General features: G+C 34.6%; 98 protein-coding genes and 1 tRNA gene (2 of these 99 only partly in view). 50 read left to right on the top strand and 49 right to left on the bottom strand.

The features are described 5' to 3' along the window. Positions 1 to 209 carry the 5' portion of a DUF3276 family protein gene (locus QYS48_RS10955; protein WP_308355942.1) on the bottom strand. The gene continues 94 nt to the left of window position 1, outside the view, so 209 of the gene's 303 nt are visible here — the first part of the coding sequence; its start codon is at positions 207 to 209; its stop codon lies off the left edge, out of view. Positions 210 to 343: 134 nt separating this feature from the next. On the opposite strand from QYS48_RS10955, the gene QYS48_RS10950 reads away from it, so the two are divergent. From QYS48_RS10950 to QYS48_RS10940, 3 genes are all read left to right on the top strand, one after another. After that, positions 344 to 1,249, top strand: a complete 906-nt coding sequence (locus QYS48_RS10950; RefSeq protein ID WP_308355941.1) for a DUF58 domain-containing protein — start codon at positions 344 to 346, stop codon at positions 1,247 to 1,249. An 83-nt stretch (positions 1,250 to 1,332) separates the two neighbouring features. Continuing rightward, positions 1,333 to 1,920: a riboflavin synthase gene (locus QYS48_RS10945; RefSeq protein WP_302101787.1), complete on the top strand. Its 588-nt coding sequence runs from the start codon at positions 1,333 to 1,335 to the stop codon at positions 1,918 to 1,920. Between the two features lie 11 nt (positions 1,921 to 1,931). Then, a complete protein-coding gene (locus QYS48_RS10940) occupies positions 1,932 to 2,630 on the top strand; it encodes a LytTR family DNA-binding domain-containing protein (RefSeq protein ID WP_302123460.1) in 699 nt (232 codons plus the stop codon). On the opposite strand, the gene QYS48_RS10935 is transcribed toward QYS48_RS10940, so the two are convergent. The 4 genes from QYS48_RS10935 to ribD are packed head-to-tail and all read right to left on the bottom strand — an operon-like array spanning position 2,604 to position 5,681. Continuing rightward, a complete protein-coding gene (locus QYS48_RS10935; protein ID WP_308355940.1) occupies positions 2,604 to 3,179 on the bottom strand; it encodes a phosphatase PAP2 family protein in 576 nt (191 codons plus the stop codon). The genes QYS48_RS10940 and QYS48_RS10935 overlap by 27 nt on opposite strands. A gap of 33 nt (positions 3,180 to 3,212) precedes the next feature. After that, on the bottom strand, positions 3,213 to 4,130 hold the full coding sequence (gene hemF / locus QYS48_RS10930) for an oxygen-dependent coproporphyrinogen oxidase (protein ID WP_308355939.1): 918 nt from the start codon (positions 4,128 to 4,130) through the stop codon (positions 3,213 to 3,215). Between the two features lie 3 nt (positions 4,131 to 4,133). Further along, the gene (locus tag QYS48_RS10925) at positions 4,134 to 4,616 is read right to left on the bottom strand and encodes a GAF domain-containing protein (protein ID WP_302123458.1); all 483 of its coding nucleotides are present in this window, start codon (positions 4,614 to 4,616) and stop codon (positions 4,134 to 4,136) included. Positions 4,617 to 4,619: 3 nt separating this feature from the next. Continuing rightward, complete coding sequence (gene ribD / locus QYS48_RS10920; RefSeq protein WP_308355938.1) at positions 4,620 to 5,681, bottom strand: bifunctional diaminohydroxyphosphoribosylaminopyrimidine deaminase/5-amino-6-(5-phosphoribosylamino)uracil reductase RibD; 1,062 nt, start codon at positions 5,679 to 5,681, stop codon at positions 4,620 to 4,622. Positions 5,682 to 5,729: 48 nt separating this feature from the next. On the opposite strand from ribD, the gene prmC reads away from it, so the two are divergent. Together prmC and QYS48_RS10910 are read left to right on the top strand one after the other, a co-directional pair. Then, entirely contained in the window at positions 5,730 to 6,584 is an 855-nt protein-coding gene (gene prmC / locus QYS48_RS10915) for a peptide chain release factor N(5)-glutamine methyltransferase (RefSeq protein ID WP_308355937.1), read from the top strand. A gap of 89 nt (positions 6,585 to 6,673) precedes the next feature. Further along, positions 6,674 to 7,426 (top strand): SDR family NAD(P)-dependent oxidoreductase, encoded by a 753-nt coding sequence (locus QYS48_RS10910; protein WP_308355936.1) that lies wholly within the window; start codon positions 6,674 to 6,676, stop codon positions 7,424 to 7,426. Positions 7,427 to 7,449: 23 nt separating this feature from the next. On the opposite strand, the gene QYS48_RS10905 is transcribed toward QYS48_RS10910, so the two are convergent. Next, on the bottom strand, positions 7,450 to 8,424 hold the full coding sequence (locus QYS48_RS10905) for a hypothetical protein (protein ID WP_308355935.1): 975 nt from the start codon (positions 8,422 to 8,424) through the stop codon (positions 7,450 to 7,452). A gap of 251 nt (positions 8,425 to 8,675) precedes the next feature. Between QYS48_RS10905 and QYS48_RS10900 the strand changes: the two genes are divergently transcribed. Next, entirely contained in the window at positions 8,676 to 9,992 is a 1,317-nt protein-coding gene (locus tag QYS48_RS10900) for a DEAD/DEAH box helicase (RefSeq protein ID WP_308355934.1), read from the top strand. A 43-nt stretch (positions 9,993 to 10,035) separates the two neighbouring features. Here QYS48_RS10900 and QYS48_RS10895 read toward each other — a convergent pair whose 3' ends face one another. From QYS48_RS10895 to QYS48_RS10885, 3 genes are all read right to left on the bottom strand, one after another. Then, positions 10,036 to 11,376, bottom strand: coding sequence for a M24 family metallopeptidase (locus tag QYS48_RS10895; protein WP_308355933.1), 1,341 nt, complete (start codon positions 11,374 to 11,376; stop codon positions 10,036 to 10,038). Positions 11,377 to 11,408: 32 nt separating this feature from the next. Then, positions 11,409 to 12,098 carry a hypothetical protein gene (locus tag QYS48_RS10890; RefSeq protein WP_308355932.1) on the bottom strand — a complete coding sequence of 230 codons (690 nt, stop codon included), beginning with the start codon at positions 12,096 to 12,098 and terminating at the stop codon, positions 11,409 to 11,411. Positions 12,099 to 12,183: 85 nt separating this feature from the next. Further along, positions 12,184 to 12,906, bottom strand: coding sequence for a lysophospholipid acyltransferase family protein (locus QYS48_RS10885; RefSeq protein ID WP_308355931.1), 723 nt, complete (start codon positions 12,904 to 12,906; stop codon positions 12,184 to 12,186). Between the two features lie 129 nt (positions 12,907 to 13,035). On the opposite strand from QYS48_RS10885, the gene QYS48_RS10880 reads away from it, so the two are divergent. After that, positions 13,036 to 13,671 (top strand): hypothetical protein, encoded by a 636-nt coding sequence (locus tag QYS48_RS10880; protein WP_308355930.1) that lies wholly within the window; start codon positions 13,036 to 13,038, stop codon positions 13,669 to 13,671. Between the two features lie 36 nt (positions 13,672 to 13,707). On the opposite strand, the gene QYS48_RS10875 is transcribed toward QYS48_RS10880, so the two are convergent. Then, entirely contained in the window at positions 13,708 to 16,542 is a 2,835-nt protein-coding gene (locus QYS48_RS10875) for a CHAT domain-containing tetratricopeptide repeat protein (protein ID WP_308355929.1), read from the bottom strand. A 126-nt stretch (positions 16,543 to 16,668) separates the two neighbouring features. Here QYS48_RS10875 and QYS48_RS10870 point away from each other — a divergent pair, with 126 nt between their 5' ends. The 4 genes from QYS48_RS10870 to xseA all read left to right on the top strand — a co-directional run bounded on the left by QYS48_RS10870 (position 16,669) and on the right by xseA (position 19,447). Beyond that, a complete protein-coding gene (locus QYS48_RS10870; protein ID WP_308355928.1) occupies positions 16,669 to 17,007 on the top strand; it encodes a DUF202 domain-containing protein in 339 nt (112 codons plus the stop codon). A 93-nt stretch (positions 17,008 to 17,100) separates the two neighbouring features. Further along, on the top strand, positions 17,101 to 18,024 hold the full coding sequence (locus QYS48_RS10865) for a universal stress protein (RefSeq protein ID WP_308355927.1): 924 nt from the start codon (positions 17,101 to 17,103) through the stop codon (positions 18,022 to 18,024). Next, positions 18,024 to 18,197 carry a hypothetical protein gene (locus QYS48_RS10860; RefSeq protein WP_308355926.1) on the top strand — a complete coding sequence of 58 codons (174 nt, stop codon included), beginning with the start codon at positions 18,024 to 18,026 and terminating at the stop codon, positions 18,195 to 18,197. Before QYS48_RS10865 ends, QYS48_RS10860 begins: the two co-directional genes overlap by 1 nt. A gap of 2 nt (positions 18,198 to 18,199) precedes the next feature. Then, positions 18,200 to 19,447, top strand: a complete 1,248-nt coding sequence (gene xseA, locus QYS48_RS10855; RefSeq protein WP_308355925.1) for an exodeoxyribonuclease VII large subunit — start codon at positions 18,200 to 18,202, stop codon at positions 19,445 to 19,447. Positions 19,448 to 19,454: 7 nt separating this feature from the next. Here xseA and QYS48_RS10850 read toward each other — a convergent pair whose 3' ends face one another. Then, on the bottom strand, positions 19,455 to 20,237 hold the full coding sequence (locus QYS48_RS10850) for a TIGR02757 family protein (protein WP_308355924.1): 783 nt from the start codon (positions 20,235 to 20,237) through the stop codon (positions 19,455 to 19,457). 2 nt (positions 20,238 to 20,239) lie between these two features. Further along, complete coding sequence (locus QYS48_RS10845; protein ID WP_308355923.1) at positions 20,240 to 21,721, bottom strand: LysM peptidoglycan-binding domain-containing protein; 1,482 nt, start codon at positions 21,719 to 21,721, stop codon at positions 20,240 to 20,242. Positions 21,722 to 21,960: 239 nt separating this feature from the next. Between QYS48_RS10845 and QYS48_RS10840 the strand changes: the two genes are divergently transcribed. The 3 genes from QYS48_RS10840 to QYS48_RS10830 are packed head-to-tail and all read left to right on the top strand — an operon-like array spanning position 21,961 to position 24,727. Next, positions 21,961 to 23,307 carry an NfeD family protein gene (locus QYS48_RS10840; RefSeq protein WP_308355922.1) on the top strand — a complete coding sequence of 449 codons (1,347 nt, stop codon included), beginning with the start codon at positions 21,961 to 21,963 and terminating at the stop codon, positions 23,305 to 23,307. Positions 23,308 to 23,312: 5 nt separating this feature from the next. Then, complete coding sequence (kdsB, locus tag QYS48_RS10835) at positions 23,313 to 24,053, top strand: 3-deoxy-manno-octulosonate cytidylyltransferase (RefSeq protein WP_308355920.1); 741 nt, start codon at positions 23,313 to 23,315, stop codon at positions 24,051 to 24,053. Continuing rightward, on the top strand, positions 24,050 to 24,727 hold the full coding sequence (locus QYS48_RS10830) for a nitroreductase family protein (RefSeq protein WP_308355919.1): 678 nt from the start codon (positions 24,050 to 24,052) through the stop codon (positions 24,725 to 24,727). Before kdsB ends, QYS48_RS10830 begins: the two co-directional genes overlap by 4 nt. A gap of 4 nt (positions 24,728 to 24,731) precedes the next feature. Here the strand turns inward: QYS48_RS10830 and QYS48_RS10825 are convergent, their stop codons facing one another. The 7 genes from QYS48_RS10825 to QYS48_RS10795 all read right to left on the bottom strand — a co-directional run bounded on the left by QYS48_RS10825 (position 24,732) and on the right by QYS48_RS10795 (position 29,453). Beyond that, the gene (locus tag QYS48_RS10825; RefSeq protein WP_308355918.1) at positions 24,732 to 25,142 is read right to left on the bottom strand and encodes a hypothetical protein; all 411 of its coding nucleotides are present in this window, start codon (positions 25,140 to 25,142) and stop codon (positions 24,732 to 24,734) included. Next, the gene (locus QYS48_RS10820) at positions 25,139 to 25,564 is read right to left on the bottom strand and encodes a hypothetical protein (RefSeq protein ID WP_308355917.1); all 426 of its coding nucleotides are present in this window, start codon (positions 25,562 to 25,564) and stop codon (positions 25,139 to 25,141) included. Before QYS48_RS10820 ends, QYS48_RS10825 begins: the two co-directional genes overlap by 4 nt. An 18-nt stretch (positions 25,565 to 25,582) precedes the next feature. Beyond that, the gene (hisIE, locus tag QYS48_RS10815) at positions 25,583 to 26,179 is read right to left on the bottom strand and encodes a bifunctional phosphoribosyl-AMP cyclohydrolase/phosphoribosyl-ATP diphosphatase HisIE (protein WP_308355916.1); all 597 of its coding nucleotides are present in this window, start codon (positions 26,177 to 26,179) and stop codon (positions 25,583 to 25,585) included. 24 nt (positions 26,180 to 26,203) lie between these two features. Then, a complete protein-coding gene (gene hisF, locus QYS48_RS10810; protein WP_308355915.1) occupies positions 26,204 to 26,959 on the bottom strand; it encodes an imidazole glycerol phosphate synthase subunit HisF in 756 nt (251 codons plus the stop codon). A 3-nt stretch (positions 26,960 to 26,962) separates the two neighbouring features. Next, complete coding sequence (hisA, locus tag QYS48_RS10805) at positions 26,963 to 27,676, bottom strand: 1-(5-phosphoribosyl)-5-[(5-phosphoribosylamino)methylideneamino]imidazole-4-carboxamide isomerase (RefSeq protein ID WP_308355914.1); 714 nt, start codon at positions 27,674 to 27,676, stop codon at positions 26,963 to 26,965. Positions 27,677 to 27,680: 4 nt separating this feature from the next. Then, complete coding sequence (gene hisH, locus QYS48_RS10800; protein ID WP_302123392.1) at positions 27,681 to 28,265, bottom strand: imidazole glycerol phosphate synthase subunit HisH; 585 nt, start codon at positions 28,263 to 28,265, stop codon at positions 27,681 to 27,683. A gap of 225 nt (positions 28,266 to 28,490) precedes the next feature. After that, complete coding sequence (locus tag QYS48_RS10795) at positions 28,491 to 29,453, bottom strand: hypothetical protein (protein ID WP_308355913.1); 963 nt, start codon at positions 29,451 to 29,453, stop codon at positions 28,491 to 28,493. Positions 29,454 to 29,603: 150 nt separating this feature from the next. On the opposite strand from QYS48_RS10795, the gene QYS48_RS10790 reads away from it, so the two are divergent. Continuing rightward, a complete protein-coding gene (locus QYS48_RS10790) occupies positions 29,604 to 30,491 on the top strand; it encodes a phosphatase (RefSeq protein ID WP_308355912.1) in 888 nt (295 codons plus the stop codon). Here the strand turns inward: QYS48_RS10790 and QYS48_RS10785 are convergent, their stop codons facing one another. The 9 genes from QYS48_RS10785 to pdxA all read right to left on the bottom strand — a co-directional run bounded on the left by QYS48_RS10785 (position 30,492) and on the right by pdxA (position 37,242). Then, the gene (locus QYS48_RS10785) at positions 30,492 to 30,980 is read right to left on the bottom strand and encodes a RidA family protein (protein WP_308355911.1); all 489 of its coding nucleotides are present in this window, start codon (positions 30,978 to 30,980) and stop codon (positions 30,492 to 30,494) included. It abuts the gene before it with no gap. Beyond that, on the bottom strand, positions 30,970 to 31,647 hold the full coding sequence (locus QYS48_RS10780; protein ID WP_308355910.1) for a hypothetical protein: 678 nt from the start codon (positions 31,645 to 31,647) through the stop codon (positions 30,970 to 30,972). The genes QYS48_RS10785 and QYS48_RS10780 overlap by 11 nt, the downstream gene beginning before the upstream one ends. A 21-nt stretch (positions 31,648 to 31,668) precedes the next feature. After that, on the bottom strand, positions 31,669 to 33,024 hold the full coding sequence (gene accC, locus QYS48_RS10775) for an acetyl-CoA carboxylase biotin carboxylase subunit (protein WP_308355909.1): 1,356 nt from the start codon (positions 33,022 to 33,024) through the stop codon (positions 31,669 to 31,671). A 48-nt stretch (positions 33,025 to 33,072) separates the two neighbouring features. Then, a complete protein-coding gene (gene accB, locus QYS48_RS10770; RefSeq protein ID WP_308355908.1) occupies positions 33,073 to 33,561 on the bottom strand; it encodes an acetyl-CoA carboxylase biotin carboxyl carrier protein in 489 nt (162 codons plus the stop codon). A 39-nt stretch (positions 33,562 to 33,600) separates the two neighbouring features. Next, a complete protein-coding gene (gene efp / locus QYS48_RS10765; protein ID WP_308355907.1) occupies positions 33,601 to 34,167 on the bottom strand; it encodes an elongation factor P in 567 nt (188 codons plus the stop codon). A gap of 27 nt (positions 34,168 to 34,194) precedes the next feature. Further along, positions 34,195 to 35,193, bottom strand: coding sequence for a beta-ketoacyl-ACP synthase III (locus QYS48_RS10760; RefSeq protein ID WP_308355906.1), 999 nt, complete (start codon positions 35,191 to 35,193; stop codon positions 34,195 to 34,197). A 230-nt stretch (positions 35,194 to 35,423) separates the two neighbouring features. Further along, positions 35,424 to 35,615: a 50S ribosomal protein L32 gene (rpmF, locus tag QYS48_RS10755; protein WP_013455314.1), complete on the bottom strand. Its 192-nt coding sequence runs from the start codon at positions 35,613 to 35,615 to the stop codon at positions 35,424 to 35,426. A 20-nt stretch (positions 35,616 to 35,635) separates the two neighbouring features. Further along, the gene (locus QYS48_RS10750) at positions 35,636 to 36,175 is read right to left on the bottom strand and encodes a DUF177 domain-containing protein (RefSeq protein ID WP_308355905.1); all 540 of its coding nucleotides are present in this window, start codon (positions 36,173 to 36,175) and stop codon (positions 35,636 to 35,638) included. 56 nt (positions 36,176 to 36,231) lie between these two features. Then, on the bottom strand, positions 36,232 to 37,242 hold the full coding sequence (gene pdxA, locus QYS48_RS10745; protein ID WP_308355904.1) for a 4-hydroxythreonine-4-phosphate dehydrogenase PdxA: 1,011 nt from the start codon (positions 37,240 to 37,242) through the stop codon (positions 36,232 to 36,234). A gap of 86 nt (positions 37,243 to 37,328) precedes the next feature. Between pdxA and rsmA the strand changes: the two genes are divergently transcribed. The 6 genes from rsmA to QYS48_RS10715 all read left to right on the top strand — a co-directional run bounded on the left by rsmA (position 37,329) and on the right by QYS48_RS10715 (position 42,381). Next, positions 37,329 to 38,111, top strand: coding sequence for a 16S rRNA (adenine(1518)-N(6)/adenine(1519)-N(6))-dimethyltransferase RsmA (rsmA, locus tag QYS48_RS10740; RefSeq protein ID WP_308355903.1), 783 nt, complete (start codon positions 37,329 to 37,331; stop codon positions 38,109 to 38,111). Beyond that, positions 38,098 to 39,474, top strand: coding sequence for a magnesium transporter (gene mgtE / locus QYS48_RS10735; RefSeq protein WP_308355902.1), 1,377 nt, complete (start codon positions 38,098 to 38,100; stop codon positions 39,472 to 39,474). The genes rsmA and mgtE overlap by 14 nt, the downstream gene beginning before the upstream one ends. Positions 39,475 to 39,479: 5 nt before the next feature. Beyond that, complete coding sequence (locus tag QYS48_RS10730) at positions 39,480 to 40,424, top strand: NAD(P)-dependent oxidoreductase (RefSeq protein WP_308355901.1); 945 nt, start codon at positions 39,480 to 39,482, stop codon at positions 40,422 to 40,424. A gap of 60 nt (positions 40,425 to 40,484) precedes the next feature. Further along, positions 40,485 to 41,327 carry a pentapeptide repeat-containing protein gene (locus tag QYS48_RS10725; protein WP_302101824.1) on the top strand — a complete coding sequence of 281 codons (843 nt, stop codon included), beginning with the start codon at positions 40,485 to 40,487 and terminating at the stop codon, positions 41,325 to 41,327. A gap of 135 nt (positions 41,328 to 41,462) precedes the next feature. Next, positions 41,463 to 41,936 (top strand): transcription elongation factor GreA, encoded by a 474-nt coding sequence (gene greA / locus QYS48_RS10720; RefSeq protein ID WP_302101825.1) that lies wholly within the window; start codon positions 41,463 to 41,465, stop codon positions 41,934 to 41,936. A gap of 49 nt (positions 41,937 to 41,985) precedes the next feature. Further along, on the top strand, positions 41,986 to 42,381 hold the full coding sequence (locus QYS48_RS10715) for an HIT family protein (RefSeq protein ID WP_308355900.1): 396 nt from the start codon (positions 41,986 to 41,988) through the stop codon (positions 42,379 to 42,381). A 14-nt stretch (positions 42,382 to 42,395) separates the two neighbouring features. Here the strand turns inward: QYS48_RS10715 and QYS48_RS10710 are convergent, their stop codons facing one another. The 3 genes from QYS48_RS10710 to clpB all read right to left on the bottom strand — a co-directional run bounded on the left by QYS48_RS10710 (position 42,396) and on the right by clpB (position 48,586). Further along, a complete protein-coding gene (locus QYS48_RS10710) occupies positions 42,396 to 43,427 on the bottom strand; it encodes a DUF4249 domain-containing protein (RefSeq protein WP_308355899.1) in 1,032 nt (343 codons plus the stop codon). Beyond that, positions 43,428 to 45,785, bottom strand: a complete 2,358-nt coding sequence (locus tag QYS48_RS10705; protein WP_308355898.1) for a TonB-dependent receptor — start codon at positions 45,783 to 45,785, stop codon at positions 43,428 to 43,430. A 176-nt stretch (positions 45,786 to 45,961) separates the two neighbouring features. Beyond that, positions 45,962 to 48,586 (bottom strand): ATP-dependent chaperone ClpB, encoded by a 2,625-nt coding sequence (gene clpB, locus QYS48_RS10700; RefSeq protein WP_308355897.1) that lies wholly within the window; start codon positions 48,584 to 48,586, stop codon positions 45,962 to 45,964. 270 nt (positions 48,587 to 48,856) lie between these two features. Between clpB and QYS48_RS10695 the strand changes: the two genes are divergently transcribed. Further along, the gene (locus QYS48_RS10695; protein ID WP_308355896.1) at positions 48,857 to 51,637 is read left to right on the top strand and encodes a triple tyrosine motif-containing protein; all 2,781 of its coding nucleotides are present in this window, start codon (positions 48,857 to 48,859) and stop codon (positions 51,635 to 51,637) included. Beyond that, positions 51,618 to 52,040, top strand: coding sequence for a thioesterase family protein (locus QYS48_RS10690; protein WP_302123364.1), 423 nt, complete (start codon positions 51,618 to 51,620; stop codon positions 52,038 to 52,040). The genes QYS48_RS10695 and QYS48_RS10690 overlap by 20 nt, the downstream gene beginning before the upstream one ends. Positions 52,041 to 52,057: 17 nt before the next feature. On the opposite strand, the gene QYS48_RS10685 is transcribed toward QYS48_RS10690, so the two are convergent. Further along, positions 52,058 to 57,208 carry a PKD domain-containing protein gene (locus QYS48_RS10685; protein WP_308355895.1) on the bottom strand — a complete coding sequence of 1,717 codons (5,151 nt, stop codon included), beginning with the start codon at positions 57,206 to 57,208 and terminating at the stop codon, positions 52,058 to 52,060. 251 nt (positions 57,209 to 57,459) lie between these two features. Between QYS48_RS10685 and QYS48_RS10680 the strand changes: the two genes are divergently transcribed. The 11 genes from QYS48_RS10680 (at position 57,460) to QYS48_RS10630 (ending at position 70,219) form a co-directional block, all read left to right on the top strand. After that, positions 57,460 to 58,503: a type IX secretion system membrane protein PorP/SprF gene (locus QYS48_RS10680; protein WP_308355894.1), complete on the top strand. Its 1,044-nt coding sequence runs from the start codon at positions 57,460 to 57,462 to the stop codon at positions 58,501 to 58,503. An 8-nt stretch (positions 58,504 to 58,511) separates the two neighbouring features. Next, complete coding sequence (locus QYS48_RS10675) at positions 58,512 to 59,756, top strand: M48 family metallopeptidase (RefSeq protein ID WP_308355893.1); 1,245 nt, start codon at positions 58,512 to 58,514, stop codon at positions 59,754 to 59,756. A 162-nt stretch (positions 59,757 to 59,918) separates the two neighbouring features. After that, the gene (locus QYS48_RS10670; protein WP_308355892.1) at positions 59,919 to 62,231 is read left to right on the top strand and encodes an OmpA family protein; all 2,313 of its coding nucleotides are present in this window, start codon (positions 59,919 to 59,921) and stop codon (positions 62,229 to 62,231) included. A 135-nt stretch (positions 62,232 to 62,366) separates the two neighbouring features. Next, on the top strand, positions 62,367 to 63,956 hold the full coding sequence (locus tag QYS48_RS10665; RefSeq protein WP_308355891.1) for an acyl-CoA carboxylase subunit beta: 1,590 nt from the start codon (positions 62,367 to 62,369) through the stop codon (positions 63,954 to 63,956). A gap of 114 nt (positions 63,957 to 64,070) precedes the next feature. After that, positions 64,071 to 64,949: a sterol desaturase family protein gene (locus QYS48_RS10660; protein ID WP_308355890.1), complete on the top strand. Its 879-nt coding sequence runs from the start codon at positions 64,071 to 64,073 to the stop codon at positions 64,947 to 64,949. A gap of 93 nt (positions 64,950 to 65,042) precedes the next feature. After that, positions 65,043 to 65,116 (top strand) — tRNA-Ile (locus QYS48_RS10655). Between the two features lie 273 nt (positions 65,117 to 65,389). Continuing rightward, positions 65,390 to 66,631 carry a site-specific integrase gene (locus QYS48_RS10650; RefSeq protein WP_308355889.1) on the top strand — a complete coding sequence of 414 codons (1,242 nt, stop codon included), beginning with the start codon at positions 65,390 to 65,392 and terminating at the stop codon, positions 66,629 to 66,631. 200 nt (positions 66,632 to 66,831) lie between these two features. Beyond that, positions 66,832 to 68,043, top strand: a complete 1,212-nt coding sequence (locus QYS48_RS10645; protein WP_085517218.1) for a hypothetical protein — start codon at positions 66,832 to 66,834, stop codon at positions 68,041 to 68,043. Between the two features lie 137 nt (positions 68,044 to 68,180). Next, entirely contained in the window at positions 68,181 to 68,450 is a 270-nt protein-coding gene (locus QYS48_RS10640) for a helix-turn-helix domain-containing protein (RefSeq protein ID WP_085517220.1), read from the top strand. Next, on the top strand, positions 68,450 to 69,334 hold the full coding sequence (locus QYS48_RS10635; RefSeq protein WP_308355888.1) for a hypothetical protein: 885 nt from the start codon (positions 68,450 to 68,452) through the stop codon (positions 69,332 to 69,334). The genes QYS48_RS10640 and QYS48_RS10635 overlap by 1 nt, the downstream gene beginning before the upstream one ends. Positions 69,335 to 69,568: 234 nt before the next feature. After that, positions 69,569 to 70,219, top strand: a complete 651-nt coding sequence (locus tag QYS48_RS10630) for an AAA family ATPase (protein WP_308355887.1) — start codon at positions 69,569 to 69,571, stop codon at positions 70,217 to 70,219. Positions 70,220 to 70,278: 59 nt separating this feature from the next. Here QYS48_RS10630 and QYS48_RS10625 read toward each other — a convergent pair whose 3' ends face one another. The 7 genes from QYS48_RS10625 to QYS48_RS10595 all read right to left on the bottom strand — a co-directional run bounded on the left by QYS48_RS10625 (position 70,279) and on the right by QYS48_RS10595 (position 79,329). Further along, the gene (locus tag QYS48_RS10625; protein WP_085517224.1) at positions 70,279 to 70,662 is read right to left on the bottom strand and encodes a DUF3703 domain-containing protein; all 384 of its coding nucleotides are present in this window, start codon (positions 70,660 to 70,662) and stop codon (positions 70,279 to 70,281) included. Positions 70,663 to 70,849: 187 nt separating this feature from the next. Beyond that, positions 70,850 to 71,290, bottom strand: coding sequence for a Fur family transcriptional regulator (locus tag QYS48_RS10620; protein WP_013453354.1), 441 nt, complete (start codon positions 71,288 to 71,290; stop codon positions 70,850 to 70,852). Next, positions 71,280 to 72,167 (bottom strand): cation diffusion facilitator family transporter, encoded by an 888-nt coding sequence (locus QYS48_RS10615; RefSeq protein WP_302101857.1) that lies wholly within the window; start codon positions 72,165 to 72,167, stop codon positions 71,280 to 71,282. Before QYS48_RS10615 ends, QYS48_RS10620 begins: the two co-directional genes overlap by 11 nt. Before the next feature lie 2 nt (positions 72,168 to 72,169). Next, positions 72,170 to 72,961 carry a cation transporter gene (locus tag QYS48_RS10610; protein WP_085517228.1) on the bottom strand — a complete coding sequence of 264 codons (792 nt, stop codon included), beginning with the start codon at positions 72,959 to 72,961 and terminating at the stop codon, positions 72,170 to 72,172. A 58-nt stretch (positions 72,962 to 73,019) separates the two neighbouring features. Further along, positions 73,020 to 74,228: an efflux RND transporter periplasmic adaptor subunit gene (locus QYS48_RS10605; RefSeq protein ID WP_308355886.1), complete on the bottom strand. Its 1,209-nt coding sequence runs from the start codon at positions 74,226 to 74,228 to the stop codon at positions 73,020 to 73,022. 35 nt (positions 74,229 to 74,263) lie between these two features. Then, complete coding sequence (locus QYS48_RS10600) at positions 74,264 to 78,670, bottom strand: CusA/CzcA family heavy metal efflux RND transporter (RefSeq protein WP_308355885.1); 4,407 nt, start codon at positions 78,668 to 78,670, stop codon at positions 74,264 to 74,266. Positions 78,671 to 78,981: 311 nt separating this feature from the next. Further along, a complete protein-coding gene (locus tag QYS48_RS10595) occupies positions 78,982 to 79,329 on the bottom strand; it encodes a DUF6660 family protein (RefSeq protein WP_308355884.1) in 348 nt (115 codons plus the stop codon). A gap of 499 nt (positions 79,330 to 79,828) precedes the next feature. Between QYS48_RS10595 and QYS48_RS10590 the strand changes: the two genes are divergently transcribed. Further along, a complete protein-coding gene (locus tag QYS48_RS10590) occupies positions 79,829 to 80,296 on the top strand; it encodes a DUF1905 domain-containing protein (protein WP_302101861.1) in 468 nt (155 codons plus the stop codon). 62 nt (positions 80,297 to 80,358) lie between these two features. Here QYS48_RS10590 and QYS48_RS10585 read toward each other — a convergent pair whose 3' ends face one another. Continuing rightward, on the bottom strand, positions 80,359 to 80,583 hold the full coding sequence (locus QYS48_RS10585) for a hypothetical protein (RefSeq protein WP_308355883.1): 225 nt from the start codon (positions 80,581 to 80,583) through the stop codon (positions 80,359 to 80,361). A gap of 180 nt (positions 80,584 to 80,763) precedes the next feature. Continuing rightward, positions 80,764 to 80,988 (bottom strand): hypothetical protein, encoded by a 225-nt coding sequence (locus QYS48_RS10580; protein ID WP_308355882.1) that lies wholly within the window; start codon positions 80,986 to 80,988, stop codon positions 80,764 to 80,766. Positions 80,989 to 81,300: 312 nt separating this feature from the next. Here QYS48_RS10580 and QYS48_RS10575 point away from each other — a divergent pair, with 312 nt between their 5' ends. The 9 genes from QYS48_RS10575 to QYS48_RS10535 all read left to right on the top strand — a co-directional run bounded on the left by QYS48_RS10575 (position 81,301) and on the right by QYS48_RS10535 (position 88,977). After that, positions 81,301 to 81,462: a hypothetical protein gene (locus QYS48_RS10575; RefSeq protein ID WP_303270338.1), complete on the top strand. Its 162-nt coding sequence runs from the start codon at positions 81,301 to 81,303 to the stop codon at positions 81,460 to 81,462. Positions 81,463 to 81,464: 2 nt separating this feature from the next. Beyond that, positions 81,465 to 82,502, top strand: a complete 1,038-nt coding sequence (locus QYS48_RS10570) for a virulence RhuM family protein (protein WP_013453363.1) — start codon at positions 81,465 to 81,467, stop codon at positions 82,500 to 82,502. Between the two features lie 20 nt (positions 82,503 to 82,522). Next, positions 82,523 to 83,446, top strand: coding sequence for a hypothetical protein (locus tag QYS48_RS10565; RefSeq protein WP_308355881.1), 924 nt, complete (start codon positions 82,523 to 82,525; stop codon positions 83,444 to 83,446). Between the two features lie 464 nt (positions 83,447 to 83,910). Then, positions 83,911 to 85,155 (top strand): hypothetical protein, encoded by a 1,245-nt coding sequence (locus QYS48_RS10560; RefSeq protein WP_308355880.1) that lies wholly within the window; start codon positions 83,911 to 83,913, stop codon positions 85,153 to 85,155. Between the two features lie 257 nt (positions 85,156 to 85,412). Then, a complete protein-coding gene (locus QYS48_RS10555; protein ID WP_308355879.1) occupies positions 85,413 to 86,174 on the top strand; it encodes a hypothetical protein in 762 nt (253 codons plus the stop codon). Positions 86,175 to 86,386: 212 nt separating this feature from the next. After that, positions 86,387 to 86,764, top strand: coding sequence for a metalloregulator ArsR/SmtB family transcription factor (locus QYS48_RS10550; protein WP_041650451.1), 378 nt, complete (start codon positions 86,387 to 86,389; stop codon positions 86,762 to 86,764). Further along, positions 86,761 to 87,393 (top strand): mercuric transport protein MerTP, encoded by a 633-nt coding sequence (merTP, locus tag QYS48_RS10545; RefSeq protein ID WP_308355878.1) that lies wholly within the window; start codon positions 86,761 to 86,763, stop codon positions 87,391 to 87,393. The genes QYS48_RS10550 and merTP overlap by 4 nt, the downstream gene beginning before the upstream one ends. 2 nt (positions 87,394 to 87,395) lie before the next feature. Then, on the top strand, positions 87,396 to 88,742 hold the full coding sequence (locus QYS48_RS10540; RefSeq protein WP_308355877.1) for an NAD(P)/FAD-dependent oxidoreductase: 1,347 nt from the start codon (positions 87,396 to 87,398) through the stop codon (positions 88,740 to 88,742). A 28-nt stretch (positions 88,743 to 88,770) separates the two neighbouring features. Further along, a complete protein-coding gene (locus tag QYS48_RS10535) occupies positions 88,771 to 88,977 on the top strand; it encodes a GDCCVxC domain-containing (seleno)protein (protein ID WP_303270345.1) in 207 nt (68 codons plus the stop codon). A 2,051-nt stretch (positions 88,978 to 91,028) separates the two neighbouring features. On the opposite strand, the gene QYS48_RS10530 is transcribed toward QYS48_RS10535, so the two are convergent. After that, positions 91,029 to 91,691 carry a DUF5675 family protein gene (locus tag QYS48_RS10530; protein WP_308355876.1) on the bottom strand — a complete coding sequence of 221 codons (663 nt, stop codon included), beginning with the start codon at positions 91,689 to 91,691 and terminating at the stop codon, positions 91,029 to 91,031. 8 nt (positions 91,692 to 91,699) lie between these two features. After that, positions 91,700 to 92,461, bottom strand: a complete 762-nt coding sequence (locus QYS48_RS10525; RefSeq protein ID WP_308355875.1) for a hypothetical protein — start codon at positions 92,459 to 92,461, stop codon at positions 91,700 to 91,702. 181 nt (positions 92,462 to 92,642) lie between these two features. Here QYS48_RS10525 and QYS48_RS10520 point away from each other — a divergent pair, with 181 nt between their 5' ends. Beyond that, on the top strand, positions 92,643 to 92,840 hold the full coding sequence (locus QYS48_RS10520) for a hypothetical protein (RefSeq protein WP_013453375.1): 198 nt from the start codon (positions 92,643 to 92,645) through the stop codon (positions 92,838 to 92,840). Positions 92,841 to 93,394: 554 nt separating this feature from the next. Here QYS48_RS10520 and QYS48_RS10515 read toward each other — a convergent pair. Both QYS48_RS10515 and QYS48_RS10510 read right to left on the bottom strand, forming a co-directional pair. Continuing rightward, positions 93,395 to 93,835 (bottom strand): hypothetical protein, encoded by a 441-nt coding sequence (locus QYS48_RS10515; RefSeq protein ID WP_308355874.1) that lies wholly within the window; start codon positions 93,833 to 93,835, stop codon positions 93,395 to 93,397. 2 nt (positions 93,836 to 93,837) lie between these two features. Beyond that, a complete protein-coding gene (locus QYS48_RS10510; RefSeq protein WP_308355873.1) occupies positions 93,838 to 94,809 on the bottom strand; it encodes a hypothetical protein in 972 nt (323 codons plus the stop codon). A gap of 244 nt (positions 94,810 to 95,053) precedes the next feature. On the opposite strand from QYS48_RS10510, the gene QYS48_RS10505 reads away from it, so the two are divergent. Then, the gene (locus QYS48_RS10505) at positions 95,054 to 97,078 is read left to right on the top strand and encodes a surface glycan-binding family protein (protein ID WP_308355872.1); all 2,025 of its coding nucleotides are present in this window, start codon (positions 95,054 to 95,056) and stop codon (positions 97,076 to 97,078) included. Between the two features lie 229 nt (positions 97,079 to 97,307). Here the strand turns inward: QYS48_RS10505 and QYS48_RS10500 are convergent, their stop codons facing one another. Beyond that, positions 97,308 to 97,847, bottom strand: a complete 540-nt coding sequence (locus QYS48_RS10500) for a DUF5675 family protein (protein WP_308358434.1) — start codon at positions 97,845 to 97,847, stop codon at positions 97,308 to 97,310. Between the two features lie 248 nt (positions 97,848 to 98,095). Between QYS48_RS10500 and QYS48_RS10495 the strand changes: the two genes are divergently transcribed. Beyond that, positions 98,096 to 98,578, top strand: coding sequence for a hypothetical protein (locus tag QYS48_RS10495; RefSeq protein WP_308355871.1), 483 nt, complete (start codon positions 98,096 to 98,098; stop codon positions 98,576 to 98,578). Between the two features lie 62 nt (positions 98,579 to 98,640). Beyond that, entirely contained in the window at positions 98,641 to 99,657 is a 1,017-nt protein-coding gene (locus QYS48_RS10490; RefSeq protein ID WP_302101883.1) for a medium chain dehydrogenase/reductase family protein, read from the top strand. 102 nt (positions 99,658 to 99,759) lie between these two features. Here the strand turns inward: QYS48_RS10490 and QYS48_RS10485 are convergent, their stop codons facing one another. The 3 genes from QYS48_RS10485 to QYS48_RS10475 all read right to left on the bottom strand — a co-directional run bounded on the left by QYS48_RS10485 (position 99,760) and on the right by QYS48_RS10475 (position 109,517). After that, the gene (locus QYS48_RS10485) at positions 99,760 to 104,847 is read right to left on the bottom strand and encodes a T9SS type A sorting domain-containing protein (RefSeq protein ID WP_308355870.1); all 5,088 of its coding nucleotides are present in this window, start codon (positions 104,845 to 104,847) and stop codon (positions 99,760 to 99,762) included. Positions 104,848 to 105,004: 157 nt separating this feature from the next. Beyond that, complete coding sequence (locus QYS48_RS10480) at positions 105,005 to 108,193, bottom strand: FG-GAP-like repeat-containing protein (RefSeq protein WP_308355869.1); 3,189 nt, start codon at positions 108,191 to 108,193, stop codon at positions 105,005 to 105,007. 25 nt (positions 108,194 to 108,218) lie between these two features. Beyond that, a complete protein-coding gene (locus tag QYS48_RS10475; RefSeq protein WP_308355868.1) occupies positions 108,219 to 109,517 on the bottom strand; it encodes a PorP/SprF family type IX secretion system membrane protein in 1,299 nt (432 codons plus the stop codon). A gap of 196 nt (positions 109,518 to 109,713) precedes the next feature. On the opposite strand from QYS48_RS10475, the gene QYS48_RS10470 reads away from it, so the two are divergent. Beyond that, on the top strand, positions 109,714 to 110,508 hold the full coding sequence (locus QYS48_RS10470) for an outer membrane beta-barrel protein (RefSeq protein WP_308355867.1): 795 nt from the start codon (positions 109,714 to 109,716) through the stop codon (positions 110,506 to 110,508). A 219-nt stretch (positions 110,509 to 110,727) separates the two neighbouring features. Further along, positions 110,728 to 115,343: the 5' portion of a gliding motility-associated C-terminal domain-containing protein gene (locus QYS48_RS10465; RefSeq protein WP_308355866.1), read on the top strand. It continues 1,531 nt past the right edge of the window; 4,616 of the gene's 6,147 nt are visible here — the first part of the coding sequence; its start codon is at positions 110,728 to 110,730; its stop codon lies beyond the right edge, outside the window.

Below are 115,343 nucleotides of genomic sequence, written 5' to 3'. Positions count from 1 at the left end.
TTTAATGCATTTACAAATTTATTGAAGTCTTCTTTGTATAAGAATATTTTGTGTTTCTCAAAAGTGAAGCCATCATCTTTTGGTTTTCTTTTACTTTCAGTGATGGTTAAATAATAATCATTCGCTTTGGTTGTTCTTACATCAAAAAAATAGGTTCTCTTTCCTGCCCTTACTCTTTTCGAAAATAATTCTTCCTGTTCTCTTTCCATATACTCTTTCACTACTCTTACTAATATTGTTTTAAATTATTTGGGTTAAATATAGTATAAACCCTGACACTTTTGCAAATTGGAAATATTAAATTGCCATAACATCAAATTTAATAAGGAAGTATTTAATACTAATGGATATTAATTTAGAAAATCTACCACAAATACCCTCTCTTGACCTATTAGCAAAGCAGCTAGTGGAGGGGTTTATAACTGGAATGCATAAATCTCCATTTCATGGCTTTTCGGTAGAATTTGCTGAGCATAGGTTATACAATCCAGGCGAAAGTACTCGACATATAGACTGGAAAGTGTTTGCTAAAACTGACCGACTCTATACTAAAAGGTATAATGAAGAAACTAACTTAAGAGCTTATATATTATTAGATAACAGTTCTTCCATGTATTATCCCATTGATAATAATGGAAAAATTCGTTTTAGCATATTAGCAGCAGCAAGTTTAGCTTATTTACTGCAAAGACAAAGAGATGCAGTAGGTCTGATTAGTTTTTCTGATACTGTTGATGTTTTTACGGAGGCGAAATCAACACGCACTCATTTACAAAATATCTTTATTCATCTGCAAAAGCTTTTGAGTCAAAATCAACAACATAAAAGCACGGATATAAGTCAATGCTTACACATAGTAGCAGAAAAAATTCATAAAAGATCGCTTGTAATTATTTTCAGCGACTTAATGACTAAGCCTGAACAATTAGATGATTTATTTAAATCTATTCAGCATATAAAACACAGAAAGCATGAAGTTCTATTTTTTCAAGTGAACGAACCCATTACAGAGCTTTCATTTGAACTCGAGGATAGACCTTATATAGTTGAAGATTTAGAAAGTGGAAATAAAGTAAAACTTAACCCAACTGAAATTAGGGATTCTTATCATAAGAAAATTGAAGAATATTATAATCAAATTTCAATGAAATGTCATCAATACAAAATTGATTTAACAAGAATAAATATCAATGATGATATTCAAAAAGTATTAGCTGAATTTCTTATTAAAAGAAATAAGATGAATTAATTTTAAATATTCTTATTTTTAATCAACAGCAAACCATTTGCCATTAATGCTGTTTGCCAAGTCAAAATAATATTAAAAGAATCATGTTTACTGGTATAATTGAATCACTAGGAGAAGTCATTTCTGCAAAAAAAGAAAATACAAATCTTATTTTAACGATTAAGAGTGATATTTCTGAAGAATTAAAAATAGATCAAAGCGTATCGCATAATGGTGTTTGTTTAACCGTTACCGAATTGCATCCTAATGCACATACTGTTGTTGCTGTAAAGGAAACATTAACTAAATCCTCTATTGGTGGGCTTGCCGAAGGAGATTTAATTAATTTAGAAAGATGCATGCAAATGAATGGTCGTTTAGATGGCCACATAGTTCAGGGGCATGTTGACGGTAAAGGCAAGTGCCTATCTATCAAAGACGAAGAAGGGAGCTGGATTTTTGAGTTTTCGTATGATTCAACTGACAATGTATTGGTTGAAAAAGGTTCAATCTGTATAAATGGAGTGAGTTTAACCTGTTTTGAAGTTACAGACAGCAGTTTTAAAGTGGCCATAATTCCCTACACATATGAACACACAAATTTCAAAAAAATGAAAAAAAACGATGAAGTAAACTTAGAATTCGATATAATTGGGAAATATGTACATAAACTCGTTAAAAGGACTAATTAAAAATTAACACTATGGCTTCAGAATTAAATTGTATGATTGTGGATGACGATCCAATATTCAGACAATACATAGCGAAACAGATTAAAGAAACGAATGGCTTAAAATTAGTTACCGAAGCTGACAGTGCTGCTAATGCCTTAGGTCTGTTAGAGGAAAATGAAATAGATATTATTTTCCTTGATGTTCAGATGCCAGAAATGACAGGTATTGAATTAGTGCAAAGACTTAATAATGGTTATGAAGTAATATTAGTTACTGCTAATGATAGCTATGCAGTTGATGCATTTGAACAGAAAGTAACAGATTACTTAGTTAAGCCATTTGAGTATGACCGTTTTTCGCAGGCTATTACAAAAGCAAGAACTAATATTGAAGCTTTCCGCAAGAAAAAGAATATCATTGAGCATATTTTCATCAAAAGTGACGGAAAGATAGTTCATTTAAGACTACAAGATATTTTATTTGTTGAGGCCTTGGCAGACTATGTGGTAATAAACACTGATGCCAAAAAATATATCGTACATCACACTATGAAAGGAGTTGAAAAGAAATTGCCAACTCATCGATTTGTTAGAGTACACAGATCCTTCATTGTTAACATTGAAAAAATCGATTTCATCGAGGATTTAACTGTGCATATTAAAGCTAAATCAATTCCAATTGGGGCTTCTTACAAAGAGGCTTTATACAATACTATGAATTTTCTCTAAGTGATTAGGGAAAATTCTTTTATATAAATTATAAGTAATAATTGCAGCAAGAATACCTAAAATAGCTCCCATTATAATATCTCCAGGATAATGAACTCCAACATAAATTCTGGAATATGAAACTACAATGGCCCACACGATCATCATTTTAGCGTAAACATTTCTATAAATAAGCCATAAAAAAGTAGCTAAGGCTATAGTATTGGAAGCATGGCTTGAAGCAAAACCAAACTTACCTCCACAACCTTTTACCATATGAACCATAGCTTGAATTGAGGGTTCATGACATGGTCTTAATCGTTCAAAAAATGGCTTAAAAAAACCTGAAGCCGCTTGGTCAGCTAAAGTAATTAAGACTGCAAAAGCTAATAACATGGACCAACTTTGCCATCTTAATTGTTTGATAACAAAGAATAGGATTAATGCATATAGGGGAATCCAAGGATTTCTCTTCGTAATGAATAGCATAATTGGATCCAACCAATCGGCATGGAATCCATTTAACCATAAAAATAATTGTTGATCAAATTCAATTAAAGACTCTAACATTAATCAAGGTTTAAATATAAAATCTAGTGGGTATTAATTGTTATTTACCCAATCAATTTCCTTTTTCAGTAATGAAACGGTTTCTTTCTCAAAATCCTTTTCAGGAGTATAATCATAAGCCCAATTAGCTTGCGGAGGCATACTCATCAGAATTGATTCAGTTCTTCCATTTGTCTGTAAACCAAATTTGGTTCCTCTATCCCAAACTAAATTGAATTCAACATACCTTCCTCTTCTTAGAAGTTGCCATTTCTTATGCTCCTCTTCAAAACTTTCATTTTGGTTTAGCTTCATCAAATGACTGTATACAGGAGCAAATAATTCTCCTACACTTTGAACAAAAGCAAAAATATCTTCTTTTGAATGATTTTCGTCTTCCGACAATCGATCAAAAAATATACCTCCTATTCCCCTAGTCTCTTTTCTGTGAGGTAAGTAAAAATAATCATCCGCCCATTTTTTGAATTTAGGATAATATTTGACATCATGTTTATCACAAACCTTCTTTAATTCTTGATGAAAAAATTGTGCTTGAGCCTTATTAATAATATGAGGGGTTAAATCTATCCCTCCACCAAACCAATAAGTACCGTTGCTTAATTCAAAATAACGGACATTCATATGAATAATCGGTACCATGGGGCTGAATGGATGCATTACAATAGAGACCCCTGTAGCAAAGAAATTGAGTTCATCAGATCCATCATCTTTTATCTCCAAAGTTTTCAATAAACCTTCAGGTGCTGGTCCTTCAACTGCTGAAAAATTAACGCCCGCCTTCTCAAGTATATTCCCGTTTTGTAATAATCGAGACTTACCTCCTCCACCTTTGGCATGATCCCATTCATCTATTTCAAATTGACCTTTTCCATCAGTTTCAGAAATCACATTACAGATGTTAGACTGAAGACCTTTAAACCAGTTACTAATACTAATTTTATCAGTATTCATTCTTTATAAAAATTTAGAAATGATGGTCATTAACTCTTCCAGATATTTTTGATCAACTTCATCAAATGTATTAAGTTGATCGCTATCAATATCAAGAACAAGTGCAACCTCACCATCCTTAAAAGCCGGTAATACAATTTCTGATTTTGAAGCAGAGCTACATGCTATATGCCCTGGAAAGGCTTCAACATCTGGGACCACAATTGTTTTTTCATCTGCCCAAACTGAACCGCAAACTCCTTTTCCTTTCTGAATTCTAGTACATGCAATAGGACCCTGAAATGGTCCTAATACCAATTGATCATTTTTCACGATGTAAAACCCAATCCAGAAATAACCAAAAGTTTCTTTTAAAGCTGCAGTGATATTGGAAAGATTAGCTACTACATCCTCCTCGCCCTCAACTAAGGCTGATATTTGTGGAATTAATGCTTTATACTTTTCCTCTTTTGATGCATTAACATCAATTAATAATGATTCAGACATTCTTTAATTAATTTTTATTATTCTGTAAATAAACAATGTATCTACCTGATTATGATCTTTAATGTTTTGCTGTGAAACGAGCACGCCATCTTTAAGTTGAGGTGATTTAATTCCACTACCAAATCGATTCGATGATTTAAACACTCTTGCCTCATCCCAAAGTTCAGCCTTTATAAAGCTTTCTAAAGTTTGTGCACCACCTTCAACTAGAACTGATTGAATTTTATTTTGGTATAGATATCCTAAAAGGTCAGATAGAAATTCCTTTTGACTTAATTGAATGAATTTACAAGATTGTGAATCCATAATTTCCTTTTCAGATGAATGGAAACAAATAGTGTTAAGACCATCTGAATACAAGAATTTTTCTTGGTCAACTTCAAGTTTATGATCAATTACAATTCTGATAGGATTCTTACCTGGCCAATCTCTAGCATTCAATTTAGGATTATCATAAATCACAGTATTCTTCCCTACTAAAATAGAATCTAATTCCGTTCTCCACTTATGTACCAATTGCCTTGATAAGCCATTACTGATCCATTTAGAATCAAAATTTTCTCTTGCTACAAAACCGTCAGCTGTTTCCGCCCATTTCAATACTATATAAGGTCGCTTCTTTTGAAAAAAGGTAAAGAACTGCTTATTAATATTGAGGCTTTCCTCTTTTAAAACATCACAAACGACTTCAATTCCTGCATCTTCCAGTATTTTGACTCCTTTTCCGGCAACTAAGGGATTAGGGTCCAGACAACCAATCACCACCTTTTTCAATTGCTTTTCAACTAGAAGTTCAGCACAAGGTGGCGTTTTACCATAGTGAGCACAGGGTTCAAGCGTAACATAGGCGGTTGCTCTTTTTAATAATTCATGATCTTTAACATTTCGTATTGCCAAAACTTCAGCATGAGGCTCACCCGCTTTTTGATGCCAACCTTCCCCGATAATTTTGCCCTCTAAAACAATCACACAACCTACCATAGGGTTAGGCGATACGGTTGGCCTTCCATAAGAGGCCAATTGTAAAGCTCGTTGCATGAAAATTTCATCTTGTTTACTCATCATTGGCAAAACTAAATAAAAAATCATGAACTTTGAGCAAAGCATTATGAAATGAACAGCAAAGCACTTTTTGATAAAATAAAGTCAGAACTAATAAAATTTGAAGAAGAAGCAGAAGCTGAAGCCATCAGTTATTTAATTCTAGAGAATATCTACCAAATATCACGAATGGATATTTTGATAGGAAAAGAAGTTGATGAAAACAGTGAATACTCTGAAAAATTAGAATCTTATTTAATAGAGCTTAAATCAGGAAAGCCCATTCAACATATTATGGGTAGAGTCGAATTTTATGGCCGCCAGTTTTTAGTAAATTCTAATGTATTAATTCCACGAAGAGAGACCGAGGAACTTGTGCATTTAATACTAGAACAAAATCCAGATTTATCAGAAAAAACTATAATTGATATTGGAACAGGAAGTGGAATTATTCCGATTACAATTGCTAAGGAAAGAAAAGAATCAATTTTATATGCGGTTGATATAAGTTCAGCAGCAATCGCCACTGCGAAAAGAAATGCCCAATTAAATCGTGCTGAAATTCAATTCATACATTCTGACATTTTAAGCGAAGATCTAAGCATACCAAAGTGCAGCATTTGGATTAGCAACCCTCCTTATGTAAGGGATATAGAAAAAAATAAAATGCACACAAAGGTACTGGATTATGAGCCTGATTTAGCTCTTTTTGTTGAAGACAACTCCCCACTTATCTTTTATAAAAGAATCACAAAAATAGCGTTTGATAATTTATTAAATCAAGGAAAGCTATATTTTGAAATTAATGAAGCATTTGGGTCTGAAGTGCAAGAAATATTGCATAATGCAGGATTTGGGGATGTAATTATAAAAAAAGATATGCAAGGTAAAGATCGATTTGTTTATGGAACAAAATCGATTGCATAAAACAATCAGGCAAGTTCATTACTTTTTTCCTAATAAAAATTAACTTTAAGAAGATCATTCAATACTATCATTCTAAAAAGATATACACTATGAAAAAAACAGCTTTTATCACAGGCGCAACTTCAGGTATAGGTCAAGCTACAGCAATAATTTTAGGTAAAAATGGTTTTAATATAATTGCCACTGGAAGAAGACAAGAAAGATTAGATGAGTTAAAGAAGGAATTAGAAAAAAATACAGAAATCCATACATTAAATTTTGATGTAAGAAATCAGAAAGCTGTTTTAGAGGCAATTGATAGTTTACCAAAAGAATGGAACCAAATTGATGTACTAATTAATAATGCTGGTAATGCTCATGGCTTAGCTTCTATTGAAGATGGTGACATGAAAGATTGGGAAGCCATGATTGATATAAATGTGAAAGGATTATTATATGTTTCACAACCTATTATTCAAAAAATGATTAAACAAGGTGAGGGCCATATTATAAATATTGGTTCAGTTGCAGGAAAAGAAGCATATCCAAATGGAAATGTGTATTGTGCTTCCAAGCATGCAGTAGATGCATTGAACAGCTCAATGAGAATGGATCTAAACAAATATGGTATAAAAGTATCGCAAGTGGCACCAGGTTTGGTTGAAACCGAATTTTCATTAGTGAGATTTAAAGGAGATGAAGAAAGATCTCAATCAGTATATGAAGGCTTCGATGCTTTAAAGGCAGAAGATATTGCTGATTTAATTTTATATATGGCTACTCGACCAAAACATGTAAATCTCGCTGATGTATTGATTTTCCCTAACGCTCAAGCTTCATCCACTATGGTCAAAAAGTCTTGATGCAATTTCTATGAAAAGCAAGATCAAAGCTTACCCTTCTGTGCAATAATCTCATTGATCTTGTTTTTCAATTCTTCCTTTTGTTCCCAGCTTAAAATACTTCCATCTGAAAGTTGAGTACTCATGAGTCTAATAATTTCATCTAATTCTCCACAAGAGGTAAATAGTTTATTCATCAGATCTACTGTAATAGGGTCAGTACTTTCCCTTCTTATTATATCTGTTAATCCTAAAATCCTGGCTAGAGGAGCCCTTAATAAGTGTGAATTGATAAAAGCATATTCCGTTAGCTGATAGTTCCTTTCTTCTAATTCTGCAGTGCGGTTTTTCACCATTAAATCCAAACCGTTATTCATCGATGACAATTCTTCATTAGCATTGTGTAATTCCTCTACCGTTAACCTTAATTCTTCAGTTCTTTCATTTACAAGCTCCTCCAAGCTTACTGAATACTTCTTCAATCTCCTGCTGTAATTTAACTGTACTAAAAAAAGAGTAACCACCAAAACAGAAGTAGTCAATTCAAAGTACAATGCCTGAGATAATGATGCATAAGAATTTGTAAAGGATAAATCAGTTAATCCTAGAAACTTATTCGAAACAACAAAAATTGGCATTAGAAAAATGTAGTAATACACTACAATACCAACTGCACAGTATGCAATACTTTTTAATACTTTTTCAGGAAAATGCTTTAACAATAAATGATAATAGATACCAAAAAAGGCTAATCCTCCTGCATGCATTAAAATAGTTGAATAAACCGACCCTTGTTCTGGAGTAGTAAGGCTAGAAATAACAACGGTAATAATCAAATAAAATGGGTTTACTATATAAAATACGCTAATTAGCAGAGGTATTTCATTTAAACTACTGATCGCACCGGAAAATCCAGGAATCTCAAATTGAACTAAACTTAAAAGTGCTGATAGCAGCCCGAAAATCACACTTAATATGATATCTTTAAATTCTTTGTTATTTAGTAATTCTTTTATCAAGCTGCTTAAATGTTAGGATAATGATTTTAAATTCAAGATATAATTTCTTACTCTTTAACGTATTCTATCGATACTAATTTATTTAACTAAATATAACCTTAATAATTAAAATGTATAACTCATCTGATTTATGTACAAATATTAAGCTTATGAAATATAAGGAATTTTAAAATATTCTTGATAATAAGTGGATGAAACTAATAAAATAAGACTTAAACTTTGAAAAACTATTGAGGGTATCCTCTTGAAAAATGAACATAGTGGTTAAAAATAGATCAGAAATTTTATCAAAACTTAGAATTAAAAGACTGAATTCACTTCAAGAAGAAGTACTTAAAGTTTTCAATATCTCTGAAGATATTCTAATTCTATCTCCTACTGGAACAGGCAAAACATTAGCCTATTTATTACCTATTTTGGAATCCTTAAATCCAAATTGCAAATATATTCAAGCACTAGTGGTCGTTCCCAGCAGAGAACTTGCCATTCAAATAGAACAAGTTTTTAGAACTATGGGAACTGGATATAAGGCTATTGCAATATATGGTGGTCGTTCTGGTAAAAAGGATAGAATAGATTTACAACATCCTCCAGCCTTATTAATCGGTACTCCCGGAAGAATAGCAGATCATATCGAAAGAGAAAGCTTTTCTGTTCAAAGCATCAGTATGTTAGTATTAGATGAATTTGACAAATCATTAGAAATAGGTTTTGAATACGAAATGAAATCCATCATTTGGGAACTGCCGCATATTGATAAAAAAATATTGACTTCAGCCACGCAATTAGATAAAATACCTGATTTTGTAGGCTTTAGAGATCCATTTATCATTAATCACCTTCATCAAAACAAGCCTGAGATATCTATTAAAGTAATCAGTACCCAAAAATCCGAAAAACTTACCGCTTTAATTGATTTAGTACAAAAATTAAGAAATCAAAAAGGGGTCATTTTTTGTAATTTCAAAGAAAGTATCTCTTCAGTAAGTGAATACTTATCGAATGAAAATATATCTCACGAGGTCTTTTATGGAGGATTAGAACAAAAAGATAGAGAGAGAGCCTTAATTAAATTTAGAAATGGAAGTAATAACTTATTGCTTGCAACTGATCTGGCAGCAAGAGGAATAGATATAGATGATATCAACTTTATAATTCATCTGGAATTACCTTTAAAAGAACAGGAGTTTATTCATAGAAATGGACGAACAGCCAGAATGAATGAAAAAGGAGTTGTATATATCCTCCATTCTGAAGAGCTCTATTTACCTGATTTTATACCCTCCAACTACATTAGCCTTGAAGAAATAAAGGTGGAAAATTCAGAATCTAAAAACTTTACTACCTTATTCATTTCTGGTGGTAGAAGAGATAAAATTTCAAAAGGAGATATTGTAGGTTTATTCCTAAAAGAAGGAAAACTGAGTCAAGATGATTTAGGCTTAATTGAATTAAAACAAGATTGCGCATTTGTAGCCGTAGCTCAAGCTAAAGCTGAAAAACTAGCTAAACTGCTCAACAACTCTAAACTGAAAAAGAAAAAGGTTAGAATTAAGGTATTAGAATAAAAAAAGCCTCAAAATCATTTTGATATTTGAGGCTTTTACTTGTTTACCGTTGCCTTGGTATTTGATAAATTTCTTCTTGTCTTCCATCAAGATAATAGATTTCTTCCCCATCGAAAAAGGCTTCTTCTTCCAACATGATGCGAATTTCTTTATTCCATTCTTTAATAAAAACCGCTGCATTTAATTCAATTGAATAAGCAGTATTAGGATATAATGGATAATCGCCACTGCCAGGCACTCCGCCTTGTGAATCCCACATACCGATGGTTGGCCCTGCAGCATGACCGTGATATCCTATGGGATGGGTATAAATAGTAGGCTTTAGTCCATCTGCTTTCGCATCTTTTAAAGCACCTAACAATAATTCATTTCCAGTTTTACCGGTTTTAAATTGATTTGTCAAATGATCTTGTACACGGTTCCCTTCTTCAAATGCCTTTACTAAATAATTAGGAATCCCTAATTCTCCTGGTTTTAACACATAAGCATGTTGCTGTGTATCTGTATTCAGTCTTAAATATGTAATCCCAAAATCCACATGTAATAAATCACCAGGTTGAATAATTTGCAAATCAGGTCTTTTGCTAAAACTTCTTAAATGGTCAAAATTTTCAGGATCAGCTCTTTGAATATCTACTGTAGGATGAAACCAAGTCTTTAATCCTAGTTTATTGATTTCCTGTCTGTACCACCAAACTAAATCATCAGTAGTGCTTACTCCTGGAGTAATTGCTTCTAAGGAAAAGCCTTTCGCGATTATTTTATGCGCTATATTACACAATTGCTCATAGATAATTCTTTCCCGCTCTGTACGTGTTTCAAGCCAACCTACTGCCAGCTTTTCTGCTGAAACCACTTTCTTTTGCTGGTCTTTAGACAGTGATTCCATTAATAAATCATATTCGGATTTCACTAATCCATCCGCATGAGAAAAATCATTTGAAATATTTACGCCTATCTTTTGCGGGTTTCTTTCTTCGATGATTTCAGCTAATCTTTTCCATTGATTGTCCTGGGTATCTGGATTCCATGCTCTTTTAAAAGCTTCACCCACATCATATCTAGCCACTGCTAAGGTTTCTAATTCAGCACCTTCTTCAGGCTGATAAATTACTAGCATGGTAGTCCTTCTGGCAGCCATCCAGGTTGACGGCAACATGGTTTTAATCACAGGATCTTCATTATATTCGCTGGAAATAACCAACCACATGTCAATCCCTGTTCTTTCCATTATAGCAGGCAGTACGGTTTCAAATCGCTCTTTTAATATTTCATCTTCTAATTTTGCCTGCTCCTCAAGGCTTAATATTTCAGGATATTGCGCCTTTACAGCCATTGAACACAGTAAGGTGATGGCTAGTAAAACTAATCTTGATTTCTTCATATATATATATGTTTTAAAACTTTATTTAATATTTATTCTATTTCAGTTAAAACCGTATAGCCACTTAACTTCCCTTTTTTATCATATTGCTCACTTCTCACCACACCAACTTTTTCAGCCACCCAATCAACCGTTTTAGTTTCTCGAGTCATCATGGCTTCAAATTTCACTATTGAATTAATTTTAAAAGCCTCATAGGAACCAGCTGGCACTTCAATATTTTCTTTTGCCATCACTTTTCTGTCCTGTATTTTCACTGACATTTTAATCGGAATTGGACCATTTACCTTCATGTTAATCCCCCCATCTTCTAAATATTGACCCACTTCTAATTCTTCAGGAATAGTAACCGCATCAAATTCCATTTCCACATCCATTTCTTTGAAGCTTTCCATGGTTTCTTGAGGCATATATTTTGTCATATCCATTTGTAAAACACCATCTTTACAAACAAACTCAACCTCCTCCTCCAGTACTATTTCATCTTTTTTATCGTAAGAGGTAAGCATCATTTTGGCTACTAACTTACCGCTTTCTTCTGAAACTTCTAATACCTCGTAATGCTGTTTACCTTGATATTTATCTTTCGCATTATAATTTGCAGTAGTCCATTTCCTTCCTTCTTCTAATAAATAATATGGATTACAATCTGACTGGGCAAAGTTTTTTAATGGCATTAGTATAATAAATGCCATAAGAGCGATTTGTATAAAGTTTTTCATTTTTAGGTATTTTAGTTCATACCCAAATTACAACTTTATCTTTATTTGAACAATGGATATATGAAATGCAAGAAAAAGCATACAATCAATTCAATATTTCTTTCTGCATTTGATCTACTATTTTCGATTTTAATTCTGGTAAATCTTTCTGGCTTAAGCCTTCGGTAGATACAGCAGAAAGTACTTTTACGTGAATTTTACCAGGTCGCATTACAAAACTGCTTGGCTTCATTAATTTAGCCGCTCCTTTAATTACTACTGGCAGAATAGGTGCCTGAGCATCAATTGCAATTCTGAAAGCACCATCATAGAAATTTTGTAAAGGCTTGTCGGTTCTATTCATTGTTCCTTCCGGAAAAACCAGAATAGAATTTTCATTCTTCAATACCTCATTCAATCTATTTTTACTTTTTTGCCTACTTGCTGGATTTGATCGGTCTACCACTTCGGTTATCATTTTTAGCAAGAATCCGAATACAGGAATTTTTGTTAATTCCTTTTTTGCCAAAGCTTTAAAAGGTGCATCGATAGCTTGTGGAATAGCTGGAGTATCAAGAAATGAAGTGTGGTTTGAGATAATCACGTAGTTTTGTCCCTTTTTAAAATGTGATTTTCCTTCAACTTTATAAATAATACGATTAAAAAAGCTGAAAAGAAATGACCACAACCGAATTGCTTTAAAACTAATCCAGGTACCTTTTTTTGAAATTAGTGATGGTATGATAAAAACAGGAAAAAGGATAATCATAAAAACATGGAACACAATAAGTGCCCAAGCGGTGTAGATGAATTGGAAAAATTTCAACATTGAATCAATAAAATCTTTTCGATGAATGCAAAGATGCCAAAAATAATAGAATCAAGTCTCTTTTATAGTAATTTAAGCTTTTTACACAAAAAAAAGTTACTACTTTCAATTTTAAACTAATACCTTAAAATGAAAAACATCTACCTATTAATTTTACTCACAATTGCTACAATCGATTTTGCCGTTTCTCAAAATCAGAATAAAGAAACTATTTTAAAAGAATGGGAAAGGTTTTCTAATTCGGAAGCAGATCAGATTTTAAAAGAGGGATTAAATCTCAAACCCTATTTATACAAAGGCACTAATCTAAATCGCCAATCCATCAATAATTTTGAAGACTACCCTCAAAAAATCATATTTTACTGGACATCAGAATGCAGGTACTGTAAAAAAGAACTAGATGATTTAGAAAAAATCATTAGCGAGCAGCCTTATTTAAAAGATTCCATCCTTGTTGTCATGCGAGTTGATAAACAAAATAAAGAATGGAGTATTCAAAAAGACAATGATTTTTATACTCTTTACAAAGAAAAGAAAGATTTTATGACGTTATCAATTCCAATCTTATTTGTATCAGAGAAGATTCTAGATGAATCTTCTCTGAAATCAGCCCCTAATACTTTATTCTTAGATGATAATCAGAAGATAGTATCTATGAAATCGGGTTACATTGTTACCACAAGAAAGTCCGAATTTGATGAAATGAATTATGAATTCTTAAAATGGAAAATAAATAAGCATCTTGATTCAAGAGATTCCGGATAATTTTATTCAAGCCCTATTAGTAGTTTCAATGCAATTTCACTTACTAAACATAATAAATGCACCCCAATAGTAGGGGTGTTTGTATTCATTCAACATCGCTAATTGAGCCGTTCTAAATGCGTCTGGGATGGCTTTCCCGTTTACATTTTCTTTATAAAAACTCGACATGAGCTTTTGAGTAGCAGCATCATCTACTTTCCATAAACTCATGACTAAAGACTGGGCGCCTGCTACAATAAATGCTCTTTGCAAACCATAAACGCCTTCCCCCGCTTTAACATCTCCTTTACCGGTTTCACATGCAGAAAGCACTACCATTTCAGTATTATTAAGATTTAAATTGATGGCTTCATAGGCTGAAAAGAATCCGTTATCACTTTGATTAAAGGATTGACTTGCTTCAGAATTTTCATCATCACCTATACCAGATAGAATTAAACCTGATCGTAATAATGGATTCTGCCTAATGTATTGAAGTTGTACACCGAATAAATTATTGGAAGCCTTTTCGTCCTGCAAAAAGTAACCATGACTCGCTAAATGCAAATATTTAGGTGATTTAACCTTCTTCAAATTCGATTCATTTGCCTCCTTATTGAGATATTTCTCCATTTTCATCTGATTTGAAAGGTATTTTGAAATATTCTCAATTTCTTGTCGGGTTCCAGGAAGTTGTGCAATACTTGCACTATTAAAATCAGGATCTCCCATTAAAAAGGCAGTACTTTTAGTTTTTCCAGTTGATTTTTCTACCAATATATCATTAGGGTGCCCTATATATCTGATGTCATAATCCTGTATTAAGTATCTCCCATTATTTTGTTTAAGAGTATTCATATTTATCTGATTATAAATACCATCAGGTGAAATATAAATGCGGTTAGCATCGCTAGTCTCTTTATTAACCAATTCCCAATATTGAGCAAAAGAATATTGGTCTTCCATTTTTTGGTTGATAACATTATTGTAATAGGCATAATATCTATTCTCTAGCAAATCCCCATCTTCATTTACTAATATTTCAGGTCTCTCATCTTTCTTGAAAATGATATAGGCATAAGCATTATTTGATGTTAGTTTTTTATCAAAAATAGGATATTGAATAACTTCAACTAAAACTTGTCCATTTTCAAGTCTCTCTAAAATTGTTTTATAATCTGTATTTCTATCTTTATATACTGTCGAAAATGCATCTGACTTCAAAGACAATTCCTTTTCAGTTTGATTTGCGACATTTTGAAGTGAATCGATATTGATAGATTGTTCATCTATTTCCTCATCACTTAAAGTGTACGCATTAGTCAGTTGCTGCTTTTGATCCAGCCATTGTTCGTATAGCTTTTCCAATTCAGGATCATTTTGATTATAAATTGAATTTCTTAGCGCTGTAGAGGCCGTTAACAATATCCCTTTAGTAGCCAATCTATATTTTATTAGGTTATCCAATAATTCTGGATATTCATAATAATTTTCTAGCGCGTAATTATAATAGCGGAAGAATCTAGGCTTTAATTGTTCCCAGTATTTTGTCTTTTCTGCTTCACTTAAAGCAGGAAAATAATCTTTGACAAACTCAAGACTCGTATCCATAACTTTACCAAAGTAATTATTTGCTTGTTTTATTTGGCCCTTAGCCCAAAACCATAAAGCCATATCTTCCTGACTTTTAATTACTTTAGGATGGGTTTTAGATAATTTTCTTTCTCTGGTGTAAAGTGCAGATTGTAAAAGTGGTTCAGCTTTATCCAACTCTCCAAGGTATCGGTATAAATTCCCTAAATCAGCTTGAGTTCCCGCTGTGGTCAGATGTTCAGCACCAAGCTCATCTTTATATATTTCTAAAGCTAGTATCAGAGCCTCCTCTGCCTTATCTAATTCTCCTTTCTCAACATATAAAGCTGCTATATTTGATTTCATATGAGCATAATCAGGATCATTTTTAGCATTTAGCTTAAATCTACTTTCCTGTAAGTCTAAAACATTTTGAAAGGTGTTTTCTGCACTTTCCAAATCTCCATTTTCTTGTTCTAATATGGCCTTATTTGTTAGAAATTGTAAATAAGTACTGTTTTTATCGGTAAGGCTTTCTTTAGCAATTTCAACACATTGTTCCATTAAATCCAAAGCTTTATCCTTTCTTCCCATATATTGATTTAAAATCGCATGATTATTCAAGAATATTGCATAAGGTAATTTTTCATTCTCTAAGTCAGTTTTCAACTTTCCTCCAAGTTTTTGGATTATACTCTCTGCCTCTAAATAATTACCTAGGTTCATTAGAAGAACCGCATAATTATTCAGCTCTGCCAAATAACCGACACTTTCTTTTCCTTGTATTTCTTCCCAACCATCTAAAGCAGTTAGAGTAAATTCTTCCGCTTTATTATATCTACCCATATCATCATAAAGTAAACCTAATAAACCAATAGATTTAAGGTAATTGGGTTCTGAAGTAGCAGAGAGTTGTTCATACTTAAGCTTCGCAATTTTAAGATTAGCTTCTGCCATGAAATCATTTCCATTATTATAATTTAAACGGCCAAAGTCATAAATATCTCTTGCTGCCTCTAATTCAGTTTGAGGATCACCATCACGCAACATAAAATTAGCGGTTTTAACTAAGCGCTCCCCTTTCTGTTGATTTTCGAAAGATTCGGTTTTGTCCAAAAAAGCAATAGCATAATTAAATGAAAGAGTATCATAACTATCCCTTTTTTCCTCCGTTTTCTCTTTAAGTTTATCTTTTACTAATTCTTCAGCTCTTTTTTTTAAAGCATTACCTATACCGAACTGTGCTGAAGCAGAAAAGCTAAAACAAAACACAAATACTATGAAAGTAGAAAAGGTCAATTTGATTAATCGAAAAAACATAACGACAAGTATTATTGATATTTAAAAGCTAAAATAAAAGAACAATTTTCATAAAAATAAGTAAAATAATTAGTGATATATCAATAAAATATTTCAACTAATATAAATTTTGTCAATTTTTAATGTATGAGAAAAATTAAAATTCCTAAGATAGTTCCCGATTATAAAAATAAAGAGAAAATTATCTTAAGAGACTTTTTAGCCTTAGAAAGAACTTCGTTAGCAAACGAAAGAACTCTTTTCTCTTATATCAGGACGAGTTTGTATTTAATATTAGGAGGGATTGGTTTAATTCAATTAGAAAGTTTTGTAACAATTCACTGGTTAGGCTATTTATCATTTGCAATAAGCTTAATCATGATTTTTTATGGATTAATCCGCTATTTCAAGCTCAAAAGAAAACTTCAAAAATTCTATGATGAAGATCAAATCAGAAGTTTTGAGGAAGAAGCAGACAAGGAATAGGAAAAATTAAATCATAATGATATTTTATCTCATTTTTAATTAGTTTGGAATTTTACGTTTGTACATTTGTAACCGAATTCAGATTTAATCTTTATGTATCCAATCAGAAAAGTAATAATAGGATTAGACTTAAGTGAACTTGATAAAACTATGGTTGAATTTGCTGACTTTTTGTCGAGAACTTCAGCCGTAGAAGATGTATATTTTGTGAATGTGATTAAGAACCTTCACATTCCTAAAGATGTACTTAAAGAGTTTCCTGATATGGTAGAAAATGCCATCACGGAAAGAAAAACCCAAATGGAAAAGCAGTTTGAAAAGTTCAGATCTGGTGAAGATAAGGCTAATTTCCATTTCCAAGTATTGACAGGTAAAATAGCAGACAATATCTTAAAATATAGTAAAGAAAAAGATATTGATTTGATCGTAATGGGTAGGCGAGAAAAGGCTGAACAAAGTGGGGCTCTTTCTCAAAGATTAGCTAGAAGAGCAGCATGTAGCTTATTAATTATACCAGAAGGCACAAGCCCAAAGATGGATCAAATATTAGTACCTAGTGATTTTTCTCAATATTCTAAATTAGCATTAGAGGAAGCTATTAACATAGCACGATCGAATCAAAATGCTACAGAAATTACAATTCAAAACGTTTATACGGTTCCTACAGGATATCATTATACAGGTAAAACCTTTGAAGAATTTTCTGAAGTAATGAAAAAGAATGCTGAGAAAAACTATAAAAAATTCATCAGCAAAATAGATACAAAAGATGTTAAGCTGAAGGTTGAGTATTCCCAAGATACAAATGAGGATGTTACTACTGACATGATTGACAAAGCACATGAAATGAATGCTAATGCAATCATCGTGGGAGCCAAAGGAAGAACAGCTACAACTGCCTTTTTCTTGGGAAGTATTGCAGAAAGATTAATTCAGCTGGATAATGACATCCCTTTAATGATTGTTAGACCGAAAGGAAAAAATGCTGGTTTCATTGAATTCCTAAAAGAATTATAATGCGTAAAACCATAGAAAAATTCTACGATTGGCTTTTTGCAGATAAGGAAACTGAGGAAGAAGTTCCTTATGCAAATAAGAGATTTATGTTCTGGTTTTCGATCATCAGCTTTGCAGTCGTTTTATTTTTTATCATTAAAGACGTGGTTAAAAACATTCAAAACCTGCAATAGTAATGCAGCATATTTCTCTAACAGACCTCAATTTATTAATTAAGGAAACCTTAAATACTCAATTAGAACCTTCTTATTGGGTGGTGGCAGAAATTGGCGAGTTGAGAGAAGCCAGAAACGGCCATTGCTATCTTGAGTTCATCGAAAAAGATGAAGAAAGTAACCAATTACTTTCTAAAATTAGAGGTACTATTTGGTCTTACAGCTATCGTAACATCAGTGCATGGTTCCAATCTATTACTGGTGAAAATTTAAAAGCAGGGATGACTGTTTTGGCTAATGTTCAAATTCAATTCCACGAAGTGTATGGTTTAAGTTTAAATGTTAAAGACATTGATCCAAACTTTACTTTAGGAGAAAGGGCCAGAAAGAAACAAGAAATTATTCATCAATTACAAGAGGATGGTGTATTTGATATGAATAAAAGTCACCCTCTTCCATTAGTTCCTCAAAGGATTGCTATTATCAGTGCAGAATCAGCCGCTGGCTACGGTGATTTTATGAATCAAATCTTGAGTAATGATTATCATTATCAATTACATGCCCAACTTTTTGTAGCCACCATGCAAGGTGATAAAGCTGCAAAAACAATTGTATCTGCGCTTCACGAAATCAATGAACAAATTGAGGATTTTGATGCCGTTATTATCATTAGAGGCGGTGGTGCTCAAGTTGATTTGGATTGCTTTGATGATTATGAACTTGCTTCCCATGTCGCACAGTTTCCTATTCCGGTATTTACAGGTATCGGACATGAACGAGATGAAACCATTTGTGATTTGGTAGCACACACCAAATTAAAAACACCAACAGCCGTAGCTGAATTCCTAATTAGAGGTATGCGTATCTATGAGGAAAAACTGAATACTGCCACACAAAATATTTTGGCTAATCTGAGTCAAAAAGTTGAAAGAGAACAACACAAGCTAAACGATAGAAGGCATTCATTAAGGTATTCACTTAAAAAACACTTTAATAAAGCTGAAAATCAACTTTCTCATTATCAGCAAAAATTAAAGTTTGATATTAAAAGGAGTTTTTCAAAAGAAAACCAAAAGCTAGATATTTATCAGAAAACCCTAGAACTAATTAATCCTGAGGCTGTATTTAAAAAAGGATATTCTTACACAAGTTTAAATGGAAAAAGCATTGTTGGCCAAAAAGTTAAAAAGGGGGACTTGTTAAAAACCACTACTGCCAATCAAGAAATACAAAGTTCAGTTCAAGAGGTGAAAGAAAAGAAAAAATAATTCGAATTTATTTTCCAAAACCTTCCATTATTCCTAATCCAAATAAGGCAAAATCATATTTCACAGGATCATTAGCATCAAATTCCTTAAGCGCATCAGTCAATTCTTGAGCAGTTTGCCAATCGGTTTGCTTTCGTTGAATTAAGCCTAATTTTCTAGCTACTCTATCTACATGCAAATCACATGGACAGATTAAATCAGACGTTTGAATTTTATTCCATATACCAAAATCAACTCCTCTTTGGTCATTTCTAACCATCCACCTCAAATACATATTTATTCGTTTACAAGCAGATTTTCTTTCAGGGGTAGCAATATGTTTTCGAGTTCTGTTTGGAGCTACATCCGATGAAAAAAAATAATGATGAAAAGCAATCAAACTAGTTCTCATAAAATCATCTTCCGACTTATTTCCAAGCAAAAAAGCCTCTTCCAGACTTTCATGATTCTGATAAAATGTTCTAAAAAAATGAATGAAATAAAGTGTATCAATATCATTGAAAGTGCGATGCTTAAACTTCATTAAGTCTTCCAAATCTGAATCACTATGATTTAAAATAAAATCATGTGGTGCATTCCCCATCATTTCCATCAGCTCCTTACACTTATTTATAATGGTTATTCGCTGTCCCCATGCTAAAATTGCCGCAAAAAATCCTGCAATCTCAATATCTTGCTTTTTTGTAAAAAGATGTGGTATACTTATGGGATCATCAACAATAAAGTCAGGACGATTATACAAATCATACTTCTCATCAAGTAAAGATTTTACTTCCTCAATATTATTCATTATCAATCCTTAAGAGGCAGATAACTTATTTCTACAGGGAATTTATAGTCAACTCCACCTAGCTTTTCGAAAGCTTTTTTAGAAATTCTAATTATAACTTTATCATCTACTCCTGTATCGGGTAATTTACCTAATACTCTGACGAATACTATTTGATCATTTAAATCATTCCTGACCTGCATGATAGTTCCTATTTTAGCAGTGCGGTGTAAAGCCAAATATTTTTCAGTTCCTTCAGAACCTTCTATCACTTCAGCTACCCCTTTTTCTTTTACTTTATCAATTTTCGGAATATCATCTTCCTCAACTGTAAAAAAGGCTTTTGTATCTTTCTTTTGGAGATTTTCTACTATTACTTCCTTGTTTTCCGGCTCTTCTTTTTCAACTACTTTTTCCTCTTCTTCTTTTTTGTTGTCGGCAATCAGAGCATCTGGATTTTGAATATAGAGCTTTTGACCTAGGCTAAGTTGGTAATTTCCTAAACTATTCCATTTTCTTAATTCCTCTACTGTTACTCCATACTTTTCTGACAAACTATATAAGGTCTCTCCTGATTCAACCGTATGAATTCTGTTTTTATTTACTTCAGGGTCAGCAATAGTAACTTCTTCCTTTCTTAATTTTTCTTTCTCCACTTTAGGAGGAACGATTTTTATCACCTCACCACCAGCAAAAGGCTCTTTAAATTTATTCCATTTCTTTAAATCTGACCTATTCAGATTATACATCTTGGCAACACTACTGTAGGTCTCTCCTTTTTTAGCATTATGGAATGTTTGAAGTGTAATCTCTTGGTACTTATTATTTTTATCCTCCGCTTTTTCTGAGACTTTATTTTCTTTGATAATTAATTTTTGACCGACATCAATGTTATTATTCTCTAAACTATTCAGTTTAATGATTTGGCTTTGGGTAATATCATATTTTTTTGAAATACTATAAATGGTTTCTCCTAAGTCAACAATATGGATTACATTTTCGACATTGTCCTGTTTCACAGCTATATTTTCTGTTTCAGTGACTTTCTGTGAAGGCTCACTCACTATGAGCTCTTGACCGATATCTAATGTAGTTGAAGTCAAATTGTTCCATTCCATTATATTATCCTGAGAAATTTCATATTTTCTGGATATTGAATAAATAGTTTCCCCAGCTGATACTTTGTGCTTTTTTGAATCAGAACTAATTTTTGATTTACTGGATGATTTGAATTCAGATTCTTTAAAAGGAATTAATAATTCTCGTCCAATTTGATCAATTTTATAACCATCCTTTTCTTGTGGGTTTACATCTCTTATTTCTTGTACACTAACATGATACCTTCTACCCAAAGAATAAAGGGTTTCCTTTGGCTCTAGTTTATGGATAATGAATTTCACTCCATCCACCTCTTTAATTCCTACAGAATCAACAACAGCTGCTGATACCTTAAATGAGAAAAATCCAAAAATAAAAAAACAAATAAATAATATTTTAATCTTCATGCTCCTGAGAAATACTAATGCTATACAAAAATGGTTATTCTGAAATGATAAGTAAAATAAAACTCAATATAATTCTTTCCACTGAAGTAAACGACCTAAAGTTATACGCATTATACTCTTGTGCTGTTTAATTAAATCGGAAATCAAAACTACTTAATAGAAAATTGATAAATTGCTACTGAATATAATTGTTGCTTAATTACGAATCGCTTAAATTGAAAAACTTAATTTACACGTTAATGAAAAGATCAACCTTAATTCTACTTTTTTGTTCTTTTGTTACTTTTTCATCTTTGGCTGATACCTTATCTCTTAAAAATGAAGTTTTCATTATGGAGATTAAAGATCAAATAGATGCTAGAACAAAACGCTATGTTGATCTTGCCCTAGCGGAAGCAAAGAGCCGAAACTCTAGTCATATTATAATTGAAATGAACACCTATGGAGGTGCCTTGTATGATGCTGATGAGATTCGATCTGCTTTGCTAAATTTAGAAATTCCTGTTTATGTTTTTATTGATAATAATGCCGCTTCAGCTGGAGCATTAATCTCAATAGCCTGTGATAGCATTTATATGGCGCCAGGTGGTAGCATAGGAGCTGCCACTGTAGTAAATCAAACTGGAGAAGCTGCTCCTGACAAATACCAATCCTACATGCGGTCTATCATGAGATCGACAGCAGAAGCGTCTGGAAGAAATCCTCAGATTGCTGAAGCAATGGTGGATGAAAATATTGAAATTGACAGTATAAGCCCAGCAGGAGAAGTCATCACCTTTTCAACTTCTGAAGCGATAAAATATGATTTTTGTGAAGGGGAATTTAATTCGACAGATGCATTATTAAATCATTTAAATTTAAACGATTACCAAATATATAGATTTGAAGTAAGCAACACGGAAGCTATTATTTCATTTTTTATAAACCCTTTTATTAGTGGGATTTTAATCTTAATCATAATAGGCGGCATTTACTTTGAGCTTCAAACTCCTGGTGTTGGTTTTCCAATCATAGCCTCCATTATTGCTTTGGTTTTATATCTCATTCCTTATTATTTAAATGGATTAGCAGAGAATTGGGAAATTCTAGCATTCATCATTGGCCTAATCCTAATTGCAGTAGAAGTATTTGTAATACCAGGATTTGGTATTTTTGGAATTCTAGGTTTAATCATCACGCTAGGTTCATTAGTGTTTATGATGTTAAATAATGAAAATTTCGACTTCCAATTTGTTCCTGCTGAAAATATAACCAGAGCATTGCTTACCACCTTAACAGGATTGCTGGGCAGTATTGTGCTGATGTTTATCGGAGGAATAAGATTAACAAATAGTAAGTTTTTTAAAAAAATTGCTTTACAAGGAGTACAGTCTAAAACAGAAGGTTATTCTTCAAGGTTTATCCAGTCTGGGCTTATTGATAAAGAAGGTACCGTATTTTCCGTTCTAAGACCAAGTGGAAAGGTAGATATTGAAGGTGAATTATATGATGCATACACTAGAGGAGAATATCTAGAACAAGGAGAAAAAATAATTGTGATTGAAGAAAGTGGGACTAGTTTGAAAGTTAAAAAAGCAGAAAATTAAAAGTTATGGATATAATTGGAATTATTCCTGCAAGGTATGCTTCCACCCGTTTCCCTGGAAAGCCGCTTGCCGATATTGGTGGAAAAACCATGATTCAACGTGTAATTGAGCAATGCAAAAAAAGTGAAGTCCTCAAAAAAGTAATAGTTGCTACTGACGATGAAAGAATTTTCAATCATGTAAAAGAGCTAGGTCATGATGTATACATGACAAGTGCTGATCACAAAAATGGGACTGAAAGATGCCATGAAGCCTTAAAATTAGAAGGCGGCAGTTACGACTTCGTGATTAATATACAAGGTGATGAACCCTTCATTGAACCAGAGCAAATAAAGTTATTAGCCTCTATTCTCGATAGAAAAACTGAAATTGCGACTTTAATAAAATGTATAGATCATTTAGATGATCTTCAAAACCCTAATATCATAAAAGCTTTAAAAGCTGATAGCGGGTTAGCCCTTTATTTTTCGCGTTCACCAATTCCACATATGCGGAATATTCCAACTGAAGACTGGATGAAAAGTCATCAGCATTATAAACATATTGGGATGTATGCCTACAGAGTAGATATCCTCGCAAGATTGGTAACCTTATCCCCTACTCCATTAGAAATAGCTGAATCTTTAGAGCAATTACGCTGGATAGAAAATGGCTACAGAATTAAAACTGCCATTACTCCAATTGAAACCATTGGAATTGATACGCCTGAGGATTTAGAAAAAGCTATGAAAGAGATGCCGTTATGAAAGAAAAGTTAATCAAGGGACATCCTCATATAAAAATTAATTATGAAAGGCTTGATAGTTCTGATCTGATAAAGAAAAGTCAGAATTATTATGAGCTGATGAACAAAAGAAGGTCAATCCGTGAATTTTCAGATCAAAGTATTCCAAAAGAGGTAATTGAAAATATTGTTCAAACTGCTTCAACTGCGCCTTCTGGTGCTCATAAGCAACCCTGGACATTTTGTATCATTTCTAATTCAGATATAAAGAAAAAAATTAGGGATGCTGCTGAAAAGGAGGAATATGAAAGCTACAAAAATAGAATGAGCGACCAATGGCTGAAAGACCTAGAGCCAATTGGTACCGATTGGGAAAAGCCATTTTTAGAAACCGTGCCCTACATAATAGTAGTTTTCAAAAAGATTTATGATGAGGAAGAAGGGCAAAAGAAAACCAATTATTACGTCAATGAATCTGTAGGAATTGCTTGTGGTTTTCTAATATCAGCCATTCATAATGCGGGACTGGCTACTCTTACTCATACACCAAGCCCTATGAATTTTCTTTCTGAAATCTTAGAAAGACCCAAAAATGAAAGGCCTTATTTATTATTACCAGTTGGGTATCCGGCAGATGAATGTTACGTACCAAAATTAGATCGTAAGCCTTTAGAGAAAATCGCTAAATTTTTCTAAGTCCTTATAACTCTATTTTCTGTTCACCTTTTATTAATTGGATATGGCAACAATCTTTACCAATTACTAAAGTATGCTTTACTACTTTCTCTCCATTTAGCAATCCGATAAAAGTAAGTTTATCCCCTTCGAATGATACTTTATCCATTTCGTCATCAGAAGCAACAGGGTAAATCCCATTAGGGTTGCCTATTAAATCTTTGTCAACTATAATTTTTTTATCTTCAATTTCAGTATAATATTCATCCAATTGCACAGGATTTCCTTCCGAATCAACGATCTCAAGTTTAATTACTTTAAACTCCATTGTGCAGATAATGGTAGGATCACAAGGATTTTCTTTGGTAGTTTTCTTTTGATTCTGGCAGGTAGCTGCTAAGGAAAAAAAGCAAAAAATAACAAATAATTTTTTCATAAATTCTTTAAAATCAATTTAGTTTCTCCTTGAATCAACTCAACATGACAACAGTCATGACCGATTAGCATTTGATGTTCAATAACATTTTTACCCTCTATCTCACCTACGAAAACTAATACTGATCCTTCTTGATTTAATTCTTCCAACTCCGCATCCGTAATTACTGGATAGAGCCCATTTTCTTGCTGAAAAGTATTTCTTGAAAATTCGAACTTTTTCCTAGAATCAAAAAATGTATAAAAGTTATCCAGTTCTACATATTCTCCATTATCATCCACTATTTCCAATTCTACTGATCTAAACTCCTCTGTACATATTCTAGATTCTAAATTACAATCTTCAAGAGAATTAGACTCCTCTTCACAAGAAAAGAATAGGAAAGCTGAAATTAAGACAAATAAGTTGTAGTAAACTTTCATTGATTTTCCATTTGTAACTTAACGATGTCTGCCTTCTAATATTTTGATCACATCCTTTAGTTTGTATCCTTTGGCTTGTAAAAGAATAAGATAATGAAATAATAAATCAGCTGATTCATTCAAGAATAATTCTTCATTATTATCTTTTGCTTCTATAACCACTTCAACAGCTTCCTCTCCGACTTTTTGTGCAACCTTATTTATACCCTTATCAAATAAACTTTTAACATATGATTTTTCATTATCTCCATTCTTTCTTCCCTCAATTACTTGTTCTAATTTATTAAGAAATCCGAATCCTTCATTCTTTTCATCCCAGCAGGTATCAGCACCAGTATGACATGTTGGTCCGTCAGGAATAGCTTTTATCAAAAAAGTATCTTGGTCACAGTCAAGAGAGATATCTACAAGATTTAAATAATTTTCTGAAGATTCACCTTTAGTCCAAAGTCTTTGTTTTGATCTACTATAAAAGGTTACCTTACCAGAAGATTGTGTTTTCTCAAGTGCTTCTTCATTCATATAGCCAAGCATCAATACTTTGCCTGTGATATCATCCTGAATAATGGCAGGTAGCAAACCATTTTCACCTTTTGAAAAATCGGGTTTTAACATATTAAATAGTATTTTATATAAGGATTAAATCCTAGTAGGAATATTTTTGTTCGATAAATAGTTTTTTAGATCTGGAATTCCAATCTCTTTAAAATGGAAAATACTGGCAGCTAATGCAGCATCAGACTTCCCTTTTGTAAAGGTATCATAAAAATGTTGCATATTTCCTGCACCACCAGAAGCAATGATAGGGACGTTTACCAATTCAGAAATTTTCGCGAGTAATTCATCCGCAAATCCTGCTTTGGTTCCATCATGATCCATTGAAGTTAATAATATTTCTCCAGCCCCTAAATCAACTGCTTTTTTAATCCAATCTTCAGTTTTTAAATCAGTTGGTTTTGATCCACCATGGGTGTGAACTATATTTTCGCCCATTACATTTCTTGAATCAACGGCAACTACTATGCATTGTGATCCAAACTCATCAGCCATTTCTTTAATAATAGTTGGATTACGTACTGCTGCGGAATTGATCGAAACTTTATCGGCTCCTGCAGCGAGAAGTAATGAAACGTCTTCAACGGTACTAATTCCTCCTCCCACTGTAAAAGGAATATTGATTGCTTCTGCAACTTTCTCGACTAACTCAACAAGAGTTTTTCGCTTTTCATTAGTAGCTGTAATATCAAGAAAAACCAGTTCATCGGCACCTTCAGCTGCATAAATCTTAGCTAACTCAACTGGATCACCAGCATCTCTTAATTCAACAAAATTAACCCCTTTTACAGTTCTGCCATCTTTAATGTCCAAACAAGGAATTATTCTTTTAGTCAGCATAAATTATAATGATTTGAAATCTGATAAATTAATCCTCTTTTCATAAATAGCCTTTCCTACAATAGCACCGTATAGATTCATCTCCTTCAATTTTTTGAGGTCATCTAGATTACTCACTCCTCCACTTGCAATCAATTTAATCTCAGGAAATCGTTTAATTATATTTTCATATAAATCATTAGCTGTACCTTGAAGTGCACCATCTTTTGAAACATCAGTACAAATTACATATTTCAAGCCTTTTGCTAAATAGTGATCAAGAAAATCAAAAATATGCTTATCAGAACTTTCTTGCCATCCATGAATCGCTATTTTTTCATCTTTGACATCAGCTCCTAAAATAATTTTCTCTCCACCAAACTCTTGAATCCATTCTGTAAATAAAGATTCATTTTTAACTGCTATACTGCCCCCTGTAATTTGATTTGCTCCTGCCTCAAATACGGCATTGATCTCCTCAGTACTTTGGACACCACCACCAAAATCTATGGTTAGATTCGTTTGATTGGAAATTGTTTTTAAAACGTCTAGGTTAACTACCTTTTTAGCTTTGGCTCCATCTAAATCTACTAAATGTAATCTCTTTAAACCTGCTTGTTCAAATTCTTGTGCTACTTCAAGAGGATTACTATTATATTCTTTTTTTTGATTATAATCACCTTTTGTTAATCTAACACACTTTCCATCAATTATATCTATAGCGGGTATTATATGCATTGATTTATATTTCAAATAAAAAATTTCTTAAAAACTGATCTCCGGCTTCAGCACTTTTTTCGGGATGTGGCTGAATAGCATAGTAATTATCCTTTTTCAACGCATTACTGAAAGGAACCATATAATTAGTTTCAGAAATGGTTTGATCACATACTTCCGCATAGTAGGAATGCACGAAGTAAAAGTATGCAGGTGATGCAATTCCTTTAAATATTGGATCATCTGAAATACTAGCGGTATTCCAACCCATATGCGGAACTTTTAAATCCATTGGGAATTTCTTAACCTTAGCATCAAATATATTAAGACAAGCAGTATCTCCTTCTTCTGTATGGCTACATAGCAACTGCAAGCCTAAACAAATTCCTAAAAATGGATTTTTGATAGACTTAATTACCTGATCAAGTTCTCTTTCCTTTAAATATTTCATAGCCGAAGAAGCTTCCCCCTGTCCAGGAAATATAACTCTATCCGCTGAAAGTATTTCTTCAGGATTATCTGTAAGATGGCCTTCTAACCCCATTCGTTTTAAGGCAAGCATAACCGATTTAATATTTCCGGCATTGTACTTAATAACTGCTACCTTCATCTAGTCTTAAATTTTCAGAAATTATAAAATTTGACAAATATGGTTATGTATAACTCATATTTTTAAAACACAAATTTAGGCTTATCTGTATAGTAAAAAACCTTTTTTAGTTTATTAATTTGAAGTGAAATATTTTAATCTAAAAATGAGTGGATTTTAGAATGAGGTTTTCGTAAATATTCTATAAAAGAAAAAGGGCTCAAATAAGCCCAATGTATCATTGTATTAATATCTTCTTCTTTTAAGAAAATTAAACATACCACCTCTTCCTCGATTTGGTTTTATATTAAATTTCTTACCTCCGACACCAAAAACTTTATTTAAGAATTCACCTTGAATGTAAAACTCAGCTTTTACATTGAAAATCAAGTAATAATCGTTATCCTCAGGGTTCCCTCTTATTTCCCCCCTCCCTGTTGGATCTGATAATGCTAAAGCAGTTATGTCCTCAGGATTATTTAAATCAAATTGATCAAGACTTGGATAGCCTCTTCCGTTTACTCCACTTACATCATCTAAGTAATCCGTGAAAGTTATACGATTACTTACCTGAGCGGTAATATCCATAAAGTCATTTACTTTCACTCGAACTCCAGCTCCAACAGGTATCACAACTGCAAATCTTCCATAGGTATTAGGCCTTTCAGTTTGATATTGTCTTAAATACACCATTTCACCAGCTCTTGGAACAGTTCCTAGCGAATCAACAGGATCACCAGCTTGGTTTCTAACAAATTCAGGCACTTCTGCTTTAGGGGCATAAAATAAAACGCCTACACCTGCAAAAACAAAAGGATTAATCAATCTTCTTTGAGTAAATCTTGTGGCGGTAGGAAACAATGAAATTGAGGCTGTTGCAGTTAATTCCATATTATCAGAAACAAATGACAAGCCTCTGCTTCTTGTATTTAATTCAGGATCAATATCTAAGTCGTTACCAGATAATTGAAAAGCCATATAATTAATACCTGCATGCACTCTATTGGAAAATCTGTAATGAATTCCTCCGATTACATTCAATTTGGTATCAAAATACGAACCAGGATTTGTTAAATCTCCTAAACCTCTAGCATAGCCCAAACCTCCAGAAGCTAGCCATTTTCTATTTATTCTATTAGAATAAAAGGCTTGTCCGTACAGCTCAGTACCAATAAATGCTAAAATCGATATTAGGAGTATCTTTTTCATAATATTCTACCAAGAACAAATATAAATATTTTTTTAGATAATACTTTAAGTGAATACTTTAATCCTTTAATAAATAATACATGAAAATTTATTTATTGTGTTTTCCTGTATTAATAGATACAAATTAATCTATTTTTTGTTTTTTTGAATATGTTAAAATTAGCTGCTATTGACATTGGCTCAAATGCCATCAGAATTCAACTATCAAGAGTAACAATATTTGAAGGAAACATAACTTTTAAAAGATTAGAATATGTACGTTTCCCTTTAAGACTAGGGCAAGATGTATTTACAACTGGTAAAATAAGCCCTGATTCTGAAGCTAAATTTATAAAACTTATGCAGGCCTTTAAACTTCTGATTGATTTATATGAAGTAGATGATTATATGGGTTGTGCTACCTCTGCCATGAGAGAATCAGACAATGGTAGAGAAATCATTCAAAAGGTAAATGAAAGTTTAGATTTAGAGATTGATATTATTGATGGTGATCAGGAAGCTGAAATGATTAACAAAGCCATATTTCCTTATATGGATGACAAAGCATATTTACATATAGATGTTGGTGGTGGAAGTACTGAATTCAATTTTTATCAGAATAATCAAAAGTTACTTTCTCGCTCTTTTAAAATTGGCTCCGTCAGACATCTGGAAACAAACAGCGCCCATCATATGTGGGATGAAATGAAAAAATGGATTGAACAAAAAGTAATTCAAAAATCTGTTAAAATTCATGCCATTGGAACAGGAGGTAATATTAATAAAGTTCAAGACTTGACGGGTAAGAAGCCAGGAAAACCAATTAGCCTTAAGAAAGTAAAAGAAACCCAGGCTTATATTAAGGGCTTTAATATGGATGAGCGAATCAATAAACTACAATTTAATCCAGATCGAGCAGATGTAATTATTCCCGCATTAGATATTTACATAAACGCCATGATTTGGTCAAAGTCACAATCGATAATAGTGCCCGATAGTGGTTTAAAAGATGGTATTATGCAGCTACTTTATGAAAGAAATAAAGAAAAACTGAATTGATTATTTAGCAGCTACAGCTTCTACCTCTACTAATAACTCAGGGCGAGCTAGTTTGTAAACCCCGATCGTGGAACGGGCTACCTTATTAGGATTATTTTCATTATTAAAATATTCACCATAAGCTTTAAACCAAGCATCAAAGTCAACTTCACCTGTTGAATCTGGAGCAATATAAACTCTTAAAAAGAAAACATCTTTCATGGTATAGCCTTCCGCTTCAATAGTAGTTTTTATTCTCCTTAAAACCCCGATACTTTGCTCATAGGTATTACCATATTTAGACATATCGCCAGGCTTAGCATTTGGATTTTTGACTTCACTCACCAAACCGGATGTATAAAAAACATCTTTATTCGCAGGAAGATGTACTCCTTTTAATATACTTGATTCAGGGCGATCAACTCTTACAATTTCTTTATTTGCTTCTTGAGATTGACATGCAGCAAGAGAAAGTAATATAAAACAACCTATATATAGATTAATCTTCATTTTTCGATATTTTAAAATTTAATTGCTTAAGAATTGACAACTGCAATATAAAAATATTGTCATTATTATCAGGATTACCGAAAGCTGATATATTATCAAGATAATCAGTCTGTGGATTTATGAATCCGGTTCTAAGTTGAAAACCAAATCCGTTCTCCAGGAAATAATAAGCATTAAGAGTAGTGGGTAAAATGAGTGAAAAATTAGCATACTCCTCTCCTTGCGACCTACTATCTAATTGATTTGCTAAATCGAAATTATTTTCATCGAAAACCGTAAACCTGCTAAAACCAAAACCCTGAGAAAGATAAATCGAGTAATTTGATTTCTTTATAAAATGAATACTGGGTTCTATATGAATTGATTGGTAGGTAGTTCTAGCAAAATCATTTATTTTAAATTCACTTTGATCAAAAAAACGAACTTGTCTGTTTTCAGCTTGAATCTCTCCCCCACTTATCCAAAATCCAACATTCAGCCATCTGTTTTTATTAAAATGCATAAAAGCTGAGATTTGAAATCCAGGTTGAGAATACTCTGGTTCCAAATCAGTTTTAGGAATAGCAGTTCCAAAACTTAAACCTACAAATTTATTTTCTCCTTGCCCTAAAACAGAAAAAGCAAATAGAAAATTGAAGATTATCAATATCTCTATTTGCTTTCTCATAGTTATAGTATTTAAATTTTATTACTTATTCTTCTTCAATTGTGTGAAGTCATAAGTTTCTAAAAATTTAGTTGTGAATTTACCTGATTTAAAGATTTCATTGTCCATCATTTCGATATGGAAAGGTATTGTGGTTTTAACGCCTTCAATTACAAATTCTTCCAATGCTCTCTTCATTCTAACCATTACTTCCTCTCTACTTTGCCCTGATACAATTAGTTTGGCGATCATTGAATCGTAAAAAGGAGGAATTGTATAGCCAGCATACACATGGCTGTCTACTCTTACGCCATGACCACCTGGTAAATGTAAATTTGTAATTTTTCCTGGACTTGGTCTAAAATCATTTGCAGGATCTTCCGCATTAATTCTACATTCCATCGCATATAGATGAGGGAAGTAATTTTTACCTGAAATGGTTAAACCAGCAGCAACTTTAATTTGCTCTTTGATAAGATCAAAATCAGTAACTTCTTCTGTAATCGGGTGCTCAACCTGAATACGTGTATTCATTTCCATGAAATAGAAGTTATTGTGCTTATCTAATAAGAATTCGATGGTTCCTGCACCTTCATAGCCAACTGCTTCAGCACCAGCTATAGCTGCTTTACCCATTTTTTCTCTAAGCTCATCTGTCATGACAGGACAAGGAGTTTCCTCAATCAATTTCTGGTGCCTTCTCTGAATAGAACAATCTCTCTCAGATAAATGGCATGCTTTACCATTTTTATCACCCACGATTTGAACCTCAACGTGACGTGGCTCCTCTACAAATTTTTCTAAATAAAGCCCTTCATTTCCAAAAGATGCGCCTGCTTCCTGACGAGCAGAATCCCATGCTTTTTTGAATTCATCTTCCTTATTTACGATACGCATACCTTTACCTCCACCACCTGCTGTAGCTTTAAGGATAACAGGGTAGCCCATATCTTTAGCAATCTTCTTACCTTCTTCTATACTTTCAAGAATGCCTTCTGAACCTGGGATTGTAGGAACACCAGCAGCTTTCATAGTAGCTTTAGCAGTGGCCTTATCTCCCATTTTGCTGATCATATCAGGATCTGCACCAATGAATTTTATTCCGTATTCAGCACAAATTTTTGAAAACTCAGCATTTTCAGATAAGAATCCATAACCAGGGTGAATAGCATCAGCATTTGTAATTTCGGCAGCTGAAATTATATTAGGTATATTTAAATAAGAATCTTTACTAGCTGCTGGCCCTATGCATACTGCCTCGTCAGCAAATCTCACGTGTAAACTATCTTTATCAGCCAGTGAATAAACTGCCACTGTACTAATTCCCATTTCTTTGCAAGTTCTGATAATTCGCAAAGCAATTTCACCTCTATTGGCAATTAATATCTTTTTAAACACAATATTTATTTTTTAATGAAACATTATACTTCTCTTGATGAATTTTTATCAAGAAGGATCCACTAAAAATAATGGCTGATCGTATTCAACTGGAGTGGCGTTGTCTACTAAGATTTTAACAATTTTACCTGAAATATCAGATTCGATTTCATTAAAAAGCTTCATAGCTTCTACTATACATACTGTATCCCCCGCTTTAACTGAATCACCAACATTAACAAATGCAGGAGAATCAGGATTAGGTGTTCTGTAGAAAGTTCCAATCATTGGAGATTTAATAGCAACATATTTATCATCATCAGAAGCTGCCGCTTTATCGCCACCACCAGAACTTGGTGCAGGAGTTTCAACAGGAGCAGAAGCCGGTGCTGGTGTAGGAGCTGCAGCTGGTTGAGGTGCAGGTGCTGCTGCTTGAATCACTTTAGCTTCCGTATTCTTTTTAACTTTAATTTTAAATTCTTCTGTTTCAATATTTACTTCATCCAATCCGGACTTAGAAATAAAATCAATAAGGTCTTGAATCTCTTTCGCTTTCATAGCAATTGGTTTAGTTAAAAGTCAAAATTTCTTAAATAATTATTTTTTTACCCTCTCTGAATAAGAACGGGTTCTTGTATCTACTTTAATAACTTCATCTTGATCGATGAATAAAGGCACTTTTACTTCAGCTCCTGTTTCTACTGTTGCAGGTTTAGTAGCATTTGTAGCGGTATCACCTTTGATGCCTGGCTCAGTATAAGTTACTTTCATTTCAACAAATGGAGGCAACTCACAACTTAATGGCTTTTCAGTTTCTGCATGAATTAAAATATCAACTTCTTGCCCTTCTTTATACAAATCAGAGTTTTCAATGTTCTCTTCAGGAATAGAAATCTGTTCGAAAGTTTCTGTATCCATGAAGTGCATTCCTATATCATCCTTGTATAAGAATTGGTGAGGTCTTCTTTCAATTCTTGCAGTAGTTACTTTATGTCCTGAAGAAAATGTGTTATCTAAAACTTTCCCAGTTGTAAGACTTTTTAATTTAGTACGAACAAAAGCAGGCCCTTTTCCTGGCTTTACGTGTTGAAATTCTACTATTGTAAATAAGTCGTTATTATATTCAATGCAAAGACCATTTTTGAAATCTGAAGTATCTGCCATTTTAAAATAAAATTAAATTTAATGATATTAATTTGAATCGTAAGCCCATTTTATATAAACGGAGCCCCATGTAAATCCTCCGCCAAATGCCGCAAGGATAATATTATCCCCTTTTTTCATTTGTTTTTCATATTCCCATAAACATAAAGGAATAGTACCACTGGTTGTATTACCAAATTTATGAATATTGAGCATCACTTTGTCAGAATTGACCCCCATTCGGTTAGCAGTAGCATCTATAATTCTTTTGTTAGCTTGATGAGGAACTAACCAAGCTACATCTTCTGAAGTCAATTCATTTTTAGCCATAATTTCAGCAGCAACTTCTGCCATATTCGTTACAGCAAATTTAAATACTTGACTCCCTTCTTGATATACATAATGTTCTTTAGCCGCTAAGGTCTCAGCAGACGCAGGTTTCCTGCTCCCTCCTGCTTTCATGTGTAAGAACTGTTCTCCAGAACCATCTGAATGAAGTATTGAGTCTTTTATCCCAAAACCTTCTTCATTAGGCTCTAATAAAATTGCTCCGCCACCATCACCAAAAATGATACAAGTCTGTCTATCTTCATAATCAATAATGGAAGACATTTTATCAGCACCCACGACTATCACCTTTTTATACTTACCTGTTTCGATAAATTGAGATCCTGTAGCTAAAGCAAACAAAAAGCCTGAGCAAGCTGCTTGTATATCATAGCTGAAGGCATTAACTGCGCCTACATTGTTGCTAATAATATTTGCAGTAGCAGGGAAAAGCATATCTGGAGTAGTAGTAGCACAAATCAATAAGTCAATATCCTCAGCTTTTGTACCTGTTTTTTCCAATAAACCTTTAACAGCCTCAGTACCAATTACTGAAGTACCTTGGTTTTCACCTTTAAGAATTCTTCTTTCTTTAATGCCAGTACGGGAAGTAATCCACTCATCATTAGTTTCGACCATAGTCTCTAACTCTTTGTTAGTCAACACATAGTCAGGAACCCATCCATGAACTCCGGTAATAGCTGCAGTTATTTTAGTCATTTGTTGATTGTAGTTTCTTTGGCTATTGAATTGCTAATATATATAATATTGAATTGAAGCCCGACAAATTTAGGAGAAATGAATAGGTCAACAATCAATGATACCAGAAACAGGTAAGAATAATCAAATTTTAACCTCTAAGAATTATAAAACTCAACTATTCAAAAAAGTATTGCCAATAAAAAAAGCTTTGCTTGAAAGCAAAGCTTTATATTTCATCTTGACTATAATTAAGCCAATACTTCTTTTTCCATTACTACATTACCTTTGTAGTAAAGTTTACCTTCGTGCCAGAAAGCTCTGTGTGGCAAATGCGCCTCGCCTGTAGTAGGACAAATCGCCAATAATTTTGCCGTTCCTTTTTTATGAGTCCTTCTTTTATCTCTTCTGGTTCTAGATATTTTTCTCTTAGGATGCGCCATTTTATTCTAATTTTTAATTCTTATTTCTTTTTTTTCAAATCTTTTAATGCTGCCCATCGCGGGTCAATTTCTTCTTCACTTTTTTCCTCCTCACTCGGATTATCATCAGCATTATCTATGTAAACATATTCATTATGCTCTTCATCTTCTCCTAACTCATCGGGGTGAAGCTTTTTTAATGGAATTTGCAAAGCAATAGTTTCATAAATGAAATGGCCTACATTAATCACTTGTGTGTTTTTTGTAATTACCATTACATCCTCTTCTAACTCTTTTTCCTCTTCTCCATATTTATACAGCAACTTTTTGCTGATATCTATCGGGTATTCAAATTCTTCTAAACTTCTATCGCTCACAAGATCAAGATATCCTGAAAAATCGAAAGAGAGCTCCATTAAATTATCTCTTTTATCCAATAAGAGATCAATTTTTACTTCTCCACTATCAATCAAATCCCCTTCAAACTTGCTGAAAAAGTCTTTATCAGCAGAAAACTTATATTCATGCAGCTTGTTTCCAAGCTTATATACTTGAATGTCGAATTCTTTCAACTTTTCCATCCCACCTGAATTAAGAGCGCAAAGATAAAAAGATTATTTGATATTACTAAATAGCTTTAAGAATATTCTTTTCTATTCTTTATGATATCGGATGCCAAGAACAAGGCTTGTCGCATAGAAGTTTCATCCGCCTGACCTTTTCCTGTTAAGTCATAAGCTGTTCCATGGTCTGGTGAAGTACGTACAAAAGGTAAACCAGCAGTATAATTAACTCCATTTGAAAAGGCTAATGTTTTAAAAGGAATCAATCCTTGATCATGATACATAGCTAATACAGCATCAAAGTTTTTATACTGTTGATTTCCAAAAAAGCCATCAGCTGGAAAAGGACCAAAAACTAATTTCCCTTTTTCTTTCCTCTTTTCAATTAATGGTTTGATAAAGTCTTCTTCCTCATTTCCGATAACTCCACCATCGCCCGCATGTGGATTTAAGCCTAATACTGCTATTTTAGGTTTTTTGATTCCGAAATCCTGCTTTAAAGATTTTTCTAAAACATCTAATTTACTGTCAATTTTTTCTGCTGTAACCTTATTTGCTACATCTTGAATAGGAATATGCCCAGTTACCACCCCTACTCTCAAATCACCATCTACTAATAACATTAAACTGTCTTTAACTTCAGATTTCTGCGCTAAATACTCTGTATGTCCCGCAAAATTAAAATTATCGGACTGAATATTATTTTTATTGATTGGAGCCGTAACAATAGCATCAACATTTCCTGCAAGAGCATCATCAACAGCTTTTTCTATGCTGATAAAAGCATATTTACCTGCTTCCTCAGTAGATTGCCCCATGGTGATATTCACAGTTTCTTCCCATAAATTGAGAACATTCAATTTCTTGTCATTTAGTTCTTCCAATTTTTTTAATTGAAAATAATTGAAATCACGAATGTTTAGAGCTTTTCTATAATAGGACAATATTTTACCTGAACCATACACCACTGGAGTCATCAATTTCAAAATTCTATTGTCTTCTAAAGCTTTAATGATCACTTCAGGAGCAATACTATTTACATCTCCAATAGTAATAGCAATTGTTGGTTTATTATTTTCTTCCATATCTTAAATCAGAACTTGAAGCTGAATTTTGAAATAATTATGATTAAATTCTGTGCAATTTAGTTTTTTTTTATCTGCTTTGAAAAATGAAGGGAGTTCGAGCGAAAAAACATCTAGGTCAACATTTCTTAAAAGACCAAAATATTGCCAACAAAATTGTGGAAAGTTTAAGCGGTCATCAATCCTATAATAAATTATTAGAGATTGGTCCTGGCACGGGTGTTTTGAGTGATATTTTAATTCAACAAAATATTTATGATTTATTATTTATGGATGTTGATCAGGAATCCATTGATTATCTAAAAGATCAACATCCTGATTATTCCGATCAATTCATTTTGGAAGATTTTTTAAGAATGGATGTATCAAAATACTTTAATGAGCCATTCGGAATAATTGGCAACTTTCCATATAATATTTCATCACAAATTTTCTTTAAAGTTTTAGAGTATAGAAATCAAATTCCTGAAGTGGTAGGAATGATTCAAAAAGAAGTGGGAGAAAGGATAGCTTCAAAAGAGGGGAATAAAACTTATGGCATATTAAGCGTATTAATTCAAGCTTTTTATGATGTTGAATATTTATTTTCAGTACCTCCTAATGTATTTAATCCGCCTCCGAAGGTAACTTCAGCAGTATTAAGATTAAAAAGAAATGAAACTGAAACTTTAGATTGTGATGAAAAGTTGTTTTTCAGGGTTGTAAAGCAAGGTTTTAATAATCGTAGGAAAACATTACGCAATGCATTAAAAAGTTTTGATTTAACAACTGAACAAAAGTCACTAGATTTACTTGATAAAAGAGCCGAACAACTCACCGTTAACGATTTTGTAGAATTAACTAATCTGCTAGCAGATGGAGAATCTTGAACAACAAGAACATATTGATCAGTTTGAACTATCGAAAGAGTATTTTGAGAAATTACAACTTGCCATAAATGGAAAGGATGAAAATTTCATAAAAAATACACTAGAAGGGACTAATCCTGCAGATATTTCAACTATCCTGCTTGAATTTAATACTGAAGAATCAAGATATGTTTTGGATGTATTGGAGAACGAAGTCAGTGCTGAAGTCATTAATGATTTAGATGAAGATGTCCGTTCTAAATATCTGAAGGAGTTTGAGTCGGTTGAAATCGCAGCCATGCTTAATGAACTCGATTCTGATGATGCGGTGGATATTATTAATGAACTACCGCTTAAAGATCGAGAAGAAGTAATTGCTTCCCTTGATAATAAAGAAAAAGCAAAAAACATTCTGGACTTACTTCGCTACGAAGAAGATGTAGCGGGTGGTTTGATGGCTAAAGAATTGATTAAAGCCAACGTGAATTGGTCAATTAATCAGTGTATAGATGAAATCAGAAGACAAGCAGAAAATGTTGAAAAAATTTATTCTGTTTATGTAGTAGATGATCAAAACATATTATTAGGTAGAGTTTCTTTGAAAAAAATTATACTAGCCGATGATCATTTGAAAGTAAAGGATCTGTATGATGATGATGTGATTTCAGTAGAAACCTATATGGACGAGGTAGATGTAGCTGAAGTAATGCGTAAATACGATTTAGATGCCGTGCCGGTAGTAAATGTGCAGGGAAAATTGATGGGCCGCATTACGATTGATGATATCGTAGATGTTATTACAGAATTGGCGGAGGAAGAAAGACAAATGATGGCCGGTATTTCTGAAGATGTAGAGGAAGATGATAGCATCTGGATGCTCACACGCGCTCGATTGCCTTGGCTAATCATAGGTATGTTTGGGGGATTATTAGGCGCTCAGTTTATTGGTGTGTTTGAAGAGGATATTTTGTTGGTTCCCGCAATGGCTTTCTTTATTCCATTGATTACAGCAACCGGTGGAAATGTTGGAATTCAGTCCTCTTCTATAGTTTTACAAAGTTTGGCTAGCAAGTCAGTTTTTGATGATTCCTTCCTTAAAAGAATCACAAAAGTTTTAGTTATTGCTATATTAAATGGATTAGTTATTGCCGGAATAGTAATGGGAATGAATTTAATTTTAGGCCAAGAAGTAAAATTAGCCATTGTGGTGTCAACTGCATTATTTGCTGTAGTTCTGTTAGCCTCTTTTATGGGTACTGTTACCCCAATTGTGCTCGATAAATTTGGCATAAATCCCGCCCTAGCTGCAGGTCCATTTATTACCACCACTAATGATTTATTAGGATTATTGGTTTATTTCTCAGTAGCCCACTTTTTATATTAAGTTTTATGAAAGTTCTCATTATTGATGATATGCATGAAAGCATAATCACTTCATTAAATTCAATCAATATTGAAGTAGATTATAAGCCCAATATTACAAGAGATGAAATAATTTCATCAATCCATGGCTACCAGGGTATGATTGTAAGAAGTAAAACCCCTATTGATATAGAATTGCTCGGTCATTCAAAAGATTTAAAATTTATTGCTCGTGCTGGAGCAGGAGTAGATAATTTGGATGAAGAAGAATTAAACAATCGGAAAATCCATTTATTAAATGCGCCTGAAGGAAATAGAGATGCCTTAGCAGAACATGCTATTGGAATGATTTTAAATTTATTTAATAATATTAATAAGGCAGATCTTGAAGTTAGAAAAGGAATTTGGGATAGAGAGGGCAATAGAGGGATTGAATTAATGGGAAAAACTGTAGGCTTAATGGGGTTTGGCTATATGGGAGAAGCCTTTGCTAAACGTTTAAGTAGTTTTGGATGTAGAATTCTTGCATTTGATGATCAAAAATCTGGTTTTGGAAATGATTATGTTGAAGAGGTAAGTTTAGAAGAATTTAAAGCAGAATCTCAAATACTAAGCATACATATTCCTATGAATAAGCATAATAAAGGAATTGTTAATTATGAATTTCTAGATCAATTCAAAAAACTCGATTATATTCTTAATACAGCAAGGGGAGAAGTTTTAGTTTTAAAAGACTTAGTAAAATTATTGAAAGAAAAGAAAATAAAAGGCGCAGCCTTAGATGTTCTTGAAAACGAGAAAATTAAAAAATTAAAAGGTGATGAATTATCTGTTTTTCAAGAACTTAGTAAATTCAATCAAGTATTATTAACCCCACATATTGCAGGATGGTCATTTGAATCTTATAAAAAAATCAGTGAAGTTTTGTATCAAAAAATCAAATCATTGGTTAAAGAAGAAGATTTTGTATAGTTTTAAATAACTTTCTTACAAAAAATCTACAAAAGTGAGATACTGAGCTATTAAAAGTCTATGGACATTAAAGAATACAGAAATAAGGCAGAGGAAAAGATAAAAGAGATAATTGAGAAGCCAATTATGACTTCTTTTATTGTTCTTATTATTCTTACCATAGTAGTTCTAGGATTAAGTGCTCCATATTATTTTGATAACTTCCGCGACTTTTTCAAAGAAGTAATGGCTGAAGCCCACGGTATGATTTTCGATATCGCGATCATCGGTATTCTAATTTACTGGCTAAATGCTAACGGTGAAAAACAGCTGAGAATAAGAATGTATAAAGATGAAATTGATGACTTTAGGCAATGGGAATCAGAAGAAGCTGCTTTTAGAACGGTTGGTAACATCAAAAGACTTAACCGACACAACATTACAGAAATAAATCTAGTAAACTGCCATTTAACCAAAACCAATATGAGTCATGTTGATTTAACAGGCTCAAACTTAAATTCCTCAAATTTCAGTCATGCTAATGCAATAGAATGTAATTTTACTGGCACTAGGGCGAATCAAACAAATTTCGAAAATGCTAAAATGAATCAAGCTAACTTCGAGGGTGCTTTTGCAAGTGGGGCTAATTTTAAGGATGCATTTTTGATTAAAGCTAATTTCAAAAACGCGTTTTTAATAAAATCAGATTTTACAAATGCTTATCTAATGGAATCTGACTTAAGCAACTGCCATTTAACAGGAGCTGTATTTGACGAAGCCAGTTTGTATAAAGCAAATTTGAAAGGTGCTGAAGGATTAACTTTAGACCAGCTTAAAAAAGTAAAAACTCTATACTTAGCTGAACTTGATGAAGACATCAAGAAAGAAATTCAAGAACATTATCCAGAACTTTTAGGTAAGTAGAACGTTAATGCATCGTCTTGTTTTCAAGATTTAATTCATTTATATTTGTATCAAATATTCAGAAAACAAAAAAGACGGCTCATGCAAAATTGTGCCGTTTTTTATTTTATAGAAATTTCAATTTTTTTTAAAACAATGAGTAAAGTATCATACTACACAGAAGAAGGTTTGAAAAAAATGAAGGATGAACTTCATCATTTAAAAACCGTGGAAAGGCCAAAAGCTTCAGCTGATATTGCAGAGGCCAGAGACAAAGGAGACTTAAGCGAAAATGCAGAATATGATGCAGCTAAAGAAGCTCAAGGTTTACTTGAAATGAAAATCAATAAACTTGAAACCGTAATTGCGAATGCAAGAGTTATTAAAGAATCAGACGTTGATACTTCTAAAGTAGGATTACTAACCAAAGCTAAAATTAAAAACAAGAAAAATGGCATGGAAGTAACCTACACTATGGTTTCAGAAGAGGAGGCCAACCTCAAGGAAGGTAAAATTTCAATTAAATCGCCTATAGGGAAAGGGCTAATGGGGAAAAAAGTTGGTGAAGTTGCTGAAGTAGATGCACCGGCCGGAAAAATGGAATTTGAAGTTTTAGAAATCAGTTTGTAAATTATTTAGCCGAGTCATAAGATTCGGCTTTTTTATTAACATTATAATTATGGCTACTATATTCACTAAAATCATTAACAGAGAAATTCCAGGACATATTGTTGCTGAAGATGACAACTATATTGCTTTTCTTGATATTAATCCGCTCGTAATGGGGCATGTTTTAGTTGTACCAAAACAGGAAACGGACTATATATTTGATTTGGATGATGATGTATTAGCAGGTCTCCATGTTTTCTCAAAGAAGGTAGCTAAAGCCATTGAGAAATCTGTAAAATGTATTCGAATTGGGGTAGCTGTTATTGGTTTAGAAGTACCTCATGTTCACGTGCATTTAGTTCCTCTTAATTCCATGAATGACATTAATTTCAGCAAAGAAAAATTAAATCCTTCTCAAGAAGAATTAGAAAAAGTAACAAGTGAGATTAAAAATAATCTACAATAAAAATTCTTTTTAGATTACCAAAAGGGAGGCTCCTCCCCTACGCTATTTTCAAATTTAGTACAATCAAAACAATATTCTGGCACAGGGTCAGAAGGGCTAAACCTTTTACATGGAAGTTGAGCCTCATTTATACCTGTAAGAGCATAGTGAGGAATTTTAATACGGTAGGTTGCAACTGAAGAGACCGTAAAATAACCTAGCACTTTCTCTTCTACATTATTTAAGGATACAATATTACTACTTATTTGAGCAGGTAATGCACTAAATATTGAACCATCATTTTCATATTGCTGCTTTATTAGAGACCAAAATTCATAAGCCCCTGTCGTTAATGACTTTAGACGGACTTGAAAGCTATAAGCTTCCGTAAACCTCAATCCATCAGGGAGGTAAGTGATCTCATAATCTTTTACTAAACTATTATTTGAAAATTGGTCATCATGTAGGTTAATTTCCAATTCAGAAGCCTCTGTATTCCAGCAATACCTATTTTTAGTATCTAACATTGAAGGTTGGAATTTATACGTCCCTTGCCAATCAATCATAAAATACTCTTTTGCGGAATTATCCTTAAAGTTGCAAAAAACTTTGATCCCCTTCTCATTATATTCATGGGTGTTAGAAGTTACCAGTCTTTCTGCTTTTTGGTAATATGCAGAATCAATTTCACCACTAGGTAAAAGGGTTTCGATTGAGGATTCATACAGTTTATCTTGAGTGGTTCTAATTCTTAATTGATATTGCTCTCCAACTTCTCCAACAAATTCTGCAGGACAAGAAAAATATTGACCTGCTCTTTGTTCTTCAAAGAAATATTCATCACCTTGACTTGAGACTACACTTACTGTAGCTCCAGTCACTCTATCATTTACCAAAGTTTTATAATCAGCTGTTCGTTGTAAAACTACCTTGTAAGGCTCTTCTAAATCTGAAATTTCTGCAATTACCACCAAACGTGGGGATTCCACATCCACCTCAACATCTAGCGGATCAATACATCCAACCAAAAAAATTAATACACTTAAGAAAAGATGGGAAATTTTCATTTAAAATTTAAAATTATAGGTTACAGATGGAAAGGGGATCCCCAAAATGGCTAAACGATAAGCTTGTGGAGGTGCTCCATTTTGGTCTCTAAAAAATACTGAAAATGGATTTTTCCTACCATAAACGTTATACAATCCAATGGTCCAACTACTTTGTATTTTTTTATTATTGTTAGGTGAATCAAAATTTAAGGATAAATCTAGTCGATGATAGTCTGGAATTCGGTACTGATTCCTTTCAGAAAATTCAGCAATAGCAATTTCTCCCACTTCATATCTACTAATAGGGATACTCACTGGACGACCAGTACTATAAGTGAAATTTGCACTCAGACTCCATTTATCACTTAATACATAAGTAAGAATCGATGTGAGATCGTGTGGTTTATCGAAATAAGTTGGATATGCTTCACCATTATTAATAATTTCATTTTCGTAAATCCCTTTTGATTGAAAAAAAGATCTAGAATAAGTATAACTTAATCTACCTGATAAATCACCAGAAGATTTACTTATTGAAACTTCGGCCCCATAGGAATTGCCTAATCCGTTAATTAATTCCGTTTCAATGTAATTATTAAGAAGCAGATTAGCGCCATCTTTATAATCAATAGAATTTTGTACTGTCTTGTAATATACTTCAAAAGAACTTTGAAATAATTTATCATTAAAATTCCTGAAATAGCCTAAAGAAATTTGATCTCCGATCTGAGGTTTTATATTGGAATTACTTAACCTATATACATCAGTTGGAACAATAGCTGCATTATTTGCAATTAAATGCATATACTGTCTTGTTCTTTGATAACCAAGCTTTAATGATTGAACATTATCAATTTCATAATTCATTGAAAATCTTGGTTCGAATCCTCCGTAAGAAATGACTATTTCTCCATCTTTATAGAGATCCTCTCGAAGTATAGTATTTATAGACCTAGTATTCCCTTCCTCAAATATAAATGATGTAAATGGTCCAGTTTTCTGAAATAAACTATACCTAAGTCCTGCAATAAATTTAAGCTTATTAAATTCAAAATTATCCTCTATAAAAAACCCCCATTCCTGACCATTATCCGTCTGTAAATTGACATTACTTATAATTGACTCATTATTAGTAGGCCTTAAATCCCCAGGATTTAATTGGTATTTATTAAATTCTAATCCTAACTCAAAATATTGCTTATCTAAATCTACTCCTACCACAAGTTTTCCAGCCATATTTTCACTCCCAATTTCTAGTAAAAAATCTTGATTACTGTAGTTTCCATATACATTAGAAAAATTGTTTGAATAAGATATCAAGCTAGAGATATTAAAAACATTATTGAATTCGTATTGATAACTTAAAGTAGAAGAAAGGTTTCCATATCTATAGGTTGTATCCGATGAAAATGCAAACTCATCTGCTCCTTGATAAGCCGATAAGCTTAGCTTACTCTTATCTCCCATACGCCAAGTAATTTTTGAATTCAAATCATAAAATGATGCACTGCTATTATTTAATTGAGCATTATTTGCAACTTTTAACAACCAATCAGAATAAGTAGATCTAGCAGATATCAATAATCCCAACTTATCTTTTACAATCGGACTTTGCAGCGTTAATCTACTAGAAATAAGACCAACACCTCCACTAACTGTCAGTGAATCTTTTATTGGGTTTTGAGTTTCAACAGACAAAACAGACGAAATTCTACCTCCGTATTGTGCAGGAACACTTGCTTTATATAGTGTAACATTGTCAATCACATCTTGATTAAATACTGAAAAGAACCCAAAAAGGTGAGATGTAAAAAATATAGGTGCTCCATCTAATAAAACTAAATTTTGGCCTACAGAACCTCCTCGTACATTTATACCTCCTGATCCCTCTCCTACTGAACTTATGCCGGGTAGTGTAATAATACTTTTGATAACATCTACTTCTCCCATCATAGGTGGGATTTGTTTGATCGATTTAATGGATAATCTTTCAATTCCCATTGAAGCTGATTTTAGGCTAGAAACATCTCCAGATGATCTTACAGTTACCTCTGACAACTGTTGAACATCATCTTTCATTTGAAAATTTAAAACCAGACTTTGATCAATTTTAACTTTTTTCTTGATAGTTTTTTTACCAACTGCTGAAATTATTAATTCATATGAGCCTTTTTCAATTGAAAAGGAAAATTCTCCATTCACATCTGCAACAACTCCCTCTCTACCCTTATTCCATGAAATAGATGCACCAACAATGGCTTCTTTAGTATTCTTGTCGGTAATCTTCCCGAAGACTCTAAGTTGTGATGCCTGATAGGCAAAAGAATAGGTAATGGTAAAGAACAAAAATATAGTTAAGGAGTATAATCTCTTCATACTGAGGTTTTCACAAAAGAACAAATAGATATAATAAAAAAATAATCTGCTTTATCTATTTTAATAATTTCTATATATTAATTTGTTAGTTAATAAAAATTACAATCTTAACCAAAATAAAAAAACCGCAATGACTTTTAGTTCACTGCGGTTTTGGACTATATTAATTTAAACTATTACTCTATTTCTACATCTTCAACATTTTTGAAGGCAATTTCTCCATTTTCCATTTCAACCAATACTGTACTATCATTAGATATCTCTCCACTTAAAATTTGCTTAGAGAGCTCGTTTAGGATAGTTTTTTGCATTACTCTTTTCAATGGTCTTGCTCCAAATTGTGGATCGTATCCTATCTCACCTAGATAATCTAATACATCCTGTGTAGCATCTATCTGGATTCCGTTTTCTTTCAATCTTCTTTGAACATCTTTCCATTGGATGTTTACAATTTTTCTCAAAATTTCTTCATTCAACGGTTCAAACATAATGGTTTCGTCAATTCTATTCAAGAATTCTGGTTTAACTGACTTCTTCAATAATTCAAAAACCTCATTTTTAGTATCTGATAGAATTTGTTCTTTCTGCATCTCATCGCCATTATAATTTTCTGGGCTTAATCTTTCTTGAATTAAGCTTGAACCAATATTGGTAGTCATGATGATGATTGTATTTTTAAAATTAGCCAAGCGGCCTTTATTATCGGTTAATCGACCATCATCCAAAACCTGTAACAATATATTAAAAGTATCTGGATGTGCTTTTTCAATCTCATCTAGAAGAATTACAGAATATGGTTTTCTTCTTACCGCTTCGGTAAGTTGACCACCTTCATCATAACCGACATAACCTGGAGGCGCTCCCACTAATCTGCTGACAGAATGCCTTTCCTGATATTCCGACATATCAATTCTGATCATCGCATTATCATCATTAAAGAGATATTCAGCTAAAGCCTTTGCTAACTCTGTTTTACCAACACCGGTTGTACCCATAAAAATGAATGAACCAATTGGCTTTCTAGGGTCTTGTAGTCCTGCTCTACTTCTTCTTACGGCATCTGACAAAGCTGCAATTGCTTCCTTCTGACCTGCTACTCTTTTTCCAAGTTCTTCTTCAAGATGTAATAATTTCTCTCTGTCGCTTTGCAGCATTTTTGTAACAGGAATACCTGTCCACCTAGCCACTACTTCAGCAATTTCTTCAGAACCCACTTCCTCTTTTAAAAGGGTATGGCTAGAGCTTTGCATTTCTTTCATTCTAGCTTGATACTCATTAAGCTTTGCTTCTGCTTCAGAAAGTTTACCGTATCGAATTTCCGCTACTTTTCCAAAATCACCTGATCTTTCAGCCTGCTCTGCTTCTACCTTAAGCTTATCGATATGTTCTTTCTGCTTTTGGATGCCTTGAATTACTTCTTTTTCACCCTCCCACTTCGCTTTTAAGTCTTTCCGCTTCTCTTCAAGGTCTGCTAGTTCTTTATTTACCGTTACTTCTTTATCCCTATTTTTTTCTCTCCTCATTGCCTCACGCTCAATTTCTAACTGCATGATTTTCCTATTCAACTCATCCAATTCTTCAGGCAATGAATCAATTTCAATTCTCATTTTTGATGCCGCCTCATCCATTAAATCAATGGCTTTATCAGGCAAGAATCGATCTGAAATATATCTACTTGAAAGTTCTACTGCTGCGATTACCGCATCATCTTTAATGCGAACCCCATGGTGAACTTCATACTTATCTTTAATACCTCTTAAAATTGAAATAGCATCTTCTTGAGAAGGTTCATCAACATTTACAGCCTGAAATCTTCTTTCTAAAGCTTTATCCTTTTCAACATACTTTTGGTATTCCTTTAAAGTTGTAGCACCTATTGCATGTAACTCTCCTCTAGCCAATGCTGGTTTTAGTAGGTTTGCGGCATCCATAGCGCCTTCTCCTCCTCCAGCTCCTATTAGCGTGTGAATCTCATCTATAAATAAGATAATCTGTCCATCAGAATCAGTTACCTCTTTAATAACAGATTTCAATCTTTCTTCAAATTCACCTTTATATTTGGCTCCGGCTACTAATAATCCCATGTCTAATGAGATCAAAATCTTATCTTTAAGATTTTCAGGTACATCACCGTCAACAATTCTTTGTGCCATTCCTTCCACAATGGCAGTTTTACCAACACCCGGCTCACCTAATAGAATAGGATTGTTTTTGGTCCTTCTTGAGAGAATCTGAAGCACTCTTCTAATTTCTTCATCTCTACCAATTACTGGATCAATCTTACCCGCTTTAGCCTGATTATTTAAGTTAATGGAATATCTTTCCAATGATCGATACTTAGACTCTGCATTTTGATCCTTTACAGAATCACCACCTCTTAATTCCTTAATGGCTTTTATAAGATCTTTTTCAGCATAGCCAGCATCCTTTAATAATGCAGAAGTTTTATCGCCCGCTTTCAATAAGCCTAATAATAAATGCTCAATTGCAACGTAATCATCCTTAAAATCTTTTAAGAATTTCTTTGCCTCTGTCATTGCTTTATGTGCATCATTTGACAAATAAGGTTGAGAACCACTAACTTTTGGATAGCTGTTCACTAACTCTTTTAACTTATTATCAATTAAGGTTTTATTTATATTTAATTTCTTATTTACAAAAGACAATACATTCTCATCTGTTTGCTGAATAGCTTTCAACAGATGCCCGGTTTCTATGGCTTGCTGACCATTAGCCATAGCAATCTCTGCCGCTTTTTGAATGGCCTCTTGCGATTTTATGGTATATTCATTTAAGTTCATTTTTGTAAGATTTGATTACAGTTTTTTTCTTATTCTATGCAATTCTTTTACCAATACTGAAGCTCTGCCTTTATGACTTATTCATAGTTAAAATTTAAACATTTCAAGACTTTTTGACATTTACTTAAAAAAATGAATAGAAATATTCTGTCAAAAATTGTAAAAGAGTATTAAAATCAGTTATAAAATTGAAGGGATTATAAGGTAAAGGAATATTTAAAATTGAATTATTTCAATATATTTACAAATTGTATTTATCCAAAACATGAGATGAAACTAAAGTATCTCCTTATCTTTTTAATCTTCAATATTCAAGCACTTTTAGCACAAAATGGGGATTTGCCCTTAACGCATTATGAGATCCCTATTCCGTCTCAAGATTTAAAATTCAATGATCTAAAAATTGATAATCAAGGTCGTTTAATACTTGCTTATGATAAGGGATTACTACAATATGATGGTAATTCATGGCTTAAAATTGAAATCAATAGCAGTCCGTTAAAATTTTTAGATATAAATGAAACACCATTTTTAATTGCAAAAGATGGAATTTATACTTTTAAAGAAGATGCATTTCATCAAAATACTTTGCACAAAAAAGTATCATTATCAATAAATTCTTCTTTTACTGACTTAGTATATCATCAAAACAAATTCTATTTATTGATTGATGAAGAAATCATTGTTTATGATGAGGAATTCAATAAAGTCGATGTTTTCCGTTCGAATTTGGGTTATAAAGACATATTTACATTTGATGATAAACTATTTGCTTTTGAAGATAACTATTTACTCGAAAATGTTGAGGGTACCTGGGTTGACTTAAACTTATATGCACCAGAAAATACGGACTTCCTCTTTTCTATTAAAGGCAATGATATATTATACTTTGCTTATGATAATGGAGAATTTTATTCATTTAACGGAAAAAAATTTGAAACCTTTTCCGAAGAAATTAACCAATATCTTAGTGACAATTTTGCAATATCGGGTAAATTCTATGAAGATAAACTAATCATCTCGACTTTAAGCGGTGGCGTACTCTTAATCGATGAGAATTCAAAAAATATCTCTTCCACTATTCAAAAATATAATGGTTTACCTACTAATGAAGTAAGCGCTGTAACCATGGACCTGCAAAATGGTTTGTGGTTGGCCCATCCTTTTGGACTATCCCGTGCATCTCTTAATATACCATTATCGGACTTCCAATATTACCCTGGGCTTGAGGGCTTACCCGAAACCAGCATCTTACATAATGGAAAATTATGGGTGGGTACAACAAGAGGATTATTTTACTTAAAAGAGGTGAAGGATTATGAGACCTTAACAAAAAAATATATTGAAAAAGTAAAGATATCGTCTGATCAAAAACCAGAAGATGAAGGAGACGAAAACTTCTTTGAAGAACTATTCAGTGTTGAAAATAATAATGCTGAAGTCGAGATATATATAGAGAAAGAACTCAACAAATTTAAAGAAATATACAAAGAAAAAGGAATTCGATTTTTAGCCTTAAGAAGAAAACTAAATGAGAAGGAAGAACAATTACGAGATTCTATAAGAAAAGCGAATAAGGGTAAACCTAAAGCTAATCCTGAGTATAAAACCGTTATTAAAACCACCAACATAAGTAAGCTTAAATCCATTGATTACGAATATGAGAAAATATCAGAAATTGATGACCATATTGAAACATTAATTCCATTTAAAAACAGTTTAATTGCTAAAAGCAATACTGGAATTTATTTGATAAAGGATTTTAAGGCTAATAAAATATCCTCTTTAAAGATGATTAATAAGCTTTATTTCGAAGTAAATAAGAACAGATTATGGATAGCAAACGATCAGGGACTTTTCAGCTTATCAATAAAAGATGATAATTATAAAGTCATAAAACATAGCGACCACATTTTTAATGATATGCTAATTATTAGAAATCAACTAATTGCTGTTGGTAGTAATCAGATTGAAATATTTGATATAGTCGAAAATGACATAACATCAAAAAAGAAGATTGAAATTAGCAACAATTTTTCAGAGGAATTAGCAGTGTTTAATTCAGGTCAACAAATTAAATTATTAAGGTCAGATGCTATTCTTGACTTGAATTTAAAATCATTTAAACTAAAGATAGACTCAACATTTGAGAATCCTTTAAAATATTTCTTAAAAGATCAGAAAGAAAATATGTGGATTATTTCATCTGACAACCAATGGACAGTTTTAAATAAAAACATTCAAGAACAGGCCCGAAAATGGTTCAGAATTTTACCTTCTATAAAAAATATAAATTTCATTAATGATGAGAAAATATTCTTTATTTCTAATAACAGAATTATTGAATGGCTTTCAACTCCACTACAAAATTACACTACACCTAAAAGTTTTATAGATGGAATTAAAATTGAAAATAAATGGATAGAGGATCTTGACAAGATAAAGTTAAAACATAATGAAAATAACCTACAGGTTCTACTCAGTACTCCTGAATATTTATTTACAGATGATATTGAATATCAATATTATGTAAAGGGCCTTATGGATGAATGGTCGGGATGGTCTAAAAACAAGGAAATAGATTTCCCTTACATCCCTACCGGGAATTATAAACTACAAATTAAAGCAAGAACCATTCTTAGTAATGAAATCAATAATTTCAGTTTAGATTTTAAAGTCACACCTCCATACTGGCAAACCTGGTGGTTTTATCTACTAGAAATTGCTTTCTTCAGTATTCTAATATTTATCTCTATTAAATTAAATACAACTAATCAAAGTTCATTTTTAACTAAAACCTTTACATTTTTAACTTTAATTTTATTTCTTGAATTCATAGCAACGATTCTTGAAAACAATTTGGAAGGATACGTTGATGATTCACCGGTTTATACCTTTATCATTAATGTAATTCTTGCGGTATCGATTTCTCCAATAGAGCGAGGTATTTCAAAAATCTTAGTAATCTGGAATTCCGCAAGAAGTAAAAGTTTAATTTCTCAAATGAGAAAAAATCAACAGAAAAAAGAAAATGAGCAGAATCAAGATTGAAGAACCTGATAAGTATTTATTCACCGCCAAAATCACTACCCGAATAACCGATTTAAACTATGGTGGTCATGTTGGTAATGATAGAATATTTGCCTTCATGCATGATGCAAGAGTTCAGTTTTTCAAATCATTAGGTTATAAAAGTGAATTAGATTTTGATGGCTTAGGAAATATTCAAAGTGATGCTGCCATAACTTACAAAGCAGAGATTTTTGCCCATGAAGAAATTTCAATTGAAGTTGGGGTAAAAGACATCAATAAATATGGATGTGATTTTGTTTATAGGTTTTTGAAAGAAGACGGAAAAGTAGCTGCTGTAGGAAAAACAGGGATAATATTCTTTGACTATGAACAAAGAAAAATTGCCAATATGCCTGAATCATTCCTAGAAAAAATAAAATAGTAAATATAGTCAGTTTACTATCTGACTACATTTACCCCACCTCTTTGCTCGTAAGTTCTACTATTTTCTTCCGTTCCTTTGTAATTGATCACATAAGCATATAAGCCTTGTGGAACTTGTACACCATTCAAGTCAGTAGCATCCCATTCGAACCCCTTATCATTCGATTGAAATACAATGGTTCCCCATCTATTAAAAATGATGATTTGGAAATCCCCTACGTAATCATTTGCAAAAACCTTGAAGATTCTATTTTCTGCAATTGAACTACCAGGACGAATCGCAGTTGGCGCAAAAACTTGTGGTTGGCAATCTTCTAAAACTGTGGTTGAGATATTATATTCACAACCAGCAGCAGTAAGAACTGCTCTATATTCACCTGGCTCATTAGCTATTACTGTCCTGTTCGTAGAAGTATTTCCATTTGGAAGAGTCCAAGTATAACTTCCGAATGAACCTGGATCTAAAACCACTGATCTTACAGATTCAATACCCGTAGAACAGATATAATAAGTTTCTTCAATTTGAGGTTGGAATATCTCTTGAACCGTTAAATCTCTGGTAATGATAATTGGATCACAACCACCTGGCCCTGTATCTGAAACAGTTAAGGTATAAGTATCTGTTTCAATAATCTCCCATTCTAATGCAGCTTGAGAGTTATCAATAGTAGGGATTTGTGTGCCATCTGAATTTGTTAAAACTACATTGTAATTTCCACTTGCTCCGCTTGCAATAGCAGTTGCTATAATCGTTCCATCTTCACAATTCACTTGTGTTTCAAGACTTGCATTTAATGGCTCAAAATTTTCAGCTACATCAACTGATGATTGTGCAGCACAAGAAATATTCCCATTAGGTGCAACAGTAACCGTATAAGTTCCAGCTTGATTTACTGTAATACTCTGTCCTTGAGCCCCATTACTCCAATTAAAGGTGAAGTTATTCGGATCTTGACCATCTAAAATTACAGTTAGGTCTCTACCTCCACTACAATTTATTGTATTTTCTATATCTAAAATATTTGCTTGAGGACTTATTTGTAAATTAATAGTTGCAGTATCAGCACATAGAACTCCAGTAGTGTCGGTTGCAATAATTGAATAAATACCCGCTGTAGCACTGGATAAATCAATATTTGGAGTTACTGAATAGACAATATCATTTGTATGGGAAGCAAGTCCTTGAAGATATGATAGCAAATCATAATTTGAACCACAACCAAATACATTATCATCAGGATTTAAATTTATTTGCTGGGCTGGATTTAAGGTAAATGACGAACTTGCCAAACATCCATTGGCATCAGTTACCTCAATACTGTACGATCCTTCATTTAAACTATCTACTATAAATATTGAATCATTCGTAACACTACTTGCAATAATAGATCTTGTTTGATCTAATATTTCCCATTGAAATGCGGGCCTCAAAATATCGCCACTCGCATTTAATGTAATTTCAACTTCCTGTAAATTAGGATCACAAGATGAGGCAATTTGTACAGCCGATGCAGTAAATGTAGCATTACTTAAACTCACAGTTTCAGTGGTACTACAATTAGTAAGGTTATCTATAACTGTCACATTGTAACTGCCCGCCCCAAGTGCTGTAGCATTTGTTGTTCCGGCATTAACAGTAGTTGGTCCATTCCAGTTGATTGTATAATCTCCAGAGCCTCCACTCAGAGATATTGAAATTGAACCGTCATTAACTCCACATGAAGGTTCAGCTGTATTGTCAATCGTAATTATAGGATTTTCGTTTACAATCACTTCAATTTCATCGGAAGCAAAACAATTAGGATCAATTGGGTCTGGAATTTCTACCCTAATCATAAAAGTACCTGGAGTAGAGGTGTTAACATCAAAATTCTGTCCGCTAGCTGTTTGTTGCACATCATCAACAAACCATCTGTAAGTTGATGCGCTTCCACCCGCATTTAATCTTAAACTTGCATCTTGACAAACTATTCGATCACCTCCGAGGTCTACTTCATATGGCGGACCTACAAATATATCAGCTGTTGAGATACAGCCATTTACAGAAGTAATCGTAACAGAATAATTTCCTGTTTCAGTTACATCAATTGTTTGAGTAGTATCTCCAGTATTCCACACGTAAGTATGTCCTGGTTCATCTACTATATCATCTCCTAGTGTTAAAGTAGTACCGCAGAAAGTTCTAGTATTGGAAACATTACTAACATCAGGGCTTGGATATAATTCAAAATTTTCGACTAGAAGATTATCATATCCACATTCATTGGTAATTCTTAATGAAGCTTCATATTGTCCTGGATCTAATTGGATATCTAAAGTATCATTCTGGCTATTCGATGTATAGACACTATTTGTACTTCCAATCGGTGTAATAGTCCAATTAAATTGGTCAAAATTAGTAGTTCCATTTCCTTGCAAAATAATTTGATCTGATGTACATGAAGCTATCACTGCTATCGAAGGTTCTTGACTTGGGGTGGATAAATTCTGAACAAAATTAGGCAAGCCTAATCTACTTGTTCTACCCGCTAAATTAAATGGCTGTAAACTTGATGCCAGATTAGCTCCATCAGCTGGATCATATCGTTGGTCTGGGGCTCCAATTGTATAAACATCAGGACTATTATTGGCTGCTATGTATATTTGGCCATTTGGTCCAGTTTGCAATGCTCCTGCTTCAAATCCTAAGTCAGCAACTGTCACACTATCTGGATTTTGAATATCATCAATTGAATAATCATCATCTACCGGAATTTGCAATAACATTGAATTAGCTCCATCATTAATAGTTGCATACAATAAGTTACTGCTAGGAGAAAATTCAATTCCATAAACTGTTCCACCAAAATTAACATCAATCAAAGCTTCTTCCCATCCATTCACACTATCGCGCCTGATGTAATCTATAAAAGCACCACCAGAATTGTAGGCTTGTGCAATTTTATCTCCACCAGCTGCGTACTTTAAATATCCGTTTGCTGAAGAATTCGAAAAATAGTTGCTTCCTTCGGATATAAATTCAGCTGCATTTATTCCTTGATCATTAACTGGGTAATATCTGAAGCTATTACTTCCAAGCTCATGAGTTAACACGTTCGTATTTTGAACCCCTTGAGCAGCCACTTTTTCAGTACTCCTACTATAGATTTTTCTCCCTTTCAATACAACATCTCCTAATCCATTATTAAGTTTCATATCTATTAAAGCATAGGAGAAGATGTTACTACCAGTACTTGCATCTTCATTCAAGAATAAATAATATAATGAAGGATCAGAACCATGCGTTACTGCAACCACTCCCTGTGAAGCAGCGGGATCTCCACCCAGATCGGTTCCATTCGCCATCACATTGTGTTGAGAGTCCCAAATAGTCTCCCCATTGGTATAGAATAATAAATCACCATTATCATCAGAAACGGTTGTACACCCTTCCTCTGCTTGAATATTTCCGTCAGTAACAGCAACTGGTCCCCCATCGCCACTAAAATCTATTCCTGCACCTTCCCCAAAATACCAAAAATTAGCAACCTGCTTTTGCTCTTCAAATAAAGTCAAGGTAAAGCTAGCTGTAACGGTGCAGTTTCCAACAGTAACGGCTGCGGTATAAACTCCAGAAGAATCGAAAGTAGCCGTTCCATCACCATTATCGGTAAACTTAGTTGTGTCAGCATTGATCCAAACGACATTATCGGGTTGAGAACCATCTGACAATGTTGGTCCATAATTTTCAAGAGGTAATTCACAAACAGTAGTATCCTGGAGCTGAACTTGAGAGTTAAACTGTTCTACTGTTACTTGAGAAGAATCAATAAAAATATTTCCTCCTACATTTACCGTTAAGGTAACATTATAATTACCCGGCTGATCAAAAATCACATTAGGGCTTATTGCATTGGATGATTGTCCATTTCCAAAATCCCAGTTTAAAGAAGTTACATCATCAAAATCTCCATAATCAGCAAAAAAGGAAACGGGGTTATTTTGACATATACTCGTGTTTAACTGGGAAGTATACCAGTCAAAACTTACGGCACCATCCACTATTGCAGGAGGTGCTATATTTGGAAAACTATTAGCTTGTCCATAAGATGTTACACTAAACAAATCCCATTCAATTCTCAAAGAATCAGGAATTGAATCTGCTCTTAATATTCTACTTAAATAACTCTCTGCTCCATTATTGTAAAGGAAATACATATTTCCATCAGGGCCGTTCTGTATGGAATTAACGGTAGCTACAGATCTATTTAATACATTTTCTGAAGATGCACTATCTAAATTCACTTGAATCAAGCTGGCTTGCCCACTAGAATTATTTCTAGCATAATATAAGTTTGTTCCCCCTATTGACCATTCAACATCTGAAATAGTTTGATTTACTGCCCCAGTATTAGTTAATGAATTTTCATTTTGAAATAAAGGATTTAAAGGATCCGAAAGGTCTAAATCTAGTAATACAATATTTTTTGGAGTTCCACTTACGTTATCAGAGGAAAGTGCTAATTGTGGATTAGTACCAGAATTGGGTCGAAAGGATAATCCATTTAAGCTAAAACTAATGGAGAAGTTATGACTTGCAACAGAAGCTAATGTCCCATCTGCTTGAACCTGTGCTAGTTCTAAACTGTTACCAGACTGAAAGATGAGGAAATAATTATCTCCAAATTTATAAGAATTGATAAAGTCGCTCAGATTAGCGAAACCTGTTCCTTGAGCTGAAGCAGTAACTTCACCATAAGTACCTAAAGACATGTCTACGCTAAGGTATTGTAATTCTCCTACATCATTAATAATGTACACATAATATATGTCGCTATTAGCATTTGGTGATGGAGAAATCGCCACTGGATGACGCAAAGTATTATCCCCACCTATTGCTGTCCCACCCGGTATAGCATTATGATCTTTCCCGTAAATTAAATCTCCATCTGTGTAGAATAATAATTGACCATCAATCGCATTGGTTGCAACAGCCGCTCCAGAATTCCCGAAAGGAGTAGCTTGATCATCAATTAAAAAAGATTGACGGGCATTATTTCTATCAAATCTTACAGCATTATTATTATCGCCAAAATACCAGAATGTTTCTGAGAAATTTTGAGCCAAAGCTACTTTTACACTAAGTAAAAAGACAAGAAAAATAGATTTAAGTATTTTATTATTCATATATTCGGGAATTGTCAACTGATTACTAACGAAAAACAATCGAAATAAATTTTCTTTATTTTAAAATATGTTTTTCGATTTACAGACGTTAAATGTACCAAGTCGAAATTTATAAAATAATAGATAAAGAAGTGAACAATTTAATCATTTTCAGTTTTTTAAGTAATTTTTATATTTTTTTTAATTAGGTGCGTCCCCTTTTCTGACTTATTTTATATATTTCGATGATTTTTGAATTTTAAATTTGTGTTGTGCTAGAGAGTTTTATAAGAAATAGTTTACTGATTTCAATCATCTTGGCTGCCTTTTTTCTAAGGCCAGAAATTGCAAAGGCCCAAGATCCGCAATTTTCACAATTTTATGCGGCACCCTTATATTTAAATCCTGCTTTTGCAGGAAATACTCAAATGAGTCGTGCTGGTATCAATTACAGAAATCAGTGGCCAAGTATTAATGCAAACTTTGTAACCTATTCAGCCTATTTCGATCATTATTTTGATAGATTAAAAAGTGGTGTAGGTTTAATTGTGACTAGAGATGAAGAAGGATTGGTGGGTTTAAGATCAACCTCCGTTGGTGCTCAATATGCCTATCAATTAAGATTATCAGAAAAATTAACTTTTAGGCCTGGTGCTCAAATTGGTGTATACAATAGAAATTTAAATTTTGCTGAACTTACATTTGGCGATCAATGGGATCCTGAAACTCAAAGTTTTCAAAACCCAACTGGGGAAGTTGCAACAGGTCAAAGTAAAACCTTTCTCGATCTATCATTCGGAGGTGTACTATATTCTGACAATTTCTGGTTCGGATACTCGGTTTTTCATCTAAATCAGCCTAATCAATCTATTTTAGGTGAAGAAAGTATACTTCCGATGAAACATTCATTCCATGCTGGGTACAAAATACCTATCAACACAGGTTACCGAAAAGGTTTTAGTAGAAATGGAGATGAAAGAAGTATAACGCCCACTGCTCAATATAAAATGCAAGGAGGTTTTCAGCAAGCTGATTTAGGTCTTTACAGTACATTAGAACCTATGGTGGTAGGACTTTGGTATAGAGGTATTCCTTTCAATACTCCAAACGGATTCTCTTCTTCGGAATCTTTAGTCCTTTTAGTAGGATATTCTTACCAAAAACTTGCAGTGGGTTACAGCTTTGATTACACTCTATCAGACTTGGGAATCAGAAGTGGCGGAGCCCATGAGATTTCAATATCTTATGTACTATCATTAAGGGATCCACGCAGACCACCTGCCGACAAACTTGTGATTCCGTGCCCTAAATTTTAAAATAATTTATGATTTTAACTTCAGATCAATTTTTTGCGATCATTTTAATGGTGGTAGTTATTGACTATGCACTTAATACTTTAGTAGACTTACTAAACTTCAAAAGAGCTAATTCAAAACTACCAGAGGATTTACAAGGTTTTTTCAATCAAGAGAAATATTCAGAAGCAGTTAAATACCAAAGAGTAAACACTAAATTCGGTTTGTGGAGCGGATTATCTAGTTTGGTAATCATGCTGATTGTATTACTGTTTGGTCTATTTGGAGAATTAGATACTTACGTAAGAGTTCATTTTAATTCTGTTATCACCCAAACATTAGGCTTCTTCGGAATTATTTTTATTGTAAACGATATATGGAATATTCCTTGGCAATGGTATTCTACATTTAAGATTGAGGAAAGATTTGGTTTTAATAAAATGACATCCACCATATTTTGGAAGGATAAAATCAAATCATACGTTTTAACAGCAATAATTGGAGGAATCCTATTGTCTATTTTAGTATTTCTGATTACCTGGATAGGCCAATCTTTTTGGTGGATTTTTTGGATTGTGATAGCAATATTTATGATTGGTGCTAATTTTTTTTACACTAGCTGGATATTGCCTCTTTTCAATAAGTTAGTGCCTTTAGAAGATGGAAGTTTACGCGAGAAGATAATGTCATATGGTAAATCTGTAGAATTCCCTATTCAAAATATTTATGTAATGGATGGCTCTAAAAGATCCGCAAAAGCTAATGCCTTTTTCTCAGGTTTTGGTAAAAGGAAGAAAATTGTACTCTTTGACACTTTATTAGAAAAGAATACCGAAGAGGAGTTAGTTGCCATTTTAGCTCATGAAGTAGGTCACTACAAAAAGAAACATACAATTTCAGGCCTGTTCAGTGGTATTCTTCAAACCGGTGCTATGCTATTTATCATGTCATTTATGATATTCAACCCTGAATTGAGTAAAGCACTGGGTGCGGCTCAGCTAAGCTTCCCTGTTAATTTTATTGCATTTGGAATTATATATACACCTATTAGCTTGATTTTATCATTGTTTTCAAACTTTATTAGTCGAAAACATGAATATCAAGCTGATGAATTTGCGACCATTACTTACAATGGTAATGCTTTGCAAAATGCTCTTAAAAAGCTCTCTGTGGACAGTTTGAGCAATTTAAAACCACATAAGTTGTATGTATTCTTTCATTACTCACATCCCCCGCTCTTAGAAAGGCTAAAAGCTATCGATAAGCTCAAATAAAGATTGTTATATTTTTAAAGAAAAAAATTATCTTTATGCCATAAGAGTACTAATACCGCTTTAAATGATTATATTTCTTAAACAAATTGACGAAATATAATATTATTTTGTAGTGTTATTAAAGCTATCAACAAGCTTATAATTAATTAAAAGCAAATTATTATGAAAAAATCACTTATTGTATTATTCTGTTTAAGCATCTCTACTATGGTTTTTGCTCAACAGGATAAAATAGATGGCTTAATCTATAGGGGTGAAAATCTTTTTAAAATAAAGAATTACGAAGGAACAGTTAAATCATTAGCTGAAGCCGTAGAACTAGGTGCAAACGAGCCCTATGTTAATTATATGTTAGGAGTATCATATTTAATGATGCCAAATGCAACCGACCAATTAAAAGCTGCACCTATTTTTTCAAAATTGGAAATGCAAGGCAGCTTTTCTGATCTACCCCAAGATGCTTACTACTATATGGGACAAGCATTCCATAAATCTTTGGAATTGGAAAAAGCGACTAAATATTACAACCAATATTTAAATAGCTTAAGTGATTCCCAAAGAAAAGAAAGAGCGGATGTAGAGTTAGAGATCGCGAAAGTTGAAAATGCTAAACGATTATTAAGCCAGAAAAAAGATATTAATATTCAAAGAATGGCTCCTCCTATCAACTCAGAATTCACTGAATATAATCCAGTGGTTTCTGCAGATCAGTCGGTAATGGCATTCACCTCATTAAGACCCAACCAAAGAACTGGAAGATCATCTGAAGATGTATATATCACTTACAAAAGCTCAGGCGACTGGGGTGAGCCTCAAAAAATTGACATCAGAACTGACGAAAACGTGGGTACTGCTGGTATCTCACCTGATGGCCAACAAATGCTAGTTTTTATTGGATCAGGAAACACTGGAAACCTTTATATCATGAGAAAAGAAGCTGATGGATGGAGTCAGCCATCAGCTATTGAAGGATTAAATTCTCGTGATTTAGAAAGTACTGGTTCAATCACACCTGATGGAAAGAAAATCTATTTTGCGAGTAACAGGCCAGGTGGTTATGGTGGAATGGATATTTGGGTAGCTGAAAGCTTAGGAAACGGAAAATGGGGAAATGTAAAAAACTTAGGTGCAGAAGTGAACAGTAAATATGACGAAGATGCTCCTTTCATTCACCCTGATATGAAGACTTTGTATTACACTTCTAATGGTATAAATTCCATGGGAGGAAGAGATATTTTTAGAACTAACCTTGTGGGTGGAAAATGGACTTCACCCCAAAATATGGGATATCCAATTAACACTCCGTTAAATGATAATTACTTTACCTTATCAGCAGATGGAAGTAAAGGATATTTCTCATCTGATAGACAGGGTGGCTATGGAGGACAGGACATCTACATTTTTGATATGCCTGAAAAATATGCCAATATCCCTCTTACCATGCTAAAAGGTAAAATTACTGCAGGTGAGGATGAACAACCCGTTCCTACTAAAATCAAACTAATTGATAATGAAAATAATACTAAAGTAGATTATGTGTACGATCCAGATCCTAATACAGGTAATTATCTAATCATATTACCCCCAGGTAAAAATTATGACTTGATAATTGAATCAGAAGGTTATCTTCCTTACACATTAAACATCAATGTACCTAACCAGACTTATTTCTATGAGCTTTATCAGAAAATTAATCTAAAGCTTATAAAGCAGTTTGATGTAGTGGTAGGACAAGAAGTTTCAGTTAACAATGCATTTTACGATACCAAGCAAGAAGGGACGTACTCTCCTAGACAGGCAAATGAGGCTATGTTAGTACAAAGTGATAGTTTGGATGTTTACGATATGATGGATGCGATAATTGCCGCTGAAGATACTGCAGCTTTTAATTATATGATGGATTTAATGTACTCAGTAAATCCAATTGAGGATGTTGATTTCAGCGCGAATGAAGATGAAATGGAAATCGCTAGTAGAACCTATTATTATGATGAAAGTGATACTACTACCTTAAAAAGTAGAGTGGTTGAAGGTGAGACTATTTACTCTCTGCCGACAATGTATGTAACGGAAGAAGCTGAGCAACAAAAGAAGGAAAAAGCACAGAAAGCTGAAATCACATACGACAAATCTTTACTTGAGCCTGTTTACAAAATCTATTTTGATGTAGGGGAAGCAAAGTTTGCAGATAAATACAATTCTCAATTACAAGAGATTTATGAGCAATTACAGAAGCATGATGCGCTGGGGATTCAAATTTCAGGATATGCTTCAGCTGAAGGAGACCCCGAATTAAATAGGAAATTATCGAATAAAAGAGCTATTGAAGTAGTAAATTTCTTCAACTACAAAGGAGTTGTTAGGAGAAGAATTATTGCAAAAGGATACGGCTCTACTAAATCAGACACTAAAAATCCAGCTGAAAACAGACGTGTAGAAGTTCAAATAATTGATCTTAATAATGTTGACAGGTAATTAATTGAATCAAAAGTTCAAAGGCTATCCAAACAGATAGCCTTTTTTTATGCTTAATATTCATAGTTTGAGGCTAAAAAATTCGTTTTTCGTTCAACACATTCTATCTTTGAAGGAATATAAGTTGATCATACTATGGCAAAAAACGACATACAAAAAGCTGTTTATACTAAACCTACCAATAAGGAAAAAAACGAGCTATTAAAAGAAAAAAATGCTGCTGCACTAAAAGGTGGTGGTGAAGATCGAATAGAAGCTCAACATAAAAAAGGCAAACTTACGGCCAGAGAAAGAATTGATCTTTTAATGGATGAAGGTTCTTTTGAGGAAATTGGCAAGTTCGTGATGCATCGTTGCAAAGACTTTGGATTGGATAAACAACATTATCCAGGTGATGGTGTAGTAACAGGCTATGGAACTGTAAATGGTAGATTAACCTATGTATTCAGCCAAGATTTTACTGTATTTGGTGGCTCACTATCTGAAACCCATGCAGAAAAAATAGTGAAAATCATGGAGATGGCTATGAAAAATGGGGCTCCAGTAATTGGCTTGAATGATTCTGGTGGAGCTAGAATCCAAGAAGGGGTCGTTTCTTTAGGGGGGTATGCTGATATCTTTTACAGAAACGTTAGAGCATCTGGGGTTGTACCACAAATATCAGCTATAATGGGGCCATGCGCTGGTGGAGCGGTATACTCTCCTGCCATGACAGATTTCATTATGATGGTTGAAAATACAAGTTATATGTTTGTGACTGGGCCAAATGTTGTAAAGACAGTAACTCAGGAAAACGTAACTTCAGAAGAGCTTGGTGGGGCAAGTACGCATAGTACTGAGAGCGGTGTAACACATTTCTCTTGTGCTAATGAATTAGAATGCATCAATAATATTAAAACATTATTGAGCTATGTTCCTCAGAATTGTGAAGATCCTGTTCCTTCGGTTCCTTATGAATTAAAAGAGGATGAAACAAGAAAAGGATTAAATGAGATAGTTCCTGACAATCCTAATCAGCCTTATGATATGAGGGAAGTGATTGAAGAAACTGTAGATGAAAATAGTTTCTTTGAAGTTCATAAAAACTATGCTGAGAATATAGTAGTTGGTTTTGCTCACTTAGCAGGAAGAAGCATTGGTATAGTTGGAAATCAACCTGCATCACTAGCTGGAGTATTGGATAATGATGCTAGTAAAAAAGCTGCCCGATTCGTTCGTTTCTGTGACAGCTTTAACATTCCTTTATTAGTATTTGAAGATGTACCAGGTTTCTTACCAGGAACAGATCAAGAATGGAATGGAATTATTTCGAATGGTGCAAAACTGCTATATGCTTTCAGTGAAGCTACTGTTCCAAGAGTAACCGTTATTACGCGTAAAGCGTATGGTGGCGCCTATGATGTAATGAATTCTAAGCATATAGGTGCGGATATGAATTACGCATGGCCAACTGCTGAAATTGCCGTAATGGGTGCTAAAGGTGCATCAGAAATCATTTTCAGAAAAGAAATTGCAGCAGCAGATGATCCTGAAGCTAAATTAGATGAAAAAGTACAAGAATATACCGAAAAGTTTGCTAATCCTTACAGAGCAGCACACAGAGGTTATGTGGATGAGGTGATATTACCATCTGACACAAGAAAGAAACTAATCAAAGCTTTCTCAATGTTGGAAAACAAAGTAGATACACTGCCTAAAAAGAAACACGGAAATATTCCATTATAATTTAAGCCTCCAAATGGAGGCTTTTTTATTGAGTTAAAAAGTTATATGTAACTTTGGTTACATTTAATCGAACTGCTTTATTTCTATATTCGTTATAGTTTGAAAATTTATATAATGGAATACATTGATATCTTCATCACTTCATTTAAAGACTACGCGAGATATGTTGGAAATGAAGTAATTAATCCACATTGGGGTAATTATTTATACTGGCTGATCGGAATATCGCTATTCTTCTATGCATTAGAATTAATCATGCCTTGGAGGAAAAACCAACCTAAAATTAGAAAAGACTTCTGGTTGGATGCTTTTTATATGTTCTTCAACTTTTTTCTATTCTCTTTAGTGGGATATTATGCAGTTTCAAATGTATTCGTTGAGTTATTTAATGATTTCTTAGCTTTGTTTGGAATCGAAAATTTGGTAGCCATTGAAATCAATACCTGGCCAGTATGGGCTCAATTACTTACCTTATTTTTAGTTCGAGATTTTATTCATTGGAACGTGCATAGATTACTGCATGCTGTGCCTGCATTATGGGAATTCCACAAGGTCCATCATTCGGTTGAACAAATGGGATTTGCAGCTCATTTAAGGTTCCATTGGATGGAAACTATAGTGTATAGAACCATTGAATATATTCCACTAGCCATGATTGGTTTCGGAATACAAGAATTTCTATTGGTTCATTTATTTGCATTGGCAATCGGACACTTTAATCATTCAAACATAAAAGTTCCATTAGGTCCTTTAAAGTATATATTCAATAATCCGCAAATGCATATATGGCATCATGCTAAGCATATACCATCAAAAACTGGAGTGAATTTCGGGATTTCATTAAGTATATGGGATTATATTTTTGGAACTCATTACATACCAAAAGAAGGAAGAGATGAGCCATTAGGTTTTGATGGTATGGATAAATTTCCTGAAAATTTAAAAGATCAATTAATCTATGGGCTTAAACCTCATAAAGAAAATTCAAAATAATTGATTAATTCCTTCGATATCTATTGCGCAATTACCTGCAATTCCGTAACATTGCAATCCGAAAAACAGAGAGTTTCAAAACTCTAGTTTTTAGGGCCTATAGCTCAGCTGGTTAGAGCACTTGACTCATAATCAAGGGGTCCCTGGTTCGAGCCCAGGTGGGCCCACTTTCAGAATTTATCTGAACACAAAAAGCCTTAAATCTTATGATTTAGGGCTTTTTTGTTTTATTTCATTCAGATAAAACCAATTCATATCAAATAAAATGTGCCCTATTTGTGCCCTTTTAAAAAATTACTAAATTGGGGCACAAATTAGTTATAAGTGGTTTAAAGGCACTTTTATAGCATTTTTACTACTCTAATTTGTGTTGTTGTCGTCATCTGTTGTGCCCCTTTTGTTGCTCAAAACTGTAATGTTTAATTCAACTATTAAGTATTATGAGCAACTCATTTTCAGTAAAATTTATACTCAAGAAGTACAAAGCAAAAAATGGTGAAGCACCAATTTATATGCGTATTTCTCAAAATGGAAAAAATTGTGACACCTCTTTAAAAAGAAAAGTTCTGATTGAAAAGTGGAATAAGCGACAAAGAGTTTCCGGAACTTCTCAGGAAGTAACAAAACTTAACCGCTACCTAGATAAAATTTACAATAAAGCCTTTCAAATATTTGAGCAATTAGTCGTTGAAGATGAATCCATTTCAGCGGAAATAATCAGGAATGCAGTATTCAATATTAATGAGCAAGAGAACCAAATAACTCTCCTTTACTTATCAAAATATCATTTTGAAAGCTCTAACAACAGATTGAAATGGGGCACACTAAAGCATTATCAGGTAACAGAAAGATATTTTGAACGCTTCCTAAAAGCAAAATTCAAGCTTTCAGATATCCCATTAAAAAAGATAGATTACAAATTCATAATCGATTTTGAAGATTTTCTACGCAATTGGGAGCCAAAAGACCATCAAAAGCCAATGAATAATAATGGTGTAATGAAGCATATGATTAGGTTTCGTAAATTATTGAAACTGGCTCAACGGCTAGATTGGATTGAAAAGAATCCATTCACCAGTTACCAAACTCACTTTGACAAAGTTGAAAGAGATTTTCTGGATGCTAATGAATTGACGGCCATAGAAGAAAAAGAATTTTCGCTAAACCGATTAGACATGGTAAGGGATATTTTCATTTTCAGTTGCTACACTGGCTTGTCTTATGTCGATTTGTACCACCTGTCTGCAGATGATATTACAGTGGGTATGGATGGCGAAAAATGGATTCATTTAAAGCGTATCAAAACGAATACTTCATTTTCAGTAATGCTATTGCCAAAAGCAGAACAGATAATCGAGAAATATAAGAATCACCCAAGAGTGTTTGATAATCAACTTTTACCAGTGTTCTCCAACCAAAAAACAAATGCTTACTTAAAGGAAATTGCCGACATCTGCGAAATCAAGAAAAAGCTAACATTCCATATAGCGCGTCATACTTTCGCTACAACTGTTACACTAACCAATGGCGTTCCTATTGAAACCGTCAGCAAGATGCTTGGACATACAAAACTGGCCACCACTCAGATTTATGCCAAAGTAGTAGAGAATAAAATTGGTACTGATATGGCAGCACTTAAGAAAAGGCTTAGCACCAACGAATTAGTAAAAAAGGCAGATTAATCTGCCTTTTTTTTTGATTTGAAGGAACAATAAATATAATATTAATTAGTTTGTTTTATTGTTGTTTAACTACTGTAGTATATTTATGAATATTGATATAGTAATAAACAATTATAAACGAACCAATATTTCAGTCAAAATAGAACCAATGCTCCCCACTTTTGAACCAAAATTATTACAAACTCAAACCTTAGTGAAAAGTGAAGTATGAATTACAGTTATTTGACTATATCGTAAATGAATATTTTAATTCAAAAAACAATAGACCGCCTCTAAAAGAAGAAGAATTTAGAATATGGGCCGAAGACCTTGAGAGAGAAGAAGAGAGGATTAAACAATCCTTTATGATGTTAGCCTTCAGTGAAATTGAAGATAAGATCATCGAGCGTCAAATACAGCTTTATCAACAAAAGCTAATCCTAATTTCCAATCATATCTCACAGCAAGTCGGTTACCTATCGATCGAATATGAGCTTCAGTTAAAAGATGGAGATTACCTTTCTCAACTGGGTTTAATACTTATTGATTGTATCACAGCATTATTGACTTTCATTGAAAAACACTTTACCAAATACTTTAGCCAGGATAGTCAAATTCCCACATCCTATTTTATCAATTCGCAGAATCAATTGAGGAATCAACTAGTAAGAGTTAAAGAATTAGGTAAGCTAAAGAAAATTGATTCCTCGCTCCTTAAGATTATCAATCATCATATCAATACATTTATTGACAATCCAAAAAATGCTTCCTACAGAAAACTCATTTATTGCAAAACCTTCCTCGAGGAAATTGAAACGATTCTTTCAAGAGATTTAAAAGGCATTCGGCTTGAGAAGCAATTTATTTCAAACTTACTCTACTTGAATTTTAATGTATTTGCAATTTACAACTATATCAGCCTCAGGATAAAGAAAAACTATCAATCTAAATCTACTTATAGAGAGCAATTATTGCTTCTGCAGCTGTTCAAAAAGCTCATCAATCAATCACAAGTGAAACCTGATTTCGAATTCAACCAGGGTGTAGAAAGTCTAAAAGCAAGCCTAATAAATTGGGTCAATGAAGAGATATTCTTTTTCAAAGAAAGGAAGCAATTGGCAATTAAATTTAACCATCACCACACATTGATCAACAGGCCAGTATCAAACACCAAGATTTATAGCAAATTATCCGTAGGTCAATTAGCTTATTTAATGAAATTATTAGCAAACTCAAACATTATTGCTCCTGAAAATACCTCGAAGTTAGTAGAGTTCATTTCTAATAATTTCTCTACTAGTAGTCAAAAAGATATCTCACTCAAAAGCTTAAGAAACAAAATCTATTCTCCTGAAAATACCACCATTGAAAATGTTCAGGAAATAATGGAAACCCTGGTAGAAAAAGCCGAAAAAGATAAATCTTTAAATTAATTTAAATTTTTTTCGACCAAAATCGCTATTTCAAGCAAATTGAAGGGGGTTGCAGGGGGTTGCACAACCCCTTTGCAACTGTTTTCGCATTCCTCCTTTTTGCAGCTTTGCCATGACAACAAAAACAACTAAAATTTATGGCAGCAGAAGTTATCACAACAGACGACTTACGCGAATTCAAACTCGAACTCGTGGACGAATTCAAAAAGCTCCTTTCGGAGCAAAAAGGAGTTTCAACCAAAAAATGGCTGAAATCAGATGAGGTTAGAAAACTCCTGGGCATTAGTCCAGGAACACTTCAAAATCTCAGGGTAAACGGCACTTTGCCTTTCACTAAAATGGGCGGGGTTTTATACTACGATTCTCAGGACATTCACAGCATTTTGGAACAAAACAAAATAAGCTGATGAATACTCAAGAAAACTCAGTAAAGGAACCGGTGAATTTCATTCACCAGTTCCTCCTAGCAATCGACAAAATTCAGGAGACAGATGACATAAATCCTACTCATGTAAGCCTGTATTTTGGACTTTTCACAATGTGGAATTTGAATCACTTCAATAATCCCATTTCAATCAACAGAAATCAAGTAATGGAAGTGTCAAAAATAGGCTCGAAACGCACCTATTTAAAGTGCATAAGAGATCTGGAAAAGATGGGATTTATTGAGTACAAACCATCGAAAAATCCGGTGCGAGGTAGCTTGGTTAACATGTGCAATTTAGGGACAAGTAGTGATCCTAGTACTGCACCACTTACCCAAAATAAGAGGTGCAAAAGTGAGCCTAGTATTGGGTCAAGTAGTAGGCCTAGTACTGAGCCTAGTAGTGGGCAAGTAGTGCACCCTTCATTAAACAATACAAACTATATAAACAATAAACAATATATATATGAAAAAAATAAAAATTCAGAAAAGGAAAAAAAAGGAAAAACTAAAAGCAGCACAAATTCAAGAGCTTCAGCTCCAGTCTCGGATACTGGCGAAAACGCATCACCAAAAGGTTCGCGTTACACACCACCATCAAAAGAAGAATTAAAAACTTTCTTTGAACAGCAAGCCGAAGAATATTCTATTCCGGTTCGCTTCGCTCCTGTGGAGGCTGAAAAATTTTTCAATTACTATTCTGCCAAAGGCTGGAAAGTAGGCTCAAAATCACCCATGAAAGATTGGAAAGCAGCAGTCCGAAACTGGCTCTTGAATTTTAAGAAATTCAACAACATCCAGGAAGAAAAAAACGCAGCTGGAAAACTCCACAATAATGAAGACAAAAGCTATGATGTTCCTCTTTGACCTCCGAAGCTTCAGCGAAGGAGGTCAGAGCCTTCAGATATTCAAAAACAGAAGTCAGCTAAATAGTCAACTATGGAATGCAATGCCACCTGCGCGCAGGACTGTTAAAATGGCGGGCCAGAGTTGGCCTTGCGGGTAGTAGCATCATTTTAACATGTCTTTTGCTTACTTTTTGACTAGAAAAAGTATGAAGCAACGGAATTCAACTAATAGCAAATCCAGAAGTTAATTGCAATGAATGATATTAAACAACCTAAAAACTACTCCTCCAAAAAATTCCAATTCGAAAAATGCATCGACTTCCTGCATAAAGCAGGACAGTCAGAATTCGGAAATCATTTCAAAGTCCACCCAGCAGACTATGAAATCATCTTCAAAATACTTGCTTACTTTTTCGAAGACGAAAAGCTCTGTGGGCAATACAAGCTTTCCCAAAGAAAAGGACTTCTTTTAACTGGTCCCGTTGGCTGTGGAAAAACAACACTCATGATGCTCTTCCGCCACTTCCTCCACACAGTCCACAAATATCCAGTTAAATCAACCAGAGAAATTTCTTACGAATTTCTCGACCATGGCTTTTCCATCATCAACAAATACTCAAAAGCCCACTTCCAACGCTACCAAGACCAAATGGTGCCTCGCACCCTTTGTCTTGATGATCTAGGCCTAGAATCCACCATCAAACATTTTGGAAATGAAACCAACACAATAGCCGAAATCCTGCTCAACCGCTACAGCCTTTTCACCACCAGAGGAATGATTACACATGCCACAACCAACTTAAATCCTGATGAATTGGAGAATCTCTATGGAAACAGAGTAAGGTCACGAATGAGAGAAATGTTTAATCTCATCTCGTTTAATTCAAAAGACAAAAGAATGTAGCATTGCACAATATACATATCTCTACTCCCTTAAAGCATCAATTTAATCCAATGACATTATTAAGAAGCCTTACTTTCTATTTTTGATTTTTCAATAATATCAAGAAGCTCTTTTTCGATTGGCATTGATTTCAATGGCGGCACATTTGCACCACCCGTATTCCCCACAGGAATCCTTCCCACAAAAGATTTCACACCCCCTACAAGTAATCTAGGTATCTGCCCAATAATTTCTTTAGTGCTTTTTATTCTTATGCCAAATTTTAACATCAACCAATGAACTTCGGAATGTTGAAAAGGATAGGGCTGGCCTAAGACATGAGCCCGTTCTAACTGTTGCCAGGCTTTTGGCAATTCTTTTTTATTTAAGTATTCCCTATATAATTCCAATTCTTTGCAGTAATAAATTTTGAGTCTTTCAGGCATTAATGTATTGAAATTCATATCAAAATATTTTTTGAACGAAAATACAGGATAATTCAATGCAGTAGAATTGCAATTATTAGAAAGTAAAAATGCTTTATATTATTTCTTCAAATTGCTCTATGAACAAGTCTAGGCATACGGCCAAAAGTATAATTAAAGTTTGAAATTTTTCAAGCTTACCCACTATTAACAATCCATTTACAACTCAACTAGCGCATTTCCCGCAAATACCCTTTACTACCAAATTCGCCTCTTCTGATATGAATTTTTGTGGTAAACTAATCTCTGGGATTTTATATTTAGGTAGGCAAATGGTCTCATTACATTCCTTGCAATGAAAATGGACATGCAAGTCTCGCTCTAATTCACATTTGCAACCATCTTCACATAATGCATATTTGGGTGCACCTGTACCGTCATCAATGCTATGGACTAGCCCATTTTCCTGAAATGTTTTAAGCGTGCGAAATAAGGTCACTCTATCAGATTTTTCCACCTCCTTTTCCAAATCAGTCAAACTAATGGCAATTTCTTGATCTAGCAAGGCTTCTAAGACCAACAGACGCATAGCCGTTGGTCTAATATTCTTTTCCTGTAAATTCTTTTCCAGTTCCCTTATTTTCATTTCTTGATCTTTAACAATCATCTAACTCACAATTTTCCTCCATGCTTTCAGTTTCAATCGTAATATGATTAACAGATTCATCCTTTAATTCATTACGAGCTTTTTTCTTGATCTCTGAAAGCTCCGATAATCTAAAATCTTCTTTCAATCTTATTTGAATACTCATAATATGATAATTTCCGTCCAAAGACCACACATGGCAATCGTGCACATCTTTAATCTCATCAATCACTTCCAATTTCTTCCGTATTTTATCAATTGATACATCAGAAGGAATTCCTTGCATTACAACGAGCAAACTCTTTTTTAGATTCTTATAGACATTGTATAGCACGAATAAGGATATTAATACAGAAAGTAATGGGTCAATAAATGGAGCATCAAAATACATCATGATAATACTACCTATAAACACAGCAACCCATCCTAATACATCCTCCAGTAGGTGCAATGAGACTACTTTTTCATTCAGGGATTCACCCTTTCTCAGTTTAAAGACAGCTGCTCCATTTACGATAATGCCCAGTATAGAAAGGTACAGCATTCCTTCTACATTGGTTTCTTCAGGATTGAAAAGACCGGGAATTGCCTTAGTTAAGATAAATATAGAGCCTGCCACTAATACTATGGAATTTATTATAGCACCTAATAGGGAAAATCGTTTATATCCAAACGAAAAGGTCTTTGTTCTGCCTTTTTTGGACAATTTTTGAAAATACCAGGATAGGCCCAAGCTCAGGCTATCTCCCAAATCATGTAAAGCATCAGATAAAATAGCCAAACTATTGGTGTATAGCCCACCAATAATTTCAATTATCGTAAATGCAAGGTTGAGAAAGAAGGCTACTTTTACATTGCCTTCAGAATGATCGTGTGAATGTTCGTGATTATTTCCCATAATTATTTTGAAAGATTTAAGATTCTTATTGCGCCTCGAATCACAAAGGCGAAAACTATTCCACCAATTACTAAATCTGGCCATTTACTCTCTAATAAATACACCAGTACACCCGCCAAAATCACACCGCCATTCACAATTATATCATTAGAGGTGAAAATGCTACTCGCTTGCATGTGAGCCTCATTACTTTTTGCTTTATTGATTAGCCAGAGTGTCACTAAATTTCCTGCTAGGGCTAGGATTGAAATTATAATCATCCAGTGAAACAAAGGTGTTCCACTTTCAGTAAAAAATCTTCTCAATACCTCCAAAAAACCTAAAAGAGCCAAGCCCATTTGAAAATAGCCACTTATTTTTGCCACTTTCTTTTTCCTAGCAACAGCAGCACCAACTGCCAATAAACTAAGCCCATAAACAATAGAGTCTGCTAGCATGTCCAAGGAATCAGCAACTAAGCCCATAGAGCTTGAAATCCAGCCTGTAGTCATCTCAATTACAAAAAAGACTAAATTTATTCCTAACACCCACCAAAGTACTTTTCTCTGCTGCCGATGATCAACAATTCCTGGCAAGTCTGCTTCTTGGGTGTTTACTAATTTTTCATTCAGTTGAAGTTCGGCTAGGGCGTTTTGAATGCCATCAATTTCAGCACTATGATATACCTGCAATTGTCGATGGGGAATATCAAATTCAAGCTGCTTAACCTCTTCTAAACTTTCTAGTTTCATTCGAATCATCTGTTCCTCAGAGGCGCAATCCATTTTATGTATTTTAAAAGTGCTCTTATTCATATTTTGTTAAATATTAACTGATACAAAACCGCATGTTCTGAAAATTTTGAAATTCAATCTAATGTCCATGAGAGGCCTTACTTTTATTCATCTCTGAAATCAAATAGTAAGCATCACTCCATGCGACTAGCTCCCCTGCTGGAAGTGGCTCCAGAAGTTTTATCTCAACCCATCCATATGCCTTCAACCCAGTTCGTATTTCCACAGCTTGAAAAGCCCATTCTGTTTCACCGTCTTTTTGAAGCTCTTCTGCAAGGAAAATATAAGGCTTTCCATCTTCTTCAATAATGGCTTCCTCTGGTAATGCTATGGCTTGCTTATTACTAGTTTCAATTCTAGCATTAATATACATACCGGGGATTAAAAAATTTTCCTTCTGCTCAATTTCTGCATGAACATGTACCGCTTTTGGGTTCTGCTCAAATTTCTTACCCACAGAATAAATTTTAGCAGTCAAATTTGCACCTGGCACTGAAGCAACCGAGAATTTCATTTGTTGGCCTACCTCCACTTTATGAACATCCTTTTCAAACACCATCAAATCCGCATGAACATGTTCTGTATTCACAATCATGAACATTTCAGTTTGAGGCTCAACATATTGGCCGATCTGAACTTTGACTTTTTCTATGTACCCATTTATAGGACTGACAACAGGTACATACTGATAAATTTCACCAGCCTGAATTCTTCTTATGTTTAAACTTAATTGTTTCAATTGAGCTTCATAACCCTTCATTTCTCCTTGTTTTGCTTGGTAATTTGCTAAGGTCTCCTGGTAATCCTTTCCTGAGCCTACTTCCTCCTCATAAAGGCGCTTTTGTCTTTGCATCTCTTTCTCAAGATACTGGAATTGACTATAAGCTTGTATATAGTTACTTTGAAGATTGCTGAGATTAGGGTGTGACAAGAAAGCCAATACTTCACCTTTTTTAACCTTATCTCCTTCAATCACTTTTATACTTGTTACATTGGCTCCTAATATGCCAGTAACGGTAGCTTCATGCTGTGGAGGAACTTCTAAATGTCCATTTGCCTCTACAATTCCAGATAGGTTGCGGCTAGGCAGGGAATCCACCTTTATCCCTAGGCTTTCAAACTTAAGATTGGAAAGATGTAAAACAGACATTCCCGCTTCTTTTTGTCCAGCCTCTTCTGCTGATTTATCCTTTGTTTTATTTTCTATTCCAGTTGATTTACTGCCACAAGCTGTAATTGCTGTTCCGAAAAAGAAGAATACCAGAATATATATAATTTGATTTTTCATTGCTTTATGTTTTATAAATCTGATGATTTTATGACTTATTTTGATGTTTTTAAATAATATTCTAATTGATAGCGACTCTCCAGGTATTTACCGAAAGCATTCCATGAATCCACTTCTATACTTATTGCGTCTTTTATATTTTGTAGAAAAGAAACATAGTTGATAGCTCCTTCTCTGTAGGCTGCAATAGCACCTTTCCGCTGTTCGGTAGCAAGTGGCAAGGCCTCTTCACGGTAATATTTCCAGGAATCGTACCATTTCAGATACTGCGCTCTAACACGATTGTATTCATTGTTCAATTTCAATTGAGTCTCTTTATAATTTTGCTTGGCAATATCCTTTTGAATTTTAGCAGACTGCGACCTACCTAGTTCAGGTGCAAAAAATAAAGGAATTTTTATACCGATCTGATAGGTATAAAACCCAGACTGGCCTGCAATTTCCTGTCTGCCATATTGCCCTTGCAACTTCGGCAGAAACTGTGACCGCCTCTCCCTTATGATGGCATCTGCCACTTCAACTTCTTGTGCCGAAATATCCAATAATGGATGACTTCTTAGAGAATCTGCCACAAAATTTAGCGGATCATCTAATTGTTCTGATGGAATATCTGCTACGGTGAATAAGCTATCATTAGCAAACCACAGATTCAGTCGTTGCAGGGCACTTAGGTAGTCTCTGTAGGCTTGCTCTCTTTCAATATGTACTTTGTTGGCTTGATTGGCTGTTGCTAAAAATTCTAACTTAGAAGTAGCTTCTGTTTCCAATCTGATTTTAGCTGCTCTCTCTATATCCCTAAAAACAGAATCAAGTTTATCGTAAACTTCAAACTTATTTTTTGCTACATAAAGCATTCCCCAGGCAGTACTTACTTCGCGCTCCAGCTCAATAATGGATAGCCCAAGTGCTTTTTCTGCTAATACCACCTGTTCCTTTTGAAGGTTTCGCTTAGAGGCGACACCAAAAACATCAATATTTTGCTGTTGAAAGCCAATGCTTGTGTACACTCCATTAGAACCATTGCCCGCTTCTTCTCTTCCTGTGAAAATCTGAGTATTCCCCAAATCCCAAGCTGTTTTCTTTAGTACTAGTTGCTTTTCAATTTCCAGTTTTGCCGATTTGATTTTAGGATAATTCTCGACCGCCTTTTTCTTAGCCTCATCTAAAGTGATTTCATTAAACGAATCTTGCTGAACACCTTGTGCATGGCCTGAGCTTGACAAACCAAATAATCCTCCACAAATGATCAGTATAATAATAACATTGACACTTGGTGATCTTAGTCCTTTTCTCCTGTCAATTCTTCCTTCAACAAAAGTGTAAAGCACTGGCAATACTACCAGCGTAAGCATCGTGGCAGTAAGCATCCCTCCAATAACTACTGTGGCCAAAGGCCGCTGTACTTCAGCTCCTGCGGAGGCAGAAAATGCCATCGGTAAAAATCCAAAAATATCGGTTGTTGCAGTAAGCATAATTGGTCTGATTCGTTCTTTGGTTCCTGTTAAAATTCGTTCTCTAATACTTGTAACACCTTCTTCTTTCAATGAATTGAACCGATTGATTAATACCAACCCATTCAAAACGGCTACCCCAAATAGTACGATAAAGCCTACCCCTGCTGAAATACTGAAGGGCATATCTCGCAGCCAAAGAGCAAAAACACCCCCAATTGCAGCTAGTGGAATAGCGATATAAATCATAATGGATTGCGAGAAGGATTTTAAGGCAAAGTATAACAGTACAAATATTAAGAAGAGTGCTATGGGTACAACAATCATCAAACGACTTTTTGCCCGCTCCAGATTTTCAAATTCACCGCCATAGCTTATATAATACCCGGGAGGTAAGTCAAGCTCGGCATCCAGCTTAGCTTGAATGTCTTTCACTACAGATTCAACATCTCTGCCTCTTGTATTGACGCCCACATAAGTTCTCCTATAAGTGTCATCGCGTGAAATCTGCATGGGTCCTGGCACATAACTAATGTCTGCTACCTCTTTAATGGGTACTTGCGTACCGTCTGGCAAATCTATATACAGGGTCTGTAAATCCTCTATACTTTGCCTGTAGGCTTCATCAAATCGAATGACTAAATCGAAACGCTTTTCTCCTTCAAAAATCACCCCCGCTACTCCTCCAGCAAAGGCTGAGCTTACATATTCATTCAGCTTTTGAATGTCCAATCCATATTGCGCAATCTTATCGCGATTATAGCGCACTGTCATTTGAGGTAAGCCTGATGTCCGTTCAGGATTAACATCTCCAGCACCCGGCACAGTCTCAATAATTTCAGCCATTTCCTGTACCTTCTTAGCAAGAATATCTAAATCATCACCATATAATTTAACGGCAATATCTTCCCGTACCCCCTCTAGTAATTCGTTGAATCGCAGCTCTACCGGCTGTGTAAAAACAAAATTCACACCCGTAAGATGCGTTTCGAGCTTTTCCTTGATTTTCGCTATCAATTCATTTTTTGTCTTAGCGGAAACCCATTGATCTTTATCTTTTTCCAATATTAAATACATATCGGCTATGTCCATTGGCATGGGGTCTGTTGGTATATCTGCCACACCAATGCGAGCAGTAACAGTTTTAATCTCAGGGAAATTTTCGAGCAATAGTTGCTCTATTTTAATCGAAACCTTTTTCGATTCGCTAAGTGAGCTGCCTGGCCTTACCAATGCCTGCATGGCAATATCTCCCTCGTCTAACTGTGGCACAAATTCACCTCCCATTTTGGAAAATGTATACCCTGCCACCCCCAGTAAAGCAATGGCAAAGATGATAACCAGCATTTTGAAACGTAAAGCCCCTTTCAGTAGCGGTAGGTAGGCATTATGAATGGCGCTTATGATCTTATCACTTACTCGCTCTAAAGCTCGTTCAAATCGACCAAACCAATTCTTCTTGTTTTGTATGGGCTTCATCAGTAAGGCCGACATCATCGGAACATAAGTCAAGCATAGTAGAATAGCCCCTATCATGGCGAAGCCAAAGGTGTAAGCCATGGGCTGAAACATTTTACCTTCTACTCCTGTGAGAAATAAAATAGGAGCAAAAACAATCAATATAATGATTTGACCAAAAAATGCGGAACCCATCATAGTGCTACCTGCATCATAAGCCAAATCATCCATCACGCCCTGATTAAATTTTACTTTACCAGACCTAATCCGCTTTTGTACTTCATAAACAGTTCCTTCAATAATGATGACAGCTCCATCAATGATAATCCCAAAATCAATAGCTCCTAAACTCATAAGATTAGCCCAAACACCAAATTGCTTCATTAGTATAAAAGCAAATAGAAGCGAAAGCGGAATAGTAGTAGCGGTGATAATACCACCTCGTAAACTACCTAAAAGCAATACCAAGGCAAAAATCACAATTAAAGCTCCCTCAATCAAATTGGTTTTAACCGTATCAGTGGTTCTTGAAATCAAATCACTTCTGTCGATAATCGTATTGATGCTTAAACCTTCAGGAAGCGATTTTTCCACTTCTGCCATACGGTCTTTCACATCCTGTATGACCTTATTTGGGTTAGCTCCTTTGAGCATCATGATAATGCCACCAACTGCTTCTTTTCCATCCTGGGTAAAAGCTCCATAGCGCACTTGATTTCCGAAATGCACTTTTTCTGCTATATCCGCAATAGTGATAGGAATACCGTTTTCTGTCTTCACCGATATCTTACGGATATCATCTAATGATCTAATTAAACCTTCCCCTCGTATGAAGTTAGACATGTGGTTTTTCTCTATGTAGGCGCCTCCCGTATTAACATTATTTCTAGCCAGTGCCTCATAAACTTGAGAAATACTTACGTTCATGGCTTTAAGCTTTTCAGGATTAATGGCTACTTCATATTGCTTGATATACCCACCAAAAGAGTTAATATCAACTACTCCCTTCAGTAAGGTCAATTGCCGTTTTACGATCCAATCTTGTATACTTCGAAGCTCCATTGGGGAATATACCGAGTCATAGCCCTCCTCAGGCTGAATAGTATATTCGTAAATTTGACCCAAGCCTGTTGTTATCGGCCCCATACTTGGGCTTCCAAATTTATCAGGGATGGTTTCCTGTAAGTCGTTAAGCTTTTCTTGTACTAATTGCCTCGGCAAATAAGTACCCATATCATCCTCAAATACGATGGTTACAACCGAGAGGCCAAACCGTGAAACTGACCTAATTTCATTGACTCCCGGCAAGTTACCCATAGCCAATTCCACAGGGTAAGTCACAAACTGTTCTATATCCTCCGTGGCTAGATTAGGCGAAACGGTCATCACTTGCACCTGATTATTGGTAATATCGGGTACAGAACCCAAATTGACCGTGTACATGGAGTATGTTCCAACTCCTATGAGTGCCATAGTGAGCAGACCCACAATAAATTTATTCTTTATAGAAAAAGAAATGATTTTATTAATCATAAGACTTTTAATTAGTTATTTAAAAAGAGGAAAATGGACACAATCTATATGGACACAATCTAATTTGAATGGTCATCTTAGAGACCAACTCAATAGACATCACCAATACCTATTTAAAGCTTGATGAGGTGTTTATTTCCTTCAAATTTTAATGAATCATTTAGACTATCCCCAAGCTGAAAGAATAAAAGAATCTTCCAGCTGTTAAGTCTTCTTGGAATTGCTCATTCAATCAGTATAGTGGTACTCCTTAGCAATTTCTAAATGCCAATCATTATCAAAAGGGCGCACCTGTCCTGTTGAATAAAGCTTTATAGACGAGGAGGTTTTAGGAAGTCGAAGATTTCAATAGTTCTGAAATCCTGATAATAGAGAGAATAAGAACCTGATAATAGATCAGGATGTGAAAATGGAATTTCTGTTATAGGAAAGAAATGGAGATGGCAGCAATGACATACACAGAGCGGTGAACAAGCATCTTCTTCCTGATTATGCTCATGGCTTTGATTTTCATTTACTAAATCACGATAAGAAGTGATTTCTTGATCATTATTTATTGATTTAGCATCAGAGCAGGGTATCCCGCAAAGCGCAATCAAATAAAAACTCAATATGTAGCATAAAACTTTCACGAAAGCAAAGGTAGGAATTAAATCCATGCAAGGCTATTGCATTTATGCAACTAGGCAAATCAAAAATACTTGTAAACCGAAATCAAAGCCGTTTTTGATAAATCACTCTTAACATATTAAAAATTTAACTTCTCCTAATCGAGCTTCCTCCGAAACAAAACGCCTTGGTAAATTTTAAACTGAACTTTTAATCTCCTCTGGAACAAGCTCTCTAACTTCTATATAATCAATTCTCAAAATATCCCTTAAAGTGGGAGATAAACTCACACCCCTTACTCAGTCTCCTCCTCGGGAGAAAGATTAAGTATAGATTTCCAGCCATTAGATGCGAGCTAGTCCAATAGCCGAAATCCATCTCAATCGGTACCATTAACTTGAACATTCTTCAATTCTAACGAATAAATGGCGTGCAAAAACAATGATGTTTGATTTAATGTTGATAGCCTGTAATTTTCTGATAACACATTAAATCATCCAGAGCATCAGCTAGCTATTCCTTGTAGGCTAAAAAACAAATCGCGAGAAAATGGAGCAATTAGTTAAAGACGAAAAACTTGAATTAAAATATCAACCAGGAAAAGGCGCTTGGACTTACCATATTCGAATTCCAAACACAAAACACATAGTGGGGAAGTGGGGCTCTATGAAGGTTTCAGGGACAATTGACGACTATAAAATAGAGAGTCATAACTTAGCAAAAATAGGAGATCAGGATAAACTCATTTCTATAAATAGCACCATTAGAAAAGCAATCAATAAAAGCGGTGGCGACACGGTAACAGTAACTCTCTATTTACAAACTTCCAATGAGCAAATTACAGAAAAGGAAGTTTTAGAAACTTTCAAAGATTCAGGCGTATTGACAGCATTTAAAAAATTGGCAGAAGAAGAGAGAAATCAAATTATCGGTAAAATAATTTCATTGAAATCAGAAGAAAAGCAAGTAAAAATGATTTTGAAATATATTGACCAACTGAGTAAAAATAATGATTAAGCAGCCTCCATTTGATTTGCTTTAATAGGATATTTAAGTACCTAAATCAAATTCATAATCCCTCATTTTACAACCTCCACCCCCTCTAAAACATCCAGTCCCTCCAATAAACCATTAATTTTCTCAATATGATCCCTACAGTCCTCCTTATAAAAGGACAGTCGCTCCTTTTCATCACTAATATTTTCATGCTGCTGTTTAAGACTTTCTAATTCCTGAAAAGCTTTTAAGATATCAGAATCATTAGTCAAATCCTCCACTTTAATTTGCCCATATTTAGAAATCAAAAAAGTAGGATAAAACATATTCACAGCGAGATACTCCTTTGGCTCAGTGGTAAATAATTCATGAGCGCTTTTTGCTCCATAAGATTTTAAGATTTCAATTGCCTCCAGTAAAGATTCTTCCTTATTCTCAAATACTTCATAGGCGGAGTAATGAAGTGATTCAATATCATCTAAAACAGTCTAGAAAGTGTCTGGTGTTATGGTATTAGGATTGGCGCCCAACTCAAGGAATAATTTCAAACGCTCAGAATCTTCATTCAAAGCCAAGGAATACAAACTAGTAACATACTCATCATCATGAGCATTAATATCTGCTCCCGCTTCATTGACCAAATAGCGCACCACATCATAATCCATTTTGGGATAACAGTCCGATGTAGCCTGAAAAATAGTTTCCTTACTCAAATTCGGAGCATTAATATCAGCGCCTTGGGCAATCAAAGATTTTATCCTTTCAATAAAGCCAGGCCCACTCTTTAAATTCTCATAGAGTTTATCATTCAGTGCTGAACCAAAGTCATATTGTGCTGATTTGCTCTCATGATTTTCGAAAATGAATCGAGTTAGTTTTAATACTTTATTGAATTATACAAACTTATACAATTATCAACATTAAGACTAAACCTAAAGGTTTAGCCTTCATATAAAATTCATATATTTGAAATCAGTAATTTCAGGATTTAGTCATATCAATTAATTTTAAATGCCAATATTCAATTGAATATAAAAGATGAAATCAATGAAAGCTTCAAACTCAAAAAGCAATCCGAACACCTTTTAGAAGTAGCAAAAAAAGCAGTGGAAATGGCAATAGAACAAGATGAAAATGCTGCCTTAGCTTGGATTAACGAACAAACTAAAGACCTTGAATTAAATTAAAAATGAGCAACAACCTTAACCCCAACCAAAGCGAATTCCTGCTCTACGTTTCCCAGGCGGGGGAAGTAAAGGTAGATGTCCTATTACAAGATGAAACTGTTTGGCTTACCCAAAAAGGTATGCAAGAGCTTTTCGAAAAAGCCAAATCCACGATATCGGAGCATATTAGTAATGTATTTGAAGAAGGTGAACTGGATGAGAAAGTGGTTGTTCGGGATTTCCGAACTACCAGTCCGCATGGCGCTATCAAAGGGAAAACACAAGAAAACACCGTAAGGTATTATAACTTGGATGTCATCATTTCTGTGGGTTACCGAGTAAAGTCACAGCGTGGTACACAATTCCGTATTTGGGCAACCAAAGTTTTACGTGAATTCATTATCAAAGGCTTTGCTATGGATGACGAACGTTTAAAACAAGGTTCTGCCCAATTTGGTAAAGATTACTTCGATGAGCTGCTAGAACGGATTCGGGAGATTCGAGCAAGTGAAAGAAGATTCTACCAAAAAATCACCGATATCTATGCTCAATGTAGCATTGATTACGATCCTAAAGCAGAAATCTCGCAGACATTCTTCAAAACAGTGCAAAACAAACTCCATTGGGCTATTACGGGTCATACCGCAGCTGAAATTATTAAAGAAAGAGCGGATGCTAAAAAACCGCATATGGGCTTAACCACCTGGAAAAGCGCACCAAAAGGAAAAGTACTTAAAACCGATATAGTAGTAGCCAAGAATTACTTAGAAGAAAAAGAACTCAAAGACCTCAACCGTATCGTCACCATGTATTTAGATTTTGCTGAGCTTCAGGCAGAAAGACAAAACCCTATGAAAATGAGCGATTGGATAAGCAAACTGGATGGCTTTTTACAATTTAATGATTACAAAGTTTTAAAGGATGCCGGTAAAATCTCAGCACAGATAGCCAAACAACTAGCAGAAAAAGAATACCAGAAATTCAGAGTAGACCAAGATAAAAATTTCGAATCTGACTTCGATAAAGAGGTAAAACGCATCACCAAAAAACGGAATAAATAGCATGTAAAACACCTGAGGAAATGCAAAATATTCGAATCAAATCATCCCTTCAAGATTTCAATGAATCAATAGCACCTGTGATTGACCATTTAAAGGAGTTATACAAAAAGGAAATTAGAAGTGAGCATGATTTGAAAAATGCTATTGAGAAAAGAGATTCTTTTGATGAACAATTGAAGACTATTTTTACCAAATCATTTTCTGATCCGGATAGTTGGCTATGGAATAATTATGAATCATATGGCATTGACAAATTTATAGGGTGGCACTATATAGGCAAAGAAGATACTTTTCAAGATAAATGTAATAACATCAATAGAACCTTAAATAACAGGATAGAATTTTTAGATCAATTCTCATCAATGCTTCCTCACTTAGATGTAATTCTTAAAATAGAGCCTTTAATTGACATTGAAAACCAAAATATTGAAGATATTCTCTATCTCATCCTTTTTAAACTAAGTAAATTAAAAGATGATAATTACTATTCTATCGAATGGATTTTAGCAGGAAATGGAATTGCTCTCCCAAGAGGTGATCATGAATTAAAAGAAATTATTCAAGAGCTTTTAAAATCTTATTTCATAAAAAGCGATTATAAATCATATCAAATTACCGTTAAGGGAGAATTGCAACTAGGCAAATGGCAACGGTCCAGAAAAAGAAAAACAGTTAAGCAAAGTAAAAATTCCATTGATGAGGTAATGAAAGAACTTCGAATCCTAGGTCATGGTCAAGAAATATTATTCAATGAGCTTGAAGAACTAAAAAAACTAAGTACAACTTTAAATAAGAAAAACTGGAAGCAATTGGTGAAAGGCAAAATATTTGATTTAACCCTATCAAAAATAATAAATAAGGAAACAGCTACTTTCATAGTATCTAAAATCTTACCAAATGAAGATTTTAAATACTTATTATCAAAAGGCAGTGAGAACTTATGATTTATCAAGTTCAAAGTAAAAAACAAACTGAAGCTCCCAACTAGTACCGGTTACCTATTCAAAATAGTATAATCTAAATTCCACGTTTACCGCTAAGCACAGTTTAGTCAAGAAGGCAACCTTGTCCGCTTGTGCCCATCATTTCAAAAACCTGTAAATTACCCAGGGTGGTAAAAAATTAAATCAAACGCACCAGCCTTTCAATCTCCTTACCTTTTGGGGAAGGACTAAGAATAGCTTGCCAGCCTTTGGCTGGGGACTTGTGCCTAGGATGTGACTAAACTCACAAACTAAGCCCTTAAAATACTAATTTCCAATAACTTAACAATGTTACAGGATGTGACTGAAGCCAAATTATTCTTTTTTTTACCAACACGAACAATTCTTAATTTATACCCTTAAATTATATTAAATTTTATTAAGTTTATTCAACTAAGTTTAGAATTAGCATATCAAAAATTCGCATGTACAGTTTTAATAGTCATTCAAAAATATTTAGCTCAGGTCGTATTTCAGATAAGTTTTTATCTACTATTGAAAGTATAAATAAAACTGTGGAAAGTGAACCTGAAGATTATATCCTAAATGCTAACGAAATCGAATATATTAACCATATAAAAGATGAATATGCATTGGATGTCCCTACAATTTTATTTGATGATGTTTACGCTGATATGTATGAAGATGATATCCCTGCAGAATATTTTCATATGTCTTTCCATGTTCGTCCAGGAGAAAAATATAAAAAAGAAGTCATTCAGTTTATAATTCCAGTCGAAGGCAATGCTGATTTACTCTTAAAATGCCCTGCATCCTCATTTTCAATAGGTGGAGGTGGCAATTTTCATGTGAAGGGAAATACCGTAATAGCTGAATTTATAAATTTTCATAATGACCCTATAAAAATAAAACAGGACTATGATAGAGAAGTCAATGGTGTTAAAAGGAATTATGAAACGCTTAGAACGGATATTTTAGAATTTAATAATTCTCTATATGCTAAAATAAAATCGTTCGTCAGTAATAAAAAGCAAAAGCTACTAAGCAAGAATAATTTAATGGCTTCATTAGGTGTCCCACTCAAGAAGAAAAATAATATTTCAGAAACTTTTTCAGTTCCACAACCTAAACTAAAAGAAAAGATATCAATTAAACCTTCCATAACTGAAAAAGGGTTTACACCAGAACCAGCTTTAGACGATAAAAATTATTTTCAAATTCTCAAATTGATTAATGATGTTGGTAAAAATTTTGAAAGAATGCCAAGTGTCTACGAAAACAAAAATGAAGAAGATTTAAGAGACCATATTTTAATGACCTTAGACCCTAATTTCGAGCTAGGAAGTGCGTCTGGAGAAACATTCAACAAATCTGGTAAGACTGATATCCAATTGAGATTTGATAGTTCAGTTATATTTATTGCTGAGTGCAAGTTCTGGAAAGGTGAAAAAGGCTATTTGAAAACGATTTCACAATTATTAAATTATTTAACGTGGAGAGATACTAAAGCATCCGTGGTTATTTTTGTTAAGCAAATAGATTTTTCCACCATTCTGCAAAAGGTTGAAGCATCAACAAAAGACCATGATAATTACTTAGGCTACATTACTAAAACAGATGAAAATTGGTTCAATTATCGATTTCATATCAATGGTGATAAAAACCGTGAAATAAAGCTGGCAGTTCAGTTATTTCATTTACCAAAATAAAACTTAATTTTAGCAACTAATCTTTTTTCGATACTAGAAATACTTGGCGGGAATTCCGCCAAGTTCAATCAAATGTAATTCACTGCTGTTCTACCTTAATGCTTTACAGGCTAATTAGTAAAAGTTCTTATTTATGCCCCTAGAAACAACATTCCTTACCAATCACCATTAATTTATATTTTTTTTAACTAAGTTTATATTACCAAGTATACTTATTATTTTATTGGCAATAATTTTAAACGACACCGTAAGACAATATGAAACGTAAATTAACAATGATATTTATACTTTCATGCTCATTGAGCTTTTCTCAAACGGACAGTAATAAATCATTAGTAGTAACTAAAGACCAAATAGATTCCATTTTCATACCTGACAAAATTGAAATCGTAAATAAGTCGTTAGACACCTTAGCTGCGGATTTGATAAAAGAAGACCAAGCATCAAGCTATATGTGGCCAACCCTAATTCCAGCAATATTTGCAATTTTAGGCATATTGCTTGGTAATTATTTAAATTATAGAAATTCATATAGTCTGTTTCAAAAACAAAAAATTTTTGATAATCAGCGTATTTCATATTCAAAGATTATGGCTTTGAAAAATCCTTGGATTCAATCAATTCGAACAAATATTGAAGCCAAATTATTATGTGAATTTTATGAAACTAGATATTTACTTTTCTCTCAAAACAAAGAAGACTTGGACGAGGCAAAAAAACAAAATGAAAGAGCATTAGGCCTAATAAAAGATATTTCAGAGTATCAAATGCAAGTATTTGAAGCTTTAGGGTTTATACAAACTTGCTTTGTAATAGACAATGAATTACAGAATGCAATCGATGATATATATAATTTCAAAAGCATTACAATTAGGACCTTTCCAAGGAATTTAAAAAATCAGAATGAATTGGATGAATTATTTAATAATCAAAATAAGAGAATGATTGAATTGACTGATGAAGAATATAAAGATAAGATGAATAAATTAATTGATTTATTAAGAACAAAATTTGTTTAATTAAATGTAAAACTGTAAAGTAAAATCAGGACTAGACAAACGAAGAAGCTCCCTGCTGGCACGAGTTTCGCGTGTATCCAAACTACCTTAATTGGGTCAATAATATTGAACAAATAAAATATACCTCACATTAAAATACTGTATTTAAGTATTTGCTTAAATAATGAACTTCATTAACTTGCATGCGTTATGGAAGTACAAATAAAGTAACCATGGATAAAAATCAATCATGTATAAGGGTATTGGCTGATGAAGTACAAATTCAGCAATGCAAAGAAAATCTCGAAGAAAACAAAGAATCATTCGGTAAGCTGAGTAGCATCCTGAATTTAGCCGGTAATGAGGTCAGACTGAAAATACTTTACCTCTTAGAACAAGAAGGCCAATTATGCCCCTGTGATCTTTCCGATATTTTGGGAATGAGTATTCCTGCAATATCTCAGCACATCCGAAAAATGAAAGACCGGAATATCATCACAGGAAAACGGAGCGGTCAAACCATTTTTTATGCAATTAATGAAGAACATTTAGAGCTTCTAAAACCCTTGTTTCAGGAAATCACAGTTGGTGACAAAAAAGAAATGATATGACTACGCAGGAAAACTCAAATATTGAATCCAATAATAACAAAAAACTTTTAGGGGCAGGATTAGTATCTGCAATTGCAGCATCAATATGCTGTATCACCCCGGTTTTAGCCCTGGTTTCAGGTGCATCTGGGATTGCTTCCACATTTTCGTGGTTAGATCCTTTGAGACCATATCTTATAGGAGTCACCATACTGGTTTTAGCTTTTGCCTGGTATCAAAAATTGAAACCCAGAACGGAAGAGGAAATAGCTTGTGCTTGTGAAGAGGACGAAAAACCCAATTTTTGGCAAAGCAAGAAGTTTCTGGGAATTGTAACGGTTTTTGCGGTGGTGATGATGGCTTTTCCTCTGTATGCTGATATGTTTTATCCTTCACAAGATCAAAAACAGACTATTGTGGTAGAAACTGATAATCTGCAAACTACCACTTTCGAAATCAAGGGGATGACCTGTAATGGCTGTGCTTCGCATGTAGAGAATGATGTTAATAAACTAAACGGTATAGTGGAAGTAGATGCGAGTTACGAAGATGCTGATGCTATGGTAAAATATGATCAATCAAAAGTAACTAGTGAAGAAATTAAGGCAGCCATAAACGGCACAGGCTATAAAGTAATCAGTCAGAAATAATTATGAAGAAATACGATTTATTTGTAATTGGCTCTGGCATGGCAGGGATGAATATCGCCAATCGCTGTGCCTCTAAAGGATTGAAAGTAGGCATAACGGATGAATTACCTTATGGTGGTACTTGCGCTTTGCGCGGTTGCGATCCGAAGAAAATTATGCTGGCAGCTACGGAATTAAGGCATTTCGCAACCAATTTGGAGGATAGAAACATCTCTGATATTCCGGAAATTTCATGGAAAGCTGCCATGAAAAGCAAACAGGAATTTGTGGAAATTATGCCTGCAAAATTAGAAAAAGGCTATGAGAAAAATGGGGTGGAGACCTTTCATTCTTCTGCCCGCTTCATAAAGGAAAATCAACTGAAGGTAGGAGATGAGATTATAGAAGCAGCTAAGATTGTGATTGCCACTGGAGCGAAAGCCCGTCATCTTGATTTTCCCGGTGGAGACTTAACACTCACAAGTACCGACTTTTTAAACTTCGAAAACCTTCCTAAATCTCTCATATTTATAGGTGGTGGCTATATAGCTTTTGAATTTGCCCACATGGCTGCTCGCTATGGCAGTAAAGTGACTATTATTCACCGGGGAGAGAGACCTCTAGAGAATTTTGATCCTTTTATTGTGGAACAAATCACTAAAGCCACGGAAGAATTAGATATAGAGTTAATACTTAACACAGATGTCAGCAAAATCGAAAAATCGGAAGCTGGATATAAAGTCACTGCAAATCCTGATGGTAATGAAAAGAACTGGGAAGCTGAAGTGGTAATTAATTCAGCAGGAAGGCTGCCTGCTATTTTTGACCTTGATTTAGATAAAGGCAATGTGAAGTTCACTCAAAAAGGAATAGTCGCAAACGAATATCTGCAAAGTACATCAAACCCAAATGTATATGTTGCCGGAGATGCAGCTGCTACTGATGGCAAGCCTCTTACTCCTGTGGCCGTGATGGAAGGTCATATTGTAGCATCCAACATTCTAAAAGAAAATAGCAAAAAGCCTGATTACAGTGCTATACCAACTGTGGTCTTTACCTCACCAGCAATGGCATCAGTAGGACTATCTGAAGAGCAGGTCAACCAAATGGGATTGGATTTCATTGTTAAAAAAAATAGTATTCCTAATTGGTTTACAGCCAAAAGGCTCAATGAAAAGACCTATGCTTTTAAAACGCTCATCGAAAAAGATAGTGGTAAAATTTTGGGAGCACACCTTACAGGACCCCATGCAGAAGAAGTTATTAATCTTTTTGCCATGGCAATTAAAGGAGGCCTGACTTCAAAAGACATAAAAACCATGATCCTTACCTATCCCTCAGCAAGTTCGGATATAGTGTACATGGTTTAATTTTTAAAATCATAAAAATAGAACTCAAATGGAAGTAGTATTAGAATCAACGATAAAATGCCCCAACTGTGGGCATGAAAAAACAGAAGAAATGCCAACAGATGCTTGTCAATTCTTCTATGAGTGTGAAAATTGTAACACAGTTTTAAAACCACAAACTGGTGATTGCTGTGTCTATTGTAGTTACGGAACAGTAGCATGTCCACCGATCCAACAAAACAAAAGCTGCTGTTAGTAAAGCTCCAAAAAACGAACGCATCAATAAACATAATACGTTCGTTTTTCCTTATTCCCATTTAAAGCTTTCTCTAAATGAATTATTAGGCAAAGACCATGCGCCTTGCCTAATTTCCCTACATCCCTTACACAATCCAAAAAAATTAGCCAAAGCCCATGGCTCCCACAGCCGAAAGCCTTTAATTTCCCTAAAGGGTAAATCAAAGGCCCTCGGCTAACCAACCGCACTTACCCGCACAAACCTTCCCTCATAGCTTTTGCTTTTTTTCTGTTAAGCAGATAAAGAGATAAAAAGCAAAAGGCAGCGGTCTTTTTGGCTCCCAAGCCAAAAAGTTGTTGTTTAATATACCAGCCGCACTGCCAGGCACTATGGTGTGCTGCCCTTGGGCTGCGGCAAAGGGTCTCGCCAGCATTGGCTCCAGGCTTTAAATAAGTGTTGATTTATAAGGTCTTTAAAGCCAAAAGCCAACCCCTTCGGGGCAAGTGCTGTCATGCCCCTCGCAGCTTAGCCCAAGTGAATCACGGCAACCTACCTGGTCTGTTCCTTTAAACCTCCGCTACGCTACTGTTAAAAGCAACATCCCCCGGTTGCCAAAGTTAGGCTCGCCTGCGGGCACCCCCGGGCTGCGGCTTGTCATGGTTTTTGTAGCCCATCGTGACCAAAGCCCCTTCAAATAAAGGCGCTTTGTCACTCCCACAGCAAGTATAATTCAGCCACGCTTTACACATCCCTTTCTTCAATGGCTGTATTAAACTTGCTTTTTCCTTCTCAACAAAAAACCACGCCAAGCCTTGTTCGCTCCGTTACTCTCCGCTCGTGGCTAGCCCCCGTTCCCTACGGTCACTCTCGGTCTACCACCCGGGGTCGCACTCGCAGACGGCTCGACACACAGCGGATTGCAAACCATTCCGTAAACTCCATTATTTGCAACCGCTCTTCCTGCGTTCACCTTCCCACTTCTGCCCGCATGGGTGCCTTGATCAAACTGTAGTGCTATTACTATAGGACAGCATTCCACATCCATTCCCAAATTCCCCACCACCCGTTTAAGGTGCGGCTATAGCCGCGTGGAATTAGCCCCAGGAATTTGATTTACAAGTTCTTTCTAGACTTTATGGGGTTTCATAATCAGTAAAAAATAAATAAAAGAGGAAAGCAATATCGGTCTGCTTTCGCTTTTAGGCCGCAAGCCCAAGCCCGTTGGGTTTTTTAAAAAATCTCCTCCGCTCACCAGCGGAAGTATTTTTCAAAAAAGACTTGCCCCCTAGGCGAGTCAGCCCGGAAAAAAAGGCTTTCTCTTTTCTTTTTTTCCGTTTTTTCTTTTCTCTTTTAAAAATATTATATGTGGAGGTTCAGGTTAGGAAGAGGAGGATTTTCATAGCTGATTTTCTGCCAGATTGCTTACTTTCCCAAAAGGCTACAGGCTAGCTTTCCTGCTTAAGGACAGTGAAAAAATCAATCCAAACATAGTGAAAGGTACAGGCATGCGGATGAGAAAGATGACAAGAGTTCGCGTTGCCGGCTACAAAAAAAATCTCCAGCATCCTTCTCGACTTCCAAGCCCTTCATGCTCGTATTTTTTGTTGTGCCGCTCTTGCATCTATCTCACCGGTCCTGTGTGGATGCGCACTATGTTTAAATTAATTTTTAGAGTGCGCATCGACAGCCGGTGGTTGGTGGCGTACGTTCGTCTTCGTCCAGCGTTTAGTTTAACGCGGTTTCGTGTTCAGTCTGAAGGTTATTATTTCCTTCGGTTTTTGAGGTTTGAGATTAATTTCTCGCCATTGCCGTTTTAGTTTTATTGCCTGGTGGGTTTCGCCTGCCAGGTTTTTATTTTTTTGATCATTTCTCTGTGGACTGGACATAAAAAAAACCGTAGCTATGAACTACGGTCTTTCTTCCTGATTTTCTTGACCACCCATTTCATGGCCAATGACATACAAAAACTAACTAATGCTCCCACAGCTGCCAAAATGCAAGTCTTGACGATATCCGCTGTTTGCAAATTGACCAGCACGGTGAGCAGTGTTCCGCCAGCTGTGCCCGCCTTACCGTGGACTTGCATCTCCCTTGTTTTTTACCTCAGGCAGTGGAGGTATTTTGACCTCATCATCCACCGTCACCTGACTCACTGCAGTCAGGACACTGGCGCCAACGGTCAGATATCCTGCAACCGTAATCAAGCCAGCTGGCAGTGCAATTGGCGCTCCTAAAATAGCACCTCCTGCAGCAGCCAATACCAAACCGACTGTTCGTAACTTTCTAAACAACTTTGGGGTGGGCTTTTTCACTCGTTCTAAAATATTCATAGTTGATTTATCTTTGATAGTGATGTAAATATGATTCTGGTTCTCTTGAGCCTCTTCAAAGACTTCCAAAAGCCTGTCCATGGCTTCACACGATCGGATTCCTTTTCCTATTCCTGTCAACTCCAATACTGGTGCAATGCAGCCTTCCAATTCTGTCCGGGCATCATTCGCAGGATGGATTAAAATCCAACTCCTTCCCGGAACGCTCTTCAATATCAGATGAAATCCCCTTTCATGAGTAATCCTTTTCTCCAAAAGGTATCTCCCTTCAGGAATACAACTGACAAAAGGCTGATTTTCCTTCCAGGGGAGTTCAATGGTATGGCAGATCAGTGATCCATCATACCAAAGAGCTCCATTAGTTCCGCTAGGATGATATATTCGCTTTAATAGAAACTCCATTGTGAAGTCTATTTAGCACTATTATCAATCTCAACAAGTGCCAATGCATTAAAGGCTCCATTCTTAAGCGGATACATAGTCCCATTCACCTCCTGCAGGAATTCCACTCCAAAAAGCAAAAAGATGGGTTGATCACCAGCTGTCGGAACAGTTGCAGTCAAGGTGATAGCTGTTTCGGTCTGTGGACCAATCGCTATCTCGCTACTTTCATTAGTACCCAAGCTGAATGTTTCCTCTAAGAAATCCACTTTGCTTGCAGCAGACACCAAACGCATATGCGATGCGCCTGCAGGAGCTGCAAAAGTATTCTGCGGAATAAATTCTGGTATATTGACCGTGGCTTCGCCCGTTGCCCTGTCGATATTGGCTACAAAGGGCGCATACATAGTCGCATTAAGCTTTCCGCTTTGATTAAATTCAAAGCCCTTAAGCAATTCAATATCACCGTTAGCAGCCGTTCTTTCGCCTCTTTCATTGTCGGAATCACTTTTCACGACCTTCACCATTTCTCGCGTCATTCGACTGGCCACTCGGCCATCAGCAGCCTTCAAAAGCAATGGACGAACAGAAGTTCTCAAAAGCCTACCAGCTTTCCCGGCTCTTCCAAACTCAGAACTATTTTCTCGAGTCCGTTGGAAAGCGGGATCGTTCTTCATACGCTCTTTGTCAATACCTCCTTTTTCTCTAGCCAAGTAGCCATCTTTCGTTTTGTAGAAAGACAAATCTCCGATTTTGCCTTTCAGTTTGATAATACCTTTTTGTCTTGCCATACTTAAAAATTTTATTTGATGAGCAGGCAAACTATTCTCCTAAAGTGCATTTGTCAAAAACTGACTTCCGCTAAAGGTCGTGTTGTCTTAATTGGTAATTATTGTCGTTATAGCTTTCAAGAAATTGGCTATATTAGTGTATAGCATCCTTATTGATAAAGTATAGATAAAGTATAAGCTTATGATATTGAAAAGAACCGTTATCTATCCAAAGGACATACAGCGCATTACAGGAAAAAGCGAACGCACAGGAAGAAGATTATTAGAGAAGATCAGGGAAAGAAGAGGAAAAGAAAAACACCAAATGATCACCGTTTCAGAGTTCGCTGATTACACTGGAATAGATGCTGAAACAGTCCAGGAATACCTCACCGATTAAGCCAATTTTTCAGGTTCTAATCCAGAAATTTCCCGCCTTTTATACATAATATTTGCCCTTTTTTGTGTATATTTAGTATAACAAAGAAAAGTTCTTTGGCAGTTTTAGCTTCAAAAAGAGCCGATATTTGGCGATAAAAACGATTAAATTTTTAGTGCCCTATTCGTGCCCTTTTAAACCATACAAATCATAAGTAACTGAATATCAGTTTTGAATAAGGTTTTAGTGTGGTCCAGGTGGGCCCACTTTCAGAATTCATCTGAACTCAAAAAGCCTTAAATCTTACGATTTAGGGCTTTTTTATTTTTATGGTTCATTAAAAACCAATTCATATCAAATAAAAAGTGTCCATTTGGTGTCCATTTTAAAATTATATATTTTTGGACACTTGGCCTTTTAAAGCACACAAAGGCCGATTTGCTGTCTGTTGTAATCATTTCTGCTCATGCTGTAGTGTCCATTTTAACAGTATGTATCATGAGCAATTCAAAAAATCATTCTTTAAGTACTTTACTCTTAAAAAACCTTCAACTAATTTCAGGACGGCTTGTACTTTAAGGCTTCATGATTCTACCTCTTTCCAGTGCAAGATTATAATCTTCTTCATCAAAAATGAATTCATAAATAAAAGGCTCTCTTTCGCCTTCTACAAGATCGTAGTTTTCTATGCGCATTGGATTACCTTCTAATCTTCCAATATCGAAATGAATTACAAGTGTATCTGCATAAAACACTAATACTGAGTCATGAGGTCTAAATAATGACGTGCTGAAAGGACCATTATCTGCACCATCTCTAGCAGGGATATCCCAAATGTATTCTTCTTCAGATTGAAGATTGAAACTGGCTGCTTCACTACCATCGTTATAACCTATCACCAAAACTTCATAATTGGTTTTATTCTGGAAAATATGTTTAGTTACGCCACTTATTGGTTCACCAGTTCCGCATGCATTTAAAAAACATACTGATAGTAGAAAAAAATATTTTCTCATTCTTACAAATTGTTAAAGTAAAATGCTATATAATTATCAATTTGAGCATCCGTAATACCACTTGGTTCATTCCTCTTCAGCTCATTTCTCAAGCTTGTTAAACCGTAAGAATTTCGTATTACATTTCTTTCAATATTACGCACAGAGAAACCAGTAATAATATCTGTAGGCATATTATTACTATTTCTTTCAGCAGCTTGGTTATAGTTGTCAATCAAATCAATAAAAAGAGGGGTGTAAATATCATTGGTCTCTCCTCTGCCATTAAATCTCCACCATTGTTCGTTATCTACCTGTAATCCCACGTCTGGAACAATTAGATTAGGGCTATCATAATTATTAACTCCCCTGTCCAAGTACTCCTTTCTGGTCAAATACCATTCCACAGCAGTAGCCCAGCTTTCATACAAGATTGGACTAACTTGACCATATCCAATAAGACCAAAGTTCATAGTATTTATATGTGTGGTATGAGCTAATTCATGAATTGTAGTAGAATACAATTGGTTTGTCATGAAATATTGACCAGTATTTTCACTTTTACCCCAAATCTTTATATTTGGTAGCAATCCTGTTCTGAAGTCAACATTTTGCCATTCTTGTCCCCAGTTTACACCAGTGCCTTCTCCATCATTATAATTAATTTTTATTTTACCTCCATTCCCCAAAATTGGTCTGCTTAAGTTATTTACATCTTCAAACGTGTAACGATGGCATGCCCTATGAATTGTTGCGAATCTTAATGACTTACCCCCTCCGATATTTAGATTCCAAGGACTACTCATCTGTGGTCCATTATAGTATGCTTGCGTTAAATTCCCGTCTCGGATGTCCCACCATTGTCTTTCCCAAACTATCATATAATTAACATCTCCTCCAAATGAATGGTCAATGTTTAGATTAATTTTTAAAGCACGTATCGCCAGCAAGTGGCTGGTGGCGTACGTTCGCCTGCGTCCAGCTTTTCGCTTCACTCGCTTATATTTTCAATCTGATAGTTATTATTTCTCTCAGTTTTTGTGGTTTGAAGTCAATTTCTCGCAATTGCCTTTTTAGTTTATTGCCCGGTGGGTTTACCTACTGGGTTTTAATTGATATTATTTAAAAGGTTAGATGTAATAATAAGGGAAATGTACACTATATATTAGCAACCTTTCTTGAATAGATTCTTTAAAATAATTAATTTTATATATCTTAAATGTTGAAAAATTAAAAAATATGCGTACAAAACTTATCTACCTAATTTCTTTGATTTTTTTGAGTCTCTCTTGCACTGAGGAGGAAGAGATACTTGAGATAAGATCCTTAACATATGCCAATAATAATGTCACCTTGAATGTGGGTGAAGGTTTTACCAGTGATATGCCTGAAGTGGATGGTGAGGGCAGCTTTACTTTTTCATTTGGAGATATTTCTGCAAGTGATTTCCAAGGTATTTCAATAGATGAATCTACTGGAGTTATTTCTATAGAGGCAGGAAATACGCTTAAAAGCGGTATTAGTTATGTCATTGACGTTGCCGTTTCTAATGAAGATATCATCGAAGTCTTTCAAGGTGCATTCGTAATCGAGATGGTGTCTCCTGAAGCAATTGTTGATTTTACCTTTGCACCTGATGTAAACGATCCTTATGCAATTGAATTTACTAACTCATCACAAAATGCAGTTGCTTATGAGTGGGATTTCGGAGATGGATCAGAGATATCTACCGAAGAAAACCCTATACATATTTATGATGCTGTGGGTACTTATCAAGTCACCTTATCAGCTGAAAATGCAGATGGAACAGTTAATTCTTTAAGCAAAGAAGTGGTTATTGATGTTCCGCAACCTACGGAAAGTATTTTGCAAATCATTAGCTCAAGTTCTGACCACACCCAATTAGAGGAATTTATAAATGCTGATTCTGAATTAATCACAGCTTTAGAAGGAAATGATTTAACCTTATTCGCACCTGATGATGATGCTTTTGAAAAATTAAGAACAGCACTTGGAATAGAGGACTTAAATCAAATCAATCCTGATATTTTACAAGCGGTTTTAAGCTACCATATTGTCAATTCTGTTAATCTAAGAGCCTCTTTTAATGAAAGTACTGAACTTGAAACAGTTCAAGGTGAAAGCATATTTTTCAATGCAAATGGAAATATCGAAACAGGTGGGACGGATACGGATGTTGAATTTATAGGAAAAGAAATCCTAGCAACAAATGGAGTAGTTCAAGTAGTAGAAACTATTTTAATTCCCCCAAGTATTTTTGCCACAATAGGGACAAATATTGGTAAAGTATCTCAAACTGTATTGTTGGGTGCTGACTTCAGTACTTTAGCAGCAGCTATTGCGAAAGCAGATGAGTATGCCGCTGGTGAAGGTTTAACTTTATTATCTTCTGTTTTAGCAGGTGATGATCCAATCACTGTTTTTGCTCCAATTAATCAAGTATTTGAAGAAGCTGCTATTACTCCTGATACATATACGGGAGAACAATGGTATGGAATTATAGCGACTCATGTTTTAATAGCAGATTATTCCGGACAGGACCTAGGTGACGCCTTAGCGCAGGGAACAAATACATTTCAAACAGCTACAGGAACCAAAATAAAAATCACTCCCACAGAATACCAAAATCAATCAACCATTGCAGCTGGTGGTGCGCCAGTGGTAGCTGCAGATATTGAATCATCAAATGGCCTCACACATGCTGTAGCAGGAATAGTATCAAGTATTGAAACTTACAGTTCTGTTTTACTGGGTGCCCAAGGAAACCCAGAACCCAATTTTTATGACGCATTTAACAATATACGATATTCCTATGCTGACGCAAGAGATGCCTCAGGTACTTCAGGCTCTACTGTAGATTTAGGATATTACTTTGGCGCAACTAACGAAGTAACTTTAGCTTCAATAGATGATCAGAGTTTACATGCTGTTTATGATGCAAATGGTTTACCTATTGAAGGGATATTTGGAACTAGAAATTCAACTCGGTTTAGAGTTACTGATATTAGTCCTGAACAATTTAATAGTTTAATACTGAATAGCCAATTAGAATCTGCAGCAAACTCAGTAAGCAACACTAATACATCTGCTACAAATTTACAAGTTGGGAATGTCATATCATTTACCTTCGATGCTGATAGAGGTGGATATGTTGGTTTAATAAAAGTAATTGAAATTGATTCTGATGGTACTGGTACAGGTACAATTACATTTGATGTAAAAGTTCAGATAGAAGGGAACTAATAATTTTCAAACTATGATTTTAAAGGCCATCTTGTTGATGGCCTTTTTTATGCTTTAACTTTTAAAGTTCCCTTTTTTATTTAGTTTTTTATCTACCCACTTCATAGCTAGCGACACACAAAAACTGACTAATGCTCCTACTGCTGCTAGTATACAGGTTTTAATAATATCTGAACTCTGCAGATTCACTAGCACCGTCAGCAAAGTCCCTCCTGCTACTCCTACCTTATCATGGACTTGCATGAGAATTGTGATTCATTTCCTCCTGTGGAGGATTTTCTTCTTGCTCTACCGCTACCTGGCTTACAGCACTTAACACACTAGCGCCCACTGTCAAGTAACCTGCAGCTGTAATCACTCCAGCGGATAAACTTATCGGTGCACTCAATATAGCACCTCCGATGGCAGCCAATATCAGTCCTGCAGTTCTTAGCTTCTTAAAGAATTTTGGAGTTGGCTGCTGAGCTTGTTTTATGATATTCATATTTGATTGTTTTTTAATGGTGAGATATACCAATTCATTTTCTTTTTGAACCTCCTCAAAGGCTTCTAAAAGTTTATCCATTGCTTTTTGTGAATGAATACCTTTACCTATATCGCTAAGCTTCATCACAGGGGCTATACATCCCTGCAATTCCTTCAGTGCATCATTCGCAGGATGGATTAAAATCCAGCTCCGCTCAGGAACATCCCTCAAAATCAAATGAAAGCCTCGCTCATGGGTAATCCTCTTTTCGATAAGATACTTTCCTTCAGGTACGCAACTTATGTGAACTCAAAAAGCCTTAAATCTTACGATTTAGGGCTTTTTTTATTTTTATGGTTCATTAACAACCAATCTTTAATAAATAATAAATGGCCTGATCTTTATTTTTCTATAGTATGTCAATACCTAATTAGAATCCTATTCATAGCAACTTGTATTTAGTAACTAGATAAAAGTTACTTAAAAATCATCGGTAAGAGTAGTATTTTAAGGAAGGATTGATTTTGTTGCTCACTCTTAAAGTACTATATATGAAAGCAGCAACATTAGCAGAAATCAAAAAGGAATTAAAGCATAAATCAGAAGATGAGCTATTATCTTATTGTTTGAGTTTATCTCGTTTTAAAAAAGAAAATAAAGAGCTTCTCACTTATTTGCTTTTTGAAGCCTCAGATGAAGAAGCTTATATTCAATCTGTAAAAAACGAAATAGAACTACAATTCACTGATATCAATACTCATAATTATTATTGGATGAAAAAGACAATAAGGAAGGTATTAAAGGAAACTAGAAAGTTTATCCGCTATTCAAAAAAGAAGACTACTGAAGTAGAATTGCTGCTATATTTTTGCTATCAGATGCAGTCATTATCTCCCTCGATTAAAGAAAATACATCGCTAAGCAATCTGTATGAACGCTTGATTATATCTATTCGAAAAACAATTTCAAAAATGGAAGAGGATTTGCAGTATGATTATAACCTACAAGTAGATGAGCTTGAAAACAAATCATAAATAAGTCAAATCATTTATGTATGACAAACGTAATCAATGAGCTCAAAAAGTAAAAAAGACAAATGGAATATAAGAAAGTAGTCATTTCGGAATATGGGGCTCCAAACGTTTTAAAAACAATTAGTGAAAAAGAACTTCCCAAGCCTAAAAAAGGTGAAATCAGGATTAAAGTTTTAACCACAAGCGCTTGCTTTACAGACACACTTATACGAAGAGGTGTTTATCCTGCAATCAGAAAAAAGCCACCATTTTCACCTGGATATGATTTAATAGGTGTGGTCGATGCTTTAGGTGAAGGAGTTGATAATTTAGCTGTTGGGCAAAAAGTTGGCGATTTAACTGTAATTGGTGCTTACACAGAACACATTTGTCTGGATGCCAACGCTGTAGTTCCAGTTCCAGCTCAATTAGACGATGCAGAAGCCGTTAGTATGATATTATCTTATCTTACAGCCTATCAAATGCTTCATAGATTTACCAAAGTGAAGAATGGGGATACGATTTTAATTCATGCTGTTTCAGGTGCTGTGGGTACAGCATTACTGCAGCTAGGTAAACTCATGAATCTAAAGATGTATGGTACTGCTTCTGAAAAAAAACATGAGTTTGTAAAAGACTTAGGAGCAATTCCTATTGACTACAAGAATAATGATTTTGAAGAGCTAATTAAAGCAAAAGAGCCAAATGGTATTGATGCTGTATTTGACCCAATTGGAGGAAGCTATTTTCCAAAGTCATTAAATACACTCAAAAAGAATGGGACTTTAGTAGCTTATGGCTATCAGAATTCAGTAGATGGAAAAGGTGGTAATGTAGTATTTGATTTCTTTAAAGTACTTTTTTGGAATTTACTCCCAACAAAGCCCTCCGCTAAGTTTTATGTAATTACTTCTGAAAGAAAAAAACATCCTAATTGGTTTAAGGCTGATCTAAAAGCACTTTTTAAATTCTTAGAAGAGAAAAAGATCAAACCTATTATTGGTAAAGTAATGAACCTAGAAGATGCAGCAAAAGCACACGAATTAGTAGAAAATTATAAAGTAGAAGGGAAAATTATTTTACGAGTGAATAATGCTTGATACAATAGTTTATCTATTTAAAAACAATGGAGTTAGTACAAAAACAGCATAAAAAAACCTCAGTTCATAAACTGAGGGTTTTTAGTTTTTTATAAATCCTAATTACTGTTTTTTTATAATTTTGAGCATACTTTGATTGCCATCTTTTGATTTCAGGTAATACACACCTTCATCTAAATCTGTTAAATCAATCTCCTGATTTTGTTCATTTCTTAACCAAATAGTTTTAACTATAGCACCATTACTAGAGACGATAGAGACTTCTTGTTTCTCTCCTTCATATCCATTTAGATAAAGAATGCCCGAAGTTGGGTTAGGGTATAAGTTCAGTTGATCTATAGCTAAGTCATTGGACAAAATAGTGATAATTTCAAAGTCGACTATACCTTTATCATTTATATATACCATCACATTTAATTCAATTATCTGCTCATCAATAGGCAATTTAAAAGAAGTTGCTGACTCTTCAAGGCCTGGTATATCTAACAGTAATTCGAACTCACCATTAGTTAAGTTTTCCATTTTGAAATTCCCTTCTAGATCAGTCACGGCACCGCTTACTATTTCATCGTTCACTTCATTTTTAAGGTATAAAATTACCTCACTAACGCCTTCCCCATCTTCTAACTTACCAGTAGACACCCTTGAGTTAGACTGATTGTCAGACCACACAACTTTACCATTAATTTGACGGTTTCCATTTGAAGCACTCCTTTTAGCTTTCATTTTCATGTTTAAGCTTAAATTATTATTTACCCTTAGTGAGGAAGCACCCTTACTAAATAAGGTATTAGCATAGTAAGTAGGGAAAATATCAGCAGTTGAACTTCGAATAGGAATCACTTGCAATATGTAATTTCCAGAAAGAACGTCTTCAAAACTTAAATCTCCATTGGTAAATTCAGATCTTTGATACAGTCCACCATTTAGGTAAAAAAGCTTTGCAATACCTTCCTCCAAAGGAGATTCATCTGGGCGCTTAACATTTACAGAAATATCAAAAGTACCTAGCACAGCTACCGTTTTAATTACTTCAGCACTGTTTATGGTATCATTCCCTGTTTGATAGGCCTTAACACTAACCACTGATCCGCTGGTTATGATAAGTTTGTTATCAAAAATACTAGCTGATCCGCTTTCTACGCTGAAACGAACCGGCAGACCACTAGAAGATGAAGCTACCAAGGGATAAGGAGACTGATCCTGAGACAATGTATCTGGAAGATTGAAGGTAATGGTTTGATCTTCCTTAACTATCTCCGCTTTTGTCACAATAACTTCCCAATCCTGAGTTGTACTTTCATCTTGAGCAGTGACCGTATATTGCACAGCTTCGGTAAAGTCCCTACCTATGTTAGTCGCTGGAGAAATAGAAGCACCCTCTGAAATTTCAATTTCCGAAATTAAATCAGTGAGATCGGTCAAGCCTTCCACTTCAATTTCTACCGTATGATTTTCAGTATTAATAATAGCATCGGATGTAGAGGATTCTAATTCAAAGCTAAGGATATCGGTTGCTGTGTTAGGCTTGGTAAATATTTCAGCGGAAAGGCTAGCAGTACAAGCTGAGCTGGTATCGGTAAGCTGAATATTATAATTACCTTCCGATAAACTATCAATTATGATCTCCTGCGTATTTACATTGACAATACTAAAGAATTCTCCATTTAAAAGAATTTCATAAACACGATTTGGTCTGCTTATCTCAATCGTAATAGAACCATTGGCAACAGAACCGAAATCTTTATCTTCGCTATTCAATATGCTTGCGGTAAATGAGGCCTCATCAATAATTTCAATTGTTTCAATATTAGTCAGGCAACTCCTATTATTATTCATTGCTTGAACTGTATAAAAGCCAGGTGCTAAACTATCTAATATTGCGCCAGTTTCATCAAAATCAGTCTCGTTTTTTACTGCAGATCCTTTATACCAAAAGAAAGTATAATCTGCTTCAGTATCTAAATCAACGATTGCTTCTATTCTACCATTAAAGGGATCACAGTTAGTAACAGGATCTGTTGTTGCAGACAAATTCGGAATAATGATGTTGTTATTTATCGTTACTCTTTCAGTAGCCGAACATCCTGTGTCATTATTGGTCACTCTTGCTGTGTACTCTCCACCGCCAAGTCCGCTAACGCTTGTTCCTGTTCCAACAACGGTACCTGTTGTTCCAGCACCCGCGAACCACTCAATAGTATGATCAGCTACATTACCGATTATAGAAACGGTTACGCTACCATTTGGATTACTAGTGTCGCATGAGTTATTTTCAGTACTAGAGATAGTATCTATTTCTGGAGATTGTGTTCTGTTTATTTCTACAGTTACTAATGCAGATTCACAATCAGAACTGTTATCTGTGACTTTTACGGTATAGCTTCCTTCTGGTAAATTATTAACAGTTGACCCAGTGTAATCAGGCGTAGGTTTTTCACTAGTCCCTATATACCATTCAAAAGTATATCCTGCAGTACTGCCCCCTACAGAGGCCGTTACTACTCCAGAATTCGTATCCGAACAAACAATATCTGTGGCACTCGCTGTTGCTACAGGAGGGTTAGTTTCATCAGGTACATTAATAGATTCAATAGTTTGGCAACCTGTTGCTATCTCAGTTACCAATACCGTATAGGCAGCTGAACTCAAACCTGTTGCAATATGACTGTTGCTTATTTGAAGCCCACCCCCAACAGTATTTCCTTCATACCATTCATATTCAAAATCACCTACAGGTTCACCTCCATTTATAGTTACTGACAATCTACCGTTAGGATTTTGGCAATTTTCATTTCCTCTATCGATACTAATATCTGCCTCTAAAGTTCTTTCGATATCTTGTACTACCACTTGAATTGTATCAGAACTACAGCCTACTAATCTGTTGGTAGCAAACACAGTGTAAGTACCTGCGCTTAAGCCCGTATAATTAGAACCTAGGTAGTCTGGCGTATCATCAACTGAACTACCATTGAACCAATAGAAATCTAACTCTGCTATTATTTCCGTTTCATCAAGAAGATAAAAGGCCCTGATTGAACCATTTGCAGGAGTACCTCCAGTAGAACAGCTTATGTTATCGACAACTTCCGTAGATAGTTGGAATGGAAATAGAGTAACTGCTGAGGAAGCCAGGTTATTTTCGTAATTGCACTCCAGAAAATTAGAAGTAGGAAAAGTTATTGGGCTAGGAGTAGAAGAACCATTATCATTTAGTGCTGCATAAAGTCTGAAATTACCTCCGATACCATTAACTGTAATATCCTGGGCTGAAACAGTTTCTCCTACACTAATATTTACTGAAATCAATTCAGTATTTAATTTAGTAGCACCTGCAACTAAAGGATCACCATCATAAAAGGTAACTGGAATCTGTCCATTAACAGCCACATCACCTATGTTTTCAAAGTCAAAACTTACGGTGAAGTTTTCTGACAAACAATCCACCGCATTCACTGAAAATGAAGATTGAATAATATTTAATTCGGCTGCTGCATAGGCGTAGCAACCATCAGAAGTAAGGAAAGGTGATTGATTTAAGAAATTATTTAGTGGACGATGTGGACCAGGAGTACAAACTCCATTAGAAAAAACCATCTGATGTTTTTGTTGATTTTGCGGTACGGTCAAGTCATCATTGATATTCACATTGAAATAAGCATGCTGATTCCAAACCTTTCTCGCAGGTACCCATGGAGCTCCAGCTGATTTATAGATTCTTACCTCAGCATCTCCTGAAATGGGTAGATCTCTTCCAAAATCTTCAACCCTGTAATCTTCAGGAGTGCAAACCACACAAATTTCAGTAGACCCATCTGCATCTACATCCACCACAACTGGATATTCTACATTAGTTCTAGATCGGCAAGGCATTTGAACATTAATACTCCCATCATTTCCATTCATTATGTACAAATAATCTTCATCTCGATATACAATTTCAGACATACCATCACCATTGAAATCAAATAAAGTAGCACCTGTGATACCTGAGGTTTCTTCATTCACGATCACAGGAGCAGGATTTCCATATACATCTTCCCATAGCATCTCCCAATTTTCATCCAGTGCATATAAATATCTACCCGAATTAAAAGTAGCATTTAATTGACCATCACCGTCTAAATCAGCAATATTGATACGTCCCATACCATTTCTCCATCCGAATCTATAATCTCCTGTACCTCTTGGATCACTAAAAACTGCCACTGTATCATTTGTAACGTCCCAAAAAAAAGCACTTGTTACATTTGTCGTGGGAGTGCCATTTGTTGCGCCTGTAAAAATAACATCCAAGTTACCATCCAAATTGTAATCTGCTACAGAAGTTGTGGCCGCGTATTCTTGAGTTCCTTTTATACGATAGTTATATTGATTAGTAGGCATAGTAGCTGCAACCGTTAAGTTCCCAGCATCTAAGGATCTGTTTCCTAGCGCAACAGAATATATTTTATCTCCAATAACTAATTCTAAATCACCATCGCCTAGTATATCAACTGCAACTCCTCCACTATTGATACTTTCCCAATCAGCAGTTTGAGTCTTAACTATTCTTGTACCAGTTAGCGGATCTCGTATTTCATCTTTGTAATACATTTCTGCCTGTCCATCTCCATCAAAATCAGCAAAACTAAGGAATATTGGGTCGTTTAAAAGATCCTCAGATTCCCATAAAAAATTTAATTCACAATCGTATGCCACTATTCTATACTTACCAGAGCCACTAAAATAGGTGAAAAATACTTCGGCACAATTATCATCCTCTATATTTGCGATGGCTCCGCCTCTAAACGTGGGGTAATTAATTGTGGCTTGATGTTTTATGCTGGCGTCATCACCGTTTAATACATATATTTTGTCAGTGTAAGCATTATTTGTAATAATTTCCGGAATTCCATCTCGATCTAAATCTCCTACAACTAATTGATTTAAGCTATTTACAACATTTCTTGGAGAGGTATACCCTCTTTCCAATATAAATTGCGGAAACGCATTAGGCTCTGCCTCACAAGAAGCATCGTTGCTCATATAAAAACCATCACAAGCGGCATCTGAGGCACAATCTCCATCGAAACAGTCTATAAAACCGTCTCCATCGTTATCAATGCCATCATTACAGATTTCTTGAGCGATGCTGACTGTTAAAAAGGAAAAGAGGGAAATGATGAATAGAAATAATTTTTTCATTATAGGTTGAATTAACTAACTGGCTATTGAGATGCCAAAACCAAAATAGCGTGCAACATACTAATTATTTAGTATTTCTGTACGGCTACAGTCAATTAATTTAAATAAATCCATGAATTATTATATAATTATAAAAGGAGTAATATCTATTTAGCGCCTATCTCAGCAAAGTAATACTTCCGGCCTTGATTTTGCCTCTTTCTGCACTTTTGATTACATAATAATATACACCATCTGGGACTTGGGTTCCATTGCGAGTTCCGTCCCAATCATTATTATAAGGAATTGCATTATAGATTAGATTTCCTTGCTGATCATAGATTTCCACTTCAAAATCAGAGAAAAATTGTATATTCTGAATTCTCCAAAAATCAGCTACTCCATCTCCATTTGGTGAGAAAAATTTCATAGCCCCTAACTGATCTCCTAAATCCTCCCCTTGCTGTACTTCAATTATGACCTCTGCAAAACCAAAGCATCCATTTTCATCAACTCCCTCTACTAAAATAGAGGTGGTAGCTAATGGAGTAATTTGAATCTCATCAGAAGAACTTTCAATTAATGTGGAATCAGCAAACCACTGAAATGAATCTAATCCATCCACCGCAAGCGTTACGGTATCACCAATACTCACAGCCAAACTAGAAGCTTCAATTTCCACTTCAGGAGTAGGGTTTACCTCTACTTCTATCTCAGAAAATCCCTGACATCCATTAGCATCAACTACTGTTACTCCATAAGTTCCCTCTTCCGTTACCGTAATAGAAGCTGTTTCTTCCCCTGTATCCCAGGAATATGATTCAAACTCACCTTCAACAGACAAACTCACTTCATCACCTTCACAAACGGCCGTCTCAGATGCGGTTATTGAGAAATTTAATGAGCCAGAAACAGTTATTTCCTGAGTGAAAGTTTGCCTACAGGATGATAATCCTTCATAAGATACTTCTAAACTAACTTCAAAAACTCCTTCCGAATTATAGACATGTGTGGGGTCTTTTTCATTAGAAGTATTTCCATCACCAAAAATCCATCGATACCGTGCTAATGACTCATCTGCTACAGTTGATTCATTAGTAAAAGCAACTGCAGTTCTTATGCAGGCATTTTCAGGTAAAGAAAAATCCACTTCGGGAGCTTCTAAAAAATCAATATTGAGGGTATCGGTATAAATTTTAGGACAAAAAGTATTGACCTGATCTGTTATTTCAACATAATATTGACCAGACTCTGAAGGATTATAAGTTACCGTTGTTGCATCAGTAATTGGGCCATTGGAATCGAACCATTGATATGAATAGTTTGAATTATTGGGTGAAACCGATAACTCAGCCGACTCTCCAATGCATAAACTCTCTCCTGCCCCCGATTGAGCAATAGAAAAATTAGGACTTGCAACCGCTTCAACTATTATACTTTTGGTATCAATGATACATGACCCAGAATAAACATCTAGAAAATATCTACCTGCTTTATTTGTACTAAAATTCCCTACTTCCACAGAAATACCTTCTGCAATAAAATCTTCTGGGCCTCGCCATTCATATTTATTGGCTCCTATATCTGTAGAGGTTAAGGTAAGAGTACCGCCAGTACAAATGGGATCATTAGCACTTAATTCCGCAGGTGGAAGAGCGGTTGCATCAGTAATCGATACCTCGATTTCCTCAGATACTTCATTACATGCTCCATTTTCAGTTGATAAACTTACAGTGTAGGTTCCGGAAGAAGCAATATCTGAAAATTCAATAAAATTCTCTGGGCCAGATTTTACCAATGTGCCATCCTGAAACCATTCATAAGTTAAGCCTTCTATCTTTTGTGTTTCTAATCGAACCGTATTACCCTCACAAAAATTGATAGGCCCTTCGGGTGTAATAATTGGCTTAATACATCTGTTATTTCGAAGTATTGATATTTTTGAAGCTACTATATTATTGTTATCATCATCAACGCTAGAAAAAACTATATCAGGCTTACTATCACCGTCTATATCTCCGACCTGAACATTTCTATTGATAAAATCTACTGGAATAGAAACAGTATTAAAGCTTAAATTATTTCCTCCTTCATTATTTAAAACATTGATTGCTTTATCTTCTCCAATTGTAGAAGTTACTATATCAATATTACCATCACCATCAATATCTCCAAAATCAAGCCCCCAAGGCCTTCTATCAGTGGAGATATTCTGAGCTGAGCCAAAGTCCGGCACCCCGCTATTCGGTGTTTGGTTTAAAAAAACAGCTACAGCCGAACTCAAAAACAAAGTAGCCACTACATCCGGTTTATTATCATTATTAAGATCTGCTACTTTAAGGTTTACGAATGTCCCTGCTGAATTAAATTGTTTAAAATCAGTAAATGATATATTTCCTACACTCCCTTGATTGGTGGCTACATAAAAGCCGCCCCCATCTGTAAGGAACTGATTTGTAATGATTTCAGGCTTACCATCATTATTCAAATCTTCTACTTCTAAACCTGCAGTACTTTGCGCATTATCTACCGTTAAGAAAATTGGATCATCAAAAGTTATACTACCGTTAGAAGTATTTTTTAAAATGACAATCTGATTATTGGTTTGATCAGAAATGGTTAAATCAATTTTACCATCTAAATCAAGATCTTTGGCTACAATTCTTTTAGTTGAAACACCATCAATTCTGATATTCTGTATAGAAAAATTAGGGCTATTAGGGGAACTATTATTAATAAGAAGTATTATTCGATCACCATCATTTCCTTCAGAAAAAATGAGTTCTGGTTTTCCATCTCCGTTTAAATCTCCTGCCGTTACGTTTAAAGATGAAGTTTGGATGTTTAAATTCGTTCGAACAAGGCTTAAAGGATTTCCAGGAGTACTTAAGTTTCTGGTTAAGGTTACAAAATTTGCATTAGAGTTAGCTCCTACAATATCATTCTTACCATCACCGTCAAAGTCAGTAATAACAACATCAAATAAACCACTGGCCGCATCAATATTGGTTTGAGGGGAGTCAAAATCAGAACTTTCTACGCCTTGATCACCTCCAAAACTTAAATAGAAATCATCTGCCGCATAATATAAGCCTGTGGTAGAATTAAAAAGAAGAACATTATCATAAGTTGAACCTGAAGGTACTTCTGCTTCTATTAATTGATCCGATGCACTAAACACAAAGCCTTCAGCAGCACCAAAAAAAACTCTATCAATTCCGCTTAATCCAGATCCAGTAATCTCAATTTGATTACCTGCAAATGTATTCTTTGGGGTAATGTTTTCAATGAATGTATCTTGAGCTTGAATAGTATAACTCAAAATCGAAAAGAAAAATAAACCAATATATTTTTTTAATAATTTCATTCTAAATATTAAAGAATACAATTTCTTATTCTGGATCTACTACAATTACCTTAACGTTTTTGAATTTTGTTACTTCTTCTGCGATCTTTTTATCCTTATAAGCATCTCTACGTGAGTAAGTTTCATAAATATACACATAATAGATTCCATTTCCTTTGTTGAAGAAAATATCTGCCACTATATCATTTTCTTTTTTCAACTGTTTAACTAGCTTATCAGCAGAATTAAAATCCTTATATTCTTTTACCACAACATAATATTTCGTTTGCTGAGCCTGACCTTCATCCCCTCCGTATTGTACATTTTCACTAGAGAATCTTGGAGCTCTCTCCTCAGTTCTACTTAAACTTTTTAATTTCGGTCGTTCTCTTAACTCTTCTAGTTTGCCCCCAATGTTAAATTTAAGTTGGATTTCATGCGAACCATTTACAATACCATTTACAATATTGGTAGAAGGCTCATAAGCATAGCTGAAAGTAAATTTTTGCATATTTAAACCCACCATACCAGCAAATCCATAATTCAGTCGATAGGAGGCTCCTAGCCAAAATAATTCATCAAAACTCAAGGTGCTCATAAGTTCGATTCTTTGGCCCACTACTTGTGAATACTGGTAAATGGCATAAAATTGTAAAGGTGCATAAACATCTTCTAGCTTTATTCTTTTTTTGAATCGACCTGTACCTCTTGTCACTAGCTTATAATCAACAGGCTTTTTAAAATATGCCATTACCAAAAATTCATCAAAGGGCGAAAAATCAAATCTCTCGAAATTTTGTATACTATTATATCTCGAATTGAACAAGCGAGGAAGGCTAGCTCCAAAATTAATTCCTGTCGCACTTTCAATCTTCAAGCCCACATTGGCTAATGGCTGAAGATTATTATTTAAAAAATTAGAAATTGATGGATCACTTAAGTCAGAAACTTGTGTAAAATCTAAACTATTGGAAGTAACACCACCTGAAATACCAAATCGCAGCTTTGTATCTTTTGTCAAATTTACAATATAGGAATAGGTAGCCAACACATCATTTGTTGAAAGTAATCCTCGATTGAAGTTCCTTAAAGTACCGCTTAAACCAAACTTTTTATATTGAAAAGGAGATTCAAAGGTTAAAGTAGTAACCATAGGAGCACCTTCAACTCCTATCCACTGTTGTCTGTGATTTATTGAAGCAGTTCTGAAAGGAAACATAGCCGCTTCTGCAGGATTGTATAAATAAGGCGTTGTATAAAAATGATTATAAACAGGTAATTCTTGAGCACATATTTGCCTGACAAATAAAAATAATAAAGAATATAGTATGAATGCTCTAATCATTAACAAGATAAGCCTACAGTTGCCCTAATTATCAAATTTCCTCCTAAATGTAGCGAACTTTAAAATCTAAAAATATTAATCGCGAAACATAAAAAAAAATAGTTTGCTAATAAAGATTAATCTTTTCAATTAATTAGCTTTGAACTTACTATTAAAATATCTTGTCTAAATTATTAATATGAACTAACATAGACCGATGAGTTACTTTAAGCCTATAAAATCATTCTTCATTATAATCCTACTTATTCTAACAGTAGATTCTGCTTATTCTCAAATCTATTTAGGAATGAAAGCAGGCGCTAGAATGAATTGGTTAAATTATGAGGAATTTAATAGTGAGGACTATTCAAGAGCTCCTTTTTATGGTTTTAATGCAGGCTTTAGTTCAGCTTTTAAAGTCCAAAAACGATTTTTACTTCAATTTGATGTACTTTATGCACAAAACGGTAAAAATATTATGGGTATTGAAGATCCTGTATTAGAAAACAATGCACGCTATCATTACATAAATACTCCAATTGTTTACAAATTAGATTTTATTGAAGCGATAGGAAAAAGAACATTTAAATGGCATATTGGAGTTGGTCCTAATGTTGATTTTTGGTTAGGCGGCAACGGAAAATTAAAATCAGTAGAACTATTGGAGGAAAATATTGATGAATTGGAATACAGAGTCCGTTTTGGCGATTTTCCTGCGGATCCCGAAGATAAAACACTTTATTTTAGTGATGCCAATAGAGTGCAATTAGGTTTAATAGTATCGACTGGTTTAATATTAGAACCAGCTCCTGGGCAGGTTTTTCAACTTGATTTTATGTATTTGTGGGGACATAGCAATATAGCAAAAGAAGAAGGTAGGTATTCAAATGTAATCGGATATCGAGATAACTTAGATGCCTCTTTTCAAAGCTTCCAGATTACCGTTTCTTATTTATATGACTTCATTAACAAAGGTAAGAAAGAGAAGAAAAATTATTACGAAAATAAATGACTTCTACAATTGTATGTAATTTTATCGAAGTTTAATCCTGTTTTACCTTTTATTTATATCTATTCGTAGAATAAGAAAATTATTATTCTTAATTAATCGAATTTTTTTAACCCATGTAAGGAAATCCTTGCAGATCACAATGTCTTTTCTAATTTTAGTAGTATTTTTCGAATTGATTTAAAAATCCGCTAAGGATATGAATGCGTAATTTCAACTGCTATGAAAAAATATATACAACTAGTCTTTTTTATATTTATTATTCCTTCAGTTTCATTTGCACAAGAGATTTGTAATGATGGGATCGATAATGACGGAGATGGATTCGTAGACTGCTTTGACGGTGATTGTACCGATACTGCAGACTGTGATGGCTTTTTCCTTGGTAACGATGCATCTTGCGAAGCAGAGCCTTTAGGTTTTCCTCGTTTTGTATTGGAAAGAGGATATACTTCTCCAAGAAATGTAGTAAATAACTTAAATCAATTAGTTGTAGGAGATTTAGATCGAGATGGAATTCCTGAGATTGTTACAAATAACGCCTATACAGATAGGGTTTATATTCTCAATGGTGATGATGCAACAATCAAACATCAAGCAACCATAAACTACCCAACGTTTAGAGGAGCAGCAATAGCAAATATTGAAGATGATAATTGTGCTGAAGTATTCTTTATTTATTATAATGGTAGCTCGGGTAGATATAGAATAGTGGCATATGATTGCGAATTAAATTTTTTATGGGAATCTGAAAATTTACGTAATGATCCAGTATTACTCAGCTTTGCAGATTTTGATAGGGATGGACAAGCTGAAATGTACTATAAAGATGAGATTAGAGACGCCCTTACTGGAACAAGAATCGTAGAAACTACAACTGCAAATTGGGAGAGAATCAATAGTGGTGCTGTGGCAGTGGACATGTTGGGAAATGAAGATTTAGAATTAGTAATTGGAGACAAAATATATGGAGTAAATTTAGGTAATCGATCTCAAGATGCAGGTAACCTTACTCTTCTAGCTTCCATGCCAACCAGCATGTTTAATTATAGAGTTAAAAATAATAATCAAGAATACAGTGCTACAACTTCTGTAGCAGATTACAATTTAGATGGTAACCTTGATGTAATTTTTACTGGGGCAACCAACGGAACCCCTACTACAAATGTAACCAGTGCTTTCTTTTGGGATGTTGCAAATGATACAGTTGCTATATTTAATGACCCAAGAGGTGGAGGAAATTATAGTGCTGGTTGGTATAATGGTATGGGAAGAATCAACATTGCAGATTTAGATGGAGATGGTCAATTAAATGCTGCTTTTGTATCAGGTCGGTATTTATATGCATTAGATGAAAATTGGGAAATCTTATGGGAAGATGAATTCGGAAATCCTGGTCCGAAAACAGTAAATGAAGAAACTTCTGGCATTACGGGTTGTACTTTATTCGATTTTAATGGAGATGGACAATCAGAGGTAGTCTACAGAGATGAAGATTTCGTATATATTATTAATGGTTTTGATGGTAGCATAAATACGCAAGTACCATGTAGGTCAAGAACAAATGTTGAATATCCAGTTGTAGCAGATGTTAATGCAGATGGCTCTACAGAGATATGTGTAGTATGTACCCCTGAGAACTATAGAGCGGGAGATTTTGGTAGACAGCTACCCATTTCGGGGGATGCTGAAGTAAGGGTTTATGTTTCAGGAGGTGAACCCTGGGTACCAGCAAGAAGAGTATGGAATCAACATGGCTATTTTAACGTGAATATTAACGATGATCTAACGGTACCCCAAAACCAACAAAAACATCAAGCAGTTTTCTCAACAGGGGTGTGTACTACTGGCCCTTCTCGTCCATTAAATAGTTTCTTGAACCAATCTCCTTTTTTGAGTTCAGATGGCTGCCCTACTTATGCTTCACCCGATTTGAACATTTTAGAATCAACATTAACTATTAATGCACCTGAATGTCCTGAACAGGATTTTACTATAAGCTTTGATTTAGAGAACATAGGGGATGTACCGCTAACAGGTTGGGTTCCTATTACTTTTTATGATGGCGATCCTTTAGTAGCAGGGGCTAATAGATTGAATACAGATTCCATTTCTTTGACCAACTTTACTCCAGGATCAGTAGCTTCTTCACCAACTCTTACCGTGAATGGCACAGGAGGTAACTTTACCTTATATGTATCACTTAATGATGATGGGGAAAACACGATTCCTCTCGAATTTCCTGCTTCTAACTTTTTAGAATGTGATTACTTTAATAATATAGTTTCAGCAGAAATTAATCCAATACCTTTTGCATTGTCTTCAGTTGTTACGAAAAATATTGATTGTTCATCTGGCGGGGTTCCTGCTAACGGCTCAGCAAGAGTATTTAAATTGGAAGGAACTACTGAGGTGACGGCTAACTATGATTTCTTTTGGTTTGATGGAACTTCAGTTACCGGCACTCCTGATTATATAGGCTCCACTTATTCAGGATTATCGGCAGGTACCTACACCGTTTTTGCAAATAATACTTTAGTAGGCTGTACTTCCGATACCATCCAAGTTGTTATTGAAGATAGTGCCCGAAATGTTACGGCAGATATAACAGTCGATAGAGGGAATAGCAATTGTAAAACTCCTAATGGTAAATTAACAGTTAGTATTAATGGTGGCCAACCTGTTGGTAATTTTGAATATGAATGGTATGAAGGAAATACTGTTGGGGGTGGGCTTCAAATAAGCAACAGCCATGTTGCGACTGGTTTAGAGTCTGCAGCTTATACAGTACTCGTAACTGAAAAGGCGACTGGTTGCCAAACTATTGAATCCATTAATGTTCCTGATGAAACTAACCCTCCTGTAGCAACAGCGAGTGCCACGGATATTGTTTGTTCGGATACGAATTCTGGAGTAGTAACGGCCTCTGTAGGAGGAAGTACTGCTGGATACACCTTTGAATGGTTTATTGGGCCAAGTGAAAAACCAACACCTGATTATACGGGGGCAACTGTTAATAATTTACCTCAAGGAACTTACTCTGTTATTGTAACGGATAATAGTTCTGATTGTCCCTCTCAGTTGGTGACCGTTGAAGTGAATCAAACACAGTCTCCAGAAATAGATGCAATTTCAAGCACAGAAAATAATTCATGTGATACCAGCAATCCAAATGGTAGCGTAACGGTTTCCATCGTGGGTAATGTAGCAGATCACACAATAGAATGGTTTGCTGGAGCTGGAACCACAGGAGCTACTGTAGGAACAGGAACTAGTGTTAGTGGACTTGGTGGTGGTGAATACACTGCAAGAGTTACTAATAATGATACTGGTTGTTCCGCTACTGAAAGAGTAACCATAAATAACAACATCATTATTCCTAATTTATCAGCTACAACAGATCCTGTTACTAATTGCGATCCTTTTAATGGTAGAATAGAAGCAACCGTTGATTTAGATACTGAAGCAGATTATACGTTTTTCTGGTATGAAGGAAATTCGGTAACCGCTTCCTCTCTAATCGATGAGACTGTAGGAGTTAATGTATTAGATGGACTAACTCCAGGATTTTATACAATTCAAGCCTTAAATAATAACAGAAGCTGTTTAACCGATCCGATAACTGTTGAGGTAATAGACAATGCTACTGTTAATATAAGTCAAAATACTACTAGAGTTCAGCCAGCAACCGCTTGTGATTTAGATAATGGAGAATTAGAGGTGGAAATTTCTTCACCTGGAAACACTCAAGGTTTTGATGTTGATTGGTATGAGGGCTCAAATGCAAGTGGTACAGCTTTCTTAACTGAAGAAGGAGTTACACAATCGGTAGCTACGGGGCTTTTTACAGGTCTTTACACTGTAGTAGCAACAGATCTCAATACAGGTTGTTCAAGTCAAAGAATTTTAAATTTACCCTTCATCGGGGCTCATGAACTTGATTCCGTTGAGGTGATCAATACAACCACTTGTAACCCTTTTGATGGAAGTATTGAGGTATTATTAACTGAAGCAGCCGGTACTGATAAGGACGATTATTCATTTACCATCACTAAGGAAAATGAAGCTGGTGATTACGATCCCGTAAATATAGCTTCACACCCAACAGCAGGTGTTATTGGCCAAAACAACTATATTTTTGGTGAATTAGATGAAGGGAATTATATTATTGAAGCGATTAATGACCTTACGGGTTGTTCTGTTTTCTACACTGAAACTGTGGGTAGAAATTCAGTTGATCCTACTTTTAGTATTGAGGAGAGAATTCCCAATACTAATTGTGAAGCTTCTTTTGCCAACGGTTCATTAGAACTTAATATTGATAATGGAGCGAATCCTAATGATTATAATATTTTCTGGTACGAGGGCACAGACACCTCTACACCATTAGGCACTAATATTGGAACGACTGCTGGGATAAATGGCGAAATTGCTACTGGTTTAATTGGGGGAAATTACACAGTAGAAGTCATTAATGATTTTACAAAATGCTCCACTATTAGAACTTTCAGTTTAGTTGATAATCCTACCATTGTTTCAATTCCTGCATCTGAGATTGAAATTGATCCGATTACACTTTGTGACACGAATAATAGCCGAGTAGTTATCAACAATATCTTTGAGAATAGTGTAGTTGGAGATCTAAATGATTATAATTTTGAATGGTTTGATTCAGATATGACGCTTATTTCAACTGCTCGTGATAGTATTAGTGGCTTAGATTCAGGAACATACTTCCTTCAGGCCACCAGTACTGTATCAGGTTGTGCTACTTCTTTGATTGAGTTTGAAATAGAAAGAGATATTACAGAACCCATTATAACCTTAGATTTTGCTAA

This window comes from Marivirga arenosa (genome assembly GCF_030503895.2).
GTDB classification, from domain to species: domain Bacteria; phylum Bacteroidota; class Bacteroidia; order Cytophagales; family Cyclobacteriaceae; genus Marivirga; species Marivirga arenosa.
Note: the sequence above shows the minus strand (reverse complement) of the source record. Positions and strands in the feature narration are given on the sequence as shown.

Excerpts from the sequence above, each read along its gene's own strand:
- QYS48_RS10615 (WP_302101857.1), bottom strand. The coding sequence starts at position 72,167 with ATGGGAAATAATCACGAACATTCACACGATCATTCTGAAGGCAATGTA.
- QYS48_RS10635 (WP_308355888.1), top strand. The coding sequence starts at position 68,450 with ATGAATACTCAAGAAAACTCAGTAAAGGAACCGGTGAATTTCATTCAC.
- QYS48_RS10520 (WP_013453375.1), top strand. The coding sequence starts at position 92,643 with ATGATATTGAAAAGAACCGTTATCTATCCAAAGGACATACAGCGCATT.
- QYS48_RS10495 (WP_308355871.1), top strand. The coding sequence starts at position 98,096 with ATGAAAGCAGCAACATTAGCAGAAATCAAAAAGGAATTAAAGCATAAA.
- QYS48_RS10620 (WP_013453354.1), bottom strand. The coding sequence starts at position 71,290 with ATGATTGTTAAAGATCAAGAAATGAAAATAAGGGAACTGGAAAAGAAT.
- QYS48_RS10950 (WP_308355941.1), top strand. The coding sequence starts at position 344 with ATGGATATTAATTTAGAAAATCTACCACAAATACCCTCTCTTGACCTA.
- accB (WP_308355908.1), bottom strand. The coding sequence starts at position 33,561 with ATGAAAGCGAAAGAGATTCAAGACCTTATTGATTTTATTTCTAAGTCC.
- QYS48_RS10560 (WP_308355880.1), top strand. The coding sequence starts at position 83,911 with ATGTACAGTTTTAATAGTCATTCAAAAATATTTAGCTCAGGTCGTATT.
- merTP (WP_308355878.1), top strand. The coding sequence starts at position 86,761 with ATGACTACGCAGGAAAACTCAAATATTGAATCCAATAATAACAAAAAA.
- QYS48_RS10470 (WP_308355867.1), top strand. The coding sequence starts at position 109,714 with ATGAGTTACTTTAAGCCTATAAAATCATTCTTCATTATAATCCTACTT.
- QYS48_RS10830 (WP_308355919.1), top strand. The coding sequence starts at position 24,050 with ATGAAAGAAAAGTTAATCAAGGGACATCCTCATATAAAAATTAATTAT.
- xseA (WP_308355925.1), top strand. The coding sequence starts at position 18,200 with ATGCAGCATATTTCTCTAACAGACCTCAATTTATTAATTAAGGAAACC.
- QYS48_RS10840 (WP_308355922.1), top strand. The coding sequence starts at position 21,961 with ATGAAAAGATCAACCTTAATTCTACTTTTTTGTTCTTTTGTTACTTTT.
- QYS48_RS10570 (WP_013453363.1), top strand. The coding sequence starts at position 81,465 with ATGAGCAACAACCTTAACCCCAACCAAAGCGAATTCCTGCTCTACGTT.
- pdxA (WP_308355904.1), bottom strand. The coding sequence starts at position 37,242 with ATGGAAGAAAATAATAAACCAACAATTGCTATTACTATTGGAGATGTA.
- QYS48_RS10760 (WP_308355906.1), bottom strand. The coding sequence starts at position 35,193 with ATGACTAAAATAACTGCAGCTATTACCGGAGTTCATGGATGGGTTCCT.
- QYS48_RS10665 (WP_308355891.1), top strand. The coding sequence starts at position 62,367 with ATGGCAAAAAACGACATACAAAAAGCTGTTTATACTAAACCTACCAAT.
- QYS48_RS10675 (WP_308355893.1), top strand. The coding sequence starts at position 58,512 with ATGATTTTAACTTCAGATCAATTTTTTGCGATCATTTTAATGGTGGTA.
- QYS48_RS10650 (WP_308355889.1), top strand. The coding sequence starts at position 65,390 with ATGAGCAACTCATTTTCAGTAAAATTTATACTCAAGAAGTACAAAGCA.
- QYS48_RS10750 (WP_308355905.1), bottom strand. The coding sequence starts at position 36,175 with ATGGAAAAGTTGAAAGAATTCGACATTCAAGTATATAAGCTTGGAAAC.
- QYS48_RS10690 (WP_302123364.1), top strand. The coding sequence starts at position 51,618 with ATGAGCAGAATCAAGATTGAAGAACCTGATAAGTATTTATTCACCGCC.
- QYS48_RS10715 (WP_308355900.1), top strand. The coding sequence starts at position 41,986 with ATGGCTACTATATTCACTAAAATCATTAACAGAGAAATTCCAGGACAT.
- QYS48_RS10540 (WP_308355877.1), top strand. The coding sequence starts at position 87,396 with ATGAAGAAATACGATTTATTTGTAATTGGCTCTGGCATGGCAGGGATG.
- QYS48_RS10685 (WP_308355895.1), bottom strand. The coding sequence starts at position 57,208 with ATGAATAATAAAATACTTAAATCTATTTTTCTTGTCTTTTTACTTAGT.
- QYS48_RS10490 (WP_302101883.1), top strand. The coding sequence starts at position 98,641 with ATGGAATATAAGAAAGTAGTCATTTCGGAATATGGGGCTCCAAACGTT.
- QYS48_RS10850 (WP_308355924.1), bottom strand. The coding sequence starts at position 20,237 with ATGAATAATATTGAGGAAGTAAAATCTTTACTTGATGAGAAGTATGAT.
- greA (WP_302101825.1), top strand. The coding sequence starts at position 41,463 with ATGAGTAAAGTATCATACTACACAGAAGAAGGTTTGAAAAAAATGAAG.
- QYS48_RS10880 (WP_308355930.1), top strand. The coding sequence starts at position 13,036 with ATGAAAAACATCTACCTATTAATTTTACTCACAATTGCTACAATCGAT.
- QYS48_RS10870 (WP_308355928.1), top strand. The coding sequence starts at position 16,669 with ATGAGAAAAATTAAAATTCCTAAGATAGTTCCCGATTATAAAAATAAA.
- QYS48_RS10795 (WP_308355913.1), bottom strand. The coding sequence starts at position 29,453 with ATGAAAAAGATACTCCTAATATCGATTTTAGCATTTATTGGTACTGAG.
- QYS48_RS10660 (WP_308355890.1), top strand. The coding sequence starts at position 64,071 with ATGGAATACATTGATATCTTCATCACTTCATTTAAAGACTACGCGAGA.
- efp (WP_308355907.1), bottom strand. The coding sequence starts at position 34,167 with ATGGCAGATACTTCAGATTTCAAAAATGGTCTTTGCATTGAATATAAT.
- QYS48_RS10935 (WP_308355940.1), bottom strand. The coding sequence starts at position 3,179 with ATGTTAGAGTCTTTAATTGAATTTGATCAACAATTATTTTTATGGTTA.
- QYS48_RS10820 (WP_308355917.1), bottom strand. The coding sequence starts at position 25,564 with ATGAAAGTTTACTACAACTTATTTGTCTTAATTTCAGCTTTCCTATTC.
- hemF (WP_308355939.1), bottom strand. The coding sequence starts at position 4,130 with ATGAATACTGATAAAATTAGTATTAGTAACTGGTTTAAAGGTCTTCAG.
- QYS48_RS10900 (WP_308355934.1), top strand. The coding sequence starts at position 8,676 with ATGAACATAGTGGTTAAAAATAGATCAGAAATTTTATCAAAACTTAGA.
- ribD (WP_308355938.1), bottom strand. The coding sequence starts at position 5,681 with ATGATGAGTAAACAAGATGAAATTTTCATGCAACGAGCTTTACAATTG.
- QYS48_RS10595 (WP_308355884.1), bottom strand. The coding sequence starts at position 79,329 with ATGGATTTAATTCCTACCTTTGCTTTCGTGAAAGTTTTATGCTACATA.
- rsmA (WP_308355903.1), top strand. The coding sequence starts at position 37,329 with ATGAAGGGAGTTCGAGCGAAAAAACATCTAGGTCAACATTTCTTAAAA.
- QYS48_RS10730 (WP_308355901.1), top strand. The coding sequence starts at position 39,480 with ATGAAAGTTCTCATTATTGATGATATGCATGAAAGCATAATCACTTCA.
- QYS48_RS10555 (WP_308355879.1), top strand. The coding sequence starts at position 85,413 with ATGAAACGTAAATTAACAATGATATTTATACTTTCATGCTCATTGAGC.
- mgtE (WP_308355902.1), top strand. The coding sequence starts at position 38,098 with ATGGAGAATCTTGAACAACAAGAACATATTGATCAGTTTGAACTATCG.
- QYS48_RS10535 (WP_303270345.1), top strand. The coding sequence starts at position 88,771 with ATGGAAGTAGTATTAGAATCAACGATAAAATGCCCCAACTGTGGGCAT.
- QYS48_RS10845 (WP_308355923.1), bottom strand. The coding sequence starts at position 21,721 with ATGAAGATTAAAATATTATTTATTTGTTTTTTTATTTTTGGATTTTTC.
- QYS48_RS10910 (WP_308355936.1), top strand. The coding sequence starts at position 6,674 with ATGAAAAAAACAGCTTTTATCACAGGCGCAACTTCAGGTATAGGTCAA.
- prmC (WP_308355937.1), top strand. The coding sequence starts at position 5,730 with ATGAACAGCAAAGCACTTTTTGATAAAATAAAGTCAGAACTAATAAAA.
- QYS48_RS10515 (WP_308355874.1), bottom strand. The coding sequence starts at position 93,835 with ATGAGAAAATATTTTTTTCTACTATCAGTATGTTTTTTAAATGCATGC.
- QYS48_RS10630 (WP_308355887.1), top strand. The coding sequence starts at position 69,569 with ATGAATGATATTAAACAACCTAAAAACTACTCCTCCAAAAAATTCCAA.
- QYS48_RS10925 (WP_302123458.1), bottom strand. The coding sequence starts at position 4,616 with ATGTCTGAATCATTATTAATTGATGTTAATGCATCAAAAGAGGAAAAG.
- QYS48_RS10695 (WP_308355896.1), top strand. The coding sequence starts at position 48,857 with ATGAAACTAAAGTATCTCCTTATCTTTTTAATCTTCAATATTCAAGCA.
- QYS48_RS10885 (WP_308355931.1), bottom strand. The coding sequence starts at position 12,906 with ATGTTGAAATTTTTCCAATTCATCTACACCGCTTGGGCACTTATTGTG.
- QYS48_RS10525 (WP_308355875.1), bottom strand. The coding sequence starts at position 92,461 with ATGGCAAGACAAAAAGGTATTATCAAACTGAAAGGCAAAATCGGAGAT.
- hisF (WP_308355915.1), bottom strand. The coding sequence starts at position 26,959 with ATGCTGACTAAAAGAATAATTCCTTGTTTGGACATTAAAGATGGCAGA.
- QYS48_RS10550 (WP_041650451.1), top strand. The coding sequence starts at position 86,387 with ATGGATAAAAATCAATCATGTATAAGGGTATTGGCTGATGAAGTACAA.
- QYS48_RS10485 (WP_308355870.1), bottom strand. The coding sequence starts at position 104,847 with ATGAAAAAATTATTTCTATTCATCATTTCCCTCTTTTCCTTTTTAACA.
- QYS48_RS10710 (WP_308355899.1), bottom strand. The coding sequence starts at position 43,427 with ATGAAAATTTCCCATCTTTTCTTAAGTGTATTAATTTTTTTGGTTGGA.
- QYS48_RS10725 (WP_302101824.1), top strand. The coding sequence starts at position 40,485 with ATGGACATTAAAGAATACAGAAATAAGGCAGAGGAAAAGATAAAAGAG.
- QYS48_RS10865 (WP_308355927.1), top strand. The coding sequence starts at position 17,101 with ATGTATCCAATCAGAAAAGTAATAATAGGATTAGACTTAAGTGAACTT.
- clpB (WP_308355897.1), bottom strand. The coding sequence starts at position 48,586 with ATGAACTTAAATGAATATACCATAAAATCGCAAGAGGCCATTCAAAAA.
- hisIE (WP_308355916.1), bottom strand. The coding sequence starts at position 26,179 with ATGTTAAAACCCGATTTTTCAAAAGGTGAAAATGGTTTGCTACCTGCC.
- QYS48_RS10670 (WP_308355892.1), top strand. The coding sequence starts at position 59,919 with ATGAAAAAATCACTTATTGTATTATTCTGTTTAAGCATCTCTACTATG.
- QYS48_RS10825 (WP_308355918.1), bottom strand. The coding sequence starts at position 25,142 with ATGAAAAAATTATTTGTTATTTTTTGCTTTTTTTCCTTAGCAGCTACC.
- QYS48_RS10610 (WP_085517228.1), bottom strand. The coding sequence starts at position 72,961 with ATGAATAAGAGCACTTTTAAAATACATAAAATGGATTGCGCCTCTGAG.
- QYS48_RS10875 (WP_308355929.1), bottom strand. The coding sequence starts at position 16,542 with ATGTTTTTTCGATTAATCAAATTGACCTTTTCTACTTTCATAGTATTT.
- QYS48_RS10600 (WP_308355885.1), bottom strand. The coding sequence starts at position 78,670 with ATGATTAATAAAATCATTTCTTTTTCTATAAAGAATAAATTTATTGTG.
- QYS48_RS10860 (WP_308355926.1), top strand. The coding sequence starts at position 18,024 with ATGCGTAAAACCATAGAAAAATTCTACGATTGGCTTTTTGCAGATAAG.
- QYS48_RS10475 (WP_308355868.1), bottom strand. The coding sequence starts at position 109,517 with ATGATTAGAGCATTCATACTATATTCTTTATTATTTTTATTTGTCAGG.
- QYS48_RS10605 (WP_308355886.1), bottom strand. The coding sequence starts at position 74,228 with ATGAAAAATCAAATTATATATATTCTGGTATTCTTCTTTTTCGGAACA.
- QYS48_RS10790 (WP_308355912.1), top strand. The coding sequence starts at position 29,604 with ATGTTAAAATTAGCTGCTATTGACATTGGCTCAAATGCCATCAGAATT.
- QYS48_RS10565 (WP_308355881.1), top strand. The coding sequence starts at position 82,523 with ATGCAAAATATTCGAATCAAATCATCCCTTCAAGATTTCAATGAATCA.
- QYS48_RS10530 (WP_308355876.1), bottom strand. The coding sequence starts at position 91,691 with ATGGAGTTTCTATTAAAGCGAATATATCATCCTAGCGGAACTAATGGA.
- QYS48_RS10945 (WP_302101787.1), top strand. The coding sequence starts at position 1,333 with ATGTTTACTGGTATAATTGAATCACTAGGAGAAGTCATTTCTGCAAAA.
- kdsB (WP_308355920.1), top strand. The coding sequence starts at position 23,313 with ATGGATATAATTGGAATTATTCCTGCAAGGTATGCTTCCACCCGTTTC.
- QYS48_RS10640 (WP_085517220.1), top strand. The coding sequence starts at position 68,181 with ATGGCAGCAGAAGTTATCACAACAGACGACTTACGCGAATTCAAACTC.
- hisA (WP_308355914.1), bottom strand. The coding sequence starts at position 27,676 with ATGCATATAATACCCGCTATAGATATAATTGATGGAAAGTGTGTTAGA.
- QYS48_RS10940 (WP_302123460.1), top strand. The coding sequence starts at position 1,932 with ATGGCTTCAGAATTAAATTGTATGATTGTGGATGACGATCCAATATTC.
- QYS48_RS10785 (WP_308355911.1), bottom strand. The coding sequence starts at position 30,980 with ATGAAGATTAATCTATATATAGGTTGTTTTATATTACTTTCTCTTGCT.
- QYS48_RS10705 (WP_308355898.1), bottom strand. The coding sequence starts at position 45,785 with ATGAAGAGATTATACTCCTTAACTATATTTTTGTTCTTTACCATTACC.
- QYS48_RS10590 (WP_302101861.1), top strand. The coding sequence starts at position 79,829 with ATGGAGCAATTAGTTAAAGACGAAAAACTTGAATTAAAATATCAACCA.
- QYS48_RS10480 (WP_308355869.1), bottom strand. The coding sequence starts at position 108,193 with ATGAAATTATTAAAAAAATATATTGGTTTATTTTTCTTTTCGATTTTG.
- rpmF (WP_013455314.1), bottom strand. The coding sequence starts at position 35,615 with ATGGCGCATCCTAAGAGAAAAATATCTAGAACCAGAAGAGATAAAAGA.
- QYS48_RS10890 (WP_308355932.1), bottom strand. The coding sequence starts at position 12,098 with ATGAAAAACTTTATACAAATCGCTCTTATGGCATTTATTATACTAATG.
- hisH (WP_302123392.1), bottom strand. The coding sequence starts at position 28,265 with ATGAAGGTAGCAGTTATTAAGTACAATGCCGGAAATATTAAATCGGTT.
- QYS48_RS10505 (WP_308355872.1), top strand. The coding sequence starts at position 95,054 with ATGCGTACAAAACTTATCTACCTAATTTCTTTGATTTTTTTGAGTCTC.
- QYS48_RS10780 (WP_308355910.1), bottom strand. The coding sequence starts at position 31,647 with ATGAGAAAGCAAATAGAGATATTGATAATCTTCAATTTTCTATTTGCT.
- QYS48_RS10895 (WP_308355933.1), bottom strand. The coding sequence starts at position 11,376 with ATGAAGAAATCAAGATTAGTTTTACTAGCCATCACCTTACTGTGTTCA.
- QYS48_RS10625 (WP_085517224.1), bottom strand. The coding sequence starts at position 70,662 with ATGAATTTCAATACATTAATGCCTGAAAGACTCAAAATTTATTACTGC.